General features: G+C 38.0%; 79 protein-coding genes and 2 tRNA genes. 38 read left to right on the top strand and 43 right to left on the bottom strand.

Features of this window, described 5'->3' with window-relative positions; translation table 11 throughout:
• Positions 1-330: 330 nt before the first annotated feature.
• Together asnS and KIT27_05805 are read right to left on the bottom strand one after the other, a co-directional pair.
• Positions 331-1,728 (bottom strand): asparagine--tRNA ligase, encoded by a 1,398-nt coding sequence (asnS, locus tag KIT27_05810; protein ID MCW5589162.1) that lies wholly within the window; start codon positions 1,726-1,728, stop codon positions 331-333.
• 95 nt (positions 1,729-1,823) lie between these two features.
• Positions 1,824-2,288, bottom strand: a complete 465-nt coding sequence (locus KIT27_05805) for a hypothetical protein (protein MCW5589161.1) — start codon at positions 2,286-2,288, stop codon at positions 1,824-1,826.
• A gap of 217 nt (positions 2,289-2,505) precedes the next feature.
• Here KIT27_05805 and KIT27_05800 point away from each other — a divergent pair, with 217 nt between their 5' ends.
• Positions 2,506-5,073 carry a hypothetical protein gene (locus KIT27_05800; protein ID MCW5589160.1) on the top strand — a complete coding sequence of 856 codons (2,568 nt, stop codon included), beginning with the start codon at positions 2,506-2,508 and terminating at the stop codon, positions 5,071-5,073.
• Here the strand turns inward: KIT27_05800 and KIT27_05795 are convergent.
• Positions 5,062-6,093: a glycosyltransferase family 9 protein gene (locus KIT27_05795; GenBank protein MCW5589159.1), complete on the bottom strand. Its 1,032-nt coding sequence runs from the start codon at positions 6,091-6,093 to the stop codon at positions 5,062-5,064. The two genes, KIT27_05800 and KIT27_05795, sit on opposite strands and share 12 nt — an antisense overlap.
• 153 nt (positions 6,094-6,246) lie before the next feature.
• On the opposite strand from KIT27_05795, the gene KIT27_05790 reads away from it, so the two are divergent.
• The 7 genes from KIT27_05790 to KIT27_05760 all read left to right on the top strand — a co-directional run bounded on the left by KIT27_05790 (position 6,247) and on the right by KIT27_05760 (position 11,127).
• Positions 6,247-7,785 (top strand): cytochrome ubiquinol oxidase subunit I, encoded by a 1,539-nt coding sequence (locus tag KIT27_05790; GenBank protein MCW5589158.1) that lies wholly within the window; start codon positions 6,247-6,249, stop codon positions 7,783-7,785.
• Between the two features lie 7 nt (positions 7,786-7,792).
• Entirely contained in the window at positions 7,793-8,929 is a 1,137-nt protein-coding gene (gene cydB / locus KIT27_05785; protein ID MCW5589157.1) for a cytochrome d ubiquinol oxidase subunit II, read from the top strand.
• Positions 8,930-8,931: 2 nt separating this feature from the next.
• Positions 8,932-9,069 carry a cytochrome bd-I oxidase subunit CydX gene (gene cydX / locus KIT27_05780; protein ID MCW5589156.1) on the top strand — a complete coding sequence of 46 codons (138 nt, stop codon included), beginning with the start codon at positions 8,932-8,934 and terminating at the stop codon, positions 9,067-9,069.
• Positions 9,014-9,784 carry a queuosine precursor transporter gene (locus tag KIT27_05775; GenBank protein MCW5589155.1) on the top strand — a complete coding sequence of 257 codons (771 nt, stop codon included), beginning with the start codon at positions 9,014-9,016 and terminating at the stop codon, positions 9,782-9,784. The genes cydX and KIT27_05775 overlap by 56 nt, the downstream gene beginning before the upstream one ends.
• A 99-nt stretch (positions 9,785-9,883) precedes the next feature.
• Positions 9,884-9,957 (top strand) — tRNA-Pro (locus KIT27_05770).
• A gap of 165 nt (positions 9,958-10,122) precedes the next feature.
• Positions 10,123-10,557: a helix-turn-helix domain-containing protein gene (locus KIT27_05765; GenBank protein ID MCW5589154.1), complete on the top strand. Its 435-nt coding sequence runs from the start codon at positions 10,123-10,125 to the stop codon at positions 10,555-10,557.
• On the top strand, positions 10,558-11,127 hold the full coding sequence (locus KIT27_05760; protein MCW5589153.1) for a PIN domain-containing protein: 570 nt from the start codon (positions 10,558-10,560) through the stop codon (positions 11,125-11,127).
• A gap of 49 nt (positions 11,128-11,176) precedes the next feature.
• On the opposite strand, the gene KIT27_05755 is transcribed toward KIT27_05760, so the two are convergent.
• The gene (locus tag KIT27_05755; protein MCW5589152.1) at positions 11,177-12,139 is read right to left on the bottom strand and encodes a polyprenyl synthetase family protein; all 963 of its coding nucleotides are present in this window, start codon (positions 12,137-12,139) and stop codon (positions 11,177-11,179) included.
• 168 nt (positions 12,140-12,307) lie between these two features.
• Between KIT27_05755 and rplU the strand changes: the two genes are divergently transcribed.
• The 4 genes from rplU (at position 12,308) to KIT27_05735 (ending at position 14,931) form a co-directional block, all read left to right on the top strand.
• Complete coding sequence (gene rplU / locus KIT27_05750) at positions 12,308-12,622, top strand: 50S ribosomal protein L21 (GenBank protein ID MCW5589151.1); 315 nt, start codon at positions 12,308-12,310, stop codon at positions 12,620-12,622.
• A gap of 14 nt (positions 12,623-12,636) precedes the next feature.
• The gene (gene rpmA, locus KIT27_05745; GenBank protein MCW5589150.1) at positions 12,637-12,912 is read left to right on the top strand and encodes a 50S ribosomal protein L27; all 276 of its coding nucleotides are present in this window, start codon (positions 12,637-12,639) and stop codon (positions 12,910-12,912) included.
• A 74-nt stretch (positions 12,913-12,986) separates the two neighbouring features.
• Complete coding sequence (gene cgtA / locus KIT27_05740; GenBank protein ID MCW5589149.1) at positions 12,987-14,024, top strand: Obg family GTPase CgtA; 1,038 nt, start codon at positions 12,987-12,989, stop codon at positions 14,022-14,024.
• A gap of 82 nt (positions 14,025-14,106) precedes the next feature.
• Complete coding sequence (locus tag KIT27_05735) at positions 14,107-14,931, top strand: helix-turn-helix domain-containing protein (protein MCW5589148.1); 825 nt, start codon at positions 14,107-14,109, stop codon at positions 14,929-14,931.
• Here the strand turns inward: KIT27_05735 and KIT27_05730 are convergent.
• Entirely contained in the window at positions 14,926-15,564 is a 639-nt protein-coding gene (locus KIT27_05730) for a TetR/AcrR family transcriptional regulator (GenBank protein MCW5589147.1), read from the bottom strand. The two genes, KIT27_05735 and KIT27_05730, sit on opposite strands and share 6 nt — an antisense overlap.
• A 76-nt stretch (positions 15,565-15,640) precedes the next feature.
• On the opposite strand from KIT27_05730, the gene KIT27_05725 reads away from it, so the two are divergent.
• Positions 15,641-16,024, top strand: a complete 384-nt coding sequence (locus KIT27_05725) for a VOC family protein (protein ID MCW5589146.1) — start codon at positions 15,641-15,643, stop codon at positions 16,022-16,024.
• Positions 16,025-16,105: 81 nt separating this feature from the next.
• On the opposite strand, the gene KIT27_05720 is transcribed toward KIT27_05725, so the two are convergent.
• Positions 16,106-17,263, bottom strand: coding sequence for a ribonucleotide-diphosphate reductase subunit beta (locus KIT27_05720; GenBank protein MCW5589145.1), 1,158 nt, complete (start codon positions 17,261-17,263; stop codon positions 16,106-16,108).
• 14 nt (positions 17,264-17,277) lie between these two features.
• Positions 17,278-20,148 carry a ribonucleoside-diphosphate reductase subunit alpha gene (locus KIT27_05715; GenBank protein MCW5589144.1) on the bottom strand — a complete coding sequence of 957 codons (2,871 nt, stop codon included), beginning with the start codon at positions 20,146-20,148 and terminating at the stop codon, positions 17,278-17,280.
• A 685-nt stretch (positions 20,149-20,833) separates the two neighbouring features.
• Here KIT27_05715 and KIT27_05710 point away from each other — a divergent pair.
• Positions 20,834-21,961 carry an ATP-binding protein gene (locus tag KIT27_05710; GenBank protein ID MCW5589143.1) on the top strand — a complete coding sequence of 376 codons (1,128 nt, stop codon included), beginning with the start codon at positions 20,834-20,836 and terminating at the stop codon, positions 21,959-21,961.
• A 405-nt stretch (positions 21,962-22,366) separates the two neighbouring features.
• On the opposite strand, the gene ettA is transcribed toward KIT27_05710, so the two are convergent.
• Positions 22,367-24,043: an energy-dependent translational throttle protein EttA gene (ettA, locus tag KIT27_05705; GenBank protein ID MCW5589142.1), complete on the bottom strand. Its 1,677-nt coding sequence runs from the start codon at positions 24,041-24,043 to the stop codon at positions 22,367-22,369.
• 473 nt (positions 24,044-24,516) lie between these two features.
• On the opposite strand from ettA, the gene KIT27_05700 reads away from it, so the two are divergent.
• From KIT27_05700 to KIT27_05680, 5 genes are read left to right on the top strand one after another with little or no spacing between them, the layout of a single operon-like run.
• Complete coding sequence (locus KIT27_05700) at positions 24,517-25,776, top strand: serine hydroxymethyltransferase (GenBank protein MCW5589141.1); 1,260 nt, start codon at positions 24,517-24,519, stop codon at positions 25,774-25,776.
• A gap of 7 nt (positions 25,777-25,783) precedes the next feature.
• Entirely contained in the window at positions 25,784-26,260 is a 477-nt protein-coding gene (gene nrdR / locus KIT27_05695) for a transcriptional regulator NrdR (protein MCW5589140.1), read from the top strand.
• Positions 26,229-26,702: a transcription antitermination factor NusB gene (gene nusB, locus KIT27_05690; protein ID MCW5589139.1), complete on the top strand. Its 474-nt coding sequence runs from the start codon at positions 26,229-26,231 to the stop codon at positions 26,700-26,702. The genes nrdR and nusB overlap by 32 nt, the downstream gene beginning before the upstream one ends.
• Positions 26,695-27,651: a thiamine-phosphate kinase gene (gene thiL / locus KIT27_05685; protein MCW5589138.1), complete on the top strand. Its 957-nt coding sequence runs from the start codon at positions 26,695-26,697 to the stop codon at positions 27,649-27,651. The genes nusB and thiL overlap by 8 nt, the downstream gene beginning before the upstream one ends.
• The gene (locus KIT27_05680) at positions 27,648-28,130 is read left to right on the top strand and encodes a phosphatidylglycerophosphatase A (protein MCW5589137.1); all 483 of its coding nucleotides are present in this window, start codon (positions 27,648-27,650) and stop codon (positions 28,128-28,130) included. Before thiL ends, KIT27_05680 begins: the two co-directional genes overlap by 4 nt.
• Here KIT27_05680 and KIT27_05675 read toward each other — a convergent pair.
• Positions 28,127-29,665 (bottom strand): DHA2 family efflux MFS transporter permease subunit, encoded by a 1,539-nt coding sequence (locus KIT27_05675; GenBank protein ID MCW5589136.1) that lies wholly within the window; start codon positions 29,663-29,665, stop codon positions 28,127-28,129. The two genes, KIT27_05680 and KIT27_05675, sit on opposite strands and share 4 nt — an antisense overlap.
• Positions 29,666-29,670: 5 nt before the next feature.
• Positions 29,671-30,663 (bottom strand): HlyD family secretion protein, encoded by a 993-nt coding sequence (locus tag KIT27_05670; protein ID MCW5589135.1) that lies wholly within the window; start codon positions 30,661-30,663, stop codon positions 29,671-29,673.
• Positions 30,664-30,915: 252 nt separating this feature from the next.
• Between KIT27_05670 and KIT27_05665 the strand changes: the two genes are divergently transcribed.
• Complete coding sequence (locus KIT27_05665) at positions 30,916-31,383, top strand: DNA starvation/stationary phase protection protein (protein ID MCW5589134.1); 468 nt, start codon at positions 30,916-30,918, stop codon at positions 31,381-31,383.
• 122 nt (positions 31,384-31,505) lie between these two features.
• Here KIT27_05665 and KIT27_05660 read toward each other — a convergent pair whose 3' ends face one another.
• Positions 31,506-33,341, bottom strand: a complete 1,836-nt coding sequence (locus KIT27_05660) for an ABC transporter ATP-binding protein (protein ID MCW5589133.1) — start codon at positions 33,339-33,341, stop codon at positions 31,506-31,508.
• 311 nt (positions 33,342-33,652) lie between these two features.
• A complete protein-coding gene (locus tag KIT27_05655; GenBank protein MCW5589132.1) occupies positions 33,653-36,268 on the bottom strand; it encodes a hypothetical protein in 2,616 nt (871 codons plus the stop codon).
• Positions 36,269-36,519: 251 nt separating this feature from the next.
• On the opposite strand from KIT27_05655, the gene KIT27_05650 reads away from it, so the two are divergent.
• Positions 36,520-37,941 (top strand): IPT/TIG domain-containing protein, encoded by a 1,422-nt coding sequence (locus tag KIT27_05650; GenBank protein MCW5589131.1) that lies wholly within the window; start codon positions 36,520-36,522, stop codon positions 37,939-37,941.
• On the opposite strand, the gene KIT27_05645 is transcribed toward KIT27_05650, so the two are convergent.
• Genes KIT27_05645 through KIT27_05635 form a run of 3 tightly spaced genes read right to left on the bottom strand, consistent with a single transcriptional unit; the run spans position 37,938 to position 39,703 of the window.
• Entirely contained in the window at positions 37,938-38,507 is a 570-nt protein-coding gene (locus tag KIT27_05645) for a GNAT family N-acetyltransferase (GenBank protein ID MCW5589130.1), read from the bottom strand. The genes KIT27_05650 and KIT27_05645 overlap by 4 nt on opposite strands.
• Positions 38,508-38,532: 25 nt before the next feature.
• Complete coding sequence (locus KIT27_05640) at positions 38,533-38,991, bottom strand: RidA family protein (GenBank protein MCW5589129.1); 459 nt, start codon at positions 38,989-38,991, stop codon at positions 38,533-38,535.
• A gap of 16 nt (positions 38,992-39,007) precedes the next feature.
• Positions 39,008-39,703 carry an AIM24 family protein gene (locus KIT27_05635; protein MCW5589128.1) on the bottom strand — a complete coding sequence of 232 codons (696 nt, stop codon included), beginning with the start codon at positions 39,701-39,703 and terminating at the stop codon, positions 39,008-39,010.
• A gap of 590 nt (positions 39,704-40,293) precedes the next feature.
• Between KIT27_05635 and KIT27_05630 the strand changes: the two genes are divergently transcribed.
• The 6 genes from KIT27_05630 to KIT27_05605 all read left to right on the top strand — a co-directional run bounded on the left by KIT27_05630 (position 40,294) and on the right by KIT27_05605 (position 47,375).
• Complete coding sequence (locus KIT27_05630) at positions 40,294-40,614, top strand: hypothetical protein (protein ID MCW5589127.1); 321 nt, start codon at positions 40,294-40,296, stop codon at positions 40,612-40,614.
• 511 nt (positions 40,615-41,125) lie between these two features.
• Positions 41,126-42,121: an efflux RND transporter periplasmic adaptor subunit gene (locus tag KIT27_05625; protein MCW5589126.1), complete on the top strand. Its 996-nt coding sequence runs from the start codon at positions 41,126-41,128 to the stop codon at positions 42,119-42,121.
• A 5-nt stretch (positions 42,122-42,126) separates the two neighbouring features.
• Positions 42,127-45,183, top strand: a complete 3,057-nt coding sequence (locus tag KIT27_05620) for an efflux RND transporter permease subunit (GenBank protein MCW5589125.1) — start codon at positions 42,127-42,129, stop codon at positions 45,181-45,183.
• A gap of 682 nt (positions 45,184-45,865) precedes the next feature.
• Positions 45,866-46,228: a type II toxin-antitoxin system RelE/ParE family toxin gene (locus KIT27_05615; GenBank protein ID MCW5589124.1), complete on the top strand. Its 363-nt coding sequence runs from the start codon at positions 45,866-45,868 to the stop codon at positions 46,226-46,228.
• Entirely contained in the window at positions 46,221-46,529 is a 309-nt protein-coding gene (locus KIT27_05610) for an XRE family transcriptional regulator (GenBank protein MCW5589123.1), read from the top strand. The genes KIT27_05615 and KIT27_05610 overlap by 8 nt, the downstream gene beginning before the upstream one ends.
• Positions 46,530-46,556: 27 nt before the next feature.
• Positions 46,557-47,375, top strand: a complete 819-nt coding sequence (locus tag KIT27_05605) for a hypothetical protein (GenBank protein MCW5589122.1) — start codon at positions 46,557-46,559, stop codon at positions 47,373-47,375.
• A 76-nt stretch (positions 47,376-47,451) separates the two neighbouring features.
• On the opposite strand, the gene KIT27_05600 is transcribed toward KIT27_05605, so the two are convergent.
• From KIT27_05600 to KIT27_05585, 4 genes are all read right to left on the bottom strand, one after another.
• Entirely contained in the window at positions 47,452-47,691 is a 240-nt protein-coding gene (locus KIT27_05600) for a hypothetical protein (protein ID MCW5589121.1), read from the bottom strand.
• Between the two features lie 113 nt (positions 47,692-47,804).
• Complete coding sequence (locus KIT27_05595) at positions 47,805-48,602, bottom strand: DUF945 domain-containing protein (protein MCW5589120.1); 798 nt, start codon at positions 48,600-48,602, stop codon at positions 47,805-47,807.
• Positions 48,603-48,901: 299 nt separating this feature from the next.
• A complete protein-coding gene (locus KIT27_05590; protein MCW5589119.1) occupies positions 48,902-49,126 on the bottom strand; it encodes a conjugal transfer protein TraD in 225 nt (74 codons plus the stop codon).
• Positions 49,086-49,397 carry a hypothetical protein gene (locus KIT27_05585; protein ID MCW5589118.1) on the bottom strand — a complete coding sequence of 104 codons (312 nt, stop codon included), beginning with the start codon at positions 49,395-49,397 and terminating at the stop codon, positions 49,086-49,088. Before KIT27_05585 ends, KIT27_05590 begins: the two co-directional genes overlap by 41 nt.
• 184 nt (positions 49,398-49,581) lie before the next feature.
• Here KIT27_05585 and traA point away from each other — a divergent pair, with 184 nt between their 5' ends.
• From traA to KIT27_05560, 5 genes are all read left to right on the top strand, one after another.
• Positions 49,582-53,358 (top strand): Ti-type conjugative transfer relaxase TraA, encoded by a 3,777-nt coding sequence (gene traA / locus KIT27_05580; protein MCW5589117.1) that lies wholly within the window; start codon positions 49,582-49,584, stop codon positions 53,356-53,358.
• Between the two features lie 122 nt (positions 53,359-53,480).
• Positions 53,481-54,050, top strand: coding sequence for a hypothetical protein (locus KIT27_05575; protein ID MCW5589116.1), 570 nt, complete (start codon positions 53,481-53,483; stop codon positions 54,048-54,050).
• Between the two features lie 102 nt (positions 54,051-54,152).
• Positions 54,153-54,353 (top strand): sulfur carrier protein ThiS, encoded by a 201-nt coding sequence (gene thiS / locus KIT27_05570; protein MCW5589115.1) that lies wholly within the window; start codon positions 54,153-54,155, stop codon positions 54,351-54,353.
• Between the two features lie 6 nt (positions 54,354-54,359).
• Positions 54,360-55,451 carry a molybdopterin-synthase adenylyltransferase MoeB gene (gene moeB / locus KIT27_05565; protein ID MCW5589114.1) on the top strand — a complete coding sequence of 364 codons (1,092 nt, stop codon included), beginning with the start codon at positions 54,360-54,362 and terminating at the stop codon, positions 55,449-55,451.
• A 71-nt stretch (positions 55,452-55,522) separates the two neighbouring features.
• Positions 55,523-56,305 (top strand): hypothetical protein, encoded by a 783-nt coding sequence (locus tag KIT27_05560; GenBank protein MCW5589113.1) that lies wholly within the window; start codon positions 55,523-55,525, stop codon positions 56,303-56,305.
• 18 nt (positions 56,306-56,323) lie between these two features.
• Here KIT27_05560 and KIT27_05555 read toward each other — a convergent pair whose 3' ends face one another.
• From KIT27_05555 to KIT27_05485, 15 genes are all read right to left on the bottom strand, one after another.
• Positions 56,324-58,135, bottom strand: coding sequence for a type IV secretory system conjugative DNA transfer family protein (locus tag KIT27_05555; protein MCW5589112.1), 1,812 nt, complete (start codon positions 58,133-58,135; stop codon positions 56,324-56,326).
• Complete coding sequence (gene virB11 / locus KIT27_05550) at positions 58,132-59,181, bottom strand: P-type DNA transfer ATPase VirB11 (protein ID MCW5589111.1); 1,050 nt, start codon at positions 59,179-59,181, stop codon at positions 58,132-58,134. Before virB11 ends, KIT27_05555 begins: the two co-directional genes overlap by 4 nt.
• Positions 59,182-59,193: 12 nt before the next feature.
• On the bottom strand, positions 59,194-60,285 hold the full coding sequence (locus KIT27_05545) for a TrbI/VirB10 family protein (protein MCW5589110.1): 1,092 nt from the start codon (positions 60,283-60,285) through the stop codon (positions 59,194-59,196).
• Position 60,286: 1 nt separating this feature from the next.
• Positions 60,287-61,036: a TrbG/VirB9 family P-type conjugative transfer protein gene (locus KIT27_05540; protein MCW5589109.1), complete on the bottom strand. Its 750-nt coding sequence runs from the start codon at positions 61,034-61,036 to the stop codon at positions 60,287-60,289.
• Positions 61,033-61,914, bottom strand: coding sequence for a type IV secretion system protein (locus KIT27_05535; protein MCW5589108.1), 882 nt, complete (start codon positions 61,912-61,914; stop codon positions 61,033-61,035). The genes KIT27_05540 and KIT27_05535 overlap by 4 nt, the downstream gene beginning before the upstream one ends.
• An 8-nt stretch (positions 61,915-61,922) precedes the next feature.
• Positions 61,923-62,918 carry a type IV secretion system protein gene (locus KIT27_05530; GenBank protein MCW5589107.1) on the bottom strand — a complete coding sequence of 332 codons (996 nt, stop codon included), beginning with the start codon at positions 62,916-62,918 and terminating at the stop codon, positions 61,923-61,925.
• A 5-nt stretch (positions 62,919-62,923) separates the two neighbouring features.
• Positions 62,924-63,301 carry a hypothetical protein gene (locus KIT27_05525; protein MCW5589106.1) on the bottom strand — a complete coding sequence of 126 codons (378 nt, stop codon included), beginning with the start codon at positions 63,299-63,301 and terminating at the stop codon, positions 62,924-62,926.
• A gap of 160 nt (positions 63,302-63,461) precedes the next feature.
• Entirely contained in the window at positions 63,462-64,181 is a 720-nt protein-coding gene (locus tag KIT27_05520; GenBank protein MCW5589105.1) for a hypothetical protein, read from the bottom strand.
• A complete protein-coding gene (locus KIT27_05515) occupies positions 64,178-66,643 on the bottom strand; it encodes a hypothetical protein (GenBank protein ID MCW5589104.1) in 2,466 nt (821 codons plus the stop codon). Before KIT27_05515 ends, KIT27_05520 begins: the two co-directional genes overlap by 4 nt.
• A complete protein-coding gene (locus KIT27_05510) occupies positions 66,630-66,923 on the bottom strand; it encodes a VirB3 family type IV secretion system protein (protein ID MCW5589103.1) in 294 nt (97 codons plus the stop codon). The genes KIT27_05515 and KIT27_05510 overlap by 14 nt, the downstream gene beginning before the upstream one ends.
• Before the next feature lie 2 nt (positions 66,924-66,925).
• Positions 66,926-67,240 (bottom strand): hypothetical protein, encoded by a 315-nt coding sequence (locus tag KIT27_05505; protein ID MCW5589102.1) that lies wholly within the window; start codon positions 67,238-67,240, stop codon positions 66,926-66,928.
• Entirely contained in the window at positions 67,233-67,505 is a 273-nt protein-coding gene (locus KIT27_05500) for a hypothetical protein (protein ID MCW5589101.1), read from the bottom strand. The genes KIT27_05505 and KIT27_05500 overlap by 8 nt, the downstream gene beginning before the upstream one ends.
• Positions 67,506-67,518: 13 nt before the next feature.
• A complete protein-coding gene (locus tag KIT27_05495; protein MCW5589100.1) occupies positions 67,519-67,704 on the bottom strand; it encodes a hypothetical protein in 186 nt (61 codons plus the stop codon).
• A 511-nt stretch (positions 67,705-68,215) separates the two neighbouring features.
• Positions 68,216-68,932, bottom strand: coding sequence for an ATP-binding protein (locus KIT27_05490; protein MCW5589099.1), 717 nt, complete (start codon positions 68,930-68,932; stop codon positions 68,216-68,218).
• Entirely contained in the window at positions 68,916-69,800 is an 885-nt protein-coding gene (locus tag KIT27_05485; GenBank protein ID MCW5589098.1) for a hypothetical protein, read from the bottom strand. The genes KIT27_05490 and KIT27_05485 overlap by 17 nt, the downstream gene beginning before the upstream one ends.
• Before the next feature lie 208 nt (positions 69,801-70,008).
• Here KIT27_05485 and KIT27_05480 point away from each other — a divergent pair, with 208 nt between their 5' ends.
• Entirely contained in the window at positions 70,009-70,740 is a 732-nt protein-coding gene (locus tag KIT27_05480; GenBank protein MCW5589097.1) for a LexA family transcriptional regulator, read from the top strand.
• 35 nt (positions 70,741-70,775) lie between these two features.
• On the top strand, positions 70,776-71,855 hold the full coding sequence (locus tag KIT27_05475; protein ID MCW5589096.1) for an RES family NAD+ phosphorylase: 1,080 nt from the start codon (positions 70,776-70,778) through the stop codon (positions 71,853-71,855).
• A gap of 65 nt (positions 71,856-71,920) precedes the next feature.
• On the opposite strand, the gene KIT27_05470 is transcribed toward KIT27_05475, so the two are convergent.
• From KIT27_05470 to KIT27_05445, 6 genes are all read right to left on the bottom strand, one after another.
• Positions 71,921-72,124: a hypothetical protein gene (locus KIT27_05470; GenBank protein MCW5589095.1), complete on the bottom strand. Its 204-nt coding sequence runs from the start codon at positions 72,122-72,124 to the stop codon at positions 71,921-71,923.
• 142 nt (positions 72,125-72,266) lie between these two features.
• Positions 72,267-73,370: a hypothetical protein gene (locus KIT27_05465; protein MCW5589094.1), complete on the bottom strand. Its 1,104-nt coding sequence runs from the start codon at positions 73,368-73,370 to the stop codon at positions 72,267-72,269.
• Positions 73,371-73,374: 4 nt separating this feature from the next.
• Positions 73,375-74,490, bottom strand: a complete 1,116-nt coding sequence (locus KIT27_05460; GenBank protein MCW5589093.1) for a YcaO-like family protein — start codon at positions 74,488-74,490, stop codon at positions 73,375-73,377.
• Complete coding sequence (locus KIT27_05455) at positions 74,490-74,660, bottom strand: hypothetical protein (protein ID MCW5589092.1); 171 nt, start codon at positions 74,658-74,660, stop codon at positions 74,490-74,492. The genes KIT27_05460 and KIT27_05455 overlap by 1 nt, the downstream gene beginning before the upstream one ends.
• Before the next feature lie 13 nt (positions 74,661-74,673).
• On the bottom strand, positions 74,674-75,921 hold the full coding sequence (locus tag KIT27_05450) for an MFS transporter (protein MCW5589091.1): 1,248 nt from the start codon (positions 75,919-75,921) through the stop codon (positions 74,674-74,676).
• A gap of 14 nt (positions 75,922-75,935) precedes the next feature.
• Complete coding sequence (locus tag KIT27_05445; GenBank protein ID MCW5589090.1) at positions 75,936-77,267, bottom strand: hypothetical protein; 1,332 nt, start codon at positions 77,265-77,267, stop codon at positions 75,936-75,938.
• A gap of 446 nt (positions 77,268-77,713) precedes the next feature.
• Here KIT27_05445 and KIT27_05440 point away from each other — a divergent pair, with 446 nt between their 5' ends.
• Together KIT27_05440 and KIT27_05435 are read left to right on the top strand one after the other, a co-directional pair.
• Complete coding sequence (locus KIT27_05440; protein MCW5589089.1) at positions 77,714-77,938, top strand: DUF4224 domain-containing protein; 225 nt, start codon at positions 77,714-77,716, stop codon at positions 77,936-77,938.
• Positions 77,939-77,951: 13 nt separating this feature from the next.
• Complete coding sequence (locus KIT27_05435; GenBank protein ID MCW5589088.1) at positions 77,952-78,974, top strand: tyrosine-type recombinase/integrase; 1,023 nt, start codon at positions 77,952-77,954, stop codon at positions 78,972-78,974.
• Positions 78,975-79,060: 86 nt separating this feature from the next.
• On the opposite strand, the gene KIT27_05430 is transcribed toward KIT27_05435, so the two are convergent.
• The 3 genes from KIT27_05430 to birA form a co-directional block, all read right to left on the bottom strand.
• Positions 79,061-79,136 (bottom strand) — tRNA-Thr (locus KIT27_05430).
• Positions 79,137-79,234: 98 nt separating this feature from the next.
• The gene (locus KIT27_05425; protein MCW5589087.1) at positions 79,235-80,005 is read right to left on the bottom strand and encodes a type III pantothenate kinase; all 771 of its coding nucleotides are present in this window, start codon (positions 80,003-80,005) and stop codon (positions 79,235-79,237) included.
• A complete protein-coding gene (gene birA, locus KIT27_05420) occupies positions 79,989-80,975 on the bottom strand; it encodes a bifunctional biotin--[acetyl-CoA-carboxylase] ligase/biotin operon repressor BirA (GenBank protein MCW5589086.1) in 987 nt (328 codons plus the stop codon). The genes KIT27_05425 and birA overlap by 17 nt, the downstream gene beginning before the upstream one ends.
• Positions 80,976-81,095: 120 nt before the next feature.
• Between birA and KIT27_05415 the strand changes: the two genes are divergently transcribed.
• Both KIT27_05415 and KIT27_05410 read left to right on the top strand, forming a co-directional pair.
• Positions 81,096-81,476: a hypothetical protein gene (locus KIT27_05415; protein MCW5589085.1), complete on the top strand. Its 381-nt coding sequence runs from the start codon at positions 81,096-81,098 to the stop codon at positions 81,474-81,476.
• Positions 81,477-81,670: 194 nt separating this feature from the next.
• A partial coding sequence (locus tag KIT27_05410; protein MCW5589084.1) for a cadherin repeat domain-containing protein occupies positions 81,671-84,091 on the top strand: 2,421 nt, incomplete at its 3' end.

Here is an 84,091-nt window from a genome sequence, read left to right as displayed (position 1 = left end):
CATGGCTACAAGAAAATCAGATCACTATGAATTGATCAAACCCTTATTTTTCATCGCAGATGCTCCAAACAATATGGGAAAAATTTTGTTGGAATTTACCGATGACAATTACCACCAAAAGCTAGGCAGCAAGCTAAATCACGTATTATTGATCGCTATTTAACGTTGCGCAAGAAAATGCCGGACATAGTGATATTGGTACCACCATGCACTATCGACAGGTTGCTCAAATAGATCGATTTGATGCGACCCGCTTGCTGTCACTAAAAAGGAAAGTGAGTTCGAAAAATAAGGATAAAGCATAGATGCCAAGACTGCTTTATTCACGCTCTAGAAATCGGCATTCCTGGGCGTGCGAGGAAACGCTATCACATCACGGATATTGGCAAGACCGGTGATGTAGTTGATCAAGCGTTCAAACCCTAAACCAAACCCCGCATGCGGCACGGTGCCGTAGCGACGTAAATCTAAATACCAAGAATAATGCTGTTTATCGAGCTTCATCTCATCAAAACGTTGTTCTAGTTTATCCAAACGTTCTTCCCGTTGGCTGCCACCAATGATTTCACCAATGCCGGGGGCGAGCACGTCCATGGCGGCCACGGTTTTATTATCGTCGTTTTGCCGCATGTAAAATGCTTTGATTGCTTTGGGATAATTCATCACAATCACTGGACGGCCTACATATTCTTCGGCAAGAAAACGCTCGTGTTCGGTTTGCAAATCCATGCCCCAAGAAACGGGAAATTCAAATGATTTCGAGGATTTTTCTAAAATCGTGATGGCATCCGTATAATCAATGCGCTCAAATTCAGCGTGAATAATATGTTCTAAACGCTGAATACAGGTTTTTTCGACGCGCTCAGCAAAAAACGCCATATCATCTCCGCGCTCATTCAATATATCGCTAAAAACTGTTTTTAATAATTGTTGGGCTAATTGCGCTGCATCGTTTAAATCGGCAAAAGCAATTTCCGGTTCAATCATCCAAAATTCGGCTAGATGTCGCGAGGTGTTGGAATTTTCAGCACGAAAGGTGGGGCCAAAGGTATACACTTTTGATAAGGCACAACAATAGGTTTCGACATTTAATTGCCCAGAGACGGTCAGAAACGTTTCGCGGCCAAAAAAATCTTGATTAAAATCGATAGCACCTTTTTCTGTGCGTGGTAAATTCATTAAATCTAAGGTGCTGACGCGAAATAATTCTCCCGCACCTTCACAATCGCTTTGAGTGATGATGGGTGTTGCGATCCAATAAAAGCCTTGTTGATTTAAAAAACGATGGATCGATTGCATGGCGGCATGGCGAATGCGAGTGACGGCGCCAATGGTATTGGTGCGCGGGCGCAAATGTGCCACTTCACGCAAATATTCTAAACTGTGATGTTTGGGTGAAATGGGATAAGTATCGGGATTTTCTACCCACCCAACCACGACGACACGTTGCGCTTGAATTTCAACTTGTTGTCCCTGCCCGGGTGATTCCGTTAACGTGCCGGTGATGCTCACCGAGCAACCCGCAGTTAACCGTAAAATCTCGGAAGTGTAATTGTCTAACTGCGCTGCCGCCACCACTTGAATGCTGGCAAAGCACGAACCATCGTAAATCGTTAAAAAAGACAATCCCGCTTTGGAATCGCGCCGCGTGCGCACCCAGCCTTGAATCGTGACGGTGCTGCCTGCGGAAATCGTGCCGTTTAAGGCGTGGTGAATGGTGGTGGTCATGCTAGAGTCTCGTTGGTTAAACAAAATTATAAAGTGGCATTATCCTGATTTTTGGGATTTGGACAAGGGGTAATTGATATAGAGCAGGGATAGGATTAATCAAAATTTACAGAAAGCGTAATGGAATTTGAGCCCGCATTATCTTCGTACTGAGCTAAACTGGAATTCCAGCGGATTTTTACAGGATTGCTGGAATAGATTTTTCCATCAGCTGTATGTTGAAAATCGAGGCGGAAACAAGTATAAAAAGTTTGAGCTTGGGGTGGGAGATAATTAGATAAATCAGCAGGCACGCTGATTTGAGAAGCGCCATTAAAAACCATGATATGGTTATTATTATCACTATTGATTGTTTTTACGAGTGTTAAATCTGAGCAAGAGTCTAGGGATGTACCTGCATAAACCAAAATAGAGTGAATAGGATAGTATGGAGAGCCATTGGGTAGCGTAATGATTTCCTCGATGCTGATATTTCCTTGGGATAAAGAAGCATGGGCTGGTGTTAAATACACCAGAAAGGGCGTCGCAATCAATATCCAAGACCAAATGTATCGTTTCAATATGGTGTCCTATTTAATTCTTATTTGCTTTAATTTTTCAACACCTTAGCCCAAAGTGCAAGTAGTTTCGTTGTTGCAGCACGGAAAAACACGCTATTTTACTGGATATTATAGACAATGCAAGAGTAATAGTTTTGCTAATTGCATGGAATTCCTTTACTATTCGTGTTCTTTGGATAATCTCGTAGAATAACAAAAAAACAGGGTAGAGAATATCGTGGCTCAAGATTTAGAAGCAAATGCCAAACGTAAGAGTGACTTCGCAGCAATTAATGACGAATTAGAAAAACAAGAATTATCAGGTATCGTCAGTGAATCATTTACGTTAGTTTGGAATGTGTTTTCACAAGTTTTTTCTGTGTTGTCAATCATTGATTATGTCAGCGTTTATCGCGCGGTATTATACGATCTTTATAATACCTTGGATTATCGCCTTGAAATCCCCGATGTGGTGAAAAATGCGTTAGCATTGGATGCTGCAACAGTGCGCAAAGAAGCCTTTGGGATCACCACACCTCTGGTATTGTTATTAATTCCTACCGTCTTAATTTCTGGTATTAAACAATTTTTAGAAACGCGCAGTAAAAAAGAGTTATTAAGCACTATTAAAATGTCGTTGTGGAAATTGTATTATCAAGAAAATCATCGACATTTTCCAGCGATAAATGATACTAACTTAAATGCTATTGCACGACAAGTAAACAGTAATTTTGTGGATAATCAATTAGAGTCACTCACCCCAGAAGAGTTTTCAAAATTAATTGCAAAAGTAAAAAACGATCATCAGCTTAAACATAATAAAAAATTAATAACAGATTTGGAGAAATTCAAAGAAAAACGGTTAGAGGTTTTTGCTAAACTCGATGAATTAAATTTAAATGCGATGGCGAAAAATAAAGATAATTGTCTTGACTTAGCAAAATTAAGCTCAAAATTAGAGAGTATTAATGACGATTCTATTATCACAGATATCCAAGGTTATCAAAAAAGCTCAATAGCTCGTTACGTTAGATCAATCAACCGTTATTACCAAGATGTTAACAGCTACACTAAAAATTTATCGGCCGTCGGTTTATTGATTGGGTTAAGCCTAATGGCGAAAAAAGCGCATCAATTAAAAGAAGAATTAGGCTGTGGTGAAATTTTTGAATTATTGGTGCAATCTTGTGATATTAATCCGCAATTAAATTTAATGACGTTAACCAGTTATCCCTGGCTTGGCATGTCGGCACCAATGTTTGCTGTGCCATTATTGGCAAGCGCTGCGTATGGTGCGGCTACGTTAATTGATAAACTCCGTCCAGACTCTGCAACACTTAAAACCTGGTTTAGTCAGAATATTAATACACCTTTTCTTAGTTGGTATAACGATCCCAATCGTACAATATTTTATGATGCAACTTCTAGTGTATTAAAAACCGTTAATTTGCTATGGATCACCGGATTATCGCTTGCCCGCGCAATTAATTTTGTGGATGAGTATGCTGCGCAAAATTATTGTGGGTCGTTCGCCAATGTGCTTAAAACGATTGTAACGTCAAATTATCCCGATCCGAATGGCGATGATTTCTCATTATGCGACGCTTCTCAACTTAGCATTATCATGAATGCTTGGATAGGCGTTGCAGAGTTTGCAAGTGCGTATTCTTTATTTGGATTACAAGCTTTGGCAGTATTGATCATCGGATTATTGTTAACTCGTTATTATTCGCGGCAAGAATATGCAGCACTCGCTGGTTTTTCAGATGAAGATTTAATTGAAGTAAAAGGTCTGATGCGCATTAATTCAGATAACTTAACAAATACGATGAAGGATAAAATTAATAATTCAGATAGCAAAAATCAAAAATTCACTTTTACGGAAACCTTGGCGCTAGAAAAATTTCTAGAATCTGAAGGTAAATATGAACTCAGCAAAAAACTGCAAGGTGCTCCTCTCACCGCTAAAAGAGTTAAAGCCTGGTTGGATCAAAAATGGAATACTGCTTATAAAGGAGCAGCCATTGGTGTGGTCATTGGGGCTATCGCAGCATTTTTGCCCGCCACGAAATTAGCGAATTATCTTTTGCAAAGTGGTTTATATGTGTTATGGCGCAATGGTCAATTTGGTGATTATATACAAGTAGCAGCCCCTTGCTCCTCAGAAAGTGTGTATGGTGTTTTTTATAAAAATTTGAGTTTTCAGAACATTAAATGTGATGCCATATTAACCGCCCGTACCATTGCTGCTTTTGTGGGATTATTTTGGACTGGTGTGAGTTTAGGTGGACTGACTGGATTAATATTAACTTTATATCCTAATTTGTTGACATCGGGGATTCGTTATTTACTAGATTATTCGCACTTACCGACGGAACAGAATGTTGCTCAAGCTCATATTGCTCGAGATAGTTTATGCAATCGACTGTCGCGTTGGTGTTCTGAAATAAGTCCTAGTAAATGGTGTGGATTTGCTTCTGCGAATTTTAGTGAGGCTAGTCCGTTACAAGAACCATTCCTCGATCGGCAGAATTCAGATAGTCGATTTGATGAAGAAGATCAAAAAGATCAAGGTAATCAGCCAAATCTTTCTACTTCTCGTCATGTAGAATCATCAGGTCAAACAGGAAATTTATCACCAACGCTTTGCGATCGTTTTTGTAATTGGTTGGGATTTTTTTCGTCTTCTTCCTCTAATCAGCAGAATTCAATTATGCGTAGAAGTTCTATTAGTACGCCGACACGATTAAATCAACATGATGGATTTTCTGATTATGGTGTAGCCAGGAGTATTTCATCTCACTAATTTCCTTTCACACCACCCCAAAACCACCCCCATCACCCTTCGAGGCTCAATCGTCAACACACACGCACATGCTCGCCCATCGCGACAAGCCTCACAAACCTTATCAATACACAACACCTGTGCGCGTTTGCCAATTGGTCCCCAGCGGCTAGCGTCAAAGGGTTTAATCGGTGCGTATAAACCCAGCGTATCAATCCCCAAGGCAGCGGCAATATGAATAGGACCCGTGGAAGCGCAAATTAACCCATCGGCGTGCGCCATAAAATGAATTAATTCCTCCAGATTCATATTCAAGGTCATGTCATGCACGTGAGGAAAAGGTTGCAGAATTTTTTCGCGAATTAAATCGCCTTCGTGGGGCGTGCCAATCACAAAAATACGAAATTGTTCGGGCGGTAATAACGCGATTAATTGCGCAAAATGGTTTGGAGACCATTCAATGTGTTGGCCGCGAGTTTTTGGTTGTAATAATAAATTATATTTATCGTTTTTTAATAAATCCAAACTGGGATAGTGACGATTAAAAGGCTTAAAAGAAAATAAATCCGGTAAATTATTCTTGGTATACACGGTTTTATCGTTAAACGCGCGCAGAAATTTCATGTCCAATTCCATTTCATGCAAATTCGCATTGTGGCGAGATAAATTAATCCAGCGATTGCAGTAGCGCCAGTGAAATAATCGGCGCCAGGTGCCAAGACGAATGGGAATTTTAGCGCGATACGCGCAATAGGCAATCTCGCGATGGGGATATACATGAATAATGATATCCGCGCGTAATTTTTTGAATTGCGCGATAGTGTCGTTGATATATGGTTTAGACATTGCTTCCCAATCGGCAAATTCATCGACACTGGCATACTGTTCGATTAATCCACGCGTATAATTGCGCCCTAAAAAAATAATATGACACCTAGGATTTAATCGTTTTAAGGCAGTGGCAATGGGTAATGCCAGCATGACATCGCCAATTTGATTGGTCTTGCTGATGATGATGCGTTTATGTGTTAACTCGATCACAATCTTCTTATCTATTAATCAACCTATGTTGCGGCTAAGTCTAGGGTGGCAGTATGCTCTGTGCAAGAAAATTTAACAACAAGCTTGATCTAGATCAACACGCGGTACTAAACTAACCGCCATAATTTCGCAGTTTCATCGCGGAGAACTACCTTGATCAACACCGAACTCGTCAACCTATCCCGTTTACAATTTGGCATGACCGCCATGTATCATTTTATTTTTGTGCCACTCACGCTAGGCTTAGTATGGATGCTAGCCATCATGGAAAGCGTGTATGTGATGACCGGACGGCAAATTTGGCGCGACATGACAAAATTTTGGGGCGTCTTATTTGGAATTAATTTTGCGATGGGAGTAGCGACCGGAATTACCCTAGAATTTCAATTTGGTACGAATTGGTCTTACTACTCGCATTTTGTCGGCGATATTTTTGGCGCACCATTGGCGATTGAAGGCTTAATGGCCTTTTTCTTAGAAGCGACGTTAGTGGGTTTATTTTTCTTTGGTTGGAAAAAATTATCACGCGTTCAGCATTTGGCAGTAACCTGGTTTTTAGCCTTAGGCACGAATTTATCGGCATTGTGGATTTTAATTGCCAATGGCTGGATGCAAAATCCAGTCGGCGCTCATTTTGATTTTCACACCATGCGCATGGAAATTTCGAGTTTTTACGATTTATTATTTAATCCAGTAGCGCAAGCCAAATTCGTTCATACAGTTAGCGCGGGTTATGTGACTGGCTCAATGTTTGTGCTTTCGATTAGCGCATTATATCTTTTAAGAGGCAAACACATCGAAATTGCCAAACGCTCCTTAACGGTGGCGGTGTCTTTTGGCTTGGCCTCGGCATTATCAGTCGTCGTCTTAGGTGATGAAAGTGGGTATTTAGCCACCGAACATCAACACATGAAAATCGCAGCGATTGAAAGCATGTGGCACACCGAAAAAGCGCCCGCGGCATTCACGATTTTTGGTTTCCCACAACAAGATCAACATCGCACCGAATACGCGTTGCGCGTACCCTTTGTGTTAGGCTTAATTACCACGCGCTCACTCGACACACCTTTACCAGGCATTGTTGATTTGGTCGAACGCGATAAAGCGAAAATTCAAACGGGGATCAAAGCCTATGCGGCGTTGGAAGCCTTGCAAAAAAATCCAAATGATTTAGCAGCGCAAAAAACCTTGGAAGAAAATAGTCGCGATTTAGGTTACGGATTTTTATTAAAACGCTACACCGACGACATCACTCACGCCACTCCCGCTCAAATCGATCAAGCAGCGTGGAGCACCGTGCCCCAAGTGGCACCGCTATTTTGGGCTTTCCGTGGCATGGTTGGCTTGGGTTTTTATTTTATTTTCTTATTTGCTGCGGGATTTTATTTAGCCTCACGCCGACGTTTAACAACCTCACGGTGGTTTTTATGGTTAGCCTTATGCAGTTTACCACTGCCGTGGCTTGCCAGTGAATTGGGATGGTTTGTGGCGGAATATGGTCGGCAACCGTGGTTAATCGAAGGAATTTTACCCACCTTTATGGGTGTATCCTCACTCAGTGTCAAAGAGTTGCTGATTTCACTGGTCGGATTTATTTCGTATTACACGATATTATTAATCGTCGAATTATTTTTAATGGTGAAATATATTCGCCTTGGGCCCACTCACCTCACGCAGCAGGAGAACGCTTAACATGCATGTGCCATTAACTTACCCTGAGTTACGGATTATTTGGTGGTTATTACTCGGTATTTTAATCATTGGTTTTGCCGTGATGGATGGTTTTGATATTGGGGCGGCAATGCTATTGCCTTTGGTGGCACGTACCGATTTGGAACGGCGCATCACGATTAACACCGTGGGGCCAGTGTGGGAAGGCAATCAAGTGTGGTTTATTTTAGGCGGCGGTGCAATTTTTGCAGCGTGGCCGAGTTTATACGCCGTCAGTTTTTCAAGTTTTTATTTGGCCATGCTGCTATTATTATTTTGTTTTATTATTCGTCCAGTGGCTTTTAAATATCGCAGCAAAATGCCTGCACTGCGTTGGCGTTATACGTGGGATTATTTACTCGCGGTGAGTGCATTATTAACCGCAGTGGTATTTGGTGTGGCGATTGGTAATGTTTTGCAAGGCATTCCTTTTCATTTTGATCAGGATTTACGCGCATTTTACACGGGTAATTTTTTCGAGTTATTTAATACCTTTGCTTTATTATGTGGATTATTAAGTGCTTTTATGTTAGCCATGCACGGTGGATTATATGTCGCGGTAAAAACCACCGATCGCATTCATCAACGCGCTTATACTATTTCACGAAGTTGCGCGTTGTTGGTCATTATTTTATTTGCCATCGGAGGGATCTGGATTGCCAAAGGTATCCAAGGTTATCAAGTTAGCAATGCCATAGATTTTGCCGAACCCTCGAATCCTCTTTATAAAACGGTGACGCAGAGCGTGGGCGCGTGGTTAAATAATTATCATCAATATCCTTATTTTATGTTAGCGCCTGCACTGGGATTTTTTGGCGCAATCATCGTATTGCTTTTTGCTAAATTTTCGCGATTCGCATTTTTATCAAGTGGAATTTCCATTCTAGGAATTATTTTAACCGTGGGATTTAGTATGTTTCCTTTTTTATTACCATCGACTACAAATCCTAATATGAGTTTAATTGTGTGGGATGCCTCTTCAAGTCAATCCACTTTATTTATTATGCTGGTTGCCACCCTCATTTTATTACCCATCGTGTTAATGTATACTTCGTGGGTTTATTATGTGTTGCGCGGCAAAGTCACAGCGAACGATATCACCAGCGATGAACACGGGGTATATTAATTATGTGGTATTTTTCATGGGTATTAGGTCTTGGTTTAGCGTGCGCATTTTCGATTTTAAATGCCATGTGGTTAGAATTACATTATGAAGACGAACGTAAACGCCAAGCCAAATCTCAAGACACCATCGATCAGCAATAATATTGCAAGTGGTTTTCATTATTTATGGTTTTTAACCTTAAGCTATACGGTGGCAATTTTACTGGCGAATTGGTTTGATTGCCGATTTATTGTGTTATTCGGTTTTAATACCGATGCGGGCACGCTGATTTACCCACTCACCTTTGTGTTATCCGATTTAATTACCGAAGTCTATGGCTATAAACACGCCAGGCGTGCCATTTGGGCGGGGTTATTATTTAATTTAATTTACATTGGCTACAGCCAAATTATCATTCATTTGCCCAGTCCCAGTTTTGCACATTTAAATCCAATGATTGACAAAATTTTAGAATTTAATACTCGCATTATTGTCGCCTCCATTGTAAGTTATTTATTATGTGAACCGATTAATTCGTATATTTTAGCCAAACTCAAAATTAAAATGCAGGGAAACTATATCGCACTGCGTTTTGTGGTATCCACACTATGCGCGGCTGGATTAGATAGCTTATTATTTTGTGTTATCGCATTTTGGCACGTCATGCCAACACCACAATTAATCGAATTTATTATCGTCTTATGGCTGATTAAAATCATGATTGAAATTATCGTATTACCAATTTCCATTTTTTTAGTAAAAAAATTAAAACAGCAAGAGCAACTGGATATTTACGATAAAAATACCAATTTTAGTTTATGGCGTTGGGATATCCATTATCAAACCAGCGATAATTTTTTTGATGTGAGTAAATAAATAGTAGTGCAGAGAAAACTAGCAATTGCTAATCAAAATGAACAGGCTTTTTAATCAGTTGCAAAGAGATTTCAACCCTTGATAAACTCATCACACATTCGGGGTGTAGCTCAGTCTGGTAGAGCACTGCTTTCGGGAAGCAGGGGTCGCAGGTTCGAATCCTGTCACCCCGATCAGTAAAAATTAATCCAGCTCATTTAACAGAGTCAAATTTTCATTGGGTTTCGTCTATTTCGAATATTTCGTTTGTTTCGAATATCTGCTATACTTGTTCTTATAGCAAACTGTCTTTGCTGGAGGTAATGGTCATGGGAAACATCGCTAAACTTCAACTCCATATGCCGACTGCAAAAGAATCTCGGCAGGCAGAGATATCCGGTCGCGTTTTAGCAGATTATGTTGACTCTGCTAAGCAAATGGCTGCCTTTCAACTCGTCAAAGGGGGTAAAACTAAAGAATTGGTATTACCACTTTCCGCGCTAAAATTATTATTAGCGATCTTAGAACAAATGGCGGAAGGCAATGCAGTAACATTATTACCTATTCATGCAGAATTAACCACCCAAGAAGCTGCTGATCTATTAAATGTTTCACGCCCACATTTTGTGAGCTTATTAGAAAAGGGAGCGATTCCGTTTCATAAAGTAGGAACGCGCCGCCGTGTTTACGCAAACGATGTGCTGAAGTATAAACTTGCTATCGACGAAAAACGCTTACAAACCTTGGAAGAATTAACCAAATTAGCACAAGATTTAGATATGGGATATGAATAAGTGGCAAGCTTTATCGCACTATACGATGCTTGCGTACTTTATCCTGCACCTTTACGCGATTTACTGATGCATTTGGCGTTAACCGATTTATTTCAAGCTAAGTGGACTAATCAAATTCATGATGAATGGATACGGAATTTATTGATAAAACGCCCAGATCTAAAACGCGAACAATTAGAACGCATTCGTGAGTTAATGAACATTCACACGCGCGATTGTTTAGTGACAGGTTATGAAAAATTAATTCCATCACTGACATTACCCGATGAAAATGATCGACATGTTTTAGCTGCGGCTATTCGTTCATCAGCAGCGGTGATTGTGACTTTTAATCTTAATGATTTTCCAGTTTCTAGATTAAATGAGTTTGGTATTGAAGCACAACATCCTGATGATTTTATTGCACATCTTATTGATCTTGCCCCCAATATTGTTTGCAGTGCAATTCAGCGCTTGCGATTGGGTTTGAAAAATCCACCGATGAGTGTGGATGAATATTTACGCGTATTGAAAAAACAAAAATTAATTAAATTAAGCCTTGCTTTAAAAAAATATCTTTCGCAGATATAAATTTTGTTTTCACAAAACAGGGGTACCTGTTCGAATCCTGTTACCCCGATCAGTAACCTCGTGCCAAAATAAACTCTGCAACTCCCATTAAAGCACGGCGATAAATTGAATCGGGTAATTGAGTTAATAAAGAGAGAGCTTGTCCACAAAATTCTTGTGCTTTTTGTTGGGTGTAAATGAGTGCTTTGGTTTCGTGTAAAATGGTTTTAATTAGGGTGAGATCGTCAATATTGCCTTGTTTAATAGCCTGTTGAATGTGATTAATTTGATTGGAATTTCCCACTTGCAGGGCATGAATTAACGGTAAAGTGATTTTACCCTCAGCTAAATCGTCCCCAATATTTTTACCAATATCGTGATCACTGTAATCCAATAAATCGTCAATCAATTGATAAGCAATGCCTAAGTGTAATCCCACATCACATAAGAGTTGGCAGCGATCGGGAGATTGATTCGCAATAGTGGCTCCCAGTTTGGTGGCGGCTTGAAAGAGCGTCGCCGTTTTATAATTAATGACTTCCATATACGCGTCTTCGGTGGTCGCGGGATTGTGACGATTGAGTAATTGCAATACTTCACCTTCGGCAATGCGATTGGTGGCATCGGCAAGAATTTTCATGATATCTAGGCGTTCAATTTCCACCATCATTTGAAACGATCGGGAATAGACAAAATCGCCCACTAATACACTGGCCGAATTACCCCAGATCGCATTAGCAGTGTTTTGGCTGCGGCGTTTTAAGGAATTATCCACCACATCATCATGCAATAACGTTGCCGTATGAATAAATTCAATGATGGCCGCTAATTGAATATGTTTTGAACCTGCATAATCTAACGCCCTAGCCGCTAATAAAACTAACATCGGGCGCAAGCGTTTACCACCGCTATCGACAATATGATGACCAATTTGGCCAATCAATTCGACTTTAGAAGACAGCGCTTCTAAAATGACGTTATCAACATGTTGTAAATCATCCGCAATGGTCGCGCGAATTGCCGCCAAATCCATAGGTTAGGTTACTCAAATAGAAAGAGATTAACGCGTGATGCTAGGGATGATTGCGGTGACTGTCAAGCTTCTTGCAGTGTGGTTAAATTTCTCGTACAATACGCCCCCTTAGAACTGAATGCGCTATGCGTGTCAGAATGTATAAGTAATCGTCAGCGGAGTCGAGCTATGTATGCGGTTTTTGAAAGTGGTGGCAAACAATATCGTGTCACCAAAGGTAATGTAATTAAACTAGAATTATTAAATGCTGAAGCTGGCAGCGAAGTGGTATTTGATAAAGTCCTAATGGTAACAGAAGGTGAGAGCCAAAATATCGGTAGCCCTTATGTTGCCGGTGGTAAAGTGAAAGCTAAAATTATTGCGCATGCCCGCGATCGTAAAATTAGCATTATTCGTTTCAGTCGTCGTAAACACATGATGAAACACAGAGGGCATCGTCAACATTTTACCAAAGTTGAAATTGTTGATATTGAAAAAGTATAAGAGGATTTAAAGCAATGGCACATAAAAAAGCTGGTGGTAGTACTCGTAACGGTCGCGATTCAGAATCAAAACGCTTAGGTGTAAAACGCTACGGTGGCCAAGCGGTGATTGGCGGCAATATTATTGTTCGTCAACGAGGCACACGTTTTTATCCTGGTGAAAATGTTGGGATGGGACGTGATCACACCCTATTTGCCAAAGTGGCTGGTGTTGTCCGATTTGAAGTGAAAGGCAAAGAACAACGTAAATTTGTTTGTGTTGATGCGCTAACCCATTCAAGCGAAGCCTAATCGCCAAAAGCCCTGGATTCCAGGGCTTTTTTTATTTCCCACACAATTATTAAATCAGATTTGAAGTTATAATCATGCGTTTCGTTGATGAAGCAATTATTCATGTTAAAGCTGGTAATGGCGGTCATGGCTGTTTAAGCTTTCGGCGCGAAAAATATGTGCCACGCGGTGGGCCCGATGGTGGGGATGGCGGTCATGGGGGCAGCGTTTATTTAATTGCCGATCCGAATTTAAGCACCTTAGTGGATTTTCGATTTCAAGCCAAACACCAAGCGCCCAATGGTGAATGTGGTGCGGGTAAAAATTGTTTTGGTAAAAGCGGGCACGATATTTATGTCAAAGTACCCGTAGGCAGCATGATTTATGATCATGAATTCGATGACACCTTAATTGGCGATTTAATTGAACCCGGACAAACTCTGTTAGTAGCAGAAGGTGGAAGAGGGGGCCTCGGCAATGCGCGTTTTAAGTCGAGCACCAATCGCGCGCCGCGGAAAACCACCAAAGGCAAACCTGGCGAAGAACATCGTTTGCGTATCGTTTTAAAATTAATTGCTGATGTAGGATTATTAGGATTACCCAATGCCGGTAAATCGACCTTAATTCGTGCAGTATCCAGTGCGACTCCAAAAGTTGCTGATTATCCATTCACGACATTGCGCCCGCATTTAGGTGTCGTGCGTTTAGGTACGGAAAAAAGTTTTTTAATGGCCGATATTCCTGGTTTAATTGAAGGAGCGCATCAAGGTGCGGGCTTAGGTCATCGTTTTTTAAAACATTTACAACGCACCAAATTATTATTGCATGTGGTGGATATTGCCCCTATCGATGAGAGCGATATTATTGCAAATATCGAAAAAATTATTTATGAACTCAAAGCCTACGATGAAGAATTAGTGAATAAACCACGTTGGTTAGTTTTCAATAAAATGGATTTATTACCTGAAGAAGAAAGCGAGCAGTTAATTGCAGAAATTACCGCAAAAATTAATTGGCAAGCACCCGTGTTTTTAGTTTCTGCGGTATCCGGCGAGGGCACAGACGCGCTGTGTCATGCCGTGATGAATTGGCTTGATAGCCAACGCCAGCAACAGGCGCCAACATCAGAGTAAAAAGTTGAGCTTTTTTGCATAAATTAACAATACTATTTAAATTATACTATCGCTCATTCAATGATCTGGTTTGGAGATGCTGATGAGCTATATCAATAATACGACATTTATTAAAGCTATCCGTTTCATCTACGATAATATTAATCAACCCATGCAATTAGAGGATATTGCTAAATCTGTGGGTGTCTCATTATCCTCTTTAAAGCGCTTATTTAATGAGTTAATTGATCAATCTCCTGGTTATTTTATTCGTCGTTTACGAATGGAATTTGCTTTTCTTTCATTACAGCAACGCCAAGATTCAATTTTGGAGATTGCTTTAAATGCAGGCTTTGAAGATCAGGCAGCATTTTCTAGAAGTTTTAAAGAAATTTTTGGTTATTCACCACGTCATGCGCGTCAAAAATTAAATATAATAAATGAACTGGATGCTATTATTCTCAATGATCCTGACATCGTTTACCTCAGTGATTTAAGTTTGCAAGGTGTAACCGAGAGAGGTATCTATTTTGAGTCTGCTCCTCGTGCTTGGAATAATTTAAAAAATAAATTGTTAACCGAAGAAATCAACGATGATTTTTCTGGGATGTATGTTGGCATTGGACATGATAATCCTCATGATGGTGCAGTGGCGCCAGATGAAGTTCGATTTACAGCAGGAGTTACTTTATTAAAACGTAATCTTGAGCTCGATCATATGACGATAGCAAAAGGATACTACGCACGCTTTTATTATCAAGGAAAAATTAACAATTTAGGTTTGGCCTATCATTATATTTATGGAAAATGGGCAGAATCATCTGCAGTGAACATTAATTCTCAACAACCAGCCTTTACGGCATTTACGGATTTTCCAAATGCCTTACACGAGGAAACAATACTGATCCATGTCCCTTTGAGTTTATAAATTATTTTTTAATAAAACTCGTGATAAAGTTTCTGCAAGCCATTGCTCGTAATAATTGGATGACCAACCTTGTTCAATCACTAAAAGACGATATAAATCTCGGCCAGTAAAAGCCCAAAAAATATCGTGGGCTTTTCTTAGACTTAATTTTTCATCGATATATTTTTTTGCAAACAGGGTTTTAATCGTGTGGGAAAGGCGATGATGTCGCCGTTGTTCGCGCTCTTGTTCTAATTGTTTTAGCTCAGGCGATAGGGCGCTAGCTCCTTGCAGTAAATAAAGTTGTTGGCGTTCTGCATCGTAAATATTGCGAGCCAGTTTAGCGGCTAATGCTAAGCCTTGTTGCGGACAAGTTGTTTGTTCGGCTTTATTTACTAATTCTGCATGATCGACATCAGAAAAACATTCGTCCATCACCGCACGTAAAATCCCGAGTTTTGATTTAAATAACGCATATATCGTTTGCTCAGAAACTCCTGCGACTTCAGCAATGTGATGAATATTGGTATTTTCAAAACCTTGTTTAGTAAACAGTGATTGTGCTGTCGCTAAAATAGCAGTTCGCGATAAGCGGGCTTTTGCTTGACGCGCGCTGGCATTATAAGTTCTTGTTGACGGTTTGCGGGTATTCAATATAGTTAACTCTGTTTGATTGACAAATTAGATATAGTTTAGTATATTGAATATGTTTTGTAAATTGGAGCTAAAAATGATTACCTCTTTAAAATCCTGTAAACCTAATCTGCAGTTAATTTATGTCACCGATATTCCTCGTTCAACTGCATTTTATCGCAAGCTTTTTAACACAGATCCCGTATTTTCAAGTCCACGTTATGTAGCATTTGCAGCCGGTGGCGATGCATTGTTTGCTCTTTGGAGTGGCGGCGATACACCCGATAGCACCATACCGCGATTTGCAGAAATCGGTATTATGTTATCGTCGAATGACGAAGTCGATGCGCTTTATCAGGAATGGCAAAAAAATCCAGAGATTAATATTGTGCAAAAACCGTATACTGAAGTGTTTGGCCGCACCTTTTTAGTAAAAGATCCGGATGGTCACGTGATTCGGGTGTGTCCATTAGATAAATAAAAATGTCCATTTTTATTTAAGTGAAAAATAAATAATGATTTACTAGGGCTTAGCAAAAACTAAGCCCTAACATGAGTAAAATTAATTTTCATCATCCCAAGATAACGTGCCACCCGTTTGATATTCAGTGACGCGGGTTTCAAAAAAGTTTTTCTCCTTTTTTAAATCGAGCATTTCACTCATCCAGGGAAATGGATTGGTAACGCCCGCATATTGGGAAGCAAGTCCTAATTGATTGAAACGTCGATTAGCAATAAATTGCAAATATTCTTTGAACATATTGGCATTTAATCCTAAAATTCCACGTGGCATCGTATCAACAGCATATTGATATTCTAATTCCACGGCTTCTTTTATCATGGTAATAATTTCATGCTGAAATTTAATTGACCATAAATGCGGATTTTCAATTTTAATTTGGTTAATAACATCAATGCCAAAATTCATGTGCATGGATTCATCGCGTAAAATATACTGAAATTGTTCCGCAGTTCCGGTCATTTTATTGCGACGTCCCATGGATAAAATTTGGGTGAATCCCACATAGAAAAATATGCCCTCAAATATCACATAAAATGCAATTAAATCGCGTAATAAACGTTGATCACTTTCTGTCGTACCGGTTCTAAACGCAGGATTGCCCAAAGTACGTGTGTAGGGAATTGCCCATTGTGCTTTTTTAGCAACCGCCGGAATTTCTCGATACATGTTAAAGACTTCTGCTTCATCTAAGCCTAAACTTTCAATCACATATTGATAAGCATGCGTGTGAAGTGCTTCTTCAAACGCTTGCCGTAATAAATATTGGCGGCATTCAGGGTTCGTGATATGGCGATAAACGGCTAAGACTAAATTATTGGCTACCAAAGAATCGGCAGTAGAAAAAAATCCTAGGCTGCGTTTAATAATCATGCGCTCATCTTCGGTTAAACCATTAGGATCTTTCCACAGCGCAATATCGGCAGCCATATTAATTTCTTGTGGCATCCAATGATTAGCACAGGCCGCTAAATATTTTTCCCATGCCCAATGATATTTAAAGGGTACTAATTGATTTAAATCGGCACGACAATTAATAATGCGTTTATCATCGACAATAATGCGGGCTGCACCTATTTTTAAATTTTCTAATCCGGTGCTACCACTGCCACTGCTGCCATCGTCTTCTTCTTCTTTAACAACAATATTGGCGTTTTTAATATTGGTCGTTTTGGCTTCGGCTATTTCTAAAACACTCATCTAGTCACTCCTTTTTATTGACAGGCTTCACAGTCCGGATCGGTAATCGAGCAGGCTTTAACGGTTATGGTATTGGCTACGGCATTTAACGTATTATCTTGTATAGTAGATTTTTCTGCATTTGTAGCACCCAGAGAACGCAAATAATACGTGGTTTTTAAGCCGCGGATCCAGGCTAAGCGATATAACGCATCGAGTTTTTTGCCGGAAGGTTCCGCCATATATAAATTTAATGATTGTGCTTGGTCGATCCATTTTTGTCGGCGCGATGCCGCTTCGACTAACCAGGTAGGATCAATTTCAAACGCAGTCGCATACAAAGTTTTTAATTCTAAAGGAATGCGATCAATTTTCTCAACACTGCCATCAAAATATTTTAAATCATTTACCATTACTGCATCCCATAAATTCAACGCTTTTAAATCATTGACTAAGTAAGGATTAATGACAGTAAATTCGCCGGACAAGTTCGATTTTACAAATAAATTTTGATAAGTCGGTTCAATCGATTGCGTGACCCCGCAAATATTCGAAATCGTTGCGGTGGGGGCAATTGCCATCACATTAGAATTGCGCATGCCGACTGTGCGAACTTGCATGCGTAAACTTGCCCAATCAAATGTTGAAGTGGTATCTTGATCTAAATAATCCCCGCGAGTTTGTTGCAATAATTTAATGGAATCAAGGGGTAAAATACCTTGCGACCATAGTGAATTTTCAAAACTGGCATAGGTGCCGCGTTCACGCGCTAAATCGCTAGAAGCTTTGATGGCGTAATAACTAATGGCTTCCATTGAATAATCGGCAAATTCAACAGCCGCGTCACTAGCATAAGAGATTTTTTGTTGATACAGCGCATCTTGAAAGCCCATGATGCCTAAACCAATCGGGCGATGTTTTAAATTCGAACGACGTGCTTGTGCTACCGTATAATAATTAATATCAATCACATTATCTAACATGCGCACGGCGGTAGTAATGGTTTTTTCTAATTTGGCTAAGTTCAAACCGTCTTCATCTAAATGATTGGCTAAATTTAAACTGCCTAAATTGCACACCGCGATTTCCTCACTGGAAGTGTTTAAAGTAATTTCAGTGCAAAGATTAGAGCTATGAACAACGCCGACATGTTGTTGCGGTGAGCGAATATTACAAGGATCTTTAAAGGTTAGCCAGGGATGACCTGTTTCAAATAACATCGATAACATTTTTCGCCACAAATTAACCGCTTTTATTTTTCTGACATTTTTAATTTCACCACGCGCGGCTTTTTCTTCATACTGCTGATACAATTTTTCAAATGCTAGGCCAAAGGTATCGTGTAAATCGGGAGTTTCATCGGGTGAGAATAAAGTCCAATCTTGATTGTTATAAACGCGCTTCATGAATAAATCGGGGATCCAATTGGCCGTATTCATATCATGCGTGCGACGACGGTCGTCACCAGTATTTTTACGTAACTCTAAAAAATCTTCGATATCAATGTGCCACGTTTCTAAATAACCACAAATAGCGCCTTTGCGTTTACCACCTTGATTAACCGCAACAGCACTGGCATTCACCACATTCATAAACGGAATAACGCCTTGGGATTTTCCATTCGTGCCTTTTATTTTTGCCCCCATCGCACGCACAGGAGTCCAATCGTTACCTAAACCACCTGCGAATTTCGATAATAAAGCATTATCTTTAATCGCAGAATAAATTCCGTCTAAATCATCCGGTATGGTGGTTAAAAAACAACTGGATAATTGTGGACGCAATGTTCCTGAATTAAATAATGCTGGCGTAGAACTCATAAAATCGAATGAAGAAAGTAATTGATAAAATTCAATAGCACGTTTGGTTTTATGTTCTTCGTTAATGGCAAGTCCCATCGCCACCCGCATAAAAAATGCTTGTGGTAATTCAAAGCGCTGATCGTGGCTGTGAATAAAATACCGATCGTAGAGTGTTTGCAATCCTAAATAAGTAAATTGTAAATCCCGCTCTGGGAGGAGGGCTTGTGAAATTTGTTCTAAATCAAAGAGCGTTTGTAATTTCGGATCGATTAATTCTAATTCGATCCCTTTTTGTAAATACGTTAAAAAATAATGGGCATAACTATTTTTCATTTCATGAAATGTAGCTTCGTTGCCTAGCCCTAAAAATTGTAAGGCTTCACTGCGCAATAAATTTAATAATAAACGCGCACTGACATAAGTGTAATTGGGTTCAAGCTCGATATGGGTACGCGCGGCTAACACTAACGCTTTACTAACTTCGTGATGTGGCACACCATCAAATAAGGTTTGCAAAGTTTCTTGCAATAATAATTCCGGGTTAACGGAATCAATCTGTTCGCAGGCTTCTGTAAGAATAGTACGAAGACGTTGTTTATCGAGTGGGATTTTGCCGCCGTTGGGGAGCATCACAAAGATGCTACCCCCTGCGCTCCCCACATCATCATCTTCCCCAAGATCCGCGTGTTTTGCTTCACGCAGTTTACGGCGTTCTTCGCGATAGAGCACATAAGCTCTAGCCACTTTATGATGGCCTGATCGCATTAAAGTTAATTCGACTTGGTCTTGAATATCTTCTATATGAATGGTGCCACCGCCAATCAGGCGGCGGTGAAACGCTTGGCTAATCTGTTCGGTTAACGTGGCGACAACTTCGTGTACGCGGGCGGAAGCGGCCGCTGTTCCACCTTCAGTGGCTAAAAAAGCTTTGGTCATGGCAACTTGGATTTTGCAATCATCATAATGGGTGATTTTTCCATTACGTCGGATCACACGAATGATGCCAGGTTGATTGGTGTTTAAGGCAATTTGACTCGTGGTATGAGTGCTTAATTCGCTTAACGAAATAGGATTTTCTACCGTAACTTCGCTTTCCAAGTGCATGTTTTTGCTCCATTGTTCGTGAGTGGTTAAGTGGTTTTGGTCTTCATCACAACAAAACGCCGTCAGAGCACAAAGACGATGACGATAGAAAACTGGAAGCCGACGACGTTTTGTTGTGATGCCACTGTGATGATGGGTAACCTCCTTGTACCCCTATATATGGGTGTCATTTTCAATATGTGACACAAGATAATGCGTTTTTTAAAAAAGTGCAAGTTGAAAACCTGGGAATTATCTGTGGATAAAATGTGTTTTTCTTGGTAATAAATAGTCAAATACAGAAGTTCTTTGTTTTACAAAAGCTTAGCCAGGGTTCTTAAGAATACTTACCAAGAGTTGAACGCGTTATTTACGCGATATCTTAACTAGGAAATAGCCGATCTCTGTGAAGACAGGTGATGCGACTGTTAATCCGTTTACCGCATGAATGGATGATGTGCCTATCTATTGGGGTTTTATTTATCCTAAATTTCTTATCTTAACCGCGCTTCAACCAATAAATTACTAGCAAAAACCTCAGGCGTTAAACTCTAGGGTTTAAAATAATCTGAGAAGTAATAATCTGAATTTAGATTATCCTAAATGCGATAATCCAGAATAAGATAATCCAGAATAAGATAATCTAATTCTTGATTATCCAATTCTGGATTATTATACTTAACTAACTATTAGCAAATGAGCAACGATGATGATTAAGCCCAGACGTTATTTTCCTTTAGGTAAAGCTTATGGCGAGGCCTTTTGCAATCGCAGCCAAGAATTGAAGGAGTTAATCAGTAATATTGAAAATGGGAAACACACCTTTCTTGCCGCTCCTAGACGGTATGGAAAAAGCAGCTTATGTGAAAAAGCATTAATTGTATCAGAGCTGCCATTTAGCAAAATTGACTTACATGTTGCGACGACAGAAAAAGAACTCGAGCGTTGTATAGTAAAAGGTATTATTGATTTAATCGGTTCTACTATCAGCGTGATCGATAAAGCAATACAAAATTTAAAACATACATTTAAAAATTTAAAGCCTAAACTTTCTTTAGAAAAAAGCGGATTTAAAATAGAGTTTGAAGTTGAAAACGAAGCCTCTACTCCCGAAGTATTGCGCGAAATTATTATCGTGCTTGATAAATTGCTGATCACTAAAAATAAACACGCCATTTTATTAATCGATGAATTTCAGCGAGTCATGGAAATTGCACCCAATATGGGTGTAGAGGGAGGCATTCGCAGTGCTGCCCAAGAAACGCAAAATCTGGCTATTATTTTTTCGGGTAGCAACCGGCATATGATTGAAAGTATTTTTCAAGATGAAGGGCGGCCTCTTTATAAACTATGTCGAAAAATTAAATTAAACCGTATCGCCGAAGAGCACTATAATATCCATTTAAATAAAATTGCCAAATTAATGTGGAAAAGCTCATTGCCAGAGTCAACTTTTTTCAAAATAATGGAGCTTACCGAACGTCACCCCTATTATGTTAATTATCTTTGTGATTATTTATGGATGGAACATGTTAATTTGCCTAATGAGAAAAATGTCGAAGCAGTTTGGGAAAAAATTGTTGATGAAGAACGTAGTGATTTGTTAAAAGACTATTTTAATTTACCTGAAAATCCGAAAAAATTATTAAAATTTTTAGCGCTTCATCCCGATGAAAATATTTACAGTTTAGATGCTTCCATGAAAATGTCGATGCCCACTACCTCGGTCAGTAATGCGCTGAGAAAATTATTGGATGACGATATGATTGAAGCCATTCCTAACAAAAAATTTCGCGTGATTAATCCGGCGTATAAATTGTTGTTAAGAGGATAACTTTCGAGCGGGAAGAGTACACCCAGTAATCTGCTCATTACAGAATGTTATTATTTTTATGGATTTTTAGTATTATTTTATCAACCTGATTGTCGAATTGAATGATTCTTATTATTTTTTTCGTTAGCGATGTTTGGCGAGGAGATTGTTGTTATTGTTATCCTCAGTTTTCTTGTTTTGGGTTCTGTTGTTTTTTTACATCTCACTAACGTTTAATTCAATCGCTTTTCAGATTAACAGTCCCTGTAACAAGCAAATTACCTGAGTACGGTTCAAATTATATCCAGTTATTCTTAAGAAAGTATGACATACAAAAAGAAATACAGAAAAAGTTAACCCGGGGAGCAATGCGGCCCCAGGCTCTAAGCCCGCGCGCAGGCTAGCATTATCTTCAGTATTTGCCGTTTAATGCGCAGGAATGTTGATATACCGTTTACGTTTGGGTTGCAACGCCGCTTCACCTAAGCGTTTTACCCGATCGGCTTCATACTCAGTATAAGTGCCGGTCCACCACGTGATAGTGCCGTCATCTTCAAAGGCCAAAATATGCGTGCAAATACGATCTAAAAACCAACGATCGTGCGAAATAATAAAGGCGCTACCAGGAAACGTGAGCAAGGCTTCTTCTAGCGCGCGCAGCGTTTCAACGTCTAAATCATTGGTGGGCTCGTCTAATAATAAAACGTTGCCTGCACTTTTTAATAATTTTGCTAAATGCACGCGATTACGTTCACCGCCCGATAAATCGCCAACCCGTTTTTGTTGATCGCCACCTTTAAAATTAAATTTGCCCACATAAGAACGCGATTGCGTTTCATAATTACCAATGCGCATAATATCTTGTTTATCAGAAATTTCTTCCCACACGGTATTTTTAGGGTTAAGCGCATCACGCTGTTGATCCACATACGCTAATTTTACCGTATCACCAATGCGAATGGAGCCATTATCAGGTTTTTCCTGGTCGACAATTAAGCGAAATAACGTGGTTTTTCCCGCACCATTTGCCCCAATAATTCCAACAATGGCGCCAGGCGGTACGCTAAACGATAAATTTTCCATTAACAGCTGATCGCCAAAGGATTTGCTAATACCATTGAATTCAATCACCACATCACCCAAACGTGGGCCTGGTGGAATATATAAAGATTGTGTTTCATTGCGTTTTTGAAAATCTTGACTGTTTAATTCTTCGAACCGTTGTAAGCGCGCTTTATTTTTACTGTGACGGCCTTTCGGATTACTTCTTACCCATTCCAATTCTTTTTCAATGGTTTTTAAACGGGCGTCTTGTTGTTTTTCTTCTTGTTGCAAACGTTGTTCTTTTTGAATGAGCCAAGAAGAATAATTGCCTTCGAAGGGAATGCCATGTCCTCGGTCGAGTTCTAAAATCCAACCCGCGACATTATCTAGAAAATAACGATCGTGGGTTACCGCAATAACAGTGCCTGGAAAATCATGCAAATAGCGTTCAAGCCAACCCACACTTTCGGCATCTAAATGGTTAGTGGGTTCATCGAGCAATAACATATCGGGATTGGATAATAATAAACGGCATAAGGCGACGCGACGTTTTTGTCCGCCGGATAAATTTTTGATGAGCATATCCCAAGCAGGTAAGCGCAAGGCATCGGCAGCAATTTCTAATTTGCGCTCTAATTCCCAGCCATTGATGGCATCAATTTCATTTTGCAAACGACCTTGTTCTTCCAATAAATCATTCATTTCTTGATCATCTAAGGGTTCAGCAAAACGCATACTAATTTCATTAAAGCGTTTCAACAATGCCATGCTCTCTGCCACACCTTCTTCCACACTAGCACGCACGGTTTTTTCGGGATCTAATTCGGGTTCTTGCGCAAGATATCCTACTCGAATATCTTTTTGTAATTGAAAATCCCCTTCAATGGCTTTATCAATTCCACTCATGATGCGTAATAAGGTGGATTTTCCTGATCCATTTAAACCTAATACACCAATTTTGGCGCCATGAAAAAAAGATAAAGAAATATCTTTTAAAATCACTTTACCACCAGGAACCACTTTACCCACGCGATGCATGCTACAAATATACTGTGCCATAATCTCTTTCCAATCTTAAAAATGCGTTAGAAGGTACCTTATATCAACTCAATTCACAAGCCCGAAGTAATATTTTGTTAAGAATAGTCCGTTATACTTTAATGCGCTATTGCAAAATAGCCAGATAGCATAGGAGCTCACAATCAGGATGATGCTCGGACGCAAAAAGTAAACTTATTCCGCTAAGGATTTATTGTCGTGAATAATGTTGCTTGAGGTGGGTTCATCAACGTGGTGGTTTCCGATCTCTCCAACCCACATTGATGAATAGAAAAGGATTTCTTTCCACCCAATTAGAGCGTGTTGTTCAAGATTGCACGCGCGCAAGCCTAGCAACTTAAATAAAGTCGCACTGCAAAAATCAATGGGATACATAATTCTGTTATAGAATTGTTAAGACAGCCTATAAAACATCTCGTTTTTACTCGGTTCAAAAGGTATAATTTCTTCTTTTTTCGCATGAGATATTCACAATGTGGAATCGAACAAGTTCTATTGCCGATTTTGATCCAGAATTATGGTCTGCCATCCAACAAGAAGAGCAACGTCAAGAACAACACATTGAGTTAATTGCTTCAGAAAATCATGTGAGCCCTCGCGTCTTGCAATTACAGGGCAGTGTTCTCACCAATAAATATGCCGAAGGTTATCCCGCAAAACGCTATTATGGTGGCTGCGAGTTTGTAGATATTGCCGAACAACTCGCGATTGATCGCGTTAAAAAATTATTTAATGCAGATTATGCCAATGTTCAACCGCACTCCGGTTCGCAAGCGAATGCGGCGGTTTATCTCGCCTTGCTCAATCCAGGCGATACTATTTTAGGTCAAGCGCTTAGTGATGGTGGACATTTAACCCATGGTTCACCGGTTAATTTTTCAGGAAAACTGTATCATGCCGTGCAATACGGTGTGGATCCGCAGACGGGATTAATTAACTACGACGAGGTAGAAGAACTGGCCATCCATCATAAACCCAAAATGATCATGACCGGTTTTTCGGCTTATTCACGAATTCTCGACTGGCAACGTTTTCGTCGCATTGCGGATAAGGTGAATGCGTATTTAGTAGCGGATATCGCCCACGTGGCAGGTTTAATTGCGGCGGGTGAATACCCCAATCCTTTCCCACACGCCGATGTGGTCACTACTACTACGCACAAAACGTTACGCGGTCCTCGTGGCGGCGTGATTTTAGCCAAAGCCCATCCTGAGCTTGAAAAAAAATTAAATTCAGCCGTTTTTCCAGGTATTCAAGGTGGTCCACTTATGCATGTGATTGCTGCCAAAGCAGTAGCGTTTCAAGAAGCGTTACAAGACAATTTTAAAGATTACGCACGTCAAATTATTGCCAATGCCCGCGCCATGGTGGAAGTAATTCTTCAACGTGGTTATAAAATTGTATCGGGAGGCACGGATAATCATTTATTCTTAATTAATTTGATGGATCGTGAAATCACCGGCAAAGACGCTGAAGCTGCATTAGGACAAGCGCACATTACGGTAAATAAAAACACCGTGCCGAACGATCCGCGTTCACCGTTTGTGACCAGTGGTTTGCGCATAGGTACGCCGGCTATTACCACACGTGGTTTTAGTGTTAAAGAATGCCAAACAATTGCAGGCTTAATCTGCGATATCTTAGATAATCCTCACGATCACGCTATTATTGCGCAGGTAAAAGAAAAGGTATTCGCATTATGTCGACAATTTCCCGTTTATCAACTTGGATGAAATCATTATGTATTGTCCATTTTGTCATTATGCAGAAACTAAAGTCATCGACTCGCGCTTAGTCAGTGAAGGGAACCAAGTACGCAGACGTCGTGAATGTTTAAAATGTTGTGAACGTTACACGACTTATGAATCTGCCGAATTGGTCATGCCACGGATCGTCAAACGCGATGGGCGACGTAAACCGTTTGACGAAGAAAATTTACGAGTAGGAATGATGCGTGCGTTAGAAAAACGGCCGGTGTCCGTTGAAGCGTTAGAAGAAACAATTAGTCGCATCAAACATCGTTTACGTGCCACCGGAGAACGTGAAATTAGTTCACAATTACTCGGTGAATGGGTGATGGAAGAATTACGTAAATTAGACGAAGTCGCTTATGTGCGTTTTGCCTCGGTTTATCGTAGCTTTCAAGATTTAAACGCATTTCGCGAAGAAATTAAAAGATTAGAAAATGAACCAACCAAACTTACCGAAAAAATTTAATCCTCATGCCCGTCATAATGCCCGCCATTATGCGGTGCAAGCGCTTTACCAATGGCATTTCGTGCAAACGCCATTTGCTGAGCTTTATGCACAATTTGCCAGTCGTTTCGATTTAAAAAAAGTCGATGCGCATTATTTTCATCAATTAATCCAGCATTGCCTGGAAAAATCACATGAATTTGACGAATTAATTAAACCCCATTTAAGTCGTGCCTTAGACGAAATCGATCCCGTTGAACTGGCGATTTTGCGATTAAGTTGTTACGAATTACGCGATTGCCTAGAAATTCCGTATCGTGTGGTGATTAATGAAGCCTTAGAATTAACCAAATGTTTTGGCGCCACCGATGGCTTTAAATTTGTGAATGGCGTTCTCGATAAATTAGCACTGGCCTTACGATCAATTGAAGTGAATGCCGGACGTAAATTTCGTGATGAATGAGTTTGATCTGATCCAACAGTACTTTGCTCAATTGGGAGTAAAAAATTCGCAAGTCGATGTAGGAATAGGGGATGACTGCGCCGTAATGCAGTTAGCGCCTGATGAGCAATTAGTTTTTTCAGTTGATACCATTAATCAACACAGTCATTTTCCGTCACAGGCCAAACCTGCCGATATTGGTTATCGCGCGTTGGCCGTTGCCCTCAGTGATTTAGCTGCCATGGGAGCCACACCGAAATGGGTGGGGCTGTCGATGTGTTTTCCAGAATTTAATCCAGATTGGTTAAGTCAATTTTGTAGTGGGTTTAATGAATTATTATTACAACACCAATGTCAATTAATTGGTGGCGATACCACTCAAGGCCCGCTCAGTATTTGTGTGCAAGTGTTTGGAGCTGTACCCAAAGGTTTAGCGTTATTGCGTCGGGGTGCTCGCGTAGGAGATTGGGTATGTGTATCTGGATTTTTAGGATCAGCGGCATTAGGTTTAGATTTTGCATTACAAACCTGCAATGACAAAATTCAAGATAATATATTTTTAAAAAAATATTATCGTCCCAATCCCCGCATTCAATTAGGACTGGACTTACGTCATCTAGCAACCAGTTGCACAGATATTTCCGATGGTTTGTGTATCGATTTGGAAAATATTTTGCAAGCCAGTCGAGTGGGTGCAAAAATTAATATCGAGAAATTGCCGATACATCCTGAATTATTCGATTATTACCGTGAAGATCGGGTATATGAATTAGCCTTAACTCATGGCGATGATTATGAATTATGTTTTACCATACCTAAGCATTTATATGCTGATTTAGTCGAACTGACGCAACAAAAAATTACCATTATCGGTGAAATTATTGCTGATCAAGAATTAACATTATTGCACCATCAAAAAAGTATTCAGCTTAATTATTCCGGTTTTCAACATTTTACGAGATCATCATGAAATATCATAGTGCCCCTTCATCCATTTGGAAAAATCCTTGGGAATTCTTAGCCTTTGGACTCGGCAGTGGTGCAATGCCGATTGCTCCTGGTACTTTTGGTACCTTAATTGCTATTCCTTTTTATTTTTTATTGAGTCTATTGCCATTAATTTATTACAGTATTTTTATGGTGGCAGCTTTTGGCTTTGGTTGCTGGCTGTGTGAGAAAGTGAGCCAAAGACTTGGCGTGCACGATCATAGCGGCATTGTTTTTGATGAAATGGTCGGACTATGGCTAACTCTCATCGCTGTCCCACCGCATTGGGTGTGGATTGGAATAGGATTTATATTATTTCGTTTTTTCGATATCTTAAAACCCTGGCCAATTTCCTATTGCGATAAAAATATCAAAGGCGGATTAGGGATCATGCTCGACGATGGATTAGCCGCGATTCCCGCTGCCGCGATCTTGCAGTTAATTATGTGGATTTTTAACTAATGCACCGCCATACCACTTTTAAATACGGCTTTTTTCAAGGTTAACGCAAAAGGTAAGATGATGCTAAACGAGAGAGTAGTGAAGAAAAAGGCATCGAGAAATGCGTTCATTTGCGATTGTTGTCCCACGATTTGGCCTAACAATGAAAGGGTATGAGGATCGTTAAGATGAAATCCGGTTTTATTCATCCACTGAATGAAATTATAATTATCAGGTTGTAGGTGTTGACCCAAGGTGTGCCAATTCAGTTGAGTTTCGCGAGTAATAATCGTGCTTAAAATAGAAATCCCAATCGAGCTTCCTAAACTTCTACCAAAACTAAATAAACCGGTGGCCACTGGAATTAATTCTTCAGGTAAGGTATAAGAAGATAACGCCGAAATGGGCACAAAGAAAAAACCCATACCAATGCCTTGCAAGATCATGGTTAATAAAATATAAGATTGACTCACATCTAATGAAAATCGACACATTAACCAAGAACCTAGCGCAGAAAAAGCAATGCCGAGGCTAATGAAAATTCGCACATCATATTTTGCCATGAGTTTGCCGGCAATGATCATGCAAACGGCACTCGCCAAACCACGAGGTGCCATAATTAAGCCCGTGGTAATAATCGGATAATTTAATAAGCGTTCAAGCATTAAGGGTTGAATCGAAATAATACCAAAAATACAAATACAAAAAATTGCTAGCATGATGGTACTAACAGTAAAATTCCAATCTTTAAAGACTTGTAAATTAACAATGCTATCTTTTTTAGTGAGGCCGCGAATAATAAATAAAGTAATACCACCTACCGCACAAATCAATAAAAAAATAATTTCTTTCGATTCAAACCAGCCTTGAGAATTGCCTTTATCTAAAAATATTTGCAAAGAACCGACCCCAAGTGCCATCACTAATAGACCATACCAATCGAGTTTAATATTTTTGTGTGGTGAGTCGGTAATTACGCGTAAGGCAATGACTAATGAAATCATACACACTGGAAAATTAATATAAAATACCCAACGCCAATTGAGAATTTCGGTGATATACGCACCAATGGTGGGGCCTAGCACGGGTGCGGCCATGATACCTGTTCCCCAAATTGCCATAGCCATGCCTTGTTCATGTTTGGGAAAAGTGTCGCGCAAAATATATTGCGATAAAGGTATCAGCGAAGCACCAAAAATGCCTTGGATTGTGCGGAATAATACAATTTGAATTAAATTCATCGATAAACCACAGAGCATCGATGAAATTAAAAAACCAGACATGCTAGTAATTAATAAGCGTCTACGGCCGTATTTATCGACTAAAAAACCGGTTAATACCATCACAATCGCGGACGATACGATATAGGAAGTGAGTACCCAAGTGATTTGATCGGTATCGGCACCGAGTGATCCCATCATTTGTGGCAAAGACACATTGACGATGGTCATGTCGAGCACTTCAATAATAGCAGCTAACATTACCGCAATGATGACAAGCCAACGATGCTCATATAATTTTTTTTCGCTAGACACTGGTGGGGTGTTATTTTCCATTGCAACTAATCAACAGTATCAATGGTGACGGTGGAGCTTGCACCCACACGTAATGGATATTTTTGCGGGTCGGGATTTAATATTTTCACCCGCACAGGAAAACGTTGTGTGACTTTTACCCAATTACCCGTCGCATTTTCAGGCGGTAATAACGAAAATGTTGAGCCGCTACCCCGGCTAATACTGATTACTTCGCCATGAAAAGTCGTATTAGGATAGGTGTCGATGGCAATTTTGGCTTTTTGTCCGGCGCGTAAACGTTGTAAATCGGTTTCTTTAAAATTCGCCTCAATCCACCAAAATTCATTTTCAACAAAGACAAACAAAGGCTGGCCACTGGCCACCACATCGCCGGGGCGCAAATTAAAATTAGACACTATTCCTGCTTGGGGCGCACGGATAATGGTGTGCTCTAAGTCCAGTTGTGCTTGATTGACTACTGCTTGTGCTTGACGCAATTGCGCATTAGCGTCTCCCGTTTGACCGAGCTCGTCGAGTGCTTGTTGCAATTGTTGTTGGGCTGATTTTAAACCGGCTTTGGCAACGGCTAATTGCGCGGTAACACCATCTCCCTGTGCTTTAGCCACCGTGCCATTTTTTACTAAAGGCATGGTGCGTTGATAATTTAATTCGGCATTATGCAATTCGGCTTGGCGCTGCTCGACTAAGGCTTTAGCCACATTTACCGCGTCTTGATTGGCACCCATGGCTTGCTTGGCGAGCGCTAATTGTGCTTGTGCTCGTTCTAAAGCAATTTCAAAAGGGCGGGGATCGATTTTAAATAGCACGGTATCTTTGGCGACAAATTGGTTATTCACTACGTTGGTTTCAATCACATTTCCACTGACTTCGGCAGCCACCTGTACTACGTTGGCTTGCACATAGGCATCGTCTGTTGAGGGATACACAATCGTGTGATGCCAATACCACAATATAATGCCAAGCAGGAAAAAGCCTGCAATGATCCACGAGATGATTTTATTGCGTTGAGTCATCATGTTTGAGGTTAGTTCTTTGCATTTAAAATGAGCCTAACCTTACCACAAATTTTAATTATGTGCTAACGTCGCTGGTAGTAACCTTTAGACGCATGAAAACCGAAATATTCTGGATACTGGGTAAATTGCTCTATCGTCTGATTAACTTGTCTATTTTCATTAATCAGTAATTGCTTAAAGGTATTGAGTTACTGACTATTCATCACACTTTCGTTACAATGAAAGCTCTTTAGCATATAAAGGAGTTTTATCATGCGTATTAATATTGGTATTAACGAAGAACAGCGTAAAAAAATTGCAGAGGGTTTATCCCGTTTATTAGCAGATACTTACACACTATATTTAAAAACTCATAATTTTCATTGGAATGTTACAGGCCCCATGTTTTCTACGTTGCATTTAATGTTTGAACAACAATACATCGAATTAGCTGATGCGGTTGATGTGATTGCTGAGCGCATTCGTGCGTTAGGGGTATTTGCTCCAGGTAGTTATCGTCAGTTTAGTGAGTTAACCTCAATAAAAGAAGAAACCACAGTGATCAGCGCTCAGCAAATGATTCAGCAATTAGTTGAAGGCCATGAAGCGGTGGTGCGAACCGCACGTGAAATTTTTCCCGTAGCGGATGAAGCTACCGATGAAGCCAGTTGTGATTTATTAACACAACGTTTGCAGCTGCACGAAAAAACGGCGTGGATGTTGCGAAGTTTATTAGATTAATTTGGCTGGCGAGGCATCGAGTTAAAGCTACGAAGGAGTGTATACTGAATACAATCCCTTCGTAGCTTTAGCTCGACAACAAAGCCTAAAATTGAAGTATGAAGAATATCTATCAATTTGTCCTAATCTGGGAAAGGAACTACTCCTTCAGTGTTTTGCGTTACACCCGTTTGGATATCCCATAATTTTTTATAATGGCCATTCAAGGCAATTAATTCATCATGCGTGCCATGTTCGATAACGTGTCCTTGATCAAATACATAAATACAATTGGCGTGACGAATAGTCGATAAACGATGCGCAATCATGATCACCGTTTTGGTGTTTGCAATCACTTCCATGGCTTGTTGAATGGCTAATTCTGTTTCATTATCAACTGCCGAGGTGGCTTCATCGAGAATTAAAATGGGGGCATTTTTTAAAATTGCCCGAGCAATGGCAATACGTTGACGCTGACCACCGGATAAATTAATTCCGCGCTGACCAATGTGAGTGGCATATTTTTGCGGGAATTCTTGAATAAATTTATCGGCGCCAGCAATAATGGCGGCTTGTTGAATTTGCGCTTCGCTAACATTATCAATTGCATAAGCAATATTTTCTTTAATGGTGCCTGAAAATAAAAAAATATCTTGATTCACTAAAGAAATTTGTTGGCGCCACCATTTTTTATCAAAACGTTGAATGTCTTGCCCACCGTATAAAATAGTTCCGTGATTGGGTTGATAAAAACGACTGAGTAATTTAATCATCGAACTTTTACCCGAACCCGATTCACCGACAAAGGCAATGGTGTGCTGAAAGGGAATCGTTAAATTTAAATCGATAATTGCTGGGCGATGTGAATTGGGATAACTAAAATTAATTTCTTGAAAGACGATATCGGCTTTTACTGTTTCATCCAGAGTAAGTGTAGTTTCACTAGGTTCGTCCATCTCAATGGGCCAAGTGAGTAAATTAAACACGCGAGTCGTGGAGGCCATGACACGTTGATAATCGACAGTTACTTCCGCTAAATAACTAAATGGCCACAACAAGCGTTGCGATAAAAAAACTAATACACTAAAAACACCCACATTCATCGTATGATGGATCGCTTGATAACCGCCAATTAACAGCGTGCACAAAAAGCCCGTTAAAATTGCAATGCGAATAACGGGCGTGACCATGGAGCTGATGCGAATGGTTTCACGATTGGCTTGTTGATATTGCTGACTGAGTTCGTTAATTCGTGCACTTTCATATTTTTCCGCCGTATAACTTTTAATAACCGCGATGCCGTGAATGTTATTAGTTAATGCCGCACTGATATTAGCGGCTCGCGAGCGCACATTTAAAAATTTGGGTTCTAGTTTATGTTGAAAATAAAACGCACCCATTAAAATAAATGGAATCGGCACAATCGCAAATAAGGTGATGAGCGGGGAAAATGCTAAAAAAACCAAACCTATTAGCAGTGTAGAGGCAATAATTTGAATGATTTGATTAATGCCATCTTCTAAAAAACGTTCGAGTTGATTAATATCATCGTTAATGGTGGCAATGAGTTGTCCCACTTCATGGCGTTCAATATCGGGTAATTTCGCGCTTTGAATATGATCATAGGCATCCATGCGTAAATGATGTTCAACCACTTGCGCCAGGTTGCGCCATTTTATGCTATAGAGATATTGAAATAGCGATTCGCCACACCAAATTATAAACGTGATCGCACCAAGCAACGCCAGTTGATGGGTGATCGAAGGATATCCGGTGAAACGCGCAATCCACGAATCGTGGCGATTTACCACAATATCGACCGCACCCCCGATAAGAATTTCAGGGAAAATATCGAATAATTTATTTAAAATGGAATATAAACACGCTAATAAATAATTTTTGCGATAAGGACGCATATAGCTTAATAGACGAAGCAAAGGATAACGCGCGGGTTGTAAGTAGTCGGGTTGTGGTGTCATGAAATTTAAACTCTGTATTTGAAACGCCAAAGGCCACTTCTTTATGCTTGAATTTAGGCTCTGTTGCCAAGCTAGAGATCCGGAGACATGGCTTAGGTCTACATTTTTTCGCCTCTTTAACTCCGTGCCTCACTGATAATCCAAGCGTTTGAGTAGCGATTTGCGTTATCTAATCTAGAGGATGATTTTAACGGCAGTGCTTAGAAAATACTAGTTAATTGAGCGGTGAGGGAAGTTATGATGCTAAATTGGGCGTGGAGATAGGGCGTTGTTGTCGAGTGGTTGGTATTTAGAGCTAGGGGTAAATTTTTTTAAGTTCTAACAGTTATCTTCAAAGGGTTTAAAATATTATTTTTAATTTTATTTGCCGACTCAGCATAAAATTTCACTACATCGGGTTTCCACCAAGCAAAGTGACGTGAGAAATGATTGCGGTGTGGGAGAATATTTTCATCGGTGGCTGAAAATGCTGTATTGATTTTGTTGATCTTGTCTAACAACCCTCTAGAATCGGGCGTTGTAGGGTCTTCTATCAAATTCTGGATTTTGGTAATGTGACTATCAAATAAGGTAATTCTCTGAGTCTTAATTTCTGCCGACTTATCAAAAAAACAATACGATGCCTCCACACTCCTTTTTTTATCTTCTAATTCAGTTTTAATTTTCTTTAATATATTTATCATTCCATGATCTAAGCTAAACTGAACAGGAGTTTGTGTAGACCGATTATTTTCAGGTATTAGTGTGCTAGTTATTTGTCTTGATGACTGATACTGGTTGTTTTCCGTTGTATTTGTGATCGTTGAATGCGTCATCCCATCGCTTTGTTGGTTTGAGGAAGAGGACGCTTCCATTTCTGGCGAAGTTTGGGTTGTTATTGCTGTTGCTTGTGAAGATTGTGAATGTTCACCTGCACTCGAGGTGCTAGCTCCATGTGTTGTAGTTTCAGTAGACTTTGAGGGATGAGATGAAGAATTCAATGCTTGAGCAATATCGCTAAATGAATTTGAATTTGAAGCTGAATCTGTTGTTTCATTCTGTAGTGGTGATTGAGCTTGCAAAGTTATTTCAGGTGGGTCATTTCGTTTGAGGGAATCGTTTCTTGCAAATAAACCAGGTTGGCTAACGTTAGGCGCTTGGGTCGTTTTTTTAGAAAAGATTCTTCTTTTTTCATTGTTCCTCGATCTAAAGAAAAAAGAGTTTTCTTCATTTTCTTCCTCAGACTCATCATCTGTATCTGGTGAATTATTTAAATCTTCAGCTAAAGAAGGAGATTTTTGCATTGCATTTAAATTGGCATCGCTATTTGCTGCTGTGACATCATTATTTTCTGAACCTGACTCTGAACGATCATGATCCGACGAGAGTGTTCCACTTTGTGAAGTTCCTGATGGATGATTATTATCATGACTATAACTATTATAATCAGTATTCACACTCATACTTATTTCACTCGACGTTGAAACAGTATCATAATTAATACTATCTCTATCTGACTCTGAGTCAGCATCACCTAGGTTAGTTGTTGCTGCGATAGACAATGCTTCGTTTTGTGAAGTTTGTGACTGAGTATCGTCTTTATCATCACCAGTGCCATTGATATTTTTTTTAGTGCGACTAACTGGAATTCTAATTGGCGGCGTAGTGGCCGCATTGGCGCGTGTAGGCCAAAAGTGCTGCGTAGTATGAGGTTGATGAGTTGCATCATCGTTATCGGAGGTTGTTGGAGTTAATGCATTTAAATTTTCAGTTAGATTCTCTAATTGAGAAATATATTGATTTTTTTCTGCTTCAAAATACGCTTGATAAGTTAACTCATCGGGAATTGTAAAATTTGAAGATGACGACATATCCACTTTTTCTGTGGTAGAGAACCACGAAGGAAAAGCCCAATTGTTAATAAGTTTTTTAAATACGTTAATTTCATTGGTTAATTTATTTTTAACCCGAAAAAGTTCTGTAGTGTCACTGTTAATATTTTTGCAGCGAGTGGTGAAAATATTAATTTCTTCTTGAGCATTTTTTAAATTTTCTAGCCATTCATGCAATTCTTTGCTTCGTGCTTCTCTTTCGATTTTAATTTTATTTAGTTTTTCAATTAACTCATCTTTTAATGCTATATAATTAACTTTGATTTTTTCTGATTCTGGATCGGAATAGCTTTCTATTCGGGCGAGATCGGAGTTGATTTCAGTTAATAAACCGTCTTTTAAGGGATTCGAATTCACCATATTGCTATATGAAACCAGATTTTTTGAAAAACTTGCTAAGCATTCTTCTTTTTCTTTCACCCTTTTTTCAATTGCTTCTAATAAACCATTAGTATTAGCTTTTTTAGTGTGTAATTTTCTCTGATGTTCTGCTGATAATAATTTCGCAGGAATTGCTATGAGTTGTTTTCTAATAGATGTTATTTCTTGATAAAGCGATTTCCAAGGAAGAAATAAAAATTTATTATTTAATTCATCAATTCGATTATAAATGCGATTTAATTGGGTATCCCAAAATAAATATTGTCGAGTTTTAACAGTGCTGTCGTTTAATTCAAAATCACTTTGTTCAGCGGAATTATCTAAATAAAAAGTAACCAAGTATTCTTTTTTGAAGGTATTTAATTCTTGTGTGTACTCATTAAAATCAAGAGGAAGGTTGTATTTTTGATATTTAGGCTTAATATTTTCATCTACTTTTAATTTTTCAAGTGCTGACCACAATTGACCATCCAACAACGCAAGAAAATTTCCCATTTTCGCTTGATATTGAGCTACATCAGGCCCCAAAGCCCCAGGCAATATCGCCGTTTCGATTTGCCAAATTTTTCCATCTACCGCCTTAAGAAATTCACTCAACACCATGTTTTGCTCGTTGAGATATGGATAATTCTTAACAAAACCTTGTAGTTCTCTGATAGCATTAATCAAAGGCATAAAACAATACTCCTTTTTTCTTATAGTACTCTCGTAAGCTTAAGAAAATATGATGAACAGGTGTTTTATTCGCTGAGATTGCTCACACTGCGTGCGCTAGCGAATTTTCACACTAGACAAAGCGACGCATGAACGGTATCTTCTACATTCTTCGCCGGATGAATAAACAGTGATTCAAGGATAGACTTGTGAAAAATTATTGGGCAACGATAGGTTTTTTGAGCGCGATACTCCTCTTAGGGTGGGTGAATATTGCTAAAGCGGGTGCACCACTCTGGACTTTCACACCGTTAACGGCTACTGCCATTGCAGTGCCTGCTAATGGCACCGCTACCGTGCAATATCGCGTCACGAATCAATCTTCAAAAACCCATCGGCTAGCCATGCAAGCAATTCCTGGCATTCATCCCATCACCACAGGACTTGGGATCTGCGGTAATCCTTTTATTCTTACGGGCAAAGCGTCTTGTATACTGTCATTGCAAGTTGAGGGAAATGAATTAACTCAATCGATTACCGATGGCCCCATCGTCTGCGAACAAGGTTCCGCTTTACAGTGTTATCGCCCGAGTGCGGCGAATCGCTTGGATATCACGCAAGCACCACCGATTTCCTCCGCGACTATTTCCGTGAGTCGTTCACCGGTAACGTTAGTTGCGAATGGCGGCGTGGGATCACTGACGATTAATAATACTTCTTCCACGGTTACGGCAACTAATATTATGTCGGATTTTACTGGCACGGCATTGGAAGATAATGTCACGGAAACGGGTAATACTTGTGCCAATTTACCTCCACTTGCGAGCTGTTTGCTTATCTATACTCCTGGGAGCGTCGTGGTACCTCTAACCCAATTTCCGATCCACGGTAGTAATACCAATACGATTAACGGAGAAATTCGAATTGATTCAGGTAGTACGCTCATTTCTGTCACACCGGCCTCGGGTTCGGCTGCGGGCGGTCAAGGTGTTGTTCTTGCGGGAACCGGTTTAACAGGATCCACTGCCGTCACGTTTGATGGCATCGCTGCGACCAGTGTTCATGTGGTGAATTCCACGACGGTAACCGCGGTTACTCCTGCCCATGTCTCGGGTGCTGTTGATGTTGTTATTTCAACACCGAATGGCAATATTACCTTGCCCAATGGCTATAGCTATTTACTAACGCAAGTAGGTCAAGCGGTGTATGGTGGGGTGATTGCGTGCCTTAATGGAGGCTTAAATAATTTAATTGCAGCAACGGCGGATAATAGTACCTCGATAGCATGGGGAGGGGCGGGCACTCTTACCAATGCTTCTAGTAATGCCGATGGTGCTGCTAATACCGTGGCGATTGAAAGTGCTTTGGGTGCAAATGGTGGTGTGGCCTACGCTGCAAAACTCTGTAGTGATTACGAAGTCGACTCTCAGGGCAATACACCTTGCCAAGCGGGTAATACGTGTTATAGCGATTGGTTTTTACCGGCTGGAAATGGGGCTAATCAATTAGATTGCCTTTATCAGAATAGAATCGCGATTGGGGGATTTAATCCGAGTGCCTATTGGAGCTCCACAGAAGCCAGCGTTATGTCCACGCTCAATGCCTTTTATGAAGATTTTTCCAACGGACACCAAAATAGTGCCGCTAAAGGATTGTTATTGCGCGTTCGTTGTGTGAGAGCTTTTACTCCTTAACCGCAGTGGTGTGATGATGCTAATTCTTTGACCTCAAGCCGCATCATAAGATGAGGAACGGGATCGTAGGCGGGGCAAAATTCTGTTAATTTTTTAAAGCCGGCTTTTTCATAAACATGAATGGCTTTAGGATTGGATAGGGCGGGATCGATCAGAAAAAAATCGGCGTCAACGAATTTATCTAGAATAAACGCTTGAATCATTTTATGAGCAAGCCCCTTGCCGATAAACTCTTTTGGTCCGATTAATAGATCTAACGTAACGATTTTTTTTCCTTCGATATACCATTTATTAACATCGTCTTTGCTATCATAAGGTCCCATCACCGGTGACGTCATTAAAAAACCCAAGGGTTTATCTTCTAAATAGGCAATCCAGTGATCAAACGCATAACGGCCATTGTGACGAATGCCTTGGCAATATAATTCAATATTGTGCAAAGTATTTTGCAAGCCTTCACCATAGTAAAACTCTTTAACATGATCTTCATTAAACCACGTTAAAATAATTTTTTGGTATTCGGAATTAATCGGATAGAAATAGAATTTTGGTGAGTGAGTCGTCATTAATTTTTTCACCTAGTAATTTCTATTAAGCATGATTTTTCGCAATCATAATTGCCTCGATTTCAATCGGGGAGTCATCCGCTAAACGTTTAACCTCAACCACGGCGCGGGCTGGATAAGGCGGATGAAAATACTGTGCCATCAGTTGATTGAAGGTGGAAAAATTTTTAAGATCGGTCAAGTATACCGTGATTTTAACAATATTATTTAAATCACCACCCGCTGCTTGAGTTATTGCATTTAAATTAGCAAGCGCTTGTTTGGCTTGCTGAGAAAAATCGCCCGCAACTAATTTTCCTGTTTTAGGATCGAGAGGGATTTGGCCGGAAATATAAACCGTGTTACCGACGTTAATGGCTTGCGAATAAGTGCCGATTGGAGCAGGAGAATTTTTGGTGTAAATCGCCTCTTTGAGCGCTGGTTGCGCAAAACTTAACGAAGTAACCAGCAGAGAAAGCAGAATGGTAATCGCAAATTTTTTCATCATTAACTCCTATTAATTATCTTGCTAAAGGAAAAGAATAATACATGGATTGCAGCCCAAGTCGACCAGGACCCGTAAAACGGTTGATAATTATATTTGAGCCACCAAAAAGACCGGCCACTAATTTTTGTCCGATGGTATCCATTTTTACGGAGCGTTCTTTATATAACCAGCTACCCGGTTCAACATCAATGGCTTCACCATCGCCTAACTCAATTTCAAATACATTACCATAACCGTGTAACCATAAAATACCATCATCTGCTTCAGCACGAAAGGTATCGATAAAAAAACCTGAACTACCTAACAGCATATTTGAAATGCCTTGTACGCGTTTAAACGAATAATCGATATTTTGACTTGCCGCCAAAAATTGATGTTCACGGACATCGAGTTCTTCACCACATTTTAAATGTTTTGCAAAGATATGACCCGCACCATCGCGACTAAATGCAATTTGCCCATGACCGGTGGCTTCTGTAATAAAAACTTGCTTGCCAGCAATTATTCTTTTGAACGCGCCCCGTATCGTTTTTAACGAGATCTTAACTGATGGATGTTTCCATAGCATCACATGATGTTCGAAAAAAATAGGATATTCCGGGGTGATATTAACGGTTAATACCGGCACTAATTCACCATCGAGGTGATAAGTAATATTGGCAAAGGTTTCTTCGCATGCTTGCGTGGGTAAAATATGTGGTGATTTCATTAATCTCTCTCCTGACAAGTAATGTAGATTGACGTAGCCTGGAACGGAGCGCAGCGTAGATCCAGGATCGAAGTATACAAATGCTCTGATCCTGGATCTACGCTGCGCTCCGTTCCAGGCTACGCTGCGTTTAAAAATTTATAAATAATTAATACAAAAAAATAGCATATTGCCTATCTCAAAGCAAACAGTGCGATTTTAATCAATTGTACATTGCGTAACTCAATAAATTTGGTATACTAACTTTCATGAAAACATTAATAACTGCAAAAAATCAATCACACTCAATTTTTTCTTCTGAAAAAGTTTATTCTTCTTTCTTTAATTATTTCTTTTCTTCATTTTATTTTGCCCCGCTGGGGCAATAATACTTAATCTTTCTACAATTTATCGCTACTCTTCACGTTTGAATCTTAGGCTTTGTTGCAGAGCCAAATCGGTAGAGGACTGTATTAACTATACATTCTTTCGCCTATTTAACTCCGCATCTTGCTTATACGCCAATCGTTTTGAGTATTTATGAACCGAATTTTTTAAGTCTACAAAGATAATATAGATGATTAAAATCTTATTTCGAGGAGAATGATATAATGAAAAAATTAACTGGTACTATATTACTCATATTAACAATTAACGCAGCTCAAGCAGCATTTCCTCCTATTTATACTTATGAATGTGATATTCATAATCAAACACAGAAAATGCTTTCCTATAATTCTGCTGTAAAATCTGGCACCATTCAGCCTAATTCAACAGCGGTATTAAAATGGGCAAGTGTTAACTCCAGCAGAGGAATGAACATGAACGTTGAGGGCTGTAATATCAGGTATGAAATCAATGGAACTGCAACAGGTGATGGAGTAGTTTGCATTGTTCAAGGTGATAATGTTACTGTTAATTCAACTCCATAATTAATAAATATCCTGGATTGGGCTTTGCTTAATCCAGGATCATAACGTCCTAAATTTTTGGAATTTAGAACCCCTAATAATATTGAATTTTCTTAAAGCAGGTATTTTCCAGTGCTTGTCAAAAACCAGTAAAATGGATAACAAACCCAAACAGCTCGAATTTCATTAAGCATGGAGTTTCCTTTTACTGCTGGTCGTGCGATTTTAAATTTCTCAGCCGAAGACCATTGCTTACGCTTAAACATCTTTACCCCCTGTCAGAGGAAGCTCTCTCAAAAATTTCGGCTTTCGTGTTCAAGAAGTGAGGGGATTATACTGAAAAGCGTAAGCGTTTTTACGATAAAAATAATAGCTTATGAAATGATACCACCCCTTAATTTTTGTTATTACCGGCACTCCTAAATTTTTAAAAAGCGGTAATGATTTTGATTTTAAAATCGGTTAAAAAGATGTGAAAAAGAAAATCATTCGTATATACTATTTTGAGTTTTTTGCTAAGGGATTGATTGATATGCATAAGATTGTGTGTGGTTTACTGGTATTGATTTGCCCGCTTGTTTTTTCTGCTCCTGTGGTTTCCGTGACACCAGTTACAACAAAAGTCAGCCATCAAATGGTTCAAGTCATCGGAGAAATTCGCGCCAAAAGAGATGTGACGATAAAAGCAGCCGTTCCCGGGCATATTAAAGCCGTGTATATTGAATCTAATCAACATGTTTCTGCCAACGAAAAATTATATCAAATTGATCCTCAAGGTTTAGAGCAAGAATTAGAGCACGCTAAGGCAGTTGAGGAATTGACTCATACCCGTTACGACGAATTTAAAACACTTGTTAAAAGGCAATTCAGTAGCCGAGATCAATTTTTGGAAGCTAAAGCAAATTATCATGCAGCACGTGCAAAAGTGGCTAATCTAGAACACCGTCTTGGCTTAACCTTGGTGCGCGCACCCTTTGCGGGTAAGTTGGGTTTAAAAATGGCTTATTTGGGAGATTATGTTGATATTGGGCAACCGCTAATCCACATTAATGATGATCAAGAAATGCGTTTAGATTTTAGTGTTGCTGAAACGGATGCAGCTTTATTAAAGCTGGGTGATACCATTCATTTTTCGTTAACGGCGTTTCCCAAACAAAATTTTACTGCCAAGATTTATGCTCTGAATAATCTGTTAAGCCAATCAAGTCGAGTATTGGCAGCTCGTGCTTTAATCGATAAATCAGAACAAAAACTACTTACCGGGCAATCCGGTGTGGTGAAAGTTGCCGTCCCAGAAAAAGAGCAAAGTTTATTTGTGCCCGTAACTGCAATCGTTTACGCGAGCACCAATACTTCTGTCTATCGAGTTGATCAGAATAATAAAGTTCATCTGGTCGAGGTTAAGCTTGGTGAACAACAAGGAAATGAAATACAAGTTCTGAGTGGCTTGCAACCAACTGATCGAGTTGTGAGTGAGGGACATATTAAATTGACTGATGGCAGTCAAGTTACCATTGCTAAGGAATAAATTTAATGGCCTATTTTACTGATATTTTTATTCGTCGCAAAGTAGTTTCACTGGTATTGGCGCTAAGCGTACTCATTTTTGGTTTGATTTCATATTTTTATTTACCCTCGCGTCAATTTCCTGTCGTGAATATTCCTGAAATTACGATCACGACAAAATTACCTGGCGCCGCTCCTAATGTAACCGCAGATTATATTACCACACCCATCGAAGCGGCTATTCGTGATGTCGACGGCATCGATTATGTGCAAGGGCATAGTGTTTATGGAGAAAGCGAAGTCACGGTGTGGCTCAATGAAGGGTATCCAGCAGATAAGGCGTTAACTGAAATTCAACCTCGAATTAATTCATTATTATGGCGTTTACCGCCTGGTACGTTTAACCCTTCTATCATCAAAAATAATAAACAAACACCTGTTGTTTTTTTTAATATTGGTAGTGATCAATTAGATGAAAATGCAATCACGGATTATGTAACACATGTTTTAGTTCCTCAATTAGAATCGATTCCAGGAGTGCAAGATGTGCTAATACACGCTCCTCGTGAATATGCGATGAAAATTTGGCTCGATCCCAATAAATTATATCATCACAATCTTACGGCACTTGATGTGGAAAAGGCTATTAAAGAAAATAATATTCAAGTGGGCACAGGTAAACTACGTGGCACTATGGAAGAATATAATATTAAAACAAATTCAAGCTTGGACACGCCAGAACAATTTGATAATTTGGTAATTAAACGCGATGGTAATCATTTAGTTCGTTTAAGCGATGTAGGTTATGCAAAACTAGGATCAGTAGATGATAATTTTGTTACCTTAGCTAAAGGACGAAAATATGGATTAATTATTGGTCCTATTGCTGCTGAAGATGCCAGTGATATTGAAGTAGCAAAACGAGTGTTGGCAAAGATGCCAGAGCTGATTAAAAAATTTCCGCCGCATTTGCATTCGAGCATTGTCTGGGAAACCTATAAATTTAGTGAACATTCTGTTGCTTTAGTTTATGAAGCAGTATGGGAAGCGGTGCTGTGTGTGATTGCCGTTATCTTTTTATTTCTAGGTTCTTTTCGTGCCTTAATTATTCCTATTGTCACGATTCCGTTATCTTTGATTGGCGCCTGTTTATTTATGGCGTTATTGGGTTTTAGTATTAATTCATTAACGCTGTTAGCATTTGTGCTGGCAATTGGTCTGGTTGTTGATGATGCGATTGTGGTATTGGAAAATATTCATCGTCACATGCATTATGCCACTTCCAAACTACAAGCAACCTTAGAAGCCACCCGCGAAATTGCTTTGCCAGTCATATCCATGACATTAGTGGTGATGATTGTATTTTTACCAATTGGTTTTACATCAGGTTTAACGGGTGCTTTATTTCGCGAGTTTGCGTTTACGTTAGCCATTACGGTTTTTCTTTCTGGCTTTTTTGCGTTAACGCTATCACCCATGATGTGCGAACATTTATTAAAATCTGGTAGCAGCGAAAATCGTTTAGAAAAATACATTAACGAAGCTTGTAATAAGTTAGCGAGCAGTTATCGAATTCTTTTAAATTTTTTACTTCGTCATCGTTTTTACGTATTAGCTTTTGCCGCACTTATTTTTGTTGCTTGTTATGCGTTATTAACACACACGCCATCTCAACTATTACCAGATGAAGAGCAGGGGGCTATTGTGGTGATTGCAAAAGGCCCGACCGCTGGCAGCGTATTTTATAGTGAAAAATACGCCCAAAAAATTATTGATATTTTCAAAAGTTACAAAGAAGCAGCAAGCTATTTAGCCATTAGTGGTTGGGAGGGGGATATCAACAAGATTGTGGCAATTCTCATTCTGCGCCCACAGCAGCCTGGTGATCGTACGGAAGATGAGGTGATCAACTCAATTAATAAACCTTTATCATTGTTATCTGGAATGAAAATTTTCGCAATGAATAGGCCTATTTTGACGGATGTGACGGGTCTTGAACAACCAATACAATTTGTTTTACAAACAAGTGGCTCTTATTATGATTTAGATGTAGCGATGAAAAAACTATTAACTATCACACGAAATAATCCTAATTTTAATGCAGTTCAAACAGATTTAATGATCGATAAACCTCAAATTAACGTTGATATTAATCGCGATCGCGCCGGCTTATTAGGCATTCCTATCGTTAAAATTAATGATGTGATTCGCATGTTAATGGGTAGACCTATTTTGGGTTGGTTCTCGATGAATGATCAAAGTTATCCTGTTATTCCAGAAATTATTCGTGGCGAACGCGTATCTAGTACCTCGTTAAAAAATCTTTATGTGCGAAATGATGCCAATGAGTTAGTTCCTTTGACTAATTTAGTAGACATTAAACGTGTGGTTGCGCCACAAAGTCTTAATCAATTTCAATTGTTGAATTCAGGAATTTTAACAGCTAATATTTCGCCCCATTATTCAATGGGCGATGCTGTTCATTTTCTTGAAGAAAGTGCTAAAAAGGTAATGACTAAAGAAATGAAGTATGATTTTGCCGGAGAAACTCGCCAATTTGTTATTGCACAAGGAAAAATGTTGATTATTTTTATGTTATCGGTATTAGCTATCTATATCATGTTAGCAATACAATTTAACAGTTTTCTTGATCCGCTGATTGTAATGTTAAGTGTCCCTTTGTCTGTAACTGGTGCGCTCTTGATCATGCGCTGGGGAGATATTTCTCTAAATATTTATACTCAGATTGGTTTAGTGATGTTGATGGGATTGATAAGTAAACACGGAATATTAATTGTCAATTTTGCTAACTATTTACATGATGTTGAAAAGAAACCATTACACGAAGCTATTTTGCAAGCTGCTTCAACTCGCTTACGCCCGGTATTAATGACTTCAGCAGCAATGGTGGTAGGCGCGATACCCTTAGCGCTAGCAACGGGGAATGGTAGTATTGGGATTAGTCAAATTGGTTTAGTGATTATTGGTGGCCTAACTTTTGGTTCGCTGTTAACGTTATTTGTGGTTCCAGTGATTTATACTTTTGTGCCGCGTCATACCGAAGCGTTGAATTTAACGGAGTGACGACTATACCGCTCGCCAATGAAGATGCGGGGAGTCGAAGATTAAGTCGCAGGCGATCGTTATAAGTGCGTTCGCTAAGCTTTCGCAAAATAAGACGAAAAATAGGTGTTTATTAGGATAACTCACTTCGACAATCAGTGAAAATTTCTAACTCTAGATTTTGTCTTCAGCCGCATCTTGAAGTGCGTTGGGTATAGTTCACAGAATTTAATCGTTTAAGATTGGTGAAAATTCACCATCGGGCAAAATGACTTCTCCATTCATGTCATTCGATTTAATGATAGCTACAACTAATTTAGTAATGAGTCGGTACCTGTTTCAATAGACAGTAAAGGTTGACTCTTTAAATTAAAATAGTGAGTGAGGTAGACAAATTGAATTTGAATGGTCAGGAAAATTGTGAGTTAACTTATTAATTAATAATGTGTTTTTTGGTGCTGGCGCACGGACTCGAACCGCGGACCGGCTGATTACAAATCACCCTCCAGGCAACAAAAAAATCATTATAAATCAGCAAGTTATTCAAAATATTTTTCTAATATATTTTCAGAAAAAACTTATAATTTGTCTGAAAATACAAGCACTCAAGAAAAAATATTAGAAAGAAAATCCAATCTTCTTAAAAGCACGATATTACCTTGATGTAATATTACTTTTGTGTAATACTTAAAAGGAAAGTAACATGTGGGAAGTTGAATATACTGATGAGTTTGAATTGTGGTGGAATGATTTAAGCGAAGGGGAGCAAGAAGATATTGCGGCAAGTATCGGATTGCTTGAGCAACTCGGACCCCAGCTTAACTTTCCGCATAGCTCAGGAATAAAAGGATCAAAACATTCGCGCATGCGTGAATTAAGGATACAACATGGTGGAAAACCATTGAGAGTACTTTACGTATTTGATCCCAGACGAGTTGCCATTTTGTTACTTGGAGGCGACAAAACGGGTATAGGTCGGTGGTATGAAATTTTTATTAGTAGAGCCGATAAACTTTACGACGAACATTTAGAGCAATTAAAGCAAGAGGGCATCTATAATGGCTAAGTCCTTTAAAACATTACGTAATAAAATGAGCGTGACTGCTCAAAAGAATGCTCAGGAAAAAACTCAAAATATGATTGCTGAAATGGCATTAAATGAGCTTCGTCTTTCAAAAAATTTTTTGCAAGAAGATATGGCAGACGCATTAGAAACCAAACAAGCCAATGTCTCGAGATTAGAGCGTCGCACTGATATGTATATTTCAACATTGCGCAGCTATATTCAAGCATTAGGTGGTGAGTTAGAAATTACAGCAAAATTCCCTGATGGTAAGGTGCGCATTAAGCAATTTGAGAATGACTAATTTCAATTTAAAAGGGAATATTTAACTATGAATGATATGAATAAACTTTTGCAAGAAGCCGCAAAAAGAGACGGATTTAATTTAGAATTTTTAGCCAAAGAGAAATTAAATAATAGTGGCTATACTGTATTTGCGAATAAGATTTTTATCGAAAATGACAGCTTGATAGAAACTGACTTGATTGCGATTGATAATACAAGTAGCAAAAATTTAATTATTGAGTGTAAAGGTAGAGAAAGTGACTCTTTGCTATTAGTAGTTACACGATCAAAACATGATCTATCGGAGGAGGAAAAAGAAGCTCTTGACCATGTTAGCCGAATTTCTTTGATTGACCATTTTCACAATGGTTATAGGTTCCATATTCCGCGATTTGATATTCAGGAAGATTCAGCGAAAGTTTTTACAGGGGATTTTTTTAGGGCTGATAAAAATAATGGTACCATAAAAGGCTATACAAAAATTTCCAAAAATGAAGATCAAAATAATTACTATAAAGCTAAGTTACAGCTTGCGCAGTCAGTTAAATCCTTTATCTCTGAAACAGAAGAACTGCCAGGAAATCGCTATATTTACCCTATAATTGTAGTTAATTCTGCTATTTGGACGGTGGATTATAATCGAAATGCCGATGATCCAATTATTTACCAACACAAATGGGTATTGCAGCAGTTTGATACCGCGCTACCATTAATTCATAAAGAAGATTTAAAGTGGAATCAAGAATTTTTTAGTATTGTTGTAAGTATTGAATATTTTGATGATTTATTAAATAAAATAAATCAACATCATCCTACCACTCCACTTGATAGAAACGAGCTTACACTTCAATCAGGTTTAATCTAATCATGATTTTCCTTAACTATCAATCTCAAAAGGGATGCTTATTGTTATACCTTTGGATAAACAACCCATTTTTTTTTCATCTTCTTTCAAACAATCTGTGTAATGCTCTTTCATTTAATGTTATACATTGTTGAAGTAAATCGCTCATCAAGCAAAAATAATTATTGAGTATTACATTGTGTATGCTTATCGTTTCAATATGCATTGCTACCACAATAAGTGATTCGAGTTTCGCTAATATCACCGTCATTTCTTCGCGACTTTCGATTTGTTCATTTATAAAATTGTCAAAATCAAATACGCTATTCTCACCCATGACACTACCCCAGAGTTGTGTTGTGGTTAGTAGCATGTAGGTGTATCGAGCATCCACATGTTACGCCTTGTAAAAAAGTGGGCGCATTATGAACGCCCACCTAAAATTTTTAATTACGCTGAGTTCTTTATGCCTTCCGCTAAACCCCATATTTTTTGATTAAGCCGAGTATTTTGATCAATATTAGTAATGGGCTTTAACCGTGCGCGCCGCACATAACCCTGTTGATCTCGGTACAGAGCCGTTACACCACCTTTGGTCACATTTTCTTGAATGATATTTAGGGTGGTAAATAAATCAGGCTGATTCATTTCTTCAAAGCGTCTAACTTTTAATAAATGTTGAGGTTGAAATCGTAAGCCCGAGGTGGAATGTTTAAAACGTTGCGCATGAACTTGCTGAGCAAATTCTATTTGTTGTTCTTGGGTTAACATGAGCTGGCTCATTTCTGCTGCGGAATCAAGCATGGCTTGTGCGGAATGAATAACCTCATAGGTACCTTCGATAACTTCTTTTAAAATATCACCTTGATGACGTATACGAACTTCGTTAAAGGTTTCACCAGCAACCAAACCATTGCAACATACCACCCGAAAAATGCCGGATAATAAACGATACGAGGATAAGCCATCGTGTGAGTTTATTAATGCAATTTCAGGAAACAAACCTAAAGCATTGGCTTTTGCTTCACTGTGACGAAACCGTACACAATGCTTTGCAAAATTACGGTTACCGCTAGATTGGCAACGTGATTGATGCGCAGAAACAGGGTAAAAACCTTCTTGGCTTAAGCCTTCTATTATTTGAAGTGTTGAAATATGTTGGTAGCGTTCACTGGTGCGTGTTGCGCGTGAATTGGTAAATACTGAAGGTACGTAACGCTCTAAATAAGCAGTTGATAAAAATTGCATGTTGAGTCTCCTCATTTCGGTTATGGTGAAAAACAAAAATTTAAAATGCAGTTAAGCAAAGTTAAATCGATACCAAAAAAATGAAGAGAAATTGTTAAAAGAAAATTTACAAAAATAAGGATAAGATGTTAGGATTGCTTTAGCCATGATAACTTCCTCTGAAAGTTGTTGTGGTTAGCGTTGCTAGAGTGTTGGTAGCACTTTAGTAACGCGCTTAATTAACAAGAATAATTTTATCACATCAAGTGAACATCAGCAATAAAATACAGTGTTTTTTTAAAAAATAATTTAATCAAAAATCATTCATCAAATCCCATAAATAATAATTCGCCTTGTTGTTTTAATATATTTTCAAATTCAGGCTCGCGCTCTAATTCTTTTAAAAGATAATAAAGACCGCCTAAAATAATTGCTTTAGGATATTCCGCTAATCCAGCTTTAATAATTAAACCGCCTAATTCAATTTTACGGCGCGTGTCTAATTTACGTTGCTTTTCTTTCAGTAGGTAAAGTTGCTTTTTCATGAGAATTATCCTCTTGCGTGTGCGTCGTAGTGCGTTTATTAAATTGGTCATGATTTAACTTTTTTGTAATGAGTTGAAATTCAGCTAACAAGGCTGTGCTATTAAAATCACCTAAACCGGCTTGAATCGCTATATCACCAATTTCAAGTTTGCGTTTTTGTAAAATTTTTTCATAGCGCGCACGTGTTTGTTGAATTTGTTGCTCAAGTTCGGTTATTTTTGAGGAAAATATTCTAGCTTGGCGAGGTTTCGTCACGGTATCATTGCTCATGGTATTACTCCAAATCCTTTACATTGACTTACAGCGACGAACTGTCATCTTAGAATAGCAAATCAATTCCATTTGACAAGTCGCCATCATCAAAAAAATCGAAATATTTTTATCCATAAAAAAATCCAAAAATCCGCTCAGGCGCAATATACATTGCTACGCAATGTTGCTAGAGTAATTGTCTATGGCGATCGAATTTGCACAAATGAAAATATATTCTCGCTCAAAAATGCGGAATGCAATTGATTGCGCAGCATATCGTGCGGGAGAAAAATTACTCGATTATAATACGGGAATCGTTTACAACTATTCCAATAAATGCGGTGTGGTGCATTCAGCGATTATATTGCCTAAAGATGCTGGTCAAGAATTTTATGATCGTGAATGGCTGTGGAATCAAGTTGAGCGTGCTGAAAAGCGCAAAGATGCGCAATTGTGTAAAGAATTAATTCTAGCGCTACCCAGGGAATGCGATTTAGAAGCCCATATTGAACTTGTGAATGAATTTTCTCGCGCACACTTTGTTGATCATGGATTAGCGTGTGATGTGAGTATTCATCACGATAATGATCAGAATCCACATGCTCATATTTTAATAACCACCCGTCGCATTGTAGGTCATGAATTATCACAATATAAAGCACGAGATTTAAACCCTAAATTTTTTAATCAACATATAATGCAACAAGATTATTGGAATAAACATTGGCGCGAACTGCAAAATGAATTTTTTAAACGTAAAGGATTGGAACTTCGCGTTGATCCCAATTTGCTGATCCAAACCATTCACCAAGGTCGATTTCATGGGAAAGATTTTGAAAAGGCACACATCAATTTTGAGCGTAAACAAGCTGCACTTGCACAAATTACCACATCACCTCTTGCGGTATTAAATTCATTAAACCAAACCCACACCTTTTTTTCCAAGCAAGATGTGGCTTGTTTATTACACAAACACATTGATGATCCCACACTTTTTGCAGCCACACTCGAAAAAGTATTGCAGCATGAAGAGGTGATCCCACTAGGATTAGCTGAAGATGGTCGTGAACGTTATATTACTCACAGTGCTTTTGCAAAAGAACTACAATTAGAAAAATATGCTAACGAATTAAATCGTCGTGGTTCGCATCGTTTAACTCATGACTCTATCAACAATGCAATCGAAACCTTTCATTTAAATGCAGAACAGGCACATGCTATTCGTCATGTACTGGCACCAGGCGCTCTGAAAATTATTGTCGGACGTGCGGGAACAGGTAAAACTCATTCGATGAAAGCAGTTGCTAAAGCTTATGCGCAACAAGGTTTTCGCGTGTTAGGTGTTTCCTTATCCGGTATTGCTGCTGATGGTTTAGAAAAAGAAGCGCATATTCCGAGTTACACCATTGCACGCTTACAAAAAAAACTTCAACAAGGTTCTATTACTTTATCCGCCAAGGATGTGATTGTGTTAGATGAAGCCGGTATGGTGAATTTAGACAATATGAATTGGCTATTAAAAAATATTAGACAATCACGTGCAAAATTAATTGTGATTGGCGATCCTGGGCAAGCCGAAAGTATTGGTGCAGGTTCACCCTTTCGTACCTTGTTAGAACGCGCAGGATTTGCAGAATTAAAACACATTCTTCGGCAACGCCACGAATGGGCAAGACAAGCCACTTTAGATTTTGCTGTGGGTCACACGCATAGTGCATTAAAAACCTATCAACACCAAGATTGTATTCATTTATTAAAGAATGAAACGACGCGTAATGAAAAACTGGTTACTGATTATTTAGAGTATCGCAAGCAATACTCTCACGCCGATGTGGTATTAGTGGCACACCAAAATAATACGGTAAAAGCGCTTAATAAAATAATTAGAGAGGCCTTATTAAAAAAGGAATTATTGCAAACTGGACAGGATGTGTTGAGCGCCTATGGTAAAATTAATGTGTCAATTCAAGATCGCATTTTATTTTTAAAAAATAATACGCAACTGGATGTGCGAAATGGTCAGTTTGCAACAGTCATTCATATGGCTGATAATAGGATTACTGCCATCAAAGATGATGGTCGCAAAGTGATTTTTGATGTAAATCAATATCGTTCATTTGATTATGGTTACGCCGCTACGATTCACAAATTACAAGGCGTCACTAAAAAAGTAGCATTAGTGGTTGCCGATGGGTTTGGTTGGTGTCGCAATTTAACTTACGTTGCCATGTCGCGCCATCGCGAACATTGTCATGTATACGCAAGTCAAACGCAGCATCGTACCCAACAACATTTAATTAAATCCTTAAGTCGTTATGGTGTGAAAGACGCTATTATTGATTTTCCATTACGCTTAGCCTTAGCGCATCAATTAACAGAAAATTCTGTATTAAAAAATGCGTGTCGTAAATTATCATTGCCTTTTGTGAACATAATTGATGCTTGGAAAACTATTTTTTCTCGTCAAGAACAGTTACAAATGCAACAACGCCAACAAAGTATTTTAAATCGAAGGGAACGTGCTAAAGAGGTTGCACAATTAGCCGATTATCATCGTGCTTATAAACAAAGTGTAGCTGCCATCCTAAAACATTCACAAGAAGAAAATCTATCTATTACTAAAACACAGCCATTACAACAAACGTGTTATGACTGGCAAAATAAACGTAATAAATTGGCAAGTTTAATTGTGCAATCGGGTCACAATGTTGAAAATGCTTTGAACGCTAATCAATTAACAGAGGAAGAATTACAGCAGTTTGCCAAACAACATGATGATTATTATCGCCGGCGTGTCTACGCTAAAAATACCCATTATAACGTTCATTATCAATCAAACATCGATAAAGATGCCGTCATCGCGGCATTATTACAACAAGCAGAACGATTTTATACCGAGCATTTAGGTCAACCCAAAATAGCCAATGCTAGAAATTGGCGTTATGGTAATAAAGGTAGTTTATCAGTGAATGTGAGTGGAACGTATCAAGGATTTTGGTGTTCATTTGAAACGGGGGATAAAGGCACACCGTTACAATTGCTGATGGATCCTAAAATTGGCATGGGATTATCGTTTAAAGAAGCCTTAAATTATGCAGCGCGGTGGAGTGGTGTAGTAGGATTAGATCCAGTGCAACAACAGCATTTAAAAATTAATCTTCAACAGAAACAAAAAATTCAAGTGCAGAGCGCACAGGAATATACAGAACAACGTATTAAATTAGCAAAATATCTAGTGTCTTTAAGTAAACCCTTTGAAAATACATTAGCAGAACATTATTTACGTGAACATCGTAAAATCGCTACTGAACGCTTAAGTGCAGATGTCCGTTATCTACCAGCGAGTGAACGTTACCCTGAACCAAAATTATTAATTATTTCTCGCAATTCTCAACACGCAGTGAGTGCGGTGCAATTAATCAGCTTAGATAAAAACACCGCACAAAAAAACTCACAAGCGAAAATTGTAAAACACCTGATTGGGCAACGTGGTCACACCTTGGTGCAACAAGGCACACAACCGCAAATTATTTTTGCTGAAGGGTTAGAAACAGCCGCGAGTTTAATGACGGCATTTCCGCGTGCGTGGATTTATTGCGCATTGGGCAGTAGTTCTCATTATGCTGAAATGGATTATTTAATCAATCAACATCAATGTCAGGAGTTGATTCTTGCTAAAGATAATGATGGGCACAATGCCAAGAGTGAGTTAGCATTTCAAAAAGCGCTTGAACATTTTCACGCGCAAGGAATTACACCCCAAGTATTAACACCTGAATTATTAACAGGCATGAACAAAGTTGATTGGAACGATGTATTGGTGAAAAGTGGTGTGCGCGAGCTAACTGAACAAGTCTTGGGGCAATATGAGAAAACACATTCAAAAAACTTAAGCTATACAGAGGCTAACCGAGTTGCAGAATCAACAAGGAACGCAGTGCCACTTGCTACTGCTATTTTTGTCGAGTTAGAAAGATAAATGAATCAATTAGTTAGTAGTTATAGTGATAACTGACTCGTTGTGCATCAAAAATAGTTTGAGAGTCACTATTCTATGATATAATATGCCCAAATTAATAATGAATATCAGGAAAGAAAACCATGCCTATTCAATATATAAAACAGGATGGCTATGCTCACTTATTGAATCATATAAAAACTGCTGCAGAAGAATATAATAAAGAACGAGCCGAGGATGGATTTTTTAATCAATATAGAAAAGCTAAAGGGCGGCGTAAAGGTATAAAACTTCAAGCTTATGCAGATAAGCTTACTGGTGGACCACAAGATAATTTTTTATTACTTGCGTTAACATTGGCAGTATTAACATCCGGCTCCGAAGATTTAGCTAATCGCATTGCGATGAAGCTCTTCTCTGGCGATTATCAAGTTTTTCATGATAATACTATAAATCCTATAAATACTCTTACATCAACTGTTTTTGTTGAAAATCAAGCTTGCCGCCATAGTGCAACTTATATTGAACTTACTGAATTTCCAAGCTGTAGTCACTTAAATTATAGAAAAACAGCTGCCGAATTAATAAATTTAAAATATTCTGATGCAGCTAACGCAAAGAAATTGGCTGAAAAAGTTGAGCAGTTCAAAGAGTCCCTCAGAAATGACACAACTGAAATAAATAACGATCTTTTATCTCTTGGTATGACTTAATATTATAGGTATTATTTGAAAAAACGCGAAAAATTCAGAGTTTAGTTAGTGAGCTTTATGTGTTACCACGATTAATATCCACAATAAGGATGACTTTGTAGTATGGAAATCGTTGTTAATCAAGATCCACTTGATATTGCACCGAATAAAACCTTAGCTAATTTATTAGTTGATTTAAAGCTAAATCAGAATAATATCGCTATCGAATTAAATGGTACTATCGTCCCACACAGTCTTTATGCCTCCACTATTGTCAAAGAAAATGACGTCATTGAAATTTTCCATGCAGTGGCTGGTGGGTGAAGGTTAATGAGTTTTACGGATGATGAAATCAATCGCTACGCCAGACATTTCAGTTTGCCACAAGTTGGCAAAGTAGGGCAGGAAAAATTAAAACAAGCTCGTGTAGTGTGCGTGGGTGCTGGTGGTTTGGGTTCTCCTGTGTTGTCTTATTTAACGGCGGCAGGTGTGGGACATATTACGATCATTGATGATGATCGTGTGAGCATTTCCAATTTACAGCGCCAAATTTTATATTCCAGTCAAGATGAACATCAGTTTAAAACGGAGGCTACGAAACAAAGATTACAATTATTAAATCCCCACGTCACCATTAACATTCATACAACACGCCTAACCCATGACAACGCGCAAGATTTATTGCGCGATCATGATGTAATCATTGATGGCTCCGATAATTTTCAAACACGTTATATTGTGAATGACGCGAGTTTTCATTTAGATATTCCTTATGTTTATGCGAGTGTATTACAATTTTCAGGATTGATTTGCGTGTTTAACTATCAACACAGCCCGTGTTATCGCTGTCTATTTCCACAACCACCCAAAGATTTTGTGCCGAATTGCCAAGAAGCGGGCGTGATAGGTGCATTACCTGGAATGATTGGATCACTGCAGGCGTTAGAAGCACTAAAAATTATTTTAACTGTGGGTGATTGTTTAGCGGGAAATATTCTACACCTTGATGCGCTAACCATGAACTTCAAAAAAAGTAAATTAATTCATGATCCAGCTTGCATTCTGTGCCAGCAAAAAATAGATTACGCACACTTACCTCATCACCATTTAACTACCTGCGGAGAAACCATGATTCAAGAAATCGATGTTAACGAATTAAAATGCATGATGGAAAATAACGACAAATTTACGTTACTAGACGTGCGCCAACCCGAAGAAAATATCGCGGGGAATATTGGTGGTTTGTTGATTCCATTAGGTGAATTGGAATCGCGTTTAGATGAATTGAACAAAGACGATAAAATCGTGGTGTATTGTAAAGCCGGTGGTCGTAGCATGATGGCTGCGCAGATCTTGCAACAGCATGGGTTTGAGCATGTGATTAATTTGCAGGGTGGGTATTTGGCATGGATGGATACTTGATCTAATTTCTTCATTAGAAGGAGTATGAATAATTTTAACGCACAAGAAAACTGTTACAACGAGAGACTAATATGATAATTGAAATCAAAAATGCACTGGAGCCCGCAAGCTCAAGCAATTGGGCAAGTTGGTTTTCTGCGGTAGGTTCAATAGGTGCTGTATTCACTGCACTTTTTTTTGGATTACGTCGAGATAAGACGTATTTATATCGTCAAAAGAAGAAAAGCAAAGAATTTGCAGTTTTAGCCTTAGATTCATTAAATAAGTTACATGTTGAATATTTAATTAAAGATGATATTACTAGCTTAAATAAGATAAGGGATGATTTAAAGTTACATTATGGCGAATATGAGGAATTTTTAGGAGTATGTGATACTAAATATTTTAATAAATTTTCTGAGTTATCTTCATATTGTAATTCACAAATTGATATGTATGGAGAAGATAGATTTAAAGATGAATATTTAATCAAAATTATAAATAAAATGGATGAGCTAAAAAGAGAAATACTTGAATGTCGCGGGTTAACTTTCACTTTTGAGGAAAAAATTAAATACGAAATCATTAAATTTACCTTAAAAGATGAAAACCGAGAAAACCTTAAAGAATTTATTAATTCAAAGGCTGGAAATCCTGATTTAGAAATGATTCAGGAATACAATGAAGTTTCTTATAGAATTAAGATTATGTCTAAAGATAAAGGAAAGACATTCCAGGCTCATCTTTACTACAATGATAGTGGCAATGAGATTTGTTATACAGGTGGAAATGATATAAATGCTAGTAATACCATTAAATTTATAGAATTTATTCAGGATAAATTTAATGATCGCATAAAATCGATACTGATTTAGAGCTTCAAGATAACCGATTTAGTTTAATGGATATCTAATATTGATTAAGTCTAGAGCTTTTAATACTCTTCTTTGTAACAGGGCATCCTCATACCACCTCAACAACCCCACCCGCACCGGATGTTGCGCCTGAATTTTCACGATTAACTGATCCTGAATATCCATAATTTCCTGATACAACATCAAGGGGCGTTTTTGATAGTGTATCGAAACACTTTGCATGCCTTGTTGAAATGAACGTTGGCGAATTTTCACCGTGCGATCACCTAATTGTTCACTCATAAACAACGCGTCATTTTTATCACTTAATCCAAAGGTAGCTTTTACTTTTGCATCAATAAAAACCGACGCGTCTTCTTTACCATAGCGACTGGCAATTTGCGCGAGGTTTTGTAAAAAAATTACTACCCGCACGTGATACGATCGCAATAATCCAATCGTCGATTTAAACGATTCCATGCGCCGTAAAATTGCAAATTCATCTAACATTAAAATCACGGTATAAGGTTCATCAGTTTTAGGCTCTTGCTCCACCATCGCATCTAACACTTGTTGCCAAAACATGGTGAGCAATGGTGATAAACGTTCCATGTCATCTGCTGAAAAACCTACATAAATTGTCATTTTTTCTCGGCGCAAATTTCTGACATCAAAATCACTATGAGAGGTTGCCGCATCAATTAACGGATCATCCCATAAACTAAAATAAATGGTGAACGATTCAATAATATTGCTGCGTGTACGATGATCGAGTTCTAATAGTTTTGTCATATCACGATAAAATAAGGGATCAAGATCATCACGTTTTTTCATGTTATCTTCTAACCAACTAAAAAAATTGGTTTGCTTCACGGTACGGTTAATTTCACCTAGGGTTACTAAGCTTCCTGGTGTATCTAACAAATATAATGCAATAGCCACAAAAATTTTGCGCGGCGATGAATACCAAATTGGATCAGAGTGATGATTTTCGGGAATTAAAATCCCCGCATTCTTTTGTAAATATTTAATTCGTAATTGTTTATCTCGTGGCACAAAGTCCAAGGGGTTATACGCATGCGTTAAGCGATCATTCCGCGAGGGTGCCCATAAAAAGCAACGATGTCCATGGGCTTGGCGATAACCTGAAGTTAAGCGAAACAATTCAAACTTCACATCATTCACGACCATGGACGCAGCATTGGTTAATAAATTAGGAATAACCAAGGCACTACTTTTACCCGTACCCGATGGCGAAAACACCACAATGTGTTCGTGGCCGCCAATGCGCAATAATTGACGTTTGAATGTGCCTAATAAAATACCCTCAGAGTTGAATAAGCCTGCTTTTTTACAATCACTGAAGGTTGCAAAGCGAGCGCGACCGTATAAATTTAAGTTGGGATTGCGCGCATGAAAAAATTTTATGACGATTGGAAGAAAACCTAATAAAAATATTCCACCTGATAATATTAACAATAAACAACGAATTGATGGATCTGCAAACCAAATAAATAGCCAACTTTGCCAGGGTAATACTAACACTAACGTGTCGCCTAGTTGATACAATATGAAACTGCTGATACTGACTGCTGTAATACCCCATAACAATAAACCCAAGGGATACACCCGTAGCCATAATGACTCTTTTTGTTGGCATAAAAATAATATCCCTATTACGAACCAACTGCATAAAATAATACTGACTAACAAGGTAGCCAATAATAATGAATTTTGGGTTGTCATCCAAATGGGAAATAGTGTTAATGATTGTTGTAATAACAGTGCTGGCACTAACCATAACGCACTTATTAAGGCCGTGATAAAAATACCGACGCGCCAATACGTCATGTGAATAATTCTGTTTGCGCAGATTTAAAATACATTTCACTGCAATAACGTTGAATATAACCACCTTCACTGCGCCGTTTCACTTGCACAACCACATCGATGAGCTGCAATAACTGTTGGCGAATATCGTCGGTGCGTAACGAAATATAATTATTATTTAATCTAACCAAATTCATTAAACGTTCAATCGCCATTGCAGGACTGCTGGCATGCACGGTTGAAAATGATCCTGAGTGTCCTGTTGATAATGCGGCCATAAAATCTGCGCTTTCTTCACCGCGAATTTCTCCTAAAATTAATCGATCGGGACGTAAACGCAATGCAGTTTGCACGAGCATACTCATGGGCACATCCACCATCCCGTGTTCGCCACGCGATGACACTAAATTTAATTGATTGGGTTGAATTAAATGAATTTCTGGCACATCTTCAATGGTTATCATGCGTTCCTGATGATTAATTTCTGCAGCACAAGCATTTAATAATGTGGTTTTTCCAGTACTCGTTGCACCACTGATTAAAATTGTTTTATTCGCTTGAATGGCGGCTTTTAAAAATGCTAACCATTCGTGTTGATGAAACAAATACAGTAATTGCTTTTCTTCTTCATCTGGATTGAGCGATGCAATTTTCCACTGCTCAGGTAATTGGGCTATTTTTGTGGCAGCAAAAAAATGATGTTGCTGATAATCATCTAAACTCAATGGATGAAATACTGTTTTACGAATACTCATCGCCAGACTGTGTTTGCGAACAATCGGTGGTGCGACAATTTGCACGCGATGGTTACCTGGAATCAATCCTTTAACTAAAGGATGCGCCACGTCTAAGAGTTGTAAATTTTCGTGTGCAATTAATTTCGCTAATTGCCAACAATAGGGATAGGTTAATGGTGATACCGGAAATTGTTTTAATTGAGAATGTTTTTCGATCCACACCTCGCCAGGCCGATTAATTAAAATTTCATTGACTTCTGGATCGAGCAACCACGGTTCAAGTGGTTTTAAATAATATTGCAAGGTAAAAGTGGATGGCTCATCACTCATGCTACGTTATCCTTATTCATAAAAGGCTAAATCATGCGCTACCATCACTTGGATCACTTTACCTTGATAACCGTATAAAGTGGGTTTAATGGCAATCGTATTTTGTAAATTTTGACTCGCGCTTTGCTGAAATGATTGACCCAATGCTTGACGATAGGCACTGCTACTGTTGTATTGATCGGTATTATTCACACCAACTGTGCTGGTGGCTAAATTAATCATGCTAAGTAAACTTGCCATGCCAAAGCGCGCAATAAAATGCGTGTTGACACTATCGGCAGCAACCCCACCGCGACCTAATGCATCCACCCCCGGACTATTTAATTGAATGGAAGTATTATTCGGTAAAATAATGCGATCCCAAATAATAAAAATTCGTGATTGGCCTTCCACATTTGCTGTGACATATTCGCCATTTAGTTGACTATCCGCTGGAATTAAAATGCGTTTTCCTGAAAATGCATAAATCGGTTCACTCACAGTTGCGGTGATCATGCCAGGAAATTCGGTATTAATGGCATTATTGAGACTTGCAAAAATCAATGTACCCGCCACAATAGTGCGATCCGGATGTGAAATGCGTTGCGCGTGGAAAGCACTTTCGTCGTGAAAATTTAAATTATTGGAAGTGTTCATTGCATTATTTGCAACATCATTGTGAATGATACTTGAAGTTGCAAGATTAGAAGTGGCTATGGACGTCGTGGTTTGATCCCACGCATTGGTGGGTGCTTGCATGCGTGCAATTAAAAACTCCGCTTGTGCTTTTAATGTTTTTTCTGATAATACCTTGGCGATTTGATGAGAGGCGACTTGATGGGGCTGTGCTTGTGCGCGTTGTTGCAACTGAGCTTCAAACTGCGCTTTAATTTTATCGGCCAGATCAGTGCTATCTAACGCAGTAGAGGAAGGTGAACCCTGTTCGAACGATGCTTCTTTGTGCTGGGTGCGTGAATGAAGATACACGACGGTTAATCCCGCTAATATAATAATAAATCCTGCTAACACCGCTTTTAATATGGCAGGTGTTTTCACTAAGGCTAAATTCATGAGTGGAGATGCATTTAATGGTTCAAATTCTTTATTGTGTTCGATTTTTTTCATATTACCACCCTTGCCAACCATGATTCATGACCGCTGCTTCGCTGTGCCCTAAGCGTAGTGAAAATTCTTGAGCGATGGTTTTCACCACCACATAAGATCCCACTCGCCGCGTTACTAAACTGCGCTCTTGCCCTTGATGATCTAAAATCGGAAAAATGGCTGGAATAGATTGATGGTCATGAAATTCAAAATAGGTAAACGTACCATCATCACACACTTTTTGCGGAAATAAGGTATGACTGCCTGAAAAACTATAACGATAGTTTTTGCAATTCGGATGATCATCCACATATTTATCATGTGCTAGTGCTTTTTGAACTTTAGCTAATGCCGCCTGCTGATTTTTTTCATCATTGGGATATAAAAAATCAATGGCAGCATAATAAGGATAAAGCGAATGTTTTGGATCAGTGATTAATTGAAAATAATAGACATGTTGATTGGTGAATACCGTTAAATGAGTATTTGATTCTAAGCTTGTGGGTTTAATCACCAAATGATTTTGCAATAATGACGAAGGCTTATTAATATGCCACACTTTTTGATCACCATTGTTAGCTTGGATCACCGTTTCATTGTGTGAAAAATTAAGGGTGACTTGTTGTAACATGGGTACAAAAATGGGAACAATATTGTGTGCTTGAAAATTTACCCAGGCGATATTGGGATCACTCGGATAAGCTTTAGGTAAATTAATTGCAACGACTTGTGTAGTAAATAATATCACACTCAATATGATTATGGTTTTCATTCCATCACCTCATGACTGAAATGCGTTTGTGTCTCCATTTTTCCTGTTTGATTACGCTGATATTCAGTCACTTCAAATCCGCGCCAATTTTCTAATTGAGCAAACGGACTTTGAGGCATGCCACGATAATGCCAACGAATTAACACGGAATATGGGGTGATCGTTTGATGATCATTGCCATCGTTGCTAATTAATTGAAATGTGACTAAAGCTAAATTACTCGCCTGAATAAATGCCGCCGGACGATGCAGGGCGCTATTACCGTCTTTATCTAAAAATTCGATATTAATGTGTTGAACTTGTGTGCTGCCATTTTCGCCCAATAGGCGAATAGGACTGTTGGGATTTGATAATGTTTGTGCGTGTTGATATTGCTCAAATACACTAGGATTTGCTAATAATTGCACGATGCGAAAACGAAAATTAAAATCGGTATAATTATACGATTCGAAATAACGCACAAAGCGTGCAATATTACTTTTTACTTCATTCACATTATTCGGTGCATTTTTTTGATTGGGCGCACTTACCCAGGTTTCACCACTTGCATTTTCATGCACAACGACTAATTGAGTGCGAGTTAATGGCATCATGGTAATTAAGGCAATTGTTAAAGCCAATGCCAATAACATCGATAGCAAAAAAGCACGTTGATAACGTTGGCGGCTGAGCACAACGCTCAGTAAAACATCATCAAACCAGGTAGCGCTTAATTCAAAATAATGAGAATGTTTATTTTTCTGTGAAGTCATGCTGCGTACTTGATTTAGCTGTTGCCTCGTCTGTTGTCGTTGCTTTTGATGACGGAGACACCACAGCTTGAATAATCGCCAACGCGTTACGATACTGTTTTTAATTTTAAAATAAAATGATTTCATGTTTATCCTCACCGTAAATGCCCAAATAAATGTTTACCTACTGCTCGCGTAGCTTTTCCTATAGATTTTCCCGCAACATCTTTTGCTTTATGACTTGCGGCACTAGCAGCACCTGCTATACCTGAAGCACTCGCTACAGCTGCCATGCCAGTAACAGCCGATTCAAATCCACTCTGACTACCCATGCCACTTGCCATCATTTGCGCTTCTTGCGCGACTTTATAAATTAATCCTACGCACATGCCGCCAACAATAAAAAATGGAATTAATAAACTAAAATATAAGGGTCGATTTTCGGCGAGCGTATCCATCACTGCTTGCAAACTGCTTTGACACAGTTGCAACACCAAAACCAACATTAAATTCACAAAAATAATGGTGAGAGACATACCAATGCAACGAGACAACCAGTTGGTGTAAATCGATTTAGTGAATTTAAATAACGCGAGTGGTAAAAATAATGGCGTTAATACAAATGAAATTGCTAAACCAATTTGGGCATAAAGTAATTCATAAATAGCAATCATCATTAATAGTAATGTAATAAAAAAAGTAATTATTGCAAAAAAATACGGTTCAATATTAGTAAGGTGTCCCAATGCCCAAAATGCTTGAATGGTTACTACTAATTGTGATAATACCGCTTGCAAACCTGACTCAATTGAATTTCCTGCAATGGGAATGCCGAGCGAATGGATCACTTGATTAATTAAATTAACTGGGGTTTTGGTAAACACATTATAAATTAGCTGTGATGCATGACTCCATGAAAAACCCAAAAATGCGACAATAGAAATAGTCAATATCGTGCTGTATAAAATGGATTTAAACCATTCTGGCTTATATAAAATAAAGCAACAACCTAACGCCGAAGCTAACACTGAGGCTTCGATAAATGGTGTTTGTAATAAATTGGCAAATGCTTGAAACCCTTGAAACACAAACTGCTGTAACAGGGTGTGAGTCTGAGTAAAAATAGTTTGAATTAAATTATCAACTAGCATCAGGATTACTCGTTAAAATCTTGTGCCCAGACTATTGGATCTTCAAAGTCTTGAGGCAAAATGGTGTTAGCAAAGCGGTGCTCTGTATTAGCTATATTGGCCATCCAAATAAAGGCGTTTAAACATTTTGAGATAATCACATGTTGTTGTGTGCTGATAGTCATTCGTTGCTGTTGTGAAAAAATATCCCCACAATCTCCTAAGGGGATGGAACCTAAATAATGCGCAGGAATTTGATGAACGACTTCGCCCCAAATAAATTTTTGGGTTTTTTGCGGTTCATCTAGCAAAGGATTGTGACGCGCTGGTAATAATGTTTTAATGCCGATCAGAAAAATCATAAAAAACAATCCCACTTTAATCATATACCAACCTAATTTCATATTACGTCCTTTGTGTTAATGCTGGTGAATTGATCCAAACTTGTGAACAGTCAGCACCCCAATTGGGACAGGGCGAAATTAAATCAGCGGGTGTGCTACAAGCGCTTAATTCCAACATGAAAAAAATTAACAAGAATATTTTTACTTTCATCGTTGCTCCTTAATGATTAAATACAGCTGCGTCACTTAAGCCATTCAAATCATTTTGGTTAGTCATCACATTTTCTTCAGCAATTAATGAATTCGCTTTAACGTTTTGCTCCATAATGGACGCTAACTCAATGGCAATGCGATTATTTAAATCGATCGCAGCTTTTACATTTTCTGTGTGATCAATGTAGCTTGATAATTGATGTAAGCGTTGTAATTCAGGATTAATGTTGCGATACAAATAACTGGCATTCACATAGGTGGCACGATTGGTTTGACTGGCTTCTTGATAATAATGGGATGTTTCAGGTGTACTGGTTTTTGTGAATACGCTTTCCGCAACGATGGGATTAGTTTGATCGTAGTGTTGCATTAATTGCGTGTAATATTGATTATTTAAACCTGCACTGGATTGCATGGCATTAAGCCATGTATCCGGTGACCATTCTTTCCACTGTTCATCTTGGGCAGAATTTAAAATATCTCCTAACTGATAATCTCCGGTTAGTTGTGAAAATAAACGTGTGCTCATGTCGGTAATGTCATGATGATTCGTTGTTTGAAATGTATCCATCAGCGTTTGAATGTGATCCAAATCATCACGTGACTGAGAATTCACGCCATAAATATTTTCTAGGACATTAAAAATTTCGTCAAAATTAAATGCTTGCGCAATTGAAAGCTGTACACTGAATAAAATAAAAATTAGGCATATAAATTTTTTCATCATAGACTTACCACTTTTAAAAAGTGGGGCATCCATTCTTTTGCATTTTCACCATATTGCGCACGGCATTCACGCATCCATTCAATCGAAGCGCGATTGCCCGATAAAATTGCTAAATGCTGAGATAAGCGACTCAAATCAAATTGCCCAATTGCTGAAAAATTAATTTTAGGTTGCCGATATAGGAATTGCCGTTTCTGGGAAATAGCGTGTTGAATAAAATCACACTCTTGGGGATTTAACTGAAAGCACTGTTCATAATCACGGATATCAGCGGCTGAATTAGGAAATAAAATATCGGTGGCGCGATTATCCATAATCATGGGGCGCAATGGCGAATTTACAATACTGGCGCAAGATTGGGTTAATAAGGTTAAAAATAAATTATGTTTACGCCAAGTGGGAATACCAGCCGTTAATTTATGTTGCCAATAATCATGCGCTAATAAGCGCCAGCCTTCTTCTAACCATAGTTGAGTTAAGGTGCCATCTAAATGTTGTTCAATTAAATGAAAAATAAACATCATCAGTGTGGTTACGACAGCAGTGGATTCGCGATCTAATAAATGAGTTAAATCCAAACCGATGTGTGATGACCAAATTAATTGATGTTGAGCATGATCAAATAAATACGCATAACGCCCAACAATTCCGGTATCTTCATCAGTGAGCCATTGCATTAACGTATTGCGTTTACTAAATCGCATCGAAAAAAAGGCTAATAGATATCGTAAACGGCGACGTTCAAGAGGTAGTTCAAAATTGGCTTGTACTGCGGTTAAAATTTCTTGTTCGTCTTCTGCTGTTAAATCGGCTTTAGCATCATCCACTCGCAATAGTTGTTTAAACCAATCAAATAAAAAAGTGCGGGTGACACGCGAATCGGGTAGCTGCAAAGGATTTAACGCGATAGGATTATTTGCCTCGGGTGCGATAGTAAAATAATCATAATCATTGGCACGAAAATAAATTTCATTACTGTGGTCGCGATCGCATAAAATACTGCGTCCTTGATAGTGCTGACTAAAGCTGTGAAAAGCCGCTGCTAATGCGGTTTTACCACTTCCATTGCTGCCAACAATTATTGTGTGACCAGGCGCAGGATCGTGCTTGTGCGAGGGTAAATGGAAATTAAAATGCAGTGGTGTATTCGATGGCGTTTTAATGATTGTTAGCGATTTGCCTAAATGATTGTGATCGTGAAATCCAGTAGGATAATTGTGTAACGATAACAAATCCGCCATATTATAAGACGTCATCGGAAAACGTCGGGGAATAAAATGCGCATTGCCTGGTAATTGTGACCAAAAACTCGCTTGCAAACCCAAACGTTCACGCACAGGAACCCAACCAATTAATTGATAACAATCACTCACGGCTTGCACATTGGCTTCTAATTCGTCGAGCGAATCTGCAAACACACAAACACTGTGATAATAATCGCCACTTAATGCTTGCTGACTTTTTAAATCGTTTAATAAATCATTTAATCCGATCATGAAAGATTGCGCGCCATTATCGTGACGATTTAATAAGCGTAATTGTTGTTTAACCCGTTTTACCGCTACCTCAGTTTCGATAGGAAAAAAATGATGAGTGATGATCATTTCTGCTTTGACGGTGAGTAAACTATCTAAGGCTATGCTAGAAGAAAATGTTCCGGTACTTTTAACACTGACCATGGCCGCATAACGTGTATCGTGTTCTGTATTTCCCAGCCATTGGATCGCTTGCCCGAAAAATAATCTTTTAGTGGGTAATAAACGTGCAATATGTTGTTGGGTAAACGCATACGGTTGAAATTGTCCTGCGTTTAAGGGTAATGCTAAATAGGCTAATAAATCGGAATACGTTTTATTTTCGTTATTGCCCAATAAACCTGCTTGATAGTCTTTCAAACTGACCAAGGCTTGTTGTGTAACCTGTTTTAATTGTTCTGCTTGGGCGTGTTGTAAATGATGAAATGAATTTTTCAACGTGTTTGCCGATAATTTTTTGAATAGATTAATACCTCTATTCATATTGTTTAACTGCATGCCACGATGTAAAAACGTTAAATAGTAAGTATTCTGAAAACAGTCCGTTTCATGAAAAGCATGTTGATAATCATGATGAAACTGTTTGGCGTAATCTGTTTGTGTGATTGAATTAAATTTTAATTGATCTTTACGGCGATGCAGTGTGAGTGTGGTCGCCATGTTAATGCCATTATTAATCAAGAGTTGGTGGATGCGATCGCGTTGTTCATTTAAACTGGTAATGGTTCGCGTATCATGATGAATGCCATGACAGGCAATTGTTGAGCCTAATGCAAAGGATTGCGTGGCAAAAATCTCAGGCGAAAATAAATGTGAATAAGGGATGCGAGTTGAAATTGGCACATCCAGCTGCAACCGCGATAAATGAGTCATGTCATAGTGTTTAGCATTTTTAATTGCATTTACGTTAGGATCAATCCGCGCCATAACTTTCGCATCTCCAAATACTATAATTTTTAAATTGCCAGCATTTCATGGCTTTTAGTAAAACTTGGCTCCAATTGGGATCTGCGCGATAGGCAAGACGAATAATGATATAAATAATTAAAGCACCAACCGTGGTAATAATCACTGCTTGCATTAAGGCCACGATCATCATCCATAATTCTAAGAGGATGACTAGTGTTTTAATGGGAACACCTGCTTTCATTGCGGTGATATGCATGCCTTGATAAATAGGAGAAATTAATAATTCTTGCTCATCCATGCTTACATTCCTAACCATTGATGAACGTTGTTATTGATGGCGAGTAAGCAACTTGCAACGCTCGCAATTAAAATTAATGTGCCCCATTTTAAACGGTGTGAAATAAACGCATCGATTAAAACGGTTGCAAATCCACCCACACTTAAGACCAATGCTACATCGCCCGTTAATAAATTTAATATCCATTGAAATGCATTATCTAAAACAGGCAATCCTGATGACGCGAATGCTAGGTTAGGAAAAAATAACCACACACGTTTGAATAAATAATGTAGTGTGTGGTTTAACGATGTTAACTGCTTTAGTATTTTATTCATTGGATGCAATCGCCTCATGTGGTCGGTTTAAGGTGAAATCACTTAAGTTCGTCGGCTGTAAGTGTTTTTGTTCACATAAGGCGACTGATTCCAATTCGGTGGTGGTAGAGTTAATAGTATGTGAAAACCATTGCACGTAACGATGAATAATGGTGGCTAATTCTTCGCAAGCTGAATAGTCATTAATTCCATAATGTTTTAGACATGTTGTAGCGAAAAAGTAACAAGGATTATGTTTTTGATGTAGAATATCGAGAGAATTCATGTGTTTTACTCCTTTAGCACTTTAGTTGCTGGACTTCTTTTAAAGCTAATTCAGCACGCTCAATTAAGAACTGAACTGTTTTATCGTGTTGGTATTTTTCATTGCTTTTCCAGGTAGAAAGTTGCCAAGTGATGCAATGCTCAATGAATTTTTTTGAGTAGGAACTGAGTGTCGCAAGGTGTGAGCCTAAGTTACTCATGATTCAATATCCTTCAGATACATTTATAACATTCGTATGTTCATGAAAATTAAATATAGGATATCGTGGATAATGATTAAAAAAACTGTGATTTTTTACAGGATGGTTGCAAGATGAAGCATATTTTATATCACAGAATTAGCTGAATATATTGAAATAATCATAGCTAAAAAATTTTCATCTTGAATTTCTATTGACAGTCGATACAATTGCTTTCGTTAACAGAGTTCATTAATGTGACAAGAGTTACGCCAAGTTCAAATAAATTTTTACAGAGTAGCTTCGATTTTATATTTTCAACATGAAAACGTAGTGTTCTAAGCGTAATGCCACACGCTTCTGCAGTTCTGCTTAATTCTCCATAGTGTAAAAGATTTGTGATTACGGTTAATTCTTTTTGAGTAAGATATTCATAATAATAGTTTTTACCAAGTTCTAAAATACTCTTGTTGACTAAGTTCGTAGTTGAACAATTTAGACTAATCATAGGCTACCTCAGATAGTTTACTGCTTAGATTTCATTAACCTTAACTTGTGTTCCACGTAAGCTTGCCCAATCAAAAGCTAATACTGCGGATTTTTCTAATAAGCGATCGTAAATTCGTGGGCTGAGATTGTGTTTTAATTGTGGTAAGGATGAATTTGTAATTACTATAGTGGGTAACATATTTTCATAACGACGATTAATAACATCGAATAAGCAATGGCGTTCAAAATCGGTTAAAGCAATTTCTCCTGCACAACCTACGTCAATTTCGTCAATAATTAGTAATTGATAACGTGCGTGAGTGTCAATAATCTGTTGTTCAGAGAATGGTATTTGACGGCGATAGGTTGATTTGATAGCCCGAAAAAATGCAGCGGCAGTGGTGAATTTTACAGTATATCCTTTTTCAATTAGTTCATTACATAACCCGCATGCCGCATGTGTTTTTCCCGAGCCAACGTTACCTTGTAAAATTAATCCGGCACCATTTTCAAAGCAAGATTTAAAATTATTACTATACGTTTTCAATAAACGATAAATTTTAGTTTGGTTTGCTGAATTTTGAGTTGTAAGATTTAAATTTGCTTGCTGAAAGCGCTTCGGTACATCTGCTATAATCCGATTATTTTCAAGTTGAATATTTCTTAATTCTTGACGATAAGCATCATCATCTGCACGTAGGATAGAAGTTATTGATGCCTGTCGTTGTTCTTTAGGTAAATAATCACGAATCATTTTCATCTAGCCACTCCACACGTGATAAATCGGTTGTGTATTCTTGAGGTGAAGCAAGAGGCCGTGATGTTTTTGATTTAGCAGTAATACGCTCACGACCTTGCTTCAATTGTTGTGACACGATTTTTGTCACATAGGGCAAGCCATACCCATTCTTTTGATAGTGCTCAGCTTTATGGATTGCTTGAACAAAATCATTTTCCGTTGCACCTTGCTGAATTAATTCAAGAATACTGGCTTGATTGCTAAGTTGATCAGGAGGAATCTTACTCTTTTTTAATTGAGCTAAAATTTTTTGTAATGGCAACTCATCATCATCTTTGTGATCTGGGTTAGTAATCTTTGGTATAGCTGTAGCAAATTTGCATGAAGGTGATGCAGAATTGGCTCCTCGATCTTGCAAATTTGCTGGCTCGATGGTGTTTATTTCATTCTTCGTAGTATCATTTCTGCTGACTCGATTTTTTAGCCATTCATTACAAAGAGTTACATTGAAAATATAATAAGTTGTACGATCAAATTTGTATTTCGGATTGGGATTTTGTGTAACAGAAATAATTTTTTTATCGATTAAATATTTTAAACTTTTACGAATACTGTTAATACTGAAAAAACCCAATAAACGTTCTTGTAATTCTTCTAACGTGTGAAATTGAATGACAGTTTCATCTTGAGTACGCTTATCGCCATGTTGTTCGGCAATATCATTGGTTTTGCGATTTTTGTGAATGATTTCTAATTTGACTTCGTGAAAGTAATTAAAAAAAGAAAGTAAACAAGCAGCGCAAGAATCATTGTCACAAAACTCTACCATCCATCGCCGCACAACCAACATGGGTTCGTTTGCAGGATGATTAAGGATGGATGATTTCATAACACTCCCTTGAGTTAGCTGATTAAGTAAGTGATATTTCTTACTTTTAAGTCAAATTTGCTATTTACTATGATATAGTGGTCACTTGATGTGAAGATCGTTCGAGACGATAATACAAGCAGGTTAAGATTATTTCATTCACATCAAGTGATTAAAATCTATATTAATTCACCTAAAGTGAATAGTCAACAATTTTTTTGGGCGAGCTATGACTGAACTAAATCGACACCATGAACAGAAAATGGAACACTTGAAAGAAAAAATAGGCCAGCGTATTGCTCAGCTACGCGAAGCACGCTCGCTGACGCAAAAGGAAGTGATCAGTAAATTAGGTAAGGCGCATACTTCGATTATCAGTAATTGGGAAGCGGGTACGCGTTTGCCTGAGTTTTCAAGTTTGGTAGCACTAGCCGATATTTTTGAAGTGAATTTATCTTATTTACTTTGCCAAGATGATGTCATGGAACCCCAAACAAAAGTCAATTTAATCAAAAAAATTGCGCCTGTTGTAAAATTGCATGAGTTAAATGAAATTGGTTTTGAATCTCCGCAAAAATTACAGCGTGAAATCTCACGTCTTGGACGTTTTCCAGTTTTTCCGTTAGAGCAATCATTGAGTGATAAAACCAGTGATACTGTCTTTGCTATTATGATTGAAGATGAAAGTATGGTGCCTTCAAATAAGCCAGAGAGAATTACGTTTATTCCTGGTGATATTGTGTTAATTGATCCCACGTTTGAATTATCCCCTGGTGTGTTTGTATTGGCCTATGCAAAAGCCACGCGCGAATTTTATTTTCGCAAATACCGTCAAGTGAAAGCGAATAACAAACAACATTTTGAATTGATCGCTTTTAATGATGACTGGCCTGCTTTGGATAATCAGGAGGATGAGATTGTGATTGTGGGTGGATTTGTGGGGTTGGTTTTTCGGGGTTAAAGCTTTAATTTTAATTCAAAATAATTGAAAATTATATGAAAAATAATAAATTTTTATTATGCTCTCTTTGTTTCAATGATCATGGTCTAAAAATTGAGGCTGGGAAAATTGGAATTCAAAATAAATTGGAATGTTCTCATTGCAAAAAAAAAGAAGGGGTAAAATTAACTCTTAATCAAATAAAAAAGCTTGCATATCTTTTCTATGTGAGGGGAAGTGTTGGCTATTCTGCTACAGATACTCCTATTATACAAATGAACAATTTACAAAAGTTTTCTTGTGAGCTAGGGATAGATAAAAATCAAGAAGAAGACGCGCGTTTGATTGAGGAGAAAATAAAGATGAAATTTTTTCCTTATGCCCCCACCTTATGGATGGTCGGAGAAAATGATAAACTGAATAAGCTTAAAGAAGCTAAATCTAGAATAAAAATTTTTGATGAAATTTTTGATAAGTATCAAACCCATGAATTATTGAAAGAAGATCTTTTCTATCGAATAAGAAAAAACCCTAATGTACCCAATAAAAGTAATGAATACGATACACCACCACTTGATATTAAAAAGAGGCAATATTATCGATTTGATTCAAAAGATTTGCCAGTCATGTATGGGTCGCCCAGCTTGCATGTATGTATTCATGAATGTCGAGTTACTATTGAAGATGAATTATATGTCGCAGTATTACAACCAACACAAAGCTTGAGAATATTAAATTTGACAAAAATTATAGATGAAGGAACTCAATATGAATCTTTGGATATGGCCATGACTTTATTGTTTTTACATGCTGGAAAGGAATATTATAGAATCCTTAGAAAAATTGCTATCGAGGCTTACAAAAGGAATTTTCATGGAATCTTGTACAGTTCGTACTACACATCAAAGCATACTGGAAATAATAGATTAACGAGTATAAGTGGATTACCTTTATTTATATTTCCTGAAGGTAAACATATTCATGAGCAAGCACAAATTCCAAACTATGCCTTATTTGGTAGGCCAATTCAGGAAGGTCTTATCAAAGTAAATAGTATTAATAGATTATATTTGCAACAAATTGAGTATAATACAATATTAGGTCCAGTTTTCTCTGAAAAATGTCGTGAGAGTTAAAAAATTAAATTCAGAAGCGTCTAATCGTTTGACAGAAAATATATTTAAAATTAGAAAAAATCTTGTTATAAAAACCCAAGAAAAATATTTATATAGAGCAATTGAATATGCTGTTTCTTTCTATTGCATAATTTAAAACCTGCTATATCCAAATTTTCATACTCACTAGACTCAATCCCACACAACTCCAAAACAAACTCTAAATCCCACTTTTTAATTGCAATAATTTCATCGATTAGCTTTTTATACGAATCTGGCATATAAATCATATTGAATCCCTGAATGAGTTAACGTCCCAATTGTCACAGTGCTGCAAGGATAATTTAGAACATCATTGTTTAATATCCTAGCGATATTAGTGTCTTAGTAAATTGGGTTGACAATAACATTGAGTTTTGTTAGTGGGGAAAGCTAATTTATTAATTCATGCGTATTGTTGGAATGAATATAATGAGTGATGTAAAAATACAGTAAAACGATCGTATCAAGATCACTTTGATTGATATGATATTGATTAAGCCAGCGTTGTAACGATTTTTCATCGCCTAAATTCTTTTCTTGAAAGAGTTTTGTTCGATAAAATGCTAAACCCTGCTGGCTTAAAATAATGTTTTTAGCAATACAGATTGCATCAATGCGCGATACCATATTAGCAAGCTGAATCTTATCGTCGGTTGTAATAGTATTTTCAACCAGCGCGTTAATATACTGCAAGTAATCATTTTTTGCGACCGTACTAGTAGCGTAGGATTGATTGAGTGTATTTTCTAAAGAATTGATGTATTCCGAAACGGTTTTATTTTCTACGCTGGCACGTAACTTTTGAAGAAAAACCGTATTCATCAATTGAAAAGTGGGAAGCACTTTTTGAGAATCATGTCGTTGAATTGTCATCAGTAACTCTTTAGCATCTAATGCTTTTTGATCGATGTAATGTTCAAATAATAAATCGAGTTTATTGCCTACTAGCGAACGATAGTTGGATACTAAGAGTTTCTGGGTCAACTCTGCCCGAGTTCTTTTGCTGAAATGAATGGTATTAGCAAGCTCAAAAATAGCTTGAAGCTGCTCTTCGGAAACCAAATTTTCCGTTAATAAAAAATTTAAGCTGGCTCTAATATTAACCAGAGGAATGGTTAAGGATTGATAAGATTTCAGATCATGTAATAAAGCGACTTCATCATCACCTTCAATAACATTATTTTGGTACCACTGATAAATTTTTCCTATGCCTTGCATGCCAAATTCAGATAATTCAGCAGCACGCAAAGCGCCCATGCTTGCAGCACCGTAAACACGAATCTTGTGTGATAAAGCCAATAAAATTTCTTTATGCCAAACACTGACTTGTTGATAAAAAAGGCCATCAATAATCGCTATGCAATCTGGAGAGTCTTGATGTAAACATTCAATAATATCACCGCATTCAATCGGTGGTTTATAAATTGCAGTGGGTAAAATCGCTTGAGCTGATTGCATGGTGAGTGATGGTCCAAGAAACACGACAATTTTCATAGGATTAATTCCGCTGACTGACATGTTTTAAACCAGGAATTAGTGCCTTGGTAACCGAAATATTATAATGATGTTGTGTTAAATCACATAAAATGACTTGCTCGTAACCGTGTTTTTGAATTTTAGTTATTAATTCATGGTTCACCTCAGCAAATGATGCTAATGAACATGGTGGTGATGACTGAGTAAAAGGAATAGCATTTTTTTCTAAAGAAATAGGAGTGTTGGGTAAATTAAAATAGGTTTCGTTTAAATCGTCCCTTGCCCCGCTGATTACCGTGAGCCTAGATTGTGCTGCTTCAGTGATGGCGCGTATCATGGCAATTTCATCGTCAATATGCGCACCTTTACCTGCAAATACGCGTTTATCATGGTGATCATTTTTATATAAACAAGCAACATAAGCAGGTAATCCAAATTCGTTTGGCATTAAGAAAATATCCAGCATGAAACCTTGGGTTTGTATATTAGCAATTAAGGATGTAACTATAGAATAGGGTATTGAAGAGAGATTAAGGATATTTCTCTCGTGCGCTTGTAGCCAATAATAATAACTATGACGTTCAACAAGTTCGCAAATAGCATGAAAAATAGCTTCATCCTGAGTGTTTCCGGCAGCTAAGCCATTTGAGCTAGCGTTAAATTTTAATGATAAATGATTTGCTTGAGTTGAATCGAGTGAAATAGCTGACTTGGGAATGTAGATAAATTTTTTAGTGATTGCTTCAATTGCAGGTATCCAAATTAATTCTTCATATAATAAATGCGAAGTATCAAATAATTCATTAGCGATCAGTGTTGGATTTAATAAGTGATAATTTGGTTTGAGTTGTTTAAAGCTTCCAACAATTGCGGGAAGTTGAATATTTTCCGCATGCCAGCGTTCGATTGATTCCATCAGTGCTGAAATTTTTGCTAATTCTTTGGTTAAACCTTTTCCTTGCGATACTGAAAGACCTTTTGCATTAGGGCGCATGGCAATATAAGTGGGAATGCCTAAAACATCTAAATGAGTTATATCAGCGACACGAGTGATGCCAAAATTTTTTAGATACAGATAAACTTTTTGCAGCGTTTCTTGTGGTGTATTATCGCGAAAGGTACCGGATAAATAGTGCATTATTTATTTTCTGTATTAGACAACTCTTCATAGTAGGGTGGAATGATATTGAAGCTATTTTTGTTTTCAATGCACAAAAATTCTTCATCAAAACAAAATAACTGAGGAATATCAGAAGGATTTTTCTGATTGCTAGCTGAAAATTGAGAGAAGTGATTAACGTTTTTCATGATCCACCTTTAGTTATTGGCTTATTATACCATTGTTTTTTTCATTTGCTAATGAGTTAACTGATCCATAGGATGACGTAAATGGTCTGGCTCCAAAGTGTACAATATAACTGATTAGAGCAATCAAAAATAAACAAACGCCTAATTGATTTAAGTTAAATGACACACGGCTAATAATACATGAGGCTAATATAGCTACGATTAGATTTTTAGAAAAACCCAGATAACCTGATAAACACGCATTAATTGAATAGTTTTTATTGCTCAGTAGTTTCACATTCGTTGCTTTATTAATAAAACTGGTGGCAATCTGATAAAACATAATAGCTACCGTAAAATGGTAAAATGTGAGCTGATTTATTTTAGCTAAATAAAATACCACACAGGAAACGATTAGTGAAAGACTCAAACCATAAGTAATCAATTTAGAAGAAGTTATATTAAAAAATTTTGTGATGAAATAGGTTATTACTGAACCAATAAAAAAACCACAACCCACATACAACATGGTTGTTGCATAGGCCAAAACTGACCAATGTTTCTGATTATACATGACATCGGGCGCCACAGTAATAAATAAAATAAACCCTAAATATTGGAGAGTTAGTGGCAAGAGATATTCTAGTGTATTTTTGGATAATATAAAGTTTTGAAATGTTGGTAGTATGAGTTTGCTAGTTTCAAGGGTATACATTTGGGTTAAATAAATTGAATTTAAGATAAGTGCGACAACGCCCGTGATTACCATTAAATAAAATACCGCATGCCAATTGTAAAAATGGGTGATGACACCTGCCAAGTAATAATCAGGTAAAATAATTAAGGACATTAAAATAGAGATTAAACTAAACCGTTCGATTTTTCTACGTTCGTTTTGCTGATTTGCACCGATAATTGCCCGATAAGAAACAACGCCTAGTGCGGCAGTAATTGCTTGCACGATTCTAGCGCCATAAAACAAATAAATATTATGAGCGCTTACTGCTAGAATGCTGGAAACACTATAAAAAAATAAGCTGTATAAAGTAACTTGTCTAATGCCAAACTTAAAAGATAGACGGCCAAACCAAAGTTGAATAACAGCACTGATGGCTAAGAAGATAATTAAGGTGTGCTGAACAATGACCATGGGCACAGCAAAATCATTACTAATGTTTTGAAAACACGGGGTATACATGCGAGTGGTAAGTGGTACAAGACTTAATAAACAAGCAAGGCCTAAATAATATCCTATACTCTTAAGCTTCATTTCCCATAACATAAACAAATAACTCCCTAAGCAATGTGCTCGATCATAACACAGCCGTTAAAGAATGGGCTAGATTCGGCAGGCAACAAATTAGTGGAATTATGGGGATATTCCATCAGCCGTAAATCTTTGGTAAAGGCAAAATTGCTACTTTTTAAGCCATAAATTTTCATTTCTTCAGAAGTAATAAAATAATATTGAATCCGCGCGGGTAGTGTTTCTAAAAGTGTGCCTTGTACTAAAAGTTGTTGATTTACAATAGCTTCAAAGAATAATTCCAGTACGTCTTTTAATGCCCTCATATCATCTTTTATGCTATTGGTAGAGCGCCGAAAGGGTGAAACTGTGCTTAAAGGGATTTGGGTGCTTAAATAAATAATATCATTACGGGTTAAATCTAATTTCTTGGTACGCATCATAGTCGGGTAATGTTTGGTGCGGTAATCTTGGATTAAGATATTTTGAATGAGTTTATTAGGGGCAAGCGGTGTATCGTGAATGAGTGGAGAAAATCCCACGTCTTGGCCTAGTGACGCGATAATAATATTTTTAGCAAGTTCAAATATATTGTGTGAGACATCAATACCTTTATTTAACGCCATTAAGATAAAACGATTAAAGGTGGTATCAAAAGGTTTAATATTGCGAAAAAACACTGAGGCGCGTTGCCATTGTTGTTTTAAATAAGAAAAAAACGGATTAAATTGACGGTCATGCATGGATTTGTACCAGGCTTGTGAGAAAAATAAAAACTCACAATGCCACTTTACTTCAATGCTATTTGAATCATGCAGCTGTTTAAAAAAATAAAATTGATCCATAAAGTTATCAGTGGATTTTAGCTTTACCAAATATTTTTTTTCAATGTATTTTCGGCGATTATTATTTCCTAAGCTTGCTAAACACAAATAAGAACGTGGGCCTGATGTCATATTAAATGATTGATGAAAATTAAATAAATCAGTTTCTTCAAAGATGGTGCGCTTTGCCGTTGTTGAGCCAGGTGTGAGTAATTTTAAGGGATAAATATTGCCAGGTACTTCATGATAACTTTCAGCCGATCCCGCTAAACAAATACCTAAGGGTATGGAGGCCCAAGGGCCTTTAAGTAAATTTTGTAAATTTTCGTTTTGCCTGTCAAAGCTCAGGACATTTGCACTGCTATTCGCAATATGAAAAAGTCCATTTTTGATGATGGGTTCCCCGAAAGGATAACGTGCTTTAATAAATACATGGTGATCAGTGAGTGGTAAATCATCAAGAATTTGTGTCATGTTTGGAGAAATTTGTAACAACTGATCACGAATATCCAAATAATTGACAACTTCAGATGAACATATTGAGGGATCGTATTTCATATACATTCACCTATTAATTGGGACCGTCTTTTTGTTGCTTTGACTGAAAATACTTTATGGGTTAAAAAAGTGATAAATAAACCTTGCAAGCAGGCGGTAGCAAACATGGATATAGCATGTAGGGAGACAAAAAAGTCAATATTGGTAGAGTAAGTTTTAATTTTGTGTTCCATTCGCTATAGTTCCCTTAATTTATGTAAGATCTTTCTTTTAAACAGTTTTGTTAGTAACCCTTATAAAAAAACCATTCGTTGTTGAACGACTGGGGTGGATATTAAAAAACGTATTGGTGATATTCGGATTAAGATCCAGAGTAAGTTAGTATATCGAACTAGTGATTTATGCACAAACTTTACCAATAAAAAACTTCCATATTCACTTAAAGTGAAGTATTATTAATTTAATTTCTTTATGTGAAGTGTTGATTATTAGGACATTAGGGGTAAATGATGTTTCTATCCAAATCCGAATTGCAAGAACTTACAGGATATAAATATTGTAAAAAGCAGATCGAATGGCTGAGGTTACGTGGTTATAAACATGAAATTGGCGCAGATGGAAAGCCAAAAGTATTAACAGCTTATGTGACAGAAATATTAGGAGTTAGCAATACTCGTAATGAACCCTATCGGAAACGTAGCATACCTGATTTTGATGCGTTATTAAATTAACCGGGTTTATTTTATGCCAAGAAAACGTTTAATGGATAAACATTTACCGGAAAGGGTCTATCGAAAAAGTGGTTCTTATTATTATGTTAGTAAAGAAAACAAATGGATAAAGTTAGGTAGTACATTACCAGATGCTATGATGGCGTGGGCAGATTTAATTGAGCAACCACTTGAATACTCCACAATGAATAATTTATTTGATCGTTATATGTTGGAAGTTGCACCATCAAAATCACCGAAAAGTTACCAAGATAATATAAAACAAATTCAAAATTTGAGAAAAGCATTTGGTCATATGAGCCCTTCTGATATTACCCCAGTGTATATATACAAGTATCTTGATGTGCGTGGAAAAATAGCCCCAGTTGCAGCAAATAGAGAAAAATCGCTGTTATCACACATTTTTACAATGAGTATTCGCTGGGGTGCCGCCAAAGATAATCCATGTTCACTAGTTAAAAATTTATCCGAAAAGCGTAGGAAACGTTATGTTACTGACGAAGAAATAAATGGAATAAAAAAATGCGCATCGGCTATGATGGGTTGTGTCATTGACTTTGCTTATCTTACAGGACTACGACAACAAGATATTCGATTACTTGAAAAACAAAATTTAAAAGAAGAAGGAATTCTTGTTACCATTAAAAAAGTTGCTAATACGACAGGCCAACGTATTTTGATTGAATGGAATACTGTTTTGAAAAAAGTAATTGAGACAGCGTTAAGTTTGCCTGAAACTAAATTAAGTAAATTTGTTTTTCCAAATTCTAAAGGGAAGTCTTATACAGATTCCGGTTTTCAAACAATGTGGCATAAGCTGATGCGAAATGCATTAGCTACTGGCTATATAAGTGAAACATTTCATTTTCATGATATTCGTCGGAAAACGGCAACCGATTTAGAAGCAACGCTGGGTAGAGAAGAGGCAAGACGACTTTTAGGGCATAATAGCCAAACTACTACCGCTATTTATATATCTGGTATATCAAAAGTAGTAGGATTAACTAACTTGCCTACAGTCGCGCAGGATGAATAATATTAGAAAATATTGTTTATATTAGAATGTAAGGTTAGTAGATGAGATGGAGAATTAGTTTAACTTTTTGATTTAAAAGTGTTTTTTGGTGCTGGCGCACGGACTCGAACCGCGGACCGGCTGATTACAAATCAGCTGCTCTACCAACTGAGCTACGCCAGCATTGCTTGAGAGAGGGGCATTCTATCTTATTTCTTAGCTTGCCCGCAACAGGATTAAGAAAAATATCTCTCAGCATAATGGCGAATTGCCAAAATACCCTAGCGAGAATTATTGTCCTGTTCGAGATCGCTCATCACCGCTAAACCTTGCAAGGTCATGAAGGGTTGCAAGCAAACAGTGGGATCAACGTAGGGCAAAAGGCCTTTGGCGTTACCACCCGTGAGATAAATTCCTGTTTCTTTACCGTAGGTCTGTTGGATCTGCGAAATGGCTTGATTCACAAAACCAATACACATGTATTGCACGCCGGCTTGAATACACTCTGGCGTTGAGCGACCAAGTTTTGCAAATAAATCGCTACAATCAAGTTGATAGTGTTCGGTGTAAGGTAATAATTGATTCATCGTATGTTGTAAAATGCCAAAACCAGGGGCAATCAATCCGCCTTCGTGTTGATTATTTTTATTTAATACATCTACAGTTAATGCCGTGCCAGCAGAAATAATCGCGACACAATGCTCGGGATGAAAAAATCGTGCGGCAACTAAATTTAATAAACGATCAATTCCTAATTGTTCTGCGTTTTCATAGGCATTGATAATATTACCGAATTTTTTTTTGCTTTTAATAAAATGAACAGGTAAACCCCAGGTTTGTTGTGCCCAAGCGGTTAAACGATCCATCACTAAGGTGCCGGCGACATTCGCTGCTACAATCGATTGTGGGGTTGGAATATTTTTCCATAAGGTATTAAATAAATGATCGAGGCTATAATCTTGATGATGTTGAGGTTCACCATAATGCAATTGACCCTCTTTATACTGCGCCCATTTTATTCGAGTATTACCAATATCAATGAGAAGTTTCATAAATAGGTCTCACGCTAACTTCACCGCTGAACAGAGTGTGAAGTGTTTCAGGAGTTTGCAATAATAAATTGCCATGCTGATCAATTCCTTGGCCTTTGCCTTGTAATGTTTTCGCGGGTGTTTGCACGATAATTTCTTTGCCATAAGTCAGATCGAGTTTTTGCCATTCGGGGATATAAGCCGATAAACCCCATTCACAAAATTGTGGCAAAATAGTGAAAAGTTCTTCTAATAATAATGCGGTTAATACATTGCGTTGTGGCATTTTATTTAAAATGGTGGTGGTATCAATCCAGGGTTGATCAATTTTTTTGCCGACAGCTGCAGGCATTGCAGTATTAATTCCTATTCCAATAATCACGCGACATCGCCCCGCTAGATCACCCGCAATTTCTACTAAAATACCTCCAAGCTTTGCTCCTTGATACACAATATCATTCGGCCATTTTAATTTAAGTCCTGGAATGCCATAACGTTGCAATGCTTTAATCACGGCAATTCCCGTGACTAAACTTAAGCCCGATAAACGACCAGGACCATCGTTTACTAACCATAATAACGATAAATAAATATTCGTGGCATAGGGGGATGCCCAACTGCGACCTTGTCGACCACGTCCGGCAAATTGTTGCTCTGCCAAACACACGTGGCCATTTTCCGCGTGATCGTAGTTTAATAAATAACGATTGGTGGAATCGATGGCTTCAAAAATATCAAGGCGTGGAATTAATTTATAAACCGTGGGATTGAGATGACGGCGAATGTGTTCGGCATCTAATAAATCAAGTCCCCCTGGAATGCGATATCCTCGCCCACGCACCGTATGAAGTTCAAATCCCATTTCATCTTCACAGGCTTTGAGCGTTTTCCAGATAGCACTGCGGCTCATTTGCAACCGTTGTCCTATTTCTTCTCCCGAATGGAAATTTCCATCTGCTAAAATTGCTAAAATCCGTTGTAATTGTTTCATTCGCTAGAGGTCAACATTAAAGAAGTGCCAATCATAAACTAAAATATTGGCTTTGACTACTTTTGCCATTTTTTTGATATACTTAAAAAAGTAAGAAAAACCAAGAGTAACTGGGGTTTTATGAAGACATTCTTATCCATTATCGTATTCAGTTTTTATTGCATGATGCTAACGAGCTATGCGAATTCTGCTACCGCCCAATTAGATCAAAGCGCGCAAAGAATGAGTGATTCTTTATTAAAAAATAATCCTTATGCTCAAATTACCTTGCCAAAAGAATTGGTAAGCTTGGCGCAAGCCCAATGCGAGTGTGCTAAGAATCATCCTGAGCTTATCCAGCAATTGAATAAAATCCCCGCGGACAGTTGTCTTCTGACACTTCCCAACAAAATTTATGTAATAGTAGAAAAATTAGCTAAAAATCAAACACATCCCGAAAAATATCGTCAAGCCTTATTGGCCAAAATGATTTTGGCCTCAAAACAGTGTGATATTAAATAATCCAGGAGTTTCGCACTTGTGCGAAACTCCTGTAATCGTTTGATTCTCAAAATAAAATTCACATAGGTTAGCAGAAAACTTCCTACACACTAGGATTGAATAAAAAGAAAGCGATCCAGCCTGTTTTTATACTTAAATTGTCTATACTTATAGTGGATCCGTGGCACTTTTATGCTGTGTGGGTAAGTATGGCGATGTCGCAATTATTAACCATCAATAATCAAGCTATTGAAATTGACCAAAACAAAAAGTTAGAAATTACTAGCGGTAGCTCTATTGTTTTGCCTGAAGGGGCAAGCGTGAGTCATATTTTGCGCGCTGGCAATGATTTAATGATTAGGATGAACAGTGATTATTACGTAACAATTAAAAATGCTTTTATTACCCCGGAAATTAATATCACTATCCACAATGAAAAATATTCTACTCATCAATTAAATGAACTTTTAGATTTTAGTTTTACCGGAAAATTCAATTCAGAGCAACTCCAAACGTTTCATGCGGCAGCAGAAAGTGAAATCGATTTTTTTCAACCGATAAAAATAGATACTTCAGCCAATCGCTATTCGACTAATTTTGGCGATTTAATTTTAATTAATCAAACCTCGAGTCATACTAATCGTGTGACGATTAAAAATTATTTTACACGACTTCAAAGTTATACCGATCAAAAAGAAGAGCAGGAATATTTTAACGATAAGTTTGCGGAAAAAATTAAAGTCCAAGATGAGAGCAGTCAAAGCGAAAAAAATGCAGAGAGCTCAAACTCCTCGATGCAAAATAGCTTAGTAACAGACAATGAAAATTTTATATTTAACCAAAACACACCCGCGAAAAAAAGTTTAGCAGAAAACGTGATTATCGAACCAGAAGATAAGGAACAGAGTTTTGATAAATTAAACACAGCAGAGAGTAGCACACTCAAATCCACAGCTCCTGCTGCAATCGATATCCAAACCATCTTAAATAATAATTCACCACTTCCACCAGCAACGCCAGTAAATCCCTTTCAAGTCACTAATCTTACCTTATCGCAAGATTCATTTGCTGAAAACTTAGCTGCAGGCACTCGCGTTGCCAATTTAGGATTTAGTGGCACGGCAGGCAGTGGAATAACCTATTCGTTAGTTAATGGAATAGGCGCTACTCATAATAATGATTTTACAATAGTGGGTAATGAATTAAGAACCAAAGTTGCATTTGATTATGAAAGCTTAAATAATTTAAGTATTCGTGTAAAGTTAACCAATAGTAATGGTCAAAGTTATGAAAAAGCATTAGGGTTAAGTGTTACTAATGTAAATGAAGCGGCAACCTCGATTACTTTAGATCATAATCAAATTAATGAAAATAGCGCAATAGGCACAGTGGTTGGACGGTTTAGTAATAACGATCCGGATTCTGCCAATACCTTTTCTTATAGCTTAGTACACGGTGCAGGCTCCACTGATAATAACGCATTTCAAATTGTCGGTAATGAACTTAGAAGCCATAGTCCTTTAAATTATGAAGTAAAAAATAATTACAGTATTCGAGTTTTAGTAAGTGATGGATTAGGTGGAAATTATGAACAAATAATCACGGTGCACGTCAATGATGTAAATGAAGCAATGACTGATATAAATTTATCAGCCAATCATCTCAATGAGAATAATAATAGTGGAAATGTCATTGGAATTTTTTCTAATAATGATCCCGATACGTCTGATACGTTTGTTTATAGTTTAGTAGCAGGTGCGGGTGCTACCGATAATAGTGCATTTCAAATTGTCGGTAATCAATTACGTAGCAATCAGTCATTTAATTATGAAGCGAAAAATAGTTACAGTATTCGCGTGCAAGTGAATGATAATGATGGACATAGTTACCAAAAAATAATGACGATTCATATTAATGATGTGAATGAAGCCGCCACCGATCTTGCATTAAGTCATGATGCAATAGCTGAAAATGCCAGCATCGGAAGTACGATAGGAACATTTTCTAATAATGATCCGGATAGTGGGAATACCTTTATTTATACGCTTGTAGCAGGCGCCGGTGGAGCCGATAATGCATCATTTTCTATTGTGAATAATCAGTTAGTGACAAATGCCAATTATGATTATGGTGTGAAAAATAGTTATAGTATTCGTGTTGAAGTGGATGATCAGCTTGGTGGAAAATATCAAGAAATTTTTACTATCCATATAACGGATGAGAATTCGGCACCGATACTCGATAATTCAGACGATTTAATTCTATCTACGATTAATGAAAATCAAACGAGTAATACGGGGAATTTAATTTCAGACATATTAAGTTCCGATGGTGGCAATCCTATTTCAGATACCGATATCGGCGATCTTGAAGGTATTGCGATTTATAATTTAAATTCGAGTAATGGCACTTGGGAATATTCAACCGATAATGGATCGAACTGGAATGCGGTGGGTGCGGTTGATGCCAATAACGCGTTATTATTACGCGCGACGGATAAAATTCGTTTTATTCCAGACGGCGAAAATTCCGATACGGCAAATTTCAATTTTTACGCATGGGATCAAACATCGGGAACGGCTGGAAATAAAGTTGATGTGACCACCCGCGGAACAACAACGGCATTTAGCACGGCG

The sequence above is a fragment of the Legionellales bacterium genome (assembly GCA_026125385.1).
Lineage (GTDB): Bacteria > Pseudomonadota > Gammaproteobacteria > JAHCLG01 > JAHCLG01 > JAHCLG01.
The sequence above is the reverse complement of the archived record's forward strand: the minus strand, read 5'-3'. Positions and strand labels throughout refer to the sequence as shown.

Coding starts and splice junctions, on each gene's coding strand:
- asnS (MCW5589162.1), bottom strand. CDS start 1,728: ATGACCACCACCATTCACCACGCCTTAAACGGCACGATTTCCGCAGGC.
- cydX (MCW5589156.1), top strand. CDS start 8,932: ATGTGGTATTTTTCATGGGTATTAGGTCTTGGTTTAGCGTGCGCATTT.
- KIT27_05775 (MCW5589155.1), top strand. CDS start 9,014: ATGAAGACGAACGTAAACGCCAAGCCAAATCTCAAGACACCATCGATC.
- KIT27_05765 (MCW5589154.1), top strand. CDS start 10,123: ATGCCGACTGCAAAAGAATCTCGGCAGGCAGAGATATCCGGTCGCGTT.
- KIT27_05755 (MCW5589152.1), bottom strand. CDS start 12,139: ATGGATTTGGCGGCAATTCGCGCGACCATTGCGGATGATTTACAACAT.
- rplU (MCW5589151.1), top strand. CDS start 12,308: ATGTATGCGGTTTTTGAAAGTGGTGGCAAACAATATCGTGTCACCAAA.
- rpmA (MCW5589150.1), top strand. CDS start 12,637: ATGGCACATAAAAAAGCTGGTGGTAGTACTCGTAACGGTCGCGATTCA.
- cgtA (MCW5589149.1), top strand. CDS start 12,987: ATGCGTTTCGTTGATGAAGCAATTATTCATGTTAAAGCTGGTAATGGC.
- KIT27_05735 (MCW5589148.1), top strand. CDS start 14,107: ATGAGCTATATCAATAATACGACATTTATTAAAGCTATCCGTTTCATC.
- KIT27_05725 (MCW5589146.1), top strand. CDS start 15,641: ATGATTACCTCTTTAAAATCCTGTAAACCTAATCTGCAGTTAATTTAT.
- KIT27_05720 (MCW5589145.1), bottom strand. CDS start 17,263: ATGAGTGTTTTAGAAATAGCCGAAGCCAAAACGACCAATATTAAAAAC.
- KIT27_05715 (MCW5589144.1), bottom strand. CDS start 20,148: ATGCACTTGGAAAGCGAAGTTACGGTAGAAAATCCTATTTCGTTAAGC.
- KIT27_05710 (MCW5589143.1), top strand. CDS start 20,834: ATGATGATTAAGCCCAGACGTTATTTTCCTTTAGGTAAAGCTTATGGC.
- ettA (MCW5589142.1), bottom strand. CDS start 24,043: ATGGCACAGTATATTTGTAGCATGCATCGCGTGGGTAAAGTGGTTCCT.
- KIT27_05700 (MCW5589141.1), top strand. CDS start 24,517: ATGTGGAATCGAACAAGTTCTATTGCCGATTTTGATCCAGAATTATGG.
- nrdR (MCW5589140.1), top strand. CDS start 25,784: ATGTATTGTCCATTTTGTCATTATGCAGAAACTAAAGTCATCGACTCG.
- nusB (MCW5589139.1), top strand. CDS start 26,229: ATGAACCAACCAAACTTACCGAAAAAATTTAATCCTCATGCCCGTCAT.
- thiL (MCW5589138.1), top strand. CDS start 26,695: ATGAATGAGTTTGATCTGATCCAACAGTACTTTGCTCAATTGGGAGTA.
- KIT27_05680 (MCW5589137.1), top strand. CDS start 27,648: ATGAAATATCATAGTGCCCCTTCATCCATTTGGAAAAATCCTTGGGAA.
- KIT27_05675 (MCW5589136.1), bottom strand. CDS start 29,665: ATGGAAAATAACACCCCACCAGTGTCTAGCGAAAAAAAATTATATGAG.
- KIT27_05670 (MCW5589135.1), bottom strand. CDS start 30,663: ATGATGACTCAACGCAATAAAATCATCTCGTGGATCATTGCAGGCTTT.
- KIT27_05665 (MCW5589134.1), top strand. CDS start 30,916: ATGCGTATTAATATTGGTATTAACGAAGAACAGCGTAAAAAAATTGCA.
- KIT27_05660 (MCW5589133.1), bottom strand. CDS start 33,341: ATGACACCACAACCCGACTACTTACAACCCGCGCGTTATCCTTTGCTT.
- KIT27_05655 (MCW5589132.1), bottom strand. CDS start 36,268: ATGCCTTTGATTAATGCTATCAGAGAACTACAAGGTTTTGTTAAGAAT.
- KIT27_05645 (MCW5589130.1), bottom strand. CDS start 38,507: ATGACGACTCACTCACCAAAATTCTATTTCTATCCGATTAATTCCGAA.
- KIT27_05640 (MCW5589129.1), bottom strand. CDS start 38,991: ATGAAAAAATTTGCGATTACCATTCTGCTTTCTCTGCTGGTTACTTCG.
- KIT27_05635 (MCW5589128.1), bottom strand. CDS start 39,703: ATGAAATCACCACATATTTTACCCACGCAAGCATGCGAAGAAACCTTT.
- KIT27_05630 (MCW5589127.1), top strand. CDS start 40,294: ATGAAAAAATTAACTGGTACTATATTACTCATATTAACAATTAACGCA.
- KIT27_05625 (MCW5589126.1), top strand. CDS start 41,126: ATGCATAAGATTGTGTGTGGTTTACTGGTATTGATTTGCCCGCTTGTT.
- KIT27_05620 (MCW5589125.1), top strand. CDS start 42,127: ATGGCCTATTTTACTGATATTTTTATTCGTCGCAAAGTAGTTTCACTG.
- KIT27_05615 (MCW5589124.1), top strand. CDS start 45,866: ATGTGGGAAGTTGAATATACTGATGAGTTTGAATTGTGGTGGAATGAT.
- KIT27_05610 (MCW5589123.1), top strand. CDS start 46,221: ATGGCTAAGTCCTTTAAAACATTACGTAATAAAATGAGCGTGACTGCT.
- KIT27_05605 (MCW5589122.1), top strand. CDS start 46,557: ATGAATGATATGAATAAACTTTTGCAAGAAGCCGCAAAAAGAGACGGA.
- KIT27_05600 (MCW5589121.1), bottom strand. CDS start 47,691: ATGGGTGAGAATAGCGTATTTGATTTTGACAATTTTATAAATGAACAA.
- KIT27_05595 (MCW5589120.1), bottom strand. CDS start 48,602: ATGCAATTTTTATCAACTGCTTATTTAGAGCGTTACGTACCTTCAGTA.
- KIT27_05590 (MCW5589119.1), bottom strand. CDS start 49,126: ATGAAAAAGCAACTTTACCTACTGAAAGAAAAGCAACGTAAATTAGAC.
- KIT27_05585 (MCW5589118.1), bottom strand. CDS start 49,397: ATGAGCAATGATACCGTGACGAAACCTCGCCAAGCTAGAATATTTTCC.
- traA (MCW5589117.1), top strand. CDS start 49,582: ATGGCGATCGAATTTGCACAAATGAAAATATATTCTCGCTCAAAAATG.
- KIT27_05575 (MCW5589116.1), top strand. CDS start 53,481: ATGCCTATTCAATATATAAAACAGGATGGCTATGCTCACTTATTGAAT.
- thiS (MCW5589115.1), top strand. CDS start 54,153: ATGGAAATCGTTGTTAATCAAGATCCACTTGATATTGCACCGAATAAA.
- moeB (MCW5589114.1), top strand. CDS start 54,360: ATGAGTTTTACGGATGATGAAATCAATCGCTACGCCAGACATTTCAGT.
- KIT27_05560 (MCW5589113.1), top strand. CDS start 55,523: ATGATAATTGAAATCAAAAATGCACTGGAGCCCGCAAGCTCAAGCAAT.
- KIT27_05555 (MCW5589112.1), bottom strand. CDS start 58,135: ATGACGTATTGGCGCGTCGGTATTTTTATCACGGCCTTAATAAGTGCG.
- virB11 (MCW5589111.1), bottom strand. CDS start 59,181: ATGAGTGATGAGCCATCCACTTTTACCTTGCAATATTATTTAAAACCA.
- KIT27_05545 (MCW5589110.1), bottom strand. CDS start 60,285: ATGAAAAAAATCGAACACAATAAAGAATTTGAACCATTAAATGCATCT.
- KIT27_05540 (MCW5589109.1), bottom strand. CDS start 61,036: ATGAAAACCATAATCATATTGAGTGTGATATTATTTACTACACAAGTC.
- KIT27_05535 (MCW5589108.1), bottom strand. CDS start 61,914: ATGAAATCATTTTATTTTAAAATTAAAAACAGTATCGTAACGCGTTGG.
- KIT27_05530 (MCW5589107.1), bottom strand. CDS start 62,918: ATGCTAGTTGATAATTTAATTCAAACTATTTTTACTCAGACTCACACC.
- KIT27_05525 (MCW5589106.1), bottom strand. CDS start 63,301: ATGAAATTAGGTTGGTATATGATTAAAGTGGGATTGTTTTTTATGATT.
- KIT27_05520 (MCW5589105.1), bottom strand. CDS start 64,181: ATGATGAAAAAATTTATATGCCTAATTTTTATTTTATTCAGTGTACAG.
- KIT27_05515 (MCW5589104.1), bottom strand. CDS start 66,643: ATGGCGCGGATTGATCCTAACGTAAATGCAATTAAAAATGCTAAACAC.
- KIT27_05510 (MCW5589103.1), bottom strand. CDS start 66,923: ATGGATGAGCAAGAATTATTAATTTCTCCTATTTATCAAGGCATGCAT.
- KIT27_05505 (MCW5589102.1), bottom strand. CDS start 67,240: ATGAATAAAATACTAAAGCAGTTAACATCGTTAAACCACACACTACAT.
- KIT27_05500 (MCW5589101.1), bottom strand. CDS start 67,505: ATGAATTCTCTCGATATTCTACATCAAAAACATAATCCTTGTTACTTT.
- KIT27_05495 (MCW5589100.1), bottom strand. CDS start 67,704: ATGAGTAACTTAGGCTCACACCTTGCGACACTCAGTTCCTACTCAAAA.
- KIT27_05490 (MCW5589099.1), bottom strand. CDS start 68,932: ATGAAAATGATTCGTGATTATTTACCTAAAGAACAACGACAGGCATCA.
- KIT27_05485 (MCW5589098.1), bottom strand. CDS start 69,800: ATGAAATCATCCATCCTTAATCATCCTGCAAACGAACCCATGTTGGTT.
- KIT27_05480 (MCW5589097.1), top strand. CDS start 70,009: ATGACTGAACTAAATCGACACCATGAACAGAAAATGGAACACTTGAAA.
- KIT27_05475 (MCW5589096.1), top strand. CDS start 70,776: ATGAAAAATAATAAATTTTTATTATGCTCTCTTTGTTTCAATGATCAT.
- KIT27_05470 (MCW5589095.1), bottom strand. CDS start 72,124: ATGATTTATATGCCAGATTCGTATAAAAAGCTAATCGATGAAATTATT.
- KIT27_05465 (MCW5589094.1), bottom strand. CDS start 73,370: ATGAAAATTGTCGTGTTTCTTGGACCATCACTCACCATGCAATCAGCT.
- KIT27_05460 (MCW5589093.1), bottom strand. CDS start 74,490: ATGCACTATTTATCCGGTACCTTTCGCGATAATACACCACAAGAAACG.
- KIT27_05455 (MCW5589092.1), bottom strand. CDS start 74,660: ATGAAAAACGTTAATCACTTCTCTCAATTTTCAGCTAGCAATCAGAAA.
- KIT27_05450 (MCW5589091.1), bottom strand. CDS start 75,921: ATGTTATGGGAAATGAAGCTTAAGAGTATAGGATATTATTTAGGCCTT.
- KIT27_05445 (MCW5589090.1), bottom strand. CDS start 77,267: ATGAAATACGATCCCTCAATATGTTCATCTGAAGTTGTCAATTATTTG.
- KIT27_05440 (MCW5589089.1), top strand. CDS start 77,714: ATGATGTTTCTATCCAAATCCGAATTGCAAGAACTTACAGGATATAAA.
- KIT27_05435 (MCW5589088.1), top strand. CDS start 77,952: ATGCCAAGAAAACGTTTAATGGATAAACATTTACCGGAAAGGGTCTAT.
- KIT27_05425 (MCW5589087.1), bottom strand. CDS start 80,005: ATGAAACTTCTCATTGATATTGGTAATACTCGAATAAAATGGGCGCAG.
- birA (MCW5589086.1), bottom strand. CDS start 80,975: ATGAAACAATTACAACGGATTTTAGCAATTTTAGCAGATGGAAATTTC.
- KIT27_05415 (MCW5589085.1), top strand. CDS start 81,096: ATGAAGACATTCTTATCCATTATCGTATTCAGTTTTTATTGCATGATG.